The organism is Streptomyces corchorusii, assembly GCF_001514055.1.
Taxonomy (GTDB): Bacteria; Actinomycetota; Actinomycetes; order Streptomycetales; family Streptomycetaceae; genus Streptomyces; species Streptomyces olivaceoviridis.
Genome location: NZ_KQ948354.1, coordinates 227,223 through 332,752 on the forward strand (window position 1 = coordinate 227,223; position 105,530 = coordinate 332,752).

The 105,530-nt window shown below is 72.8% G+C and carries 96 protein-coding genes and 1 riboswitch; of the genes, 30 read left to right on the forward strand and 66 right to left on the reverse strand.

Annotated elements, in window-relative coordinates; all coding sequences use genetic code 11:
* The first annotated feature begins 125 nt into the window (after window positions 1-125).
* The 5 genes from afsQ1 to AQJ11_RS11050 all read left to right on the forward strand — a co-directional run bounded on the left by afsQ1 (window position 126) and on the right by AQJ11_RS11050 (window position 4,374).
* Window positions 126-803, forward strand: coding sequence for a two-component system response regulator AfsQ1 (gene afsQ1, locus AQJ11_RS11030; RefSeq protein ID WP_015493330.1), 678 nt, complete (start codon window positions 126-128; stop codon window positions 801-803).
* On the forward strand, window positions 800-2,389 hold the full coding sequence (locus AQJ11_RS11035) for a sensor histidine kinase (RefSeq protein ID WP_208616477.1): 1,590 nt from the start codon (window positions 800-802) through the stop codon (window positions 2,387-2,389). Before afsQ1 ends, AQJ11_RS11035 begins: the two co-directional genes overlap by 4 nt.
* Window positions 2,386-2,988, forward strand: coding sequence for a hypothetical protein (locus AQJ11_RS11040; RefSeq protein WP_014674580.1), 603 nt, complete (start codon window positions 2,386-2,388; stop codon window positions 2,986-2,988). Before AQJ11_RS11035 ends, AQJ11_RS11040 begins: the two co-directional genes overlap by 4 nt.
* A 512-nt stretch (window positions 2,989-3,500) precedes the next feature.
* Window positions 3,501-4,064 carry a VanZ family protein gene (locus AQJ11_RS11045; protein WP_014674579.1) on the forward strand — a complete coding sequence of 188 codons (564 nt, stop codon included), beginning with the start codon at window positions 3,501-3,503 and terminating at the stop codon, window positions 4,062-4,064.
* 109 nt (window positions 4,065-4,173) lie between these two features.
* Window positions 4,174-4,374: a PspC domain-containing protein gene (locus AQJ11_RS11050; protein ID WP_014674578.1), complete on the forward strand. Its 201-nt coding sequence runs from the start codon at window positions 4,174-4,176 to the stop codon at window positions 4,372-4,374.
* A 94-nt stretch (window positions 4,375-4,468) separates the two neighbouring features.
* Here the strand turns inward: AQJ11_RS11050 and AQJ11_RS11055 are convergent, their stop codons facing one another.
* Together AQJ11_RS11055 and AQJ11_RS11060 are read right to left on the reverse strand one after the other, a co-directional pair.
* Complete coding sequence (locus AQJ11_RS11055) at window positions 4,469-4,852, reverse strand: hypothetical protein (protein ID WP_014674577.1); 384 nt, start codon at window positions 4,850-4,852, stop codon at window positions 4,469-4,471.
* 151 nt (window positions 4,853-5,003) lie between these two features.
* Window positions 5,004-6,167, reverse strand: a complete 1,164-nt coding sequence (locus AQJ11_RS11060) for an adenosine deaminase (RefSeq protein ID WP_014674576.1) — start codon at window positions 6,165-6,167, stop codon at window positions 5,004-5,006.
* A gap of 132 nt (window positions 6,168-6,299) precedes the next feature.
* Here AQJ11_RS11060 and AQJ11_RS11065 point away from each other — a divergent pair, with 132 nt between their 5' ends.
* Window positions 6,300-7,061, forward strand: coding sequence for an alpha/beta hydrolase (locus AQJ11_RS11065; protein ID WP_041665463.1), 762 nt, complete (start codon window positions 6,300-6,302; stop codon window positions 7,059-7,061).
* 13 nt (window positions 7,062-7,074) lie between these two features.
* On the opposite strand, the gene AQJ11_RS11070 is transcribed toward AQJ11_RS11065, so the two are convergent.
* Window positions 7,075-8,028: a LysR family transcriptional regulator gene (locus AQJ11_RS11070; protein WP_041665461.1), complete on the reverse strand. Its 954-nt coding sequence runs from the start codon at window positions 8,026-8,028 to the stop codon at window positions 7,075-7,077.
* Between the two features lie 63 nt (window positions 8,029-8,091).
* Between AQJ11_RS11070 and AQJ11_RS11075 the strand changes: the two genes are divergently transcribed.
* Together AQJ11_RS11075 and AQJ11_RS11080 are read left to right on the forward strand one after the other, a co-directional pair.
* Entirely contained in the window at window positions 8,092-9,381 is a 1,290-nt protein-coding gene (locus AQJ11_RS11075; protein WP_208616478.1) for an MFS transporter, read from the forward strand.
* Window positions 9,382-9,530: 149 nt separating this feature from the next.
* A complete protein-coding gene (locus AQJ11_RS11080) occupies window positions 9,531-10,544 on the forward strand; it encodes a sigma-70 family RNA polymerase sigma factor (protein ID WP_014674572.1) in 1,014 nt (337 codons plus the stop codon).
* On the opposite strand, the gene AQJ11_RS45605 is transcribed toward AQJ11_RS11080, so the two are convergent.
* From AQJ11_RS45605 to AQJ11_RS11120, 9 genes are all read right to left on the reverse strand, one after another.
* A complete protein-coding gene (locus tag AQJ11_RS45605) occupies window positions 10,428-10,814 on the reverse strand; it encodes an STAS domain-containing protein (protein WP_148282089.1) in 387 nt (128 codons plus the stop codon). The two genes, AQJ11_RS11080 and AQJ11_RS45605, sit on opposite strands and share 117 nt — an antisense overlap.
* Before the next feature lie 67 nt (window positions 10,815-10,881).
* Entirely contained in the window at window positions 10,882-11,466 is a 585-nt protein-coding gene (locus tag AQJ11_RS11085) for a Uma2 family endonuclease (RefSeq protein ID WP_059262923.1), read from the reverse strand.
* Between the two features lie 119 nt (window positions 11,467-11,585).
* Window positions 11,586-12,863 (reverse strand): thymidine phosphorylase, encoded by a 1,278-nt coding sequence (locus tag AQJ11_RS11090; protein ID WP_208616491.1) that lies wholly within the window; start codon window positions 12,861-12,863, stop codon window positions 11,586-11,588.
* Between the two features lie 80 nt (window positions 12,864-12,943).
* Entirely contained in the window at window positions 12,944-13,348 is a 405-nt protein-coding gene (locus tag AQJ11_RS11095) for a cytidine deaminase (RefSeq protein ID WP_014674569.1), read from the reverse strand.
* Complete coding sequence (locus tag AQJ11_RS11100; protein ID WP_041665460.1) at window positions 13,345-14,631, reverse strand: ABC transporter permease; 1,287 nt, start codon at window positions 14,629-14,631, stop codon at window positions 13,345-13,347. Before AQJ11_RS11100 ends, AQJ11_RS11095 begins: the two co-directional genes overlap by 4 nt.
* The gene (locus AQJ11_RS11105; protein WP_058081670.1) at window positions 14,631-15,758 is read right to left on the reverse strand and encodes an ABC transporter permease; all 1,128 of its coding nucleotides are present in this window, start codon (window positions 15,756-15,758) and stop codon (window positions 14,631-14,633) included. Before AQJ11_RS11105 ends, AQJ11_RS11100 begins: the two co-directional genes overlap by 1 nt.
* A complete protein-coding gene (locus AQJ11_RS11110) occupies window positions 15,755-17,314 on the reverse strand; it encodes an ABC transporter ATP-binding protein (protein ID WP_237281150.1) in 1,560 nt (519 codons plus the stop codon). Before AQJ11_RS11110 ends, AQJ11_RS11105 begins: the two co-directional genes overlap by 4 nt.
* A 165-nt stretch (window positions 17,315-17,479) precedes the next feature.
* A complete protein-coding gene (locus tag AQJ11_RS11115) occupies window positions 17,480-18,535 on the reverse strand; it encodes a BMP family lipoprotein (protein ID WP_014674565.1) in 1,056 nt (351 codons plus the stop codon).
* A gap of 299 nt (window positions 18,536-18,834) precedes the next feature.
* Window positions 18,835-20,070: an amidohydrolase gene (locus tag AQJ11_RS11120; RefSeq protein ID WP_175252244.1), complete on the reverse strand. Its 1,236-nt coding sequence runs from the start codon at window positions 20,068-20,070 to the stop codon at window positions 18,835-18,837.
* Between the two features lie 232 nt (window positions 20,071-20,302).
* Here AQJ11_RS11120 and AQJ11_RS11125 point away from each other — a divergent pair, with 232 nt between their 5' ends.
* A complete protein-coding gene (locus AQJ11_RS11125; protein ID WP_059262925.1) occupies window positions 20,303-20,956 on the forward strand; it encodes a class I SAM-dependent methyltransferase in 654 nt (217 codons plus the stop codon).
* Window positions 20,957-20,970: 14 nt separating this feature from the next.
* Here the strand turns inward: AQJ11_RS11125 and AQJ11_RS11130 are convergent, their stop codons facing one another.
* The 8 genes from AQJ11_RS11130 to AQJ11_RS11165 all read right to left on the reverse strand — a co-directional run bounded on the left by AQJ11_RS11130 (window position 20,971) and on the right by AQJ11_RS11165 (window position 29,406).
* On the reverse strand, window positions 20,971-21,507 hold the full coding sequence (locus AQJ11_RS11130) for a hypothetical protein (RefSeq protein ID WP_059262926.1): 537 nt from the start codon (window positions 21,505-21,507) through the stop codon (window positions 20,971-20,973).
* Window positions 21,508-21,529: 22 nt separating this feature from the next.
* Entirely contained in the window at window positions 21,530-22,057 is a 528-nt protein-coding gene (locus AQJ11_RS11135; protein WP_244218193.1) for a hypothetical protein, read from the reverse strand.
* Window positions 22,058-22,072: 15 nt separating this feature from the next.
* Entirely contained in the window at window positions 22,073-23,893 is a 1,821-nt protein-coding gene (locus tag AQJ11_RS11140; RefSeq protein WP_059262927.1) for an alpha/beta hydrolase, read from the reverse strand.
* A gap of 9 nt (window positions 23,894-23,902) precedes the next feature.
* The gene (locus AQJ11_RS11145) at window positions 23,903-24,355 is read right to left on the reverse strand and encodes a hypothetical protein (RefSeq protein ID WP_063807671.1); all 453 of its coding nucleotides are present in this window, start codon (window positions 24,353-24,355) and stop codon (window positions 23,903-23,905) included.
* A 148-nt stretch (window positions 24,356-24,503) separates the two neighbouring features.
* On the reverse strand, window positions 24,504-25,847 hold the full coding sequence (locus tag AQJ11_RS11150; protein ID WP_059262928.1) for a hypothetical protein: 1,344 nt from the start codon (window positions 25,845-25,847) through the stop codon (window positions 24,504-24,506).
* A 35-nt stretch (window positions 25,848-25,882) separates the two neighbouring features.
* Complete coding sequence (locus tag AQJ11_RS11155) at window positions 25,883-26,821, reverse strand: N-acetylneuraminate synthase family protein (RefSeq protein ID WP_014674560.1); 939 nt, start codon at window positions 26,819-26,821, stop codon at window positions 25,883-25,885.
* Window positions 26,822-26,833: 12 nt separating this feature from the next.
* Window positions 26,834-28,063 (reverse strand): N-acylneuraminate cytidylyltransferase, encoded by a 1,230-nt coding sequence (locus tag AQJ11_RS11160; RefSeq protein WP_014674559.1) that lies wholly within the window; start codon window positions 28,061-28,063, stop codon window positions 26,834-26,836.
* Window positions 28,064-28,086: 23 nt separating this feature from the next.
* Complete coding sequence (locus tag AQJ11_RS11165) at window positions 28,087-29,406, reverse strand: DUF6716 putative glycosyltransferase (RefSeq protein ID WP_059262929.1); 1,320 nt, start codon at window positions 29,404-29,406, stop codon at window positions 28,087-28,089.
* A 198-nt stretch (window positions 29,407-29,604) separates the two neighbouring features.
* Between AQJ11_RS11165 and AQJ11_RS11170 the strand changes: the two genes are divergently transcribed.
* The 3 genes from AQJ11_RS11170 (at window position 29,605) to AQJ11_RS11180 (ending at window position 33,348) form a co-directional block, all read left to right on the forward strand.
* The gene (locus AQJ11_RS11170) at window positions 29,605-30,582 is read left to right on the forward strand and encodes a glycosyltransferase family 2 protein (RefSeq protein WP_059262930.1); all 978 of its coding nucleotides are present in this window, start codon (window positions 29,605-29,607) and stop codon (window positions 30,580-30,582) included.
* Window positions 30,579-31,913, forward strand: coding sequence for a polysialyltransferase family glycosyltransferase (locus AQJ11_RS11175; RefSeq protein WP_059262931.1), 1,335 nt, complete (start codon window positions 30,579-30,581; stop codon window positions 31,911-31,913). Before AQJ11_RS11170 ends, AQJ11_RS11175 begins: the two co-directional genes overlap by 4 nt.
* A 382-nt stretch (window positions 31,914-32,295) precedes the next feature.
* On the forward strand, window positions 32,296-33,348 hold the full coding sequence (locus AQJ11_RS11180; RefSeq protein WP_058081664.1) for an acyltransferase family protein: 1,053 nt from the start codon (window positions 32,296-32,298) through the stop codon (window positions 33,346-33,348).
* Window positions 33,349-33,440: 92 nt separating this feature from the next.
* On the opposite strand, the gene leuE is transcribed toward AQJ11_RS11180, so the two are convergent.
* On the reverse strand, window positions 33,441-34,091 hold the full coding sequence (leuE, locus tag AQJ11_RS11185) for a leucine efflux protein LeuE (protein WP_014674554.1): 651 nt from the start codon (window positions 34,089-34,091) through the stop codon (window positions 33,441-33,443).
* A 63-nt stretch (window positions 34,092-34,154) separates the two neighbouring features.
* On the reverse strand, window positions 34,155-35,747 hold the full coding sequence (locus tag AQJ11_RS11190; protein ID WP_059262932.1) for an acyl-CoA mutase large subunit family protein: 1,593 nt from the start codon (window positions 35,745-35,747) through the stop codon (window positions 34,155-34,157).
* An 81-nt stretch (window positions 35,748-35,828) separates the two neighbouring features.
* Between AQJ11_RS11190 and AQJ11_RS11195 the strand changes: the two genes are divergently transcribed.
* Window positions 35,829-36,713: a L,D-transpeptidase family protein gene (locus AQJ11_RS11195; RefSeq protein ID WP_208616479.1), complete on the forward strand. Its 885-nt coding sequence runs from the start codon at window positions 35,829-35,831 to the stop codon at window positions 36,711-36,713.
* A gap of 229 nt (window positions 36,714-36,942) precedes the next feature.
* On the opposite strand, the gene AQJ11_RS11200 is transcribed toward AQJ11_RS11195, so the two are convergent.
* The 8 genes from AQJ11_RS11200 to AQJ11_RS11235 all read right to left on the reverse strand — a co-directional run bounded on the left by AQJ11_RS11200 (window position 36,943) and on the right by AQJ11_RS11235 (window position 45,004).
* Window positions 36,943-38,106 carry a hypothetical protein gene (locus tag AQJ11_RS11200; RefSeq protein WP_059262933.1) on the reverse strand — a complete coding sequence of 388 codons (1,164 nt, stop codon included), beginning with the start codon at window positions 38,104-38,106 and terminating at the stop codon, window positions 36,943-36,945.
* The gene (locus tag AQJ11_RS11205; RefSeq protein WP_014674550.1) at window positions 38,106-38,768 is read right to left on the reverse strand and encodes an RNA polymerase sigma factor; all 663 of its coding nucleotides are present in this window, start codon (window positions 38,766-38,768) and stop codon (window positions 38,106-38,108) included. Before AQJ11_RS11205 ends, AQJ11_RS11200 begins: the two co-directional genes overlap by 1 nt.
* Window positions 38,769-39,128: 360 nt before the next feature.
* Window positions 39,129-39,971, reverse strand: coding sequence for a hypothetical protein (locus tag AQJ11_RS11210; RefSeq protein WP_059262934.1), 843 nt, complete (start codon window positions 39,969-39,971; stop codon window positions 39,129-39,131).
* A 532-nt stretch (window positions 39,972-40,503) separates the two neighbouring features.
* Window positions 40,504-41,124, reverse strand: a complete 621-nt coding sequence (locus AQJ11_RS11215; RefSeq protein WP_058081658.1) for an RNA polymerase sigma factor — start codon at window positions 41,122-41,124, stop codon at window positions 40,504-40,506.
* 137 nt (window positions 41,125-41,261) lie between these two features.
* Window positions 41,262-41,675: a hypothetical protein gene (locus AQJ11_RS11220; protein WP_107112893.1), complete on the reverse strand. Its 414-nt coding sequence runs from the start codon at window positions 41,673-41,675 to the stop codon at window positions 41,262-41,264.
* A gap of 143 nt (window positions 41,676-41,818) precedes the next feature.
* Complete coding sequence (locus AQJ11_RS11225; RefSeq protein WP_059262935.1) at window positions 41,819-42,388, reverse strand: hypothetical protein; 570 nt, start codon at window positions 42,386-42,388, stop codon at window positions 41,819-41,821.
* 117 nt (window positions 42,389-42,505) lie between these two features.
* A complete protein-coding gene (locus AQJ11_RS11230; RefSeq protein WP_059262936.1) occupies window positions 42,506-43,240 on the reverse strand; it encodes a DUF4328 domain-containing protein in 735 nt (244 codons plus the stop codon).
* 147 nt (window positions 43,241-43,387) lie between these two features.
* Entirely contained in the window at window positions 43,388-45,004 is a 1,617-nt protein-coding gene (locus AQJ11_RS11235; protein WP_059263091.1) for a beta-N-acetylhexosaminidase, read from the reverse strand.
* A 196-nt stretch (window positions 45,005-45,200) separates the two neighbouring features.
* Here AQJ11_RS11235 and AQJ11_RS11240 point away from each other — a divergent pair, with 196 nt between their 5' ends.
* From AQJ11_RS11240 to AQJ11_RS11275, 8 genes are all read left to right on the forward strand, one after another.
* Window positions 45,201-45,776 carry a 2-oxo-4-hydroxy-4-carboxy-5-ureidoimidazoline decarboxylase gene (locus tag AQJ11_RS11240; protein ID WP_059262937.1) on the forward strand — a complete coding sequence of 192 codons (576 nt, stop codon included), beginning with the start codon at window positions 45,201-45,203 and terminating at the stop codon, window positions 45,774-45,776.
* A gap of 191 nt (window positions 45,777-45,967) precedes the next feature.
* The gene (gene sdhC / locus AQJ11_RS11245; protein WP_043195476.1) at window positions 45,968-46,348 is read left to right on the forward strand and encodes a succinate dehydrogenase, cytochrome b556 subunit; all 381 of its coding nucleotides are present in this window, start codon (window positions 45,968-45,970) and stop codon (window positions 46,346-46,348) included.
* Window positions 46,349-46,353: 5 nt separating this feature from the next.
* Window positions 46,354-46,836, forward strand: a complete 483-nt coding sequence (locus AQJ11_RS11250) for a succinate dehydrogenase hydrophobic membrane anchor subunit (protein ID WP_014674540.1) — start codon at window positions 46,354-46,356, stop codon at window positions 46,834-46,836.
* Window positions 46,837-46,855: 19 nt separating this feature from the next.
* Complete coding sequence (gene sdhA, locus AQJ11_RS11255) at window positions 46,856-48,610, forward strand: succinate dehydrogenase flavoprotein subunit (RefSeq protein ID WP_014674539.1); 1,755 nt, start codon at window positions 46,856-46,858, stop codon at window positions 48,608-48,610.
* Entirely contained in the window at window positions 48,610-49,389 is a 780-nt protein-coding gene (locus tag AQJ11_RS11260) for a succinate dehydrogenase iron-sulfur subunit (protein ID WP_014674538.1), read from the forward strand. Before sdhA ends, AQJ11_RS11260 begins: the two co-directional genes overlap by 1 nt.
* Window positions 49,390-49,813: 424 nt before the next feature.
* On the forward strand, window positions 49,814-50,224 hold the full coding sequence (locus AQJ11_RS11265; protein ID WP_058081654.1) for a VOC family protein: 411 nt from the start codon (window positions 49,814-49,816) through the stop codon (window positions 50,222-50,224).
* Window positions 50,225-50,298: 74 nt separating this feature from the next.
* Entirely contained in the window at window positions 50,299-51,045 is a 747-nt protein-coding gene (locus AQJ11_RS11270; protein ID WP_059262938.1) for a TetR family transcriptional regulator, read from the forward strand.
* 90 nt (window positions 51,046-51,135) lie between these two features.
* Window positions 51,136-51,753, forward strand: coding sequence for a Uma2 family endonuclease (locus tag AQJ11_RS11275; RefSeq protein ID WP_014674535.1), 618 nt, complete (start codon window positions 51,136-51,138; stop codon window positions 51,751-51,753).
* Here AQJ11_RS11275 and AQJ11_RS11280 read toward each other — a convergent pair whose 3' ends face one another.
* The 3 genes from AQJ11_RS11280 to AQJ11_RS11290 all read right to left on the reverse strand — a co-directional run bounded on the left by AQJ11_RS11280 (window position 51,754) and on the right by AQJ11_RS11290 (window position 55,099).
* Window positions 51,754-53,298, reverse strand: coding sequence for an ABC transporter substrate-binding protein (locus AQJ11_RS11280; protein ID WP_079082276.1), 1,545 nt, complete (start codon window positions 53,296-53,298; stop codon window positions 51,754-51,756).
* A gap of 228 nt (window positions 53,299-53,526) precedes the next feature.
* Window positions 53,527-54,843, reverse strand: a complete 1,317-nt coding sequence (locus AQJ11_RS11285; protein ID WP_059262939.1) for a metallophosphoesterase — start codon at window positions 54,841-54,843, stop codon at window positions 53,527-53,529.
* Between the two features lie 16 nt (window positions 54,844-54,859).
* Window positions 54,860-55,099 carry an SCO4848 family membrane protein gene (locus AQJ11_RS11290; RefSeq protein WP_014674532.1) on the reverse strand — a complete coding sequence of 80 codons (240 nt, stop codon included), beginning with the start codon at window positions 55,097-55,099 and terminating at the stop codon, window positions 54,860-54,862.
* A gap of 91 nt (window positions 55,100-55,190) precedes the next feature.
* Here AQJ11_RS11290 and AQJ11_RS11295 point away from each other — a divergent pair, with 91 nt between their 5' ends.
* Window positions 55,191-56,438 (forward strand): D-alanyl-D-alanine carboxypeptidase family protein, encoded by a 1,248-nt coding sequence (locus AQJ11_RS11295; RefSeq protein ID WP_014674531.1) that lies wholly within the window; start codon window positions 55,191-55,193, stop codon window positions 56,436-56,438.
* Here AQJ11_RS11295 and AQJ11_RS11300 read toward each other — a convergent pair.
* A complete protein-coding gene (locus tag AQJ11_RS11300; RefSeq protein WP_059263092.1) occupies window positions 56,386-57,300 on the reverse strand; it encodes a YihY/virulence factor BrkB family protein in 915 nt (304 codons plus the stop codon). The genes AQJ11_RS11295 and AQJ11_RS11300 overlap by 53 nt on opposite strands.
* A gap of 85 nt (window positions 57,301-57,385) precedes the next feature.
* Between AQJ11_RS11300 and dprE2 the strand changes: the two genes are divergently transcribed.
* Window positions 57,386-58,141 (forward strand): decaprenylphospho-beta-D-erythro-pentofuranosid-2-ulose 2-reductase, encoded by a 756-nt coding sequence (gene dprE2 / locus AQJ11_RS11305; RefSeq protein WP_041665984.1) that lies wholly within the window; start codon window positions 57,386-57,388, stop codon window positions 58,139-58,141.
* Here dprE2 and AQJ11_RS11310 read toward each other — a convergent pair.
* The 3 genes from AQJ11_RS11310 to AQJ11_RS11320 form a co-directional block, all read right to left on the reverse strand.
* Entirely contained in the window at window positions 58,138-58,722 is a 585-nt protein-coding gene (locus tag AQJ11_RS11310) for a 2'-5' RNA ligase family protein (protein WP_059263093.1), read from the reverse strand. The genes dprE2 and AQJ11_RS11310 overlap by 4 nt on opposite strands.
* A 149-nt stretch (window positions 58,723-58,871) precedes the next feature.
* A complete protein-coding gene (trpS, locus tag AQJ11_RS11315) occupies window positions 58,872-59,882 on the reverse strand; it encodes a tryptophan--tRNA ligase (protein ID WP_051009718.1) in 1,011 nt (336 codons plus the stop codon).
* A gap of 99 nt (window positions 59,883-59,981) precedes the next feature.
* The gene (locus AQJ11_RS11320) at window positions 59,982-61,436 is read right to left on the reverse strand and encodes a glycine hydroxymethyltransferase (RefSeq protein ID WP_014674527.1); all 1,455 of its coding nucleotides are present in this window, start codon (window positions 61,434-61,436) and stop codon (window positions 59,982-59,984) included.
* Between the two features lie 34 nt (window positions 61,437-61,470).
* Window positions 61,471-61,559: riboswitch (ZMP/ZTP riboswitch) on the reverse strand.
* 103 nt (window positions 61,560-61,662) lie between these two features.
* Here AQJ11_RS11320 and rocD point away from each other — a divergent pair.
* Complete coding sequence (gene rocD / locus AQJ11_RS11325; protein ID WP_014674526.1) at window positions 61,663-62,871, forward strand: ornithine--oxo-acid transaminase; 1,209 nt, start codon at window positions 61,663-61,665, stop codon at window positions 62,869-62,871.
* 16 nt (window positions 62,872-62,887) lie between these two features.
* Here rocD and AQJ11_RS11330 read toward each other — a convergent pair whose 3' ends face one another.
* The gene (locus AQJ11_RS11330; RefSeq protein WP_059263094.1) at window positions 62,888-63,349 is read right to left on the reverse strand and encodes a nuclear transport factor 2 family protein; all 462 of its coding nucleotides are present in this window, start codon (window positions 63,347-63,349) and stop codon (window positions 62,888-62,890) included.
* A gap of 130 nt (window positions 63,350-63,479) precedes the next feature.
* Here AQJ11_RS11330 and AQJ11_RS11335 point away from each other — a divergent pair, with 130 nt between their 5' ends.
* Window positions 63,480-64,061, forward strand: coding sequence for a TetR/AcrR family transcriptional regulator (locus AQJ11_RS11335; RefSeq protein ID WP_059262940.1), 582 nt, complete (start codon window positions 63,480-63,482; stop codon window positions 64,059-64,061).
* A gap of 44 nt (window positions 64,062-64,105) precedes the next feature.
* Here the strand turns inward: AQJ11_RS11335 and AQJ11_RS11340 are convergent, their stop codons facing one another.
* On the reverse strand, window positions 64,106-65,290 hold the full coding sequence (locus AQJ11_RS11340; RefSeq protein WP_059262941.1) for a glutathionylspermidine synthase family protein: 1,185 nt from the start codon (window positions 65,288-65,290) through the stop codon (window positions 64,106-64,108).
* A gap of 13 nt (window positions 65,291-65,303) precedes the next feature.
* Window positions 65,304-65,726, reverse strand: a complete 423-nt coding sequence (locus tag AQJ11_RS11345; protein WP_014674522.1) for a hypothetical protein — start codon at window positions 65,724-65,726, stop codon at window positions 65,304-65,306.
* Between the two features lie 161 nt (window positions 65,727-65,887).
* On the opposite strand from AQJ11_RS11345, the gene AQJ11_RS11350 reads away from it, so the two are divergent.
* Window positions 65,888-66,709: a hypothetical protein gene (locus AQJ11_RS11350; RefSeq protein ID WP_059262942.1), complete on the forward strand. Its 822-nt coding sequence runs from the start codon at window positions 65,888-65,890 to the stop codon at window positions 66,707-66,709.
* 85 nt (window positions 66,710-66,794) lie between these two features.
* Here AQJ11_RS11350 and pdxR read toward each other — a convergent pair whose 3' ends face one another.
* Window positions 66,795-68,225 (reverse strand): MocR-like pyridoxine biosynthesis transcription factor PdxR, encoded by a 1,431-nt coding sequence (pdxR, locus tag AQJ11_RS11355; RefSeq protein WP_059262943.1) that lies wholly within the window; start codon window positions 68,223-68,225, stop codon window positions 66,795-66,797.
* 46 nt (window positions 68,226-68,271) lie between these two features.
* Here pdxR and AQJ11_RS11360 point away from each other — a divergent pair, with 46 nt between their 5' ends.
* Window positions 68,272-68,772 (forward strand): carboxymuconolactone decarboxylase family protein, encoded by a 501-nt coding sequence (locus AQJ11_RS11360; RefSeq protein WP_059262944.1) that lies wholly within the window; start codon window positions 68,272-68,274, stop codon window positions 68,770-68,772.
* Entirely contained in the window at window positions 68,769-69,509 is a 741-nt protein-coding gene (locus AQJ11_RS11365; protein WP_261340436.1) for an isocitrate lyase/PEP mutase family protein, read from the forward strand. Before AQJ11_RS11360 ends, AQJ11_RS11365 begins: the two co-directional genes overlap by 4 nt.
* A gap of 6 nt (window positions 69,510-69,515) precedes the next feature.
* Here the strand turns inward: AQJ11_RS11365 and AQJ11_RS11370 are convergent, their stop codons facing one another.
* From AQJ11_RS11370 to AQJ11_RS11390, 5 genes are read right to left on the reverse strand one after another with little or no spacing between them, the layout of a single operon-like run.
* Window positions 69,516-70,469, reverse strand: coding sequence for an ABC transporter substrate-binding protein (locus AQJ11_RS11370; protein ID WP_058081643.1), 954 nt, complete (start codon window positions 70,467-70,469; stop codon window positions 69,516-69,518).
* A gap of 1 nt (window position 70,470) precedes the next feature.
* On the reverse strand, window positions 70,471-72,405 hold the full coding sequence (locus AQJ11_RS11375; RefSeq protein WP_208616480.1) for an ABC transporter permease: 1,935 nt from the start codon (window positions 72,403-72,405) through the stop codon (window positions 70,471-70,473).
* On the reverse strand, window positions 72,405-73,616 hold the full coding sequence (locus AQJ11_RS11380; RefSeq protein ID WP_059262945.1) for a quaternary amine ABC transporter ATP-binding protein: 1,212 nt from the start codon (window positions 73,614-73,616) through the stop codon (window positions 72,405-72,407). Before AQJ11_RS11380 ends, AQJ11_RS11375 begins: the two co-directional genes overlap by 1 nt.
* Window positions 73,613-75,142: a GMC family oxidoreductase gene (locus AQJ11_RS11385; RefSeq protein WP_058081641.1), complete on the reverse strand. Its 1,530-nt coding sequence runs from the start codon at window positions 75,140-75,142 to the stop codon at window positions 73,613-73,615. The genes AQJ11_RS11380 and AQJ11_RS11385 overlap by 4 nt, the downstream gene beginning before the upstream one ends.
* Before the next feature lie 45 nt (window positions 75,143-75,187).
* Window positions 75,188-76,708: an aldehyde dehydrogenase family protein gene (locus AQJ11_RS11390; protein ID WP_059262946.1), complete on the reverse strand. Its 1,521-nt coding sequence runs from the start codon at window positions 76,706-76,708 to the stop codon at window positions 75,188-75,190.
* Between the two features lie 189 nt (window positions 76,709-76,897).
* Here AQJ11_RS11390 and AQJ11_RS11395 point away from each other — a divergent pair, with 189 nt between their 5' ends.
* Window positions 76,898-77,746, forward strand: coding sequence for a hypothetical protein (locus AQJ11_RS11395; RefSeq protein WP_059262947.1), 849 nt, complete (start codon window positions 76,898-76,900; stop codon window positions 77,744-77,746).
* 249 nt (window positions 77,747-77,995) lie between these two features.
* Here the strand turns inward: AQJ11_RS11395 and AQJ11_RS11405 are convergent, their stop codons facing one another.
* The 6 genes from AQJ11_RS11405 to AQJ11_RS11430 all read right to left on the reverse strand — a co-directional run bounded on the left by AQJ11_RS11405 (window position 77,996) and on the right by AQJ11_RS11430 (window position 84,789).
* Complete coding sequence (locus AQJ11_RS11405; RefSeq protein ID WP_014674511.1) at window positions 77,996-78,985, reverse strand: malate dehydrogenase; 990 nt, start codon at window positions 78,983-78,985, stop codon at window positions 77,996-77,998.
* Window positions 78,986-79,355: 370 nt separating this feature from the next.
* Window positions 79,356-81,371: a DUF2690 domain-containing protein gene (locus tag AQJ11_RS52115; RefSeq protein ID WP_059262948.1), complete on the reverse strand. Its 2,016-nt coding sequence runs from the start codon at window positions 81,369-81,371 to the stop codon at window positions 79,356-79,358.
* A gap of 83 nt (window positions 81,372-81,454) precedes the next feature.
* Entirely contained in the window at window positions 81,455-82,120 is a 666-nt protein-coding gene (locus AQJ11_RS11415; RefSeq protein WP_051009717.1) for a response regulator, read from the reverse strand.
* A 35-nt stretch (window positions 82,121-82,155) separates the two neighbouring features.
* A complete protein-coding gene (locus tag AQJ11_RS11420) occupies window positions 82,156-83,325 on the reverse strand; it encodes a sensor histidine kinase (RefSeq protein WP_059262949.1) in 1,170 nt (389 codons plus the stop codon).
* A gap of 146 nt (window positions 83,326-83,471) precedes the next feature.
* Window positions 83,472-83,945, reverse strand: a complete 474-nt coding sequence (locus tag AQJ11_RS11425) for a DUF3017 domain-containing protein (protein WP_014674507.1) — start codon at window positions 83,943-83,945, stop codon at window positions 83,472-83,474.
* The gene (locus AQJ11_RS11430) at window positions 83,935-84,789 is read right to left on the reverse strand and encodes a bifunctional methylenetetrahydrofolate dehydrogenase/methenyltetrahydrofolate cyclohydrolase (protein WP_014674506.1); all 855 of its coding nucleotides are present in this window, start codon (window positions 84,787-84,789) and stop codon (window positions 83,935-83,937) included. The genes AQJ11_RS11425 and AQJ11_RS11430 overlap by 11 nt, the downstream gene beginning before the upstream one ends.
* A 237-nt stretch (window positions 84,790-85,026) precedes the next feature.
* Between AQJ11_RS11430 and AQJ11_RS11435 the strand changes: the two genes are divergently transcribed.
* Entirely contained in the window at window positions 85,027-85,614 is a 588-nt protein-coding gene (locus tag AQJ11_RS11435; RefSeq protein WP_059262950.1) for a hypothetical protein, read from the forward strand.
* 99 nt (window positions 85,615-85,713) lie between these two features.
* Here the strand turns inward: AQJ11_RS11435 and AQJ11_RS11440 are convergent, their stop codons facing one another.
* From AQJ11_RS11440 to AQJ11_RS11505, 14 genes are all read right to left on the reverse strand, one after another.
* Window positions 85,714-86,358: a LuxR C-terminal-related transcriptional regulator gene (locus AQJ11_RS11440; RefSeq protein WP_058081634.1), complete on the reverse strand. Its 645-nt coding sequence runs from the start codon at window positions 86,356-86,358 to the stop codon at window positions 85,714-85,716.
* Window positions 86,322-87,644, reverse strand: a complete 1,323-nt coding sequence (locus AQJ11_RS11445; protein ID WP_059262951.1) for a sensor histidine kinase — start codon at window positions 87,642-87,644, stop codon at window positions 86,322-86,324. The genes AQJ11_RS11440 and AQJ11_RS11445 overlap by 37 nt, the downstream gene beginning before the upstream one ends.
* 155 nt (window positions 87,645-87,799) lie before the next feature.
* Complete coding sequence (locus AQJ11_RS11450; RefSeq protein ID WP_014674502.1) at window positions 87,800-88,255, reverse strand: MaoC family dehydratase; 456 nt, start codon at window positions 88,253-88,255, stop codon at window positions 87,800-87,802.
* Window positions 88,256-88,385: 130 nt separating this feature from the next.
* Window positions 88,386-89,429 carry a 2,3-diaminopropionate biosynthesis protein SbnB gene (gene sbnB / locus AQJ11_RS11455; RefSeq protein WP_014674501.1) on the reverse strand — a complete coding sequence of 348 codons (1,044 nt, stop codon included), beginning with the start codon at window positions 89,427-89,429 and terminating at the stop codon, window positions 88,386-88,388.
* Window positions 89,430-89,483: 54 nt separating this feature from the next.
* A complete protein-coding gene (locus tag AQJ11_RS11460; RefSeq protein ID WP_059262952.1) occupies window positions 89,484-91,187 on the reverse strand; it encodes a phytoene desaturase family protein in 1,704 nt (567 codons plus the stop codon).
* A complete protein-coding gene (gene fabG, locus AQJ11_RS11465; RefSeq protein ID WP_059262953.1) occupies window positions 91,187-91,915 on the reverse strand; it encodes a 3-oxoacyl-ACP reductase FabG in 729 nt (242 codons plus the stop codon). The genes AQJ11_RS11460 and fabG overlap by 1 nt, the downstream gene beginning before the upstream one ends.
* Window positions 91,912-93,039 carry a beta-ketoacyl synthase N-terminal-like domain-containing protein gene (locus AQJ11_RS11470; RefSeq protein ID WP_059262954.1) on the reverse strand — a complete coding sequence of 376 codons (1,128 nt, stop codon included), beginning with the start codon at window positions 93,037-93,039 and terminating at the stop codon, window positions 91,912-91,914. Before AQJ11_RS11470 ends, fabG begins: the two co-directional genes overlap by 4 nt.
* Window positions 93,036-94,292 carry a beta-ketoacyl-[acyl-carrier-protein] synthase family protein gene (locus AQJ11_RS11475; RefSeq protein ID WP_059262955.1) on the reverse strand — a complete coding sequence of 419 codons (1,257 nt, stop codon included), beginning with the start codon at window positions 94,290-94,292 and terminating at the stop codon, window positions 93,036-93,038. The genes AQJ11_RS11470 and AQJ11_RS11475 overlap by 4 nt, the downstream gene beginning before the upstream one ends.
* A gap of 5 nt (window positions 94,293-94,297) precedes the next feature.
* The gene (locus AQJ11_RS11480) at window positions 94,298-94,549 is read right to left on the reverse strand and encodes an acyl carrier protein (protein ID WP_041665449.1); all 252 of its coding nucleotides are present in this window, start codon (window positions 94,547-94,549) and stop codon (window positions 94,298-94,300) included.
* Window positions 94,550-94,723: 174 nt separating this feature from the next.
* The gene (locus tag AQJ11_RS11485; RefSeq protein ID WP_059262956.1) at window positions 94,724-95,590 is read right to left on the reverse strand and encodes an ABC transporter permease; all 867 of its coding nucleotides are present in this window, start codon (window positions 95,588-95,590) and stop codon (window positions 94,724-94,726) included.
* Window positions 95,587-97,011, reverse strand: coding sequence for an ATP-binding cassette domain-containing protein (locus AQJ11_RS11490; protein ID WP_059262957.1), 1,425 nt, complete (start codon window positions 97,009-97,011; stop codon window positions 95,587-95,589). The genes AQJ11_RS11485 and AQJ11_RS11490 overlap by 4 nt, the downstream gene beginning before the upstream one ends.
* 2 nt (window positions 97,012-97,013) lie before the next feature.
* Window positions 97,014-97,220 (reverse strand): MbtH family protein, encoded by a 207-nt coding sequence (locus AQJ11_RS11495; protein WP_014674493.1) that lies wholly within the window; start codon window positions 97,218-97,220, stop codon window positions 97,014-97,016.
* A gap of 57 nt (window positions 97,221-97,277) precedes the next feature.
* Window positions 97,278-104,720, reverse strand: a complete 7,443-nt coding sequence (locus tag AQJ11_RS11500; RefSeq protein WP_059262958.1) for a non-ribosomal peptide synthetase — start codon at window positions 104,718-104,720, stop codon at window positions 97,278-97,280.
* The coding region (locus tag AQJ11_RS11505; protein WP_159061647.1) for a phosphopantetheine-binding protein at window positions 104,717-105,530 on the reverse strand (814 nt) is incomplete at its 5' end. The genes AQJ11_RS11500 and AQJ11_RS11505, both read right to left, overlap by 4 nt.

A 105,530-nucleotide genomic window follows, 5' to 3' on the forward strand; every position in this document is an offset into this window, starting at 1 on the left:
CTGTCACAGACCTGTCACAGGGGTCCCGCCCGGGCAGGTCACACACCGCGCACAGCCGGTGGCGTTGCGGATGGCCTGGTCCCGGCAGGTCGTACGGTGACCCCTCCATGGGCCAGAATGAGCCCGTGCCTTCCCTGTTGCTGATCGAGGACGACGACGCCATCCGTACGGCCCTGGAGCTCTCCCTGACGCGCCAGGGACACCGGGTGGCCACCGCTGCCAGCGGCGAGGACGGTCTGAAGCTGCTGCGCGAGCAGCGGCCGGACCTCGTCGTGCTGGACGTGATGCTGCCCGGCATCGACGGGTTCGAGGTGTGCCGGCGCATCCGGCGCACGGACCAGCTGCCGATCATCCTGCTGACCGCGCGCAGCGACGACATCGACGTCGTGGTCGGGCTGGAGTCCGGCGCCGACGACTATGTCGTCAAGCCGGTGCAGGGGCGGGTGCTGGACGCCCGGATCCGGGCCGTGCTGCGGCGCGGGGAGCGCGAGTCCAGCGACTCGGCGACCTTCGGCAACCTCGTCATCGACCGGTCGGCGATGACCGTCACGAAGAACGGCGAGGACCTCCAGCTCACCCCGACCGAGCTGCGGCTGCTGCTGGAGCTGAGCCGGCGGCCCGGTCAGGCGCTGTCCCGGCAGCAACTGCTGCGGCTGGTGTGGGAGCACGACTACCTCGGTGACTCCCGCCTGGTCGACGCGTGTGTGCAGCGGCTGCGCGCGAAGGTGGAGGACGTGCCGTCCTCGCCGACGCTCATCCGTACCGTCCGTGGTGTCGGCTACCGCCTGGACGCCCCTCAGTGACCGATACGCAAGGGGGGTTGCGCGGCTGGGCCGCGGGGCGCGGGGGAAGTCTGTCGCGGCTCAGGTTCACCAGCCTCAGGCTGCGCCTGGTCGTCGTCTTCGGGCTGGTGGCCCTCACGGCCGCCGTGTCCGCGTCCGGCATCGCCTACTGGCTGAACCGGGAGGCCGTGCTCACCCGCGCCCAGGACGCGGTGCTGCGCGACTTCCGGCAGGAGATGCAGAACCGCGCGGGCGCGCTGCCGGAACACCCGACACAGGACCAGGTGCAGCGCGCGGCCGGCCAGATGGCCGCCAGCAGCCAGCACTTCAGCGTGCTCTTGGTCGCCCAGGACGCCGACGGCAAGACCGTCTACGGCAACTCGGGCGGCATCAACGGCTTCTCGCTGGAGGACGTGCCCCGGTCGCTGCGGGCCGCCGTGACCAGGCGGCAGAGCGTCACCGACTCCAACAAGGATCCGTACCACCTGTACTGGCAGCGGATCGTGGACCACGGCACGCCCTACCTGGTGGCCGGCACGCGCGTGATCGGCGGCGGTCCGACCGGCTACATGGCGAAGTCCCTGGAGCCCGAGGCGAAGGACCTCAACTCGCTGGCCTGGTCGCTGGGCATCGCCACCGGGCTCGCGCTGATCGGCGCCGCGCTGCTCGCGCAGGCCGCCGCCACGACCGTGCTGAAGCCCGTGCACCGGCTGGGCGTGGCCGCGCGACGGCTCGGCGAGGGCAGGCTGGACACCCGGTTGCGGGTGTCCGGCACCGACGAACTCGCCGATCTGTCCCGGACGTTCAACAACGCGGCCGAGGCGCTGGAGCAGCGGGTCGCGGAGATGGCCGCGCGGGACGAGGCCTCGCGCCGGTTCGTGGCCGACATGAGCCATGAGCTGCGCACGCCGCTCACCGCCATCACCGCCGTCACCGAGGTGCTGGAGGAGGAGCTGGAGGCGGAGACCGGCAGCATGGACCCGATGATCGAGCCCGCCGTCCGGCTGGTGGTCAGCGAGACCCGGCGGCTGAACGACCTCGTCGAGAACCTGATGGAGGTCACCCGCTTCGACGCCGGCACCGCCCGGCTGGTCCTGGACGACGTCGACATCGCCGACCAGATCACCGCGTGCATCGACGCCCGCGCCTGGCTGGACGCGGTCGAGCTGGACGCCGAGCGCGGCATCCACGCCCAGCTCGACCCGCGCCGCCTCGACGTCATCCTCGCCAACCTGATCGGCAACGCGCTCAAGCACGGCGGGTCGCCGGTACGGGTGTCGGTCCGGGAGGCGGACGACTCGGTCGAGATCCAGGTCCGCGACCACGGGCCCGGCATCCCGGAGGACGTCCTCCCGCACGTCTTCGACCGCTTCTACAAGGCGAGCGCCTCCCGGCCGCGCTCCGAGGGCAGCGGGCTCGGCCTGTCCATCGCCCTGGAGAACGCCCACATCCACGGCGGCGGGATCACCGCGGCCAACTCCCCGGACGGCGGCGCGGTGTTCACGCTCCGGCTGCCACGGGACGCCTCCCGGCTGACCGAGGAGGACGGCGGGGACACCAAGGGCGGCGAGGCCGGCCACGACAGCTCGGGGAAGGAGGGGTCATGACCGTACGACGCCTGCTGGCGCTGCCCCTCCTGGGCGTGCTGCTCACCGGCTGCGGCATCCGGGCCACGGAGGTGCCGACCGACTTCGGGCCGGCGCCGTCCCGGGTGCCGTGCTCGCTGGCCGGGCCCGACGCGTCCGCGCAGTCCGCGCGCGGGGTGCCGGTGCAGGTGTTCCTGCTGTGCGGGGCGTCCCTGGTGGCCGTCGACCGGACCGTGCGGGTCCCGGAGGGCACCCCGGACGCCCAGCGGCGGGTGATCGTGGCGCAGGGACTGCTGGACCAGCTGGCCACGTCACCGTCCGCGGCGGAGCGGTCCGCGGGCTATACGACGTACGTGCCGGGCGGCCTCCGGGTGAGCGGGCCCGGCCCGAAGGACCCCGAGGACACGCTCCGGCTGGGCACGGCGCCGTCGCGGCTCACCTCCTACGCCCTGGCGCAGTTGGTGTGCACCCTGTCCGACTCGGCGGCGACGGAGGACGACGGCTCGGTCATCCTGGCCGGCCCCGCCCCTGACCCCCTGCGCCGCTACGCCTGCACGGACGAGGTCCGCGACCACCCGGGCACCACACAGCCACCGTCGAGCGGGGTACCGGACGCGTAGCGCTGCGCTGGGCTTGCGCGGGGGGTCGGGTGCCGTTCGCCTCCGGCGGGGGGCGTGGGGTTGCCTTGGGCGAGGGGCGGTGTGACGGCTGCGTCGGGTGGGGGCGGTGTCGCGGGTAGCCGCCGTAGGGGGCCCGGCCGTCGCCCGGCTGCGGGTCCGTGGGGGCCGCTCGCGCAGTTCCCCGCGCCCCTTCGGGCGCTCCCCTGCGGCTGCGCGGCTGCGCGCGGGGTGTTGGGGTTGCCTTTGGCGAGGGGCGGTGTGACGGCTGCGTCGGGTGGGGGCGGTGTCGCGGGTAACCGCCGTGGGGGGCCCGGCCGTCGCCCGGCTGCGGGTCCGTGGGGGCCGCTCGCGCAGTTCCCCGCGCCCCTTCGGGCGCTCCCCTGCGGCGGTGCGGGTGAGCGGGCCAACCCCAGGCCCGCAGGAGTGCCCCGCCGTCCAGCCGCCGCGCGCCGCACGAGGCAAAACGTTTCCACGGCGGAACCAATCGGGCCCGCCCCCGCGTCTAGGGGGTCGTGCAGCGTCAAGGCTCCATCGGCGGCAGCGCCGCGATCCGCATCCGTGTGACGGGAGGTGTCCTCCTCGTCGCACATCTCGCCCTCGTCGCCTGGCTGATGCTGCGCCCCCTGGACGTCCCCTGGGTGATGCCCCCGAACCTGCGCCCGCTGGCCGGCATCCGGGCCGACCTGGCGCTGGGCTGGCCGCGGGCGGTCAGACCCCTCGGCGAGGGACTGGCGCTGCTCGCCCCGCTGGGCGTGCTGCTGCCGATGGCGCACGGCAGGCTCACCGTCTCCCCGGTCGCGTCCCTGATCCGTACGGCCGCGGCCGGTGCCCTCCTCTCCCTCGGCATCGCCCTGGTGCAGACCGGCGTGCCGGGCAGGGTCGTGGACGTGGACTCGCTGCTGCTGAACACGGGGGGCGTCGTCCTCGCCCACCTGGCCGTCGTACCGGCGGCCCGCGCCTGGCTGCGGCGCCGGGACGCGCGGGAACCCGGCGCTCCCGAACCGGCGGTCTCCGTCCAGGAGGAGCTGTCTCAGGGCCGTACCCCGACGATTCCCAGGGTCGGTATCGCCCCTTAGAGTGATGCTTCGTCCCCTTCGTCTCCGTACCGTTGAAGGCAGTTGAAGGGTCCCGGACCGGGGCCCGCCACCGGCTCGTGAGCGAGCCGACGACCACGGAGGAGCCGACATGACCGCCCTTTCCCGCCCCACCCACGGCCGCGTGATCGGCGGAGTCTGCGCCGGACTGGCCCGCCGCTTCGGCACCTCGGCCACGACGATGCGGGTGATCTTCCTGGTGTCCTGCCTGCTGCCGGGCCCGCAGTTCCTGCTCTACATAGCGCTGTGGCTGCTGCTGCCGTCCGAGGACAAGGCCCGCACCGCCTGGTGAGCCGGGGCACCGGCGCGGACACGGGCGCGGGCACGCCACAGGGGCGCGTCCGGACCTGCCGGTGCGCCCCGCGCGGGTCGGACGGAAGCCGGGTTCAGCCGACCGGGAGCCCGTTGATCGGCACGCCGTGCGTGGGCAGACCCCGCAACGGCAGTCCGCCGAGCAGACCGGCGACCGGCTTGGTCGGCCCCTCGGCGAGGACGCTCTCGACGACGGGCTGCGCGGTGGCCGCGCCCTTGCCGACGGCCGGCAGGGCCGCGGCGACACCCGTCTTGGCCACGGGCTTCACCGTCTTCACGGCACCGCTGTCCGGCAGCGCCTCGATGACCTGCTCGGGCGGCAGCATCTTGGTGACGGTGTTCAGCGTCCGGCCGGCGTCCGGGCCGGCCGGGGCCGCGTCGGCCGCGCCCGCACCGACGGCGGCGAAAGCGGCGCCGAGGGCGGCGACACCGAGGGTCTTGGCAGCAGACTGCTTCATGGTGAATGCGTCCTTGCATGCGGAGACGGGAGATCACAAACGATCTGAGCGGTCCACGACCGTAAACATCCCCGGCCACCCGCCGCAAACACCGAAATGCGGACGCCTTGTGAAAGTGCGCCCGCATTCCGCTCCGGCAAGGACCCGGCCGCTACGCCTCAGAACCGCCAGAACCGCTGGTGGACGCGGTCTGGCGGAACAGCCATTCGGATTTGAGCTCGGCATATCCGGGCTTGATGACGTCATTGATCATCGCGAGTCGTTCATCGAAAGGAATGAACGCTGATTTCATCGCATTGACGGAGAACCACTGGATATCGTCGAGCGTGTAACCGAACGCCTCGACGAGGTGCTCGAATTCCTGGCTCATCGTGGTGTGGGACATCAGCCGGTTGTCGGTGTTCACGGTGGCCCGGAAGTGCAGCCGGCGCAGCAGCCCGATGGGGTGCTCGGCGTAGGAGGGCGCGGCCCCGGTCTGGAGGTTGGAGCTGGGGCACAGCTCCAGCGGGATCCGCTTGTCCCGCACGTAGGAGGCGAGCCGACCCAGCTTCACCGAGCCGTCCTCGCGGACCTCGATGTCGTCGATGATCCGCACTCCGTGTCCGAGCCGGTCGGCGCCGCACCACTGGAGCGCCTGCCAGATGGACGGCAGTCCGAAGGCCTCGCCGGCGTGGATGGTGAAGTGGTTGTTCTCGCGCTTGAGGTATTCGAAGGCGTCCAGGTGCCGGGTGGGCGGGTAGCCGGCCTCGGCGCCGGCGATGTCGAAGCCGACCACGCCCGCGTCCCGGTACCGGTTGGCGAGTTCGGCGATCTCCAGGGAGCGGGCGGCGTGCCGCATGGCGGTGAGCAGGGCGCCCACCCGGATGCGGTGGCCGTTCTCGCGGGCGAGCCGCTCGCCCTGCCGGAACCCCTCGTTGACGGCTTCGACGACCTCTTCCAGGGACAGCCCGCGGTCGAGGTGCTGCTCGGGCGCGTACCGCACCTCGGCGTAGACGACCCCGTCCTCGGCGAGGTCCTCGGCGCACTCGCGGGCGACCCGGACCAGGGCCTCCTTGGTCTGGAGCACGCCGACGGTGTGCCGGAAGGTCTCCAGGTACCGTTCCAGCGAGCCGGAGTCGGCGGCCTCCTGGAACCAGATGCCCAGCTTGTCCGGGTCGGTCTCGGGAAGGTCGGCGTACCCGGTCTCCCGGGCGAGGTCTACGACGGTGCCCGGGCGGAGCCCGCCGTCGAGATGATCGTGCAGCAGTACCTTGGGCGCCCGGCGGATCTGGTCCGCGGTGGGGGCGTTCCCGGTCGGTGCGGTCTGGCTCGTCATTTCCGCACTCTAACTCCTACGCGCGTAGAGCACCCGGTGCGTGACGACAATTTCCCGGCACCTTTCCGTCGATACGCAACGGTGACCGGGCGCACGGGTTTAGTACACCGCGCCTTCTGACACTGTTCTGCCATGGGACAGCAAGCGACGCCGGTCCGAACGGCCGGGCTGGGGAAGGCAGTCGGCGCGGAGCCGACGTCGGTGAGCGGAGCGGTGCTGCTGCTCCCCGGCGGGGAGGAGGTCTCCGTGCGCCGGCCGTCCCCTGTCCGGGCGATGACCCTCGTCCGCTCCCTGGGCCGCGCGCTCGCCCGCGCGGGCCGGGGCGAGGGGCTGGCCGTCCATCCCGTGCGGTACCGCTACCGCGGCTGGAACGGCAGCGAGGCCCATCTGGCGGCCGATGCCGAGTGGGCCGCCGACGAGGTCGTACGGCGGTACGGGGACGTTCCCGTGTGCCTGGTGGGCGTGGACATGGGCGGACGCGCGGCGCTGCGGGCCGGCGGACACGAGGCGGTCAACTCCGTGGTGGCGCTGGCCCCCTGGCTGCCGGAGGAGGACGTCGCCGCGCCGGCCGAGCCGGTGAAGCAGCTCGTCGGGCGGCGGGTGCTGATCGCCCACGGCACGAACGACGAACGGACCGATCCCGAGCTGTCGTTCCGGTTCGCGGCGCGGGCGAAGAAGGTGAACCGGGAGGTGTGCCGGTTCGAAGTGCACTCCGACGGGCACGGGTTGCACGGGCACCGGGACGAAGTGCTCTGTCTGGCGGTGGATTTCGTGCTGGGCGCGTTGTTCGGACACACCGTGTCGCGCCCCGTGGAGGACGCGTTGGCGGCGCCGCCGCCGATCGGCTTGCGGATGCCGTTGGCCGCGGGGTTCGGCAGGTCCTGGAAACGGTAGGGCGGGGCGTCCCTCAGGCCGGCAGCAAGGTGCCCCTCCTGGAGAGGAGGAACTTCTTGAAGGCCGCCACCGGCGGGGTGTCGGGGCGGTCGGCCAGCCAGGCCACGCCGATCTCGCGGACCGCCCTGGGGGCCGTGACCGTCAGTTCCACCACACCCGGGCGCGGGACGGTCGGGGGCGGCAGAAGGGCGACCCCGAGGCCCGCCGCCACCAGGCCGCGCAGCGTCTCCGCCTCCTCGCCCTCGAAGGCGATGCGGGGCTTGAAGCCGGCCTCGCGGCAGAGGTCGTCCGTGATGCGGCGCAGGCCGTAGCCCGGTTCCAGGGTGACGAAGGTTTCCTCGGCCGCTTCTGCCAGGCGGATGCGGCGGCGAGCCGCCAGCCGGTGGTCCGCGGGGACGACCAGGCGCAGTTTCTGCTCGTCCAGGCGGCGGGCGACCAGGTCGGGGGCGTCGGGGACGGGCGAGGTGAGGCAGAGGTCGAGTGCGCCGGCGCGGAGCCCCTCCAGCATGGCCTCGCCGTAGTTCTGGACGAGGCTGAAGCGCACGCGCGGGTGGTCGGCGCGGAAGGCGTGCAGCAGACCGGGTACCGTCTCGGCGCCCATGGTGTGCAGGAAGCCGAAGGCGACCTTGCCGGTGGCCGGGTCGGCGTCCGCGCGGACCTCCTCGGCGGCGCGCCCGATCTCGGCGAGGGCCCGCTCGACGGAGGCGAGGAAGGTACGGCCGGCGGTGGTCAGGGAGACCGTGCGGCCGTGGCGGGCGAACAGGTCGACACCCAGGTCCCGCTCCAGGCGGACCATCGCCCGCGACAGGGTGGACTGGGGGACGTTCAGCTCCTGCGCGGCCCGGGTGACGTGCTCGGTGCGGGCCACGCCGGCGAAGTACGCGAGACGGGGCGCGAGCAACAGCGCCATGTCTTCTGTGTCACTGGACGGTGACAGTCGCGTCTGTGAGCTCTGCTGATGCACCATGGGAACGATTATGGCGATTCCATGCATTGGACGCATGAGTGGGGCCGTGTCTACGGTCGAAGCATGTCTCCCGCCAGTACCGGGGCGTCCGCCAGCGTGGACGCCGTTCCGCCCGTCCGTGCCTCCGACTCCGACTCCGACTCCCGGCTGACCCCGGGCGGCCCCGGCTACCGCCGGATGAGCCTCGCCCTGTTCCTCGCCGGAGTCGCGACCTTCGCCCTCCTCTACTCCACCCAGGCCCTGCTGCCGCTGATCTCCGGGGAGTTCGGGGTCGCGGCGAGCGAGGCGAGCTGGACCGTGGCCGCGGCGACCGGTGGCCTGGCGCTGTTCGTGCTGCCGATGAGCGCGCTGTCGGAGCGGTTCGGGCGCCGTACGGTGATGACCGCCTCGCTGGCCGTGGCCGTCACGGTCGGCATGCTCGTGCCCTTCGCGCCGTCGCTCGGCGCGCTGGTGGTGCTGCGGGCGGTGCAGGGCGCCGCGCTGGCCGGACTGCCGGCCTCGGCGCAGGCGTACCTGGCGGAGGAGGTGCGGCCGAAGGCACTGGTCACGGCGATCGGGCTGTTCGTGGCGGGCAACAGCGTGGGCGGCATGAGCGGCCGGGTGATCACCGGCTGGGTCGCGCAGGAGTGGGGCTGGCGGGTGTCGGTCGGGGTGATCGGCGCGCTCGCGGTGGCGTGCGCGGTGGCGTTCCGGCTGCTGCTGCCGGCCCCGAGGCACTTCACGGCGGGTTCGCTGCGCCCGCGGGTGCTGCTCGGCACCGTCCGCGACCACCTCTCCGACCCGCTGCTGCGCCGCCTGTACGCGATCGGCGCGCTGTTCATGACGGTCTTCGGCGGTGTGTACACGGTCATCGGCTACCGGCTGACGGCGGCGCCGTTCGGGCTGCCGCAGGGCATCGTGGGCTCGATCTTCCTGGTCTACCTGGTGGGTGCGGTCTCCGCCTCGGCCGCGGGCCGGCTGGTGGGCCGCCTCGGCCGCCGGGGCGCGCTGTATCTCGCGGGCGGTACGACGGCGGCGGGGCTGCTGCTGTCCCTGACCGCCTCCCTGGTGCTGGTGCTGGCGGGCCTGGTGCTGATCACGGCGGGCTTCTTCGCCGGGCACGCGGTGGCCTCCTCGGCGGTCAGCAAGACGGCCACGCACGGCCGGGCCCAGGCGTCGGCGCTGTACCAGTCCGCGTACTACATCGGCTCCAGCGTCGGCAGTACGGTCGGCGCGCTGGCCTTCCACGCGAACGGCTGGTCGGGCACGGTCGGCGTCGGTCTCCTCGCGGTCCTCGGCGTCGTCACGATCACCGTGCTCGGCTCGCGGGCGGCCCGGGTGGCGGCCCGGCGGGAGCCGGTGGGCGCGCACTGACCCGGCGCACCCCGCCCGGCTTCCCCGGGCGACCATTACGAGCTGGGCCTTTCCCCACTCCGGGGGCCATTGTCAGTGGGCTGCGGTAGCTTCCCAAGTGCTGGGGCGCGACGGCGCGCTACAGGGACGGCCACAGGGGTGGGTGGACGATGGGCAACAGCACGGCGACGGCGGACCTGGACGTCGCACTGGAGAAGCACCGGACCGAGCTGACCGGGTACTGCTACCGGATGCTCGGTTCCTCCTTCGAGGCCGAGGACGCGGTGCAGGACACCCTGGTGCGGGCCTGGCGGAGCTACGACAAGTTCGAGGGCCGGTCCAGCCTGCGCTCGTGGCTGTACCGGATCGCGACGAACGTGTGCCTGGACATGCTGGCGGCGGGCAGCAAGCGGGCCCGGCCGATGGACCTGTCGGAGGCGACCCCGCTCGCGCGGGCGGCGCTCTCCCCGCGCCCGGACAACACCTGGCTGGAGCCGATGCCGGACGCGCGCGTGCTCCCGGCCGTGCAGGACCCGGCGGAGGCGGCGGTCGCCAAGGAGTCGATCCGGCTCGCCTTCATGGCGGCCCTCCAGCAGCTGCCGCCCAAGCAGCGGGCGGTGCTGATCCTGCGCGAGGTGCTGGCCTGGAGGGCGAGCGAGGTGGCCGAACTGCTGGACACCACGGTCGCCTCGGTGAACAGCGCCTTGCAGCGGGCGCGGGCCACGCTCGCGGAGCGCGGGGACGCGGGTGCCGAGGGGGCGGTGTCCGATCCGCTGGACGAGGAGCAGCAGAAGCTGCTGGAGCGTTACGTCAAGGCGTTCGAGGGCTATGACATGACGGCGCTGACGGCGCTGCTGCACGAGGACGCCATCATGACGATGCCGCCGTTCGACCTGTGGCTGCGCGGCACGGCGGACATCACCGGTTTCATGACCACCCTGGGCGCCTCCTGCGCCGGTTCCCGGCTGCTGCCGGTCCGGGCCAACGGCCTGCCGGGCTTCGCGCACTACAAGCCGGACCCGGAGAACGGCGGGTTCAGCCCGTGGGCGGTGCAGGTGCTGGAGATCTCAGACGGCCGGATCACCGGATTCCACTGCTTCCTCGACACCCAGCGCTGGTTCCCGCTCTTCGATCTGCCCCTCCACCTGGAGGCGGAGTCCGACGAGGTCGAGAAGGGCGCCTAGCGCGGGGTCGGGGTCCCGCAGCCGTATCCGCCCGCCGGCCCGGCGGGCGGTCAGCTCCAGCCGGGCCAGCAGGTCGACGGCCGCCAGTCCCGGCGGTCCGAGCCCGCCTACGTCGCACACGACCACCCCGGTCCCGCCGGCCTCCAGCAGCGCCCGCACATCGGCACACAGCCCCGGCACATCGTCCCGACGGACGGGCCCGGGCAGCACCAGCACGGCGGGGGTCTCGGCATCCACGTGCGGTAGACCGGCGGGGCGGGCGGAACTCATCGGGGGCGGTGGCGTGCCGCGATGCCGGTCGGGGCGGCGGGGGGCGGCGGTGTCGGGGTGACGCCGGTCAGTCGACCGGGAACTCGCCGGTGTCGATGGTGAGGCCGAACGGCTCCGGCAGCTCGATCAGGTCGCCGAACTTGACCGCCTTGAGGACCCGGTAGCCGTCGCCCTTCGGCTCGCCGTAGAGCGTCGCGGTGGGGCCTCCGGGGGCCCAGCGGTCGATCAGGAGGTACAGCGGGATACCGGCGGTGGCGTAGGCGGCGGGCTTGCTGACGCGATCGTGGCCGGCGTTGGACTTGGAAGTGACCTCGACGACGAGTTCGGCGAGGACGGCGGGGAGGTGGGAGTCCGACTCGGGATGCTCCGGCACCGGCGCAACCACCAGGTCAGGGATGAGCATGCCCAGTCGTGACGGCACGGCGATGGCCAGTGTCTGGAAGATCCCCCACTCTTCGGGGACCACGGAGTAGAGGCGACGCTGGATGCGGGCCGCGATCACGTGGTGACGAAACGCGGGAGCAGGTGACACGGTGATGATCCCCTCGATGATCTCCACCTTGCTGCCCTCGGGCCATTCCATCTCCTCCCAGTACCGGACGAGGTCGTCCCAGTTCTGGTCGGAGTCCTGGCTGACGGTGAGTGCGCTCATGGCCGTCTCCTATCGGTGCGTCACCGATCCCAGCATGGTGATCGGGACCGGTGGAGGCCCACCGGTCCCGTTCACCCGAAAGGGGCGTGACAGCAACGGCCTACGGCCGCGGGCGCAGGTCAGGCGATGCGTTCCCGCACCACCGGCGTGGCCTGGAAGGCCGTACCCGGGGCCGCGATGTCGTAGGAGCCCTCAACCGCCTGGAGCGCGTACTCGAAGCGCTCCGGGGTGTCGGTGTGCAGGGTCAGCAGGGGCTGGCCCTCGGTCACCGTGTCGCCCGGCTTGGCGTGCAGCTCGATGCCCGCGCCCGCCTGCACCGGGTCCTCCTTGCGGGCCCGGCCGGCGCCCAGGCGCCAGGCGCCGACGCCGATGTCGTACGCGTCGAGGCGGGTCAGGACGCCGGAGGCCGGGGCCTTGACGACGTGCTGCTCCTTCGCGGTGGGCAGCGGCGCGTCCGGGTCGCCGCCCTGCGCCGCGATCATCCGGCGCCAGACGTCCATCGCCGAGCCGTCGGCGAGGGCCTTCGCGGGGTCGGCGTCCTTGATGCCCGCCGCGTCGAGCATCTCGCGGGCCAGGGCGATGGTCAGTTCCACGACGTCCGCGGGGCCGCCGCCCGCCAGGACCTCGACCGATTCGCGGACCTCCAGGGCGTTGCCCGCCGTGAGGCCGAGCGGGGTGGACATGTCCGTCAGCAGCGCGACCGTCTTCACGCCGTGGTCGGTGCCGAGGCCGACCATCGTGGAGGCCAGCTCGCGGGCGTCCTCGATCGTCTTCATGAAGGCGCCGGTGCCCACCTTCACGTCCAGCACCAGGGAGCCGGTGCCCTCGGCGATCTTCTTCGACATGATCGAGGAGGCGATCAGGGGGATCGCCTCGACCGTGCCGGTGACGTCGCGCAGGGCGTAGAGCTTCTTGTCGGCGGGGGCCAGGCCGTCGCCCGCCGCGCAGATCACCGCGCCCGTGGTGTCCAGGACGTTCAGCATCTCCTCGTTGGAGAGCAGCGCGCGCCAGCCGGGGATCGACTCCAGCTTGTCCAGGGTGCCGCCGGTGTGGCCGAGGCCCCGGCCGGAGAGCTGCGGGACGGCCGCGCCGCAGGCGGCGACGAGCGGGGCCAGCGGGAGGGTGATCTTGTCGCCGACGCCGCCCGTGGAGTGCTTGTCGGCCGTCGGGCGGGACAGCGAGGAGAAGTCCATGCGCTCGCCGGAGGCGATCATGGCCGCGGTCCAGCGGGCGATCTCGCGGCGGTTCATGCCGTTCAGCAGGATCGCCATGGCGAGCGCGGACATCTGCTCGTCGGCGACCTCGCCCCGGGTGTACGCGTCGATGACCCAGTCGATCTGCTCGTCGGTCAGCTCACCGCGGTCCCGCTTGGTGCGGATGACGGAGATGGCGTCCATGGCCATGGCGGGGGTGGTTCCTTCCGGGAGGTGCGAAGTGTGCGGCCCCCCTGCGAGCGGGGCAGGGGGGCCGTACGGCATTACTGGGTGAGATGGTCCGGGCCGAAGGCCTGGGGCAGCATCTCGGAGAGCGGGAGGATGCCCGCCGGGGTGTCCAGCAGCAGGTCCGGGCCGCCGAACTCGTAGAGCAGCTGGCGGCAGCGACCGCACGGGACCAGCAGGGCGCCGGTGCCGTCGACGCACGTGAAGTGCGTCAGCCGGCCACCGCCCGTGCGCTGGAGCTGGGAGACCAGGCCGCACTCGGCGCACAGGCCGAGGCCGTAGGAGGCGTTCTCGACGTTGCAGCCGGTGACCGTGCGGCCGTCGTCGACCAGGGCCGCCACGCCGACCGGGTAGCCGGAGTAGGGGGCGTAGGCGTGGGTCATGGCCTCGCGCGCCTCGGCGCGCAGGGCGTCCCAGTCGAAGTCGGCGGCTCGCCCGGTCACTTGCCCTGTCCCTTCCGGTAGCGCATGCCGTCCGCCTTCGGCATCCGCAGGCGCTGCGCGGACAGCGACAGCACCAGCAGCGTGACGACGTACGGGGTGGCGCCGACGAAGTCGCTGGGGACCTCGTCGGTGAGCAGGTACCAGACGAGGACCAGCGCGGCCATGACGGCGCTGACCACGCCCTGCACCAGGGCCTTCTTGTAGAGCTTCCAGCCGGCCAGCAGCGCGAGCAGGACGACCAGCAGCAGGAGCAGGGCGTGGACGGTCACGCCGCCGTTGCGGAGCTGGAGCGCGTCGGAGTAGCCGAACAGGCCCGCGCCCATGGCGAGGCCGCCGGGGCGCCAGTTGCCGAAGATCATGGCGGCGAGACCGATGTAGCCGCGGCCTCCGGTCTGGCCCTCCAGGTAGGTGTGCGAGGTGACCAGCGCGAGGAAGGCGCCGCCGAGGCCGGCGAGGCCGCCGGAGACGGCCACGGCCGCGTACTTGTACTGGTAGACGTTGACACCGAGGGACTCGGCGGCGATCGGGTTCTCACCGCAGGAGCGCAGCCGCAGCCCGAACGGGGTGCGCCACAGCAGCCACCAGCTGCCGACGAACAGCAGCACGGCGATGATCGTCACCACGGACAGGTTGGTGATCAGACCGCCGATGATGCCGGCGAGGTCGGAGACCAGGAACCAGTGGTGCTTCTCGATCGACGCGAGGCCGTCCGAGAGGCCGGGGACGGTGACGTCGGGCAGCGTGTCCGCGGGCGGGGACTGCTTGGGGTTGCCGCCCGCCTCGGCGGCCTTGCCGTCGGCGAAGAACAGCTTGGCCAGGTACTGGGTGGCGCCGAGCGCGAGCAGGTTGACGGCGACACCGGAGACGATGTGGTCGACGCCGAAGGTGACGGTGGCGACGGCGTGCACCAGGCCGCCGAGGACACCGAAGGCGATGCCGCACAGCAGGCCGAGCCAGGGGCTGGACTGCCAGCCGATCCAGCCGGCGCCGAAGGTGCCGAGGATCATCATGCCTTCCAGGCCGATGTTGACCACGCCGGCCCGCTCCGACCACAGGCCGGCGAGTCCGGCGAGGCCGATCGGTACGGCGAGGCCGAGGGCGGCGCCGACCTGGCCCGCGGAGTCGAGCTGGTTGGCGCCGGTGATCACGCGGACGGCGGCCAGGAGCAGCAGGGCGCCCGCGACGATCATGAGGGTCAGGCCGAGGGAGCGGCCGGAGCGCTGCGGCGCGCCCGCCGCCTTGGGAGCCGCCGGCGGCGGCGCGTCGGTCATCGTGGCAGTCATCACGCCACCTCCTGCTTCTTCGTCGGGGCGGCGGCCTGGGCGGCGAGTTCGGCGCCGACGCGCTGCTGCTGGCGCTTCAGGCCGTAGCGGCGTACGACCTCGTAGGCGATGACGACGCACAGCACGATGACGCCCTGGATGACGCCGAGGATTTCCTTGTCGTAGCCCTGGAACTCCAGGTGGTTGGTGGTGCGCTCCAGGAAGCCCCAGAGCAGCGCGCCGAGCGCGATGCCGATCGGGTGGTTGCGGCCGAGCAGGGCGATGGCGATGCCGGTGAAGCCGATGCCGGCCGGGAAGTCGTTGCTGAACTGGTGGCTGTCGTTCAGCAGGGTCGGCATGCCGATCAGACCGGCCACCGCACCCGAGATGATCATGCTGGTGGCCACCATCTTCTTCACCCCGACGCCGCTCGCGGCGGCGGCGGTCTCGGACTGGCCGACGGTGCGCAGGTCGAAGCCGAACCGGGTGCGGCCGAGCACGAACCAGTACGCGACGCCGACGAGCACGGCGATCACGATGAAGCCCCACAGCTCACCGGCCGGGCCGGTGTCGAAGCTGAAGAAGTACGAGGACGACGGCAGCGGCTTGGTGGAGACGAGGGTGCCGGCCTGGTCCAGCTGGCCGAGCTTGCCGGGCTGGAGCAGGTAGGCGATGACCGCGGTGGCGATCGAGTTCAGCATGATGGTCGCGATGACCTCGCTGACGCCCCGGGTCACCTTGAGGACGCCGGCGATGGCCGCCCACAGGGCGCCGGTCGCCATGGCGCAGAGGATGATCAGCGGGATGGCGATCCAGCCGGGCACGGTGAGCGCCCCGCCGAGGACGGCGGCTATGAACGCGGCGAGCCGGTACTGGCCGTCGACACCGATGTTGAACAGGTTCATGCGGAAGCCGATGGCCACCGCGACACCCGCGAGGTAGTACGTGGTCGCCTTGTTCAGGATGTAGACCTGGCTGTCGCTGGCGAAGCCGTAGGTCACCATGTCGCTGAAGGCGTCACCGGGGTTCTTGCCGGTCGCGAGGATCACCAGGGTGGTGACGACGAGCGCGGCGACGACCGCCAGCAGGGGCGCGGCGACGCCGAGGAGCAGCCGCTCCTTGTCGATCCGTGAGGTCAGCTTGTTCATCGCGCGTCGTCCTCTGTGTGCTCCAGGTGGCCGGTGGCCGCACCCGTCATGGCGGAGCCCAGCTCTTCGGGGGTGATCGTGGCGGGGTCGGCGTCGGCGACCAGACGGCCGCGGTACATCACCCGCAGGGTGTCGGAGAGCCCGATGAGCTCGTCCAGGTCCGCGGAGATCAGCAGCACGGCCAGGCCCTCGCGGCGGGCCTCGCGGATGTGGTCCCAGATGGCCGCCTGCGCGCCGACGTCCACACCGCGGGTGGGGTGGGCGGCGATGAGCAGCTTGGGGCTGTGGCTCATCTCCCGGCCGACGATCAGCTTCTGCTGGTTGCCGCCGGACAGGGAGGCGGCGGTGACGTCGATGCCGGGGGTGCGGACGTCGTAGGACTCGACGATGCGCTGGGTGTCGACGCGGGCGGCCTTGAGGTCGAGCAGTCCGCCGCGCGAGTTGGGCTTCTCGGTGACGTGGCCGAGGATGCGGTTCTCCCACAGCGGCGCTTCCAGCAGCAGGCCGTGGCGGTGGCGGTCCTCGGGGATGTAGCCGATGCCGGACTCGCGGCGGTCGCGGGTCGGGGCCTGGGAGATGTCGGTGCCGTCGAGGGTGACGGCGCCGGCGTCGGGCCGGCGCATGCCCATGATCGCCTCGACCAGTTCGGACTGGCCGTTGCCCTCCACGCCGGCGATGCCGAGGACCTCGCCCTTGTGGATGGTGAAGGAGATCTCGTCCAGGATGATCCGCTCGATGCCGTCGAGGTCGGTCTGCGCGAGGTGCAGGCCGTCCACCGTGAGCATCGGGACGTCGGTGACCGTGGACTCCTGGGTCTCCGGGGTGGGCAGCTCGCTGCCGACCATCAGCTCGGCGAGCTGCTTGGGGGTGGTGCCGCGCGGGTCGACGGTGCCGACGGTGGTGCCGCGCCGGATGACGGTGATCTCGTCGGCGACGGAGAGCACCTCGCCCAGCTTGTGCGAGATGAAGATGACGGTGAGGCCCTCGGCCTTGAGTTCGCGCAGGTTGTCGAAGAGGGCGTCGACCTCCTGCGGCACGAGGACGGCGGTGGGCTCGTCCAGGATGAGGGTCTTGGCGCCGCGGTAGAGGACCTTGAGGATCTCCACGCGCTGGCGGTCGGCGACGCCGAGTTCCTCGACCAGGGCGTCGGGCCGGACGCCCAGGCCGTAGGCGTCGGAGATCTCCTTGATCCGGGCGCGTGCCTTGCCCCCGATGCCGTGCAGCTTCTCCGCGCCGAGGACGACGTTCTCCAGGACGGTGAGGTTGTCGGCGAGCATGAAGTGCTGGTGCACCATGCCGATGCCGCGGGCGATGGCATCGCCGGGGTTGTGGAAGACGACCTGTTCGCCACCCACGGTGATGGTGCCCTCGTCCGGCTGCTGCATGCCGTAGAGGATCTTCATCAGGGTGGACTTGCCGGCGCCGTTCTCGCCGCACAGGGCGTGGACGGTGCCCGTACGGACCGTGATGTCGATGTCGCGGTTGGCGACGACGCCGGGGAAACGCTTGGTGATGCCGCGCAGTTCGACGGCAGCGGGAGGGCTGGACGCGTTGATGGCGCACTCTCCTCGGGGAAAGGGGCTGCGGGGAGGGGGCAGGCGTCGGCGACGCTAGCGCGGCAACTCCGTGCTACACGCGTAGAGTTGACACATTGTTATGGCTCGGCGGGGGAGCTCCCAGGGGCGCCCCCGCCGAGCCGGGGTCCGACGGGACCCGTCAGGTCACGGGGTGGTCTTGACCTTGATCGAGCCGTCGACGATCTTCTTCTGCGCCGCGTCCAGCTTGGCCTTGATGTCGTCGATGAAGCCACCGCTGGTGGACAGCGAGACACCGTCCTTGGCGAGCGAGTAGGTGTTGGTGCCGGTCAGCGGCTTGCCGTCGTGGACGGACTTGACCAGGTCGTAGACACCGACGTCGACGTTCTTGACGACCGAGGTCAGGATCGAGTTCTTGTACTTGGCCAGACCCGGGATGCTGTACTGGTCCGAGTCCACGCCGATGGCCCAGGCGCCCTTCTTGCCGGCCACGGCCTCGATGGCGCCGTTGCCGGAGGAGCCGGCCGCCGAGTAGATGACGTCCGCGCCGTTGTCGAGCATGCCCTGCGCGGCCTCCTTGCCCTTGTCGGGGCTGGCGAAGCCGGAGGTGTCCGAGCCATGGGACAGGTACTGCGTGTCGACCTTGATCTTCGGGTTGGTGTCCTTGACGCCCTGGACGTAACCCGCCTCGAACTTCTTGATGAGCGGGACGTCGACACCGCCGATGAAGCCGACGTGCTTGGTCTTGGTCTTCAGCGCGGCGGCGACACCGGCCAGGTAGGAGCCCTGCTCCTCGGTGAAGGTGATGCTGTCGACGTTCTTGCCGTTGACCACCGAGTCGACGATGCCGAAGGTGGTCTTCGGGTACTTCGCGGCGACCTTGGTCATCGAGGCGGCGTAGGCGTAGCCCACACCGATGATGGGGTTGTAGCCCGCGTCGGCCAGGTCCGACAGGCGCTGCTCGCGGTCGGCCTCGGTGTCCGAGGTCTTCGCGGTCAGCTCCTTGATGTCGCCGCCGAACTCCTTCTTCGCCTTGTCGGCACCGCGCGCGGCGGAGTCGTTGAACGAGCGGTCGCCACGGCCGCCGACGTCGAAGGCGAGACCGATCTTGACGCCCTTGCCGTCACCCGAGGCGGGCGAGCCGGAGTCGTTGTCGGAGGAGGTGCTGCCACAGGCAGTGGCAGTCAGTGCGAGTGCTGCGGAGGCGATACACGCAGCGGAAAGCTTGGCTACCCGGCGCACGGGAAGGCTCCTTCACCTGACCTGAGCGCCTTGGCGGCGCTTGATGTGAGCACCGTGTCGGTGCTCCGGCCGAGACGCCCCGGCGGCGTCGGCTTCGCGGCATCGTAACGCGCGTAGATGTCGCAAAAAACCCTCTCGGGAAGCCGTTATCGATTCGAGGCAAACACTGCCTGAACACGGCGTCTTGGTCCTCTCACGCCATTGTTGCGGACAGTGCACGATTGGCTTGCATCCGTGTTGCGCCGGGCGGGGAAGCGGCCCCCGGCAGGCCCGTGGAGGGCTCACAGGGGGCCGCCCGCTCAGCTCTGCGAGCCGTCGGCGTCCAGGAACGCGGCGGCGGTGAACATCTCGACACCCACCGTGATCGCGTGCTCGTCGGCGTCGAAATCGCCCTGGTGGAGATCGCGTACCGTGCGCTCGCCAGGCCGGCGCACCCCGAGCCGGGCCATGGCGCCCGGGACGTGCTCCAGGTACCAGGAGAAGTCCTCGCCGCCGAGGCTCTGCTCGGTGCTCTCCACGGACTTCATGCCGCGCCGGGCGACCATGGCCCGGCGCAGCAGCTCGGTCGACTCCCGGTCGTTGACGACCGGCGGCACCCCGCGCACATAGGTGATCTCGGACTTGGCCCGGTGCAGGGTGGCGACCTCGTCGATCGCCGCGTGCACGATGTCGGGGGCCTGCCGCCAGGCCTCCAGGTCCAGGCAGCGCACGGTCCCGGACAGCTCCGCGTGCTGCGGGATCACGTTCGGGGCGTGGCCGGACTCGATGCGGCCCCAGGTGAGGGCGAGACCGACGCGGGTGTCGACCCGGCGGGCGATCAGCGCGGGGACGTCGACAGCGACCCGGGCGGCGGCGGTGACCAGGTCGGTGGTCAGGTGCGGGCGGGCGGTGTGCCCGCCGGGGCCGTCGAGCGCGATCTCCAGACGGTCGCAGGCGCTGGTGATCGGCCCGTGCCGCAGCCCGACCTTCCCGGCCTCCACCTTGGGGTCGCAGTGCACGGCGAGGAGGCGGCCTACGCCGGTCAGCGCGCCGTCCTCGATGGCGCCCAGGGCGCCGCCGGGCAGCACCTCCTCGGCGGGCTGGAAGAGCAGCCGCACCGGCCGGGGCAGCAGGCCCTTGGCGTGCAGGTCGGCGAGGACCAGCCCGGCGCCGAGGACGACGGAGGTGTGCACGTCGTGACCGCACGCGTGCGCCCGGTCGGGCACGGTGGACCGGTACGGGCAGTCGCTCTTCGTGTCCGGGATGGGCAGGGCGTCGATGTCGGCGCGCAGGGCCAGCAGGGGTACGGACGGGTGCTCACCCTCCGCGAGACCGATGTCACAGACGAGTCCCGTGCCCGTGCTCAGGACACGGGGCTTGAGCCCGGCCTGCTCCAGCCGCTCCTTGATCGCGGCGGTCGTGCGGAACTCCTGGTTGCCCAGCTCCGGGTGCATGTGCAAGTCGCGTCGGAAGGCGACGAGTTCGGCGTGCAGGGACTCGCTCAGCACGCCGGGGAGCACATCCCCCGGGAGGCCGGCCTGGGACTCTAGGGACATCAATTGCTTCACCCTCTGAAGGGTAGGACGCCCGGCTGGTCAACTACCCCTCGTTCAACAAAAGTTCAGCCCGTTAGGGGAATAAAATCTGACCGGCGGACGCATGGCGGTGAACTCTGATGGGTAAAACCTCTGTTTCCTCTTCCACGGATACCACGCCTCGCGGGGGTCACGCGCGCGATGTCCACGAACCGGACCCCGCCGCGGTGCCCTCCCGGTAGGGTCCGCCGACGTGAGCGACTCGACTGCGGACTTCCTCCGGACGACCCGTACCTCCTACGACACGATCGCCGAGGACTACGGCGCCTGCTTCCCTCCCGGGGACCTCCACCCGCTGGACCGCACCCTGATCAGGACCTTCGCCGAGCTGGTCACGGCGAACGGCTCCGCCCCCGTCGCCGACCTGGGCAGCGGGCCCGGGCACGTCACCGCGCTGCTGCACGAGCAGGGGGTGCCGGTGTTCGGGGTCGACCTCTCCCCCGTCATGGTGACACTGGCCCGTGCGGCGTACCCCGCCCTGCGCTTCCACGTCGGTTCGATGACCGCACTGGACCTGCCCGACGCCACCCTGGGCGGCGTCCTCGCCCTCTACTCGACCATCCACCTGCCGGACGAGGAGCTGCCGACGGCCTGCGCGGAGTTCCGCCGCACCCTGGCCCCCGGCGGGCACGCCCTGCTCGGCTTCCAGTCCGGCCCCGAGCCCGGCCGGCTCCACCTGACCGAGCGGTTCGGCCACGACATCGACCTCGACTACTACTGGCGTACGCCGGAGCAGGTCGCCGAGGCCCTGACGGGGGCGGGTCTGCACTTGGTCGCGACGGTCCTGCGGGAGCCGGCCGCGCAGGAGACCCGCCCACGGGGGTTCGTGCTGGCCCGCCGGGGGTGAGGCGGGGCGGGCGGCTAGAAGTGCTCGACCTCCTGGCCGTCGGGGACCTGGTAGCAGCCGGAGACGACGGTCAGGCTCAGCTTCGGGGGGTTCCTCTTCTTCATCTGCGCGATGTGCACACCGGCCCGCCTCCCGTCGTTGTCGGCGATCAGGACGACGTTCCTGTTCGCGCTGGTGTCGGGGCCGTACTGGACGATCTTCCAGCCCTGCTTCGGCAGCCCTTCCTTGAGGTTCTCCATCGCGACGTCCAGATCGGCCGCCGAGGCGGGGTAGAAGCTCCACGCGTGGAAGATCTTGAAGTACTTCTCCCTGTCCTTGCCCGCGCACCCCTGGACCCCGGGGCTGCCGTCGGACGGCTTCCCTTCGACCTCGATCAGGTCGTGGATGCCGCTGGACACCTTCACCACCGCGTCGGCGGCGTCGCTGGAGGTGCTGATGCCGGCGTACGTGACGTCGTCGGACCCCTCGGCGGACGTCACCCCGCATCCGGTGACAGCGGTCAGGGCGACGGAAGCGAAGAACGCCGACGTACGCGGTCTGATGTTCGTCACTGGTTCTCCGGAGTCCGGTTGCCTAGAAGTGCTCGGCCTTCTGGCCGTCCGGGACCTGGTAGCAACCGGAGACGACATCCACGCTCAGCATCGGCGGGTTGTCCTTCGCCAGCTGGATGATGTGCACACTGGCCTTCTTCGCGTCGTTGTCGGCCGTGAGCCTCAGGTTCTTGTTCCTACTGGTGTCCGGCCCGTACTCGACGATCTTCCAGCCGTGCTTCGGCAGCGCCGACCTGAGCCGTTGCATGGCCGTCTCGACGTCGCTGGGGGCCGTCGGGGTGAAGCTCCACGGATGGAGGACGCGGAAGTACTTGTCCGGGTCCTTGCCGGAACACTCCGTCACCGTCGCGCGACTGTCGGACGTCTTCCCCTTGACACCGATCAGGTCGTGGATGCCGCTGGAGACGCTTTCCACCGCGTCTGCGGCGTCACTCGACGTGCTCGTGCCGGCGGAGGGGACGTCGGAACCGTTGTCAGTCATGTTGCATCCGGTGAGGGTGGTGAGTGCAAGGGGCATGGCGACCGCGAGGACGCCCAGCTTGATCTTCACGTCGGGGGGTCTCTCCTACTTCACATGATCCCAGGAACCGGGCGGCCCGAAGGTTCCGTACGAGGGGTTCAGCTCCACGTCGTCGCCCTTTCCGACAACGACCAGCGCCTGGTTCAACAGGCTCTTGGAGCCGGGATCCCAGTACCCGCCGTGCCCATGGGATCTCGTCGCCATCTGATGGGCACCGAAGTCCGGGTCGCTCGGGATGATGGTGCCGTCCCCGCCGAGGAAAGGGCGGCCAAGCTCCGGAACCGGGTCCGAGCCGCCCTCCTCGTTCCACACGTGCCCCTCGGGGACGTCCATCTCGTCGGCACCGGACACCAGGACGCCGGGGCTGCCCGCGAAGACGACGTCGTCGGCGTTGAGGGTCCCCTTCTGGGCCGCGGCACCGATGAGGGTCGATCCGTACGAATGGCCGATCACGGTCCGGTGCGGTGGCGTATCACCGGAGTGTGATGCCTCCAGCCCGTCCAGGAACTTGTTGAACTCCGACGCACCCCCGTATGCGTAGCTGTCGTGCCGCGCGTCCTTGACGACCTCGTCCGGCGCGTCGTAGCCCAGCCAGGTGATCGTGGAGACGGACTGACCGCCGGACTTGGCATGGGCCACGTCCCAGAGGTTGACCATCCGGTTGATGTTGCCCTCGACACTGTTCAGGTCCGATGTCGTACCGGGTACGTAGACGGCCTGGTGGTCCGCGGTGTCCGGGTTCCCGTTGGCGATGATCGCACGGCCGTCGTCGTCGGCGCTGAATCCCAGCAGGTATGCCTCGGGAAGGTCCCGCTCACCTGTCTTGTCGAAGCGCTCCTGGATCTTGCCCATGCCGTGGAGCGACTTGGTGAGGTGGTCGTAGCGTTCGCCGTGCTGCTTGTACCAGTCCATCCATTCGTCGGTGTGGACCTTGGACGCCCAGCCGTTGGCGGCGATGAACGTCCACTCGTTGACCGGCGGCTTCGGGATGGAGTCCAGCTCCAGCTGGTAGCGGGCCCGGGTCTCGTCGAACACGACACGGTTGGCCTCGTCGCGGACCGTGGAGGGAAGACCGTCGAGCTTGCCCACGGTGTCCGGGCGGAGGGAGAGCCAGGTCGCGCGCTCCTCGTCGCTGAGCCCGCTCCACCAGGCCGCGTTGTCCTTCGGGCTGCCGTCCCTGGGCGGCTGCGGCAGGGAGTCGAGGTACTTCTTGCCGGCCTCGCTCACCCCGTCCTGGTCGGACTTGGCGTCGGACCAGTCCCGGGAGGACACCACCAGGTCGTCGTCGGCCTTCAGCGCGCGCAGCTTCGGTGCCCACTTGGCGTCCGCGTCCGCGGCCTCCTGCAACGCGTCCCCGATGCGGTTCGCGAAGCCGATGGCCTTGCCGAAGTTCGGGTTCGGGTGCTGGTGGACGGCCTGCTGCTCGATCGCGCTGGCCGTCGGATCCGTCAGGCTGGTCGAGGGCGACACGGTCCCGCCCTCGGGCACCTTGCCGTCGACCTCCGTGCCGCCGGCCGGGAAGGTGACCGAGCCGTCCGCGCCCACCGTGCAGCCCGCCGCCTCGGCGTCCGCCAGGGCCGCCTCCAGCTTGCGCTTGGCCGCCGCCATGTCGTACGCGAACCCGTTCAGCGCGGTGCTCACCAGCGCGCACTCGGTCTGGACGTAGTGGAAGTTCTTGCCGAGCTCCTTCAGCTCCCGCAGGGCCGCGCTGGCCGTCTCGCCTTCCAGCTGGTTGCGGATACCGGCGGAGATCTGGTTCTCCACCGTGTCCTTGGCGGTGCTCGCCATGTCACTCGTGGCCCGGTACCCGTCGGCCGCCTCCTCGTACTCGGCGGGCTTCAGGGCCTTTAACGTCGCGATGTCCATGGACCTCCGTCACCGGCCCTTCGTGTCGCCGCCGACGGCCTCGGTGTCGTGGTACTTGGCGCTGATCCTGTCCAGCTCCGCCTTCACCTCGGCGTCGGACAGCGCGAGGTCGTGCCCGGAGCGTTCCAGCAGTGCGCCCAGTGCACCGCAGCGGCCCTTCACGTCACCGAGGTACTTCTTCCAGGAGGCGTACAGCTCCTGCTGCGCCGCCGCCGACCGCACGCCCGACGTGTCCCCCAGCCCCGACTGTCCGTCGTCCAGCTTGCCCAGGGCCTTGCCGATGTCGTCCCGCAAGCCCTTGACGGCCTCGCCGGCCTTGGCCCAGACCTTCTTGTCCGACTTCAGGTCACCGGCCGCGGTGCCGCCGCCACCCGGATCCATCGGAACGTGGTTCAGCCGCATCGGTGCGGAGCCACTGGTCGCGGTCCGTGCCTTCGACTGCTCCCACTCGTCCCACGTCATCCGCGCTCCCTCCCCCTGTCCTGCCGGCGGCGTGGTGGTGCCGTGACGATCTTGTGCCGCCGCGGTGATGGAGCTTAGGGGCGCGGTGCCGGGGGCCGCCTGAGTATCCGTACTCAGGCACATGGTCATGAGCCCCCACGAGCCACGGTTACGCCGGGCTCACCGCCGCCAGTCGGTGGACGTCCCGGGCGGTGCCGGTCACGCCGGAGAGGAAGCCCTGGGCGCGTGGGGAGGCGGTGTCGGTGAGCCAGGTCGGGTCGATGTCGCAGACCGCCACCCGCACGCCCGTGCCGGCCAGGGCCAGCGGCAGGGTGTGGACGACGGTGGAGGGGAAGCTGAGGATCGTCCGGCCGATCGGGCCGCGGCGGGCGATCAGTTCCAGCGGGAGGTCCGGGCGGACTATCTCCAGGCCCGTCTCGGCGGCCAGGCGGTGCAGTTTCTCGGCGCTCTCGCGGCGGTGGGCGAAGTAACGGGTGGCGCCGTGGGCCTTGGCCAGGTTCCGGACGGCCTCCAGATAGCGGTCGCCGTCCACGACCCCCGTCTCCACCAGGGAGGTGCCGACCAGGTCGGCGCTCTGGGTGATGCGCGGGGGCCCGAAGCGGGCGCGGGTCCAGGCGAAGTCGTTGGCGGTGACGGTCACGCCGTCCGGGATCTCGGTCACCGGCATGGAGGAGAAGACCTCGACGCGCCGGCGGTCGCTCGGGGTGAGGCGGCGCCGGGCGGAGGAGGAGACCGGCGCGAAGAGCAGGTCGCGGGCGCCGGGCCGGCCGCCCTTGCGGTGCCAGCGGACCAGGCGTTCACCGCGGGCCAGCTGGGCGACGAACTCCATCGTCGCCGTGCCGTCGTCCACGACCACGAGGTCGCGGGCGCGGGTGATGGTCAGCAGCAGTTGTACGTAGCGGGAGAAGGGGTCCCCCATGACGATCCGGTCGGCCCGGCGCAGGGAACCGGCCAGGCCGCCGATGGTGTGGAAGGGCGCGGTCGTACCGCCCCGCGCCTCTTCCCAGCGCACCCGGTACCCCTCGTCCCGGGCCAGATCCGCCATGCGGCGCAGCTGGCCCCGGGTCATGGGGTCGGTCGGGGACAGCACGACGACGGTGAGCTCCGCACCGCCCGCCGCCGTACCACCCGCCGCCGCACCGCCCGCCACCGCACCGGCCGCCGCCGCCCCGGCCGGCAACCGCCGGCCCTGCACGGGCACGGCGGGCACCGGGCCGGCGTGCGCGGGGCCGATGTGCGCCGGCCCGGGCTGCGTGGGCAGGGCCGGCGGTGGCACGGAGGCCGTGGCCGCCCCCGCGCCGCCGGCGTCGGCGCCGGACAGCGCGCCCGGCTCCGCCCGGCCGGGGCCGGACGGCTCGGCCGGGCCGGAAGGGCCGGGGTCGTGCAGGCCGTGCAGGTGTGCCCACTCCAGTACGTTCAGCAGCTGTACCGGGCTCTCCACGAAGGCGAGCGTGCGGGCGGGGTGGCCGGCCTGACCGGCGCGGGGGCTCATCGGCGTACGACCGTCCCGTCGTAAGTGACCTGGATTCACACCGAGACCGGCTCGCCCGCCGCCGCGGCGATCTCCGCCTCGGCGACGACGCCGGTGACGCGGCGCAGCTTCTTCATCGGGCCCAGCTCGGAGTCGTAGACCTTCTTGACGCCGTCGCCGAGGGAGGCCTCGATGGTGCGGATGTCACGGACGAGGCGCTGGAGGCCCTGCGGCTCGACCGAGGCGGCCTGGTCGGAGCCCCACATCGCGCGGTCCAGGGTGATGTGGCGCTCGACGAACGTGGCGCCCAGCGCGACCGCCGCCAGCGTGGTCTGGAGGCCCGTCTCGTGGCCGGAGTAGCCGATCGGGACGTTCGGGTACTCCTTCTCCAGCGTGTTGATCACGCGGAGGTTCAGCTCCTCGGCCTTGGCCGGGTAGGTGGAGGTGGCGTGGCACAGGAGGATGTTGTCCGAGCCCAGGACCTCCACCGCGTGGCGGATCTGGCGCGGGGTGGACATGCCCGTCGAGAGGATCACGGAGCGGCCCGTGGCGCGCAGGGCGCGCAGCAGCTCGTCGTCCGTCAGGGAGGCGGAGGCCACCTTGTGGGCGGGGACGTCGAACTTCTCTAGGAAGGCGACGGCCTCGGTGTCCCACGGGGAGGCGAACCAGTCGATCCCCTTCTCCTTGCAGTACTCGTCGATCTGGCGGTACTCGTCCTCGCCGAACTCCACCCGGTGGCGGTAGTCGATGTAGGTCATCCGGCCCCAGGGGGTGTCGCGCTCGATGTCCCACTGGTCGCGCGGGGTGCAGATCTCGGGGGTGCGCTTCTGGAACTTGACGGCGTCGCAGCCGGCCTCGGCGGCCACGTCGATCAGCTTGAAGGCGTTCTCCAGCTCACCGTTGTGGTTGATGCCGATCTCGCCGCAGATGTAGACGGGCTTGCCGGGGCCGACCTCGCGCGAACCGAAGGTGCGCAGACGGGAGTTGGTGCTCATCAGGGGGTGTCCTTACTTGGGGAGGGAGTCGAGAGAGGGGCCGAGGATCCAGCTGGCGATCTCTCGGATCGCGCCGTCACCGCCGGGGACGGTGGTGACCGCGCGTGCGGCGCCGCGTACGACGTCGTGAGCGCTCGCGACCGCCACGGGCCAGCCCACGAGGGCGAAGCACGGCAGGTCGTTGACGTCGTTGCCGACGTAGAGCACGCGCTCCGGCGCGATGCCCTGCTCCTCGCACCACTGCTTCAGCGCGAGGTCTTTCCGGTCGATGCCGTGCAGCACGGGGATCCGCAGCTTGCGTGCGCGGGCGGCGACGACCGGGTTCTGTTCCGTGGACAGGATCAGCAGCTTGAGGCCGCTCCTGCGGAGGGCCGCGATGCCGAGGCCGTCGCCGCGGTGCACGGCGACGAACTCCCGTCCGTCGGAGTCGATCAGCACCCGGTCGTCGGTCTGGGTGCCGTCGAAGTCGAGTACGACCGCGTCGACGTCGTCGGCGGTCGGCAGCGAACCGGGGCGGTCCGCGTCGAAGAGGGGCGCGAGGGCCCGGGCCCGCGCGAGGTCGTGCGGGTCGTCGATCTCCAGCACCCGGGCCGGGTCGGTGCGGACCAGTTCGGTGTGGCCGAAGAAGCGGTGGTGGTGCTCGCGGAAGCCGGCCGCGTCCATCGCGTAGGCGGCGCCGGTCTCCAGGAAGTCCTGGGGGCGGTCCTGGCGGCGCGGGCGGTAGGACTTGTCGTGGTTGACCCCGCGGCCGCCCTCGGTGGGCTCGTCGGCCTCGCGCCAGACGAAGCCGTGGAAGGGGGCCACGGTGACGGCGGTGTCGGCGCCGTTCTCGGCGACCGCGGCGGCGACGCCGTCGATGTCCTCGCGGACGAGGAACGGGCTGGTGCACTGCACGAGCAGGACCACGTCGACGGGGGCGCCGTGCAGCGTCTCGTGGGTGTCCATGGCGTGCAGGACCGCGGCCTCGGAGGTGGCGGTGTCCCCGGCGATGGCGGCGGGCCGCAGGACGACCTCGGCGCCGGCCTCCCGGGCGGCGGCGGCGATGGCCTGGTCGTCGGTGGAGACGACGACGTCGGTCACCAGCCGGCTCGCCCGGCACTCGCGCACCGCGCGGGACACCAGCGGGACACCGCCCACCGGGGCGAGGTTCTTCGCGGGCACGCCCTTGGAGCCGCCGCGCGCGGGGATCACCGCGAGCACCCGGCGGATCGAAGCGCCTGGGCCCGCTGCCGAGTTGGACATGGGGTCTACTCCTTGGGGTGAGGTCACAGCTCGCCCATCCGCCGGATCACGGGGGCGACCCGCTGGACGCCGTGCCGGTAGGCGCCGCGCGCGGCCCGGCGCACGATCTGCCGGACGGGGCCGGGCGCCTTGTCGGCGGCGGGCGCTCCGGGCAGCGGTACGCCGTCGGGGCCGAGGTGGTGGCGGGCGAGGATGCCGGGCAGGTAGCCGGGCGCGGTCTCGGACGTGTAGTAGGGCGTGAGGGGCGGCAGCCCGCCCGGCCGGTCCAGGAGCTGGGCGATGCGCTCGCGGGCGCCGTCGAACGCCGTGTCGTAGCTTCCGTCGGCCGCGACTCCCTGCCGGGCCACCCACGCCTCGTCCGGCACGGGCAGGTGGCCGGCGTCGAGCTGGTCCCAGGAGGCGAGGCAGCCGGAACCGGTGAAGTGGTGGTTGCCGAGCACCTCGCGGACCCCGAGGTCGGTGAGGACGGCCGTCGGGATACGGCGGTGCAGGGCCTCCAGGGCGGCCGTGGAGCTGACCGTGACCAGCAGGTCGGTGCGGTCCAGCACCTCGCCCATGTGCCCGTACACCAGGCGGAAGTTGGCCGGCGGGTCCTGGTCCTGGACCAGCTTCTGGTACGGCAGCTCCTCGATGTGGGTGGTGTGCTCGCCGGGCTTGGAGCGCAGCTTGAGCAGCACCTCGCGCTCGGGGTGCTTCCGGGCGTGCTCGATGAGGCGGTTCAGCAGGTAGGCACGGTCCCGGCGGTTGTCCGGCACGGACGGCTGGGCCGCGAACACCACGGTGCAGGGCTCGTGTTCACCGGTGTACGGCTCGCCGCCGAGGAAGGGCAGCGCGACCTCGGTGACCGAGGAGGCGTCGGCGCCCACGCCCTCGTACACGGCCCGGAACCGGTCCGCGTCGTGGCGGGAGTTGGCGAGGACGAGGTCCGCGCCGTGCCGCAGCAGCAGCCCGTCGGTGAGCTTCTCGTAGACGACGCCGACGTAGCCGGTGACGACCACGGGGCGCTTCCCGGAGCCCCAGGCGGCGCGCAGTCCGTGCAGCATCGCCTGCACACCGCCGCCGACCAGGGCGAGCACGAGGACGTCGTACCGGTCGCCGGGGTCCTCGCTCATCGCGCGCAGGAACTCGACGCCGGTGACCTCGCGCAGGGAGTCGGCCTGGACGCCGACTTCCTTCAGCTGGCGGGCGGTGGGGGTGGCGCGTCCCCGCAGGAGGTAGCCGTCGAGCCGGACCTCGGCAGCCGCGGGAGTGAGGCGCTGCGCGGTGAGCGCGCCCCACTTCCACCGGGTGTCGGAGTCCGCGAGGACGGCGACCCGCAGGGACTTCGTAGCACTTGCTGGCACGTCGAAGACGCTAGGAAGCGATGGAGAGGTTCCGCCCAACCCGAACGCAACAAACGGTTAACAGCACATCGCCGAATGGCGAATCGGGCCGCGATCGGCGCGCGAAACAGCCTGGTTCACAGCTTCGCCACGTGGCGTTCACCGGGTATCAAGCAGGCCGTCAAGACGAATGACGGGCCGCGCCCTAACGTCCCTGACGTGGTCAAGCTCTCCGTCATCGTGCCGTTCTACAACGTGCAGCAATACGCGCCAGACACACTCAGGAGTCTGAAGTCGAATGCGCGTGAGGACTTCGAATTCATTCTCGTCGACGACTGCTCCCGCGACGGGACACCAGCGATTCTCGCGCGTGCGGAGCGCGAGCTGCCGGGCGCGGTCCTGGTCCGGCACGAGCAGAACGGAGGGCTGGCGACCGCGCGCAACACCGGGATCGACCGGGCGCGCGGCCAGTATCTGACCTTCCTGGACGGCGACGACTGGCTCGCCCCCGGCTACTACCCGCGGCTGCTCGCCGCCATCGAGGAGCTGGGCTGCGACTTCCTGCGCACCGACCATGTGCAGTGCACCGCCCGGGCGCGCAGCGTGCACCGGGTGCCGGTGGGCCGGCGGAACACGGTGCTCAGCCCCCGGGAGGCGATCCTGCCCGCCGACCGGTCCACCTCGGTGGACTACGCGTACGCGTGGGCGGGCATCTATCACCGCCGGCTGCTGGACAAGGGGCTGCTGCACTTCACCGACGGGCTGCGCACGGCCGAGGACCGGCCGTGGATCTGGAAGCTGCACCGGGAGGCGGAGTCCTTCGCCGCGGTGAGCCTGCTCGGTGTGTTCTACCGGCGCGGGGTCGCCTCGTCGCTCACCCAGATCGGCGATGTGCGGCAGCTCGACTTCATCCGGGCGTTCGATCAGGTCATCGCGGAGACGGCGGCGGACCGGGAGGCCGACGTCCTGCTGCCCAAGGCCGTTCGCACCTATTGCGCGATCATTTCCCATCACCTGGGATCCATCGAAAGGTTCGAGCCGGCGGTGGCGAAGCAGCTGAAATCCCTGAGTGCGGCCGCCCTGCGGCGCATGCCGCAGGACGTGCTGGACGAGGCGCTGGACTCCATGGACCTCCAGCGCTCCACCCGGCTGCGCCGGCTGCGCCGCCGTCCCGCCCCCGCGGGAGCCGCCGCGTGACCACCCAGATCTTCCAGGCGTCGACGCTGTACGGCACGGCCACGCTCGCCGCCGCCCTGGACTCCGGCTGCTTCCGCCCGGCCGACCGGCGGATCCTGCTGGTCTGCAACAACGCGGCCACGCCCGAGACGTCACCGGCGCTGAACGAGATGCCGGGCTTCGAGCGGCTGCGGGACCGGTTCGACGACGTGGTGTCGTACAACGCGGCGATCTTCCCGTTCCACCCGGGCGGCTGGGCGCCCCGCGGCGATGATCTGCCGCTGTGGGAACGGTACTTGCGCCACGAGTGGCAGCTCGGCACCGACGACGTCGAGCTGGCCGTCGAGTCGATCCAGGTCAACCCGTCACTGGCGCTCGCGCAGATCTTCACGGGCGCTCCGGTCACCGTCTACGCCGACGGCCTGATGAGCTACGGCCCCACCCGCAACAAGATCGACCCGCTGGTCGGCACCCGCGTGGACCGGGTCCTCCACCTGGACCTGGTGCCGGGTCTGAAGCCGTTGCTGCTCACCGAGTTCGGTGTGCCCGGCGAGGTCCTGCCGACGGCCGCCTTCACCAAGGTCCTCGCCGAACTGACGTCGCCCGGCGATGAGTTGCCGGACGTCCAGGAGCCCGTGCTGCTGCTCGGCCAGTACCTGTCCGCGCTGGACATCCTCACCGCCGAGCAGGAGGAGGACCTGCACGTGCGGATGCTGAAGGGAGCAGCCGCGCTCGGCCACACCACGGTGGTGTTCAAGCCGCACCCGTCGGCCCCGGCCCGCTTCACCCGCTCCCTGGAGCAGGAGGCGGAACGGCTGAAGGTGGAGCTGACCGTGCTGGACACTCCGGTGCTCGCGGAGGTGCTGTACCAGCGGATGCGTCCGGCGCTGGTCGTCGGCTGCTTCTCCACCGCCCTGCTCACCGCGTCCGCGCTGTACGGCCTCCCGGTCGCCCGGGTCGGCACCGACCTGCTGCTGGAGCGGCTGACGCCGTACGAGAACAGCAACCGCGTGCCGGTCACGATCGTGGACGCGCTGCTGCCCGAGCTGACCGACAAGGCGGCCGTCAGCGAGCAGCGGCGGGGCATGGACGTGGAGACGCTGGGCGCGCTGGTGCGCGCGGTGGGCTTCGCGATGCAGCCGAGGATCCTGCCGAGGCTCCGCGCGGAGACCGAGGGCTGGCTGGCGAAGAACCTGAACGAGCGGACGCTGCGCTACTTCAAGCGCAAGCGGCTGACCTCGCTGGCCCTGCCGGGCGGGGTGCCGTCCCAGCTGTCGTTCCTCCCGCGCAACGCGGCGGTCCGCCGGGTGGCGCGCAAGGCCCGCAGTCTGGGCAAGGCCGTACGGCGCTGAGCGACCCTCGCGGCGGGGCGGGCCCGGACCGGGCCCGCTCGGCGGGGACCGCGCCCAGATCCCGCTCGTGCACTGACACGCCCCACTCGGGGCGCTCCATAACGTGGGGGGAGAAACCAGGAAGGCAATGCAACGCACAGGTGAACGAACGCGGTCCGGCAAGCGAATCGTTGGCTTGTCGATCAAGTCGTTCCTGTGATTCACCCAGGCGGCGATGAAACGATTGCTCTTGGAGGCAGATCTTCACCTGGAATACAAAGACGATTAACGCCGGTCGGGTTGGGTCCCGAGAACCATGCCTGTTACCTCCTCCGTCCTTGCCGCCGTGCCCGCTCCCCCGGTCCGCGGAACGGCCCCTGCACGCCAGAGCCGTCTGCACGCCTTGGACGGACTGCGCCTGCTGGCCGCGTTGATGGTCTGCCTCTACCACTACGCCGGACGCGGCGGCGCCGTCTCCGCGTCCTGGCACCAGAGTCCGGCCCATGTCTTCCCGACCCTGTCCCAGCTGGCCACCTACGGCTGCCTGGGCGTGCAGTTCTTCTTCGTCATCAGCGGTTTCGTCATCTGCATGAGCAGTTGGGGCCGCACCCTCGGCGACTTCTTCCGCTCCCGGGTCGCCCGCCTCTACCCCGCCTACTGGGTCGCCCTGGTGCTGGTCACCGCGGCGGCCGTGGCCCTGCCCGTGGTCGTCCACCCCGTCCGGCCGGACGAGTTCCTGGTCAACCTGACGATGCTGCAACAGCCGATGGGCGCCACCCGCGTCCTCGGCGTGTGCTGGACCCTCTGGGTGGAGGTCCGCTTCTACGCCCTATTCGCCCTGTTCGTGGTCCTGCGGGGTGTCACCTACCGCCGGGTGGTGCTCTTCTGCTGCGTGTGGACGCTGGCGGCGGTGGTGTGCCGCACCTCCGGCAACGCGCTCACCGACCAGTTGGTCATGCCCGAGTACGCCCCCTTCTTCATCGGCGGCCTCGCCCTGTACCTGATCCACCGCTTCGGCGGCGACATGCTGCTGTGGGGCATCGTCGCGGTGTCCTGGCTGCTGGGACAGAGCACCGCCACGCAGAGTCTGTGGCACGCCGGCGCGCAGGGCGACTTCCACCGCAGCCCGTACGTCATCATCGCCGTCGTCACCCTCGCCTTCGCCGCGGTGGCCGCGGTGGCGATGGGCTGGACGCAGTGGGCCTCCTGGCGCTGGCTCGTCACGGCAGGCGCGCTGACGTACCCGTTCTACCTGGTCCACGAGCACCTGGGCTGGTTCGCCATCCGGGTGCTGCACCGGGGGCTCGGGCTGCCGCCGTGGCCGACGCTCGCCGTGACCGTGCTGGGCATGCTGACCTTGGCGTGGCTGATCCACCGGTTCGTGGAGAAACCGTTCGGGCCACGCCTGAAAAGGATGCTGAAGAGGGGTGTTGCAGCGGCTGACGCCATGAGCTGAGTCGTCGGTGATCCGGGGCGAGAGCCGCTCCGCGAACCCCGCCACGTCGGCACCACCGCCTGACCGTCCCGGGCCGAAGGCTGGTCAAACGCTCACGCGCTGGCGATCGAAAGCTTCACCGCGAACCCCAGGAACAGCGCCCCGGCCGCCGACGTGGCCGTCGCGGACAGCCGCTTGCGCCGCCGGAACGCCGCGGCGAGCCGCGTGCCGCTGAATATCAGGGCGCTCAGGTACAGGAAACTGGCCAGCTGGGCGAAGGCGCCTAGGACGACGAAGGACAGGGCCGGATAGGCGTAGCCCGGGTCGACGAACTGCACGAAGAAGGCGACGAAGAAGAGGATCGCCTTGGGGTTGAAGAGGCTGACGACGAGGGCCCGGCGGAAGGGCCGCTCGTCGGGGCCCTGGGCGGGCGCGGCCTCCTCGACGGCCCGCTCCCGCCGGGTCCGCCACATCTGCCGGGCGGCCCGCAGCATGCCGATCGCCAGCCAGCTCAGATATCCGGCGCCGGCGTACTTCACGATCCCGAACAGCAGCGCGTTCCCCTGGAGCAGCGAGGCGACCCCGGCCGCGGACAGCGTCATCAGCACGGTGTCCCCGCACCACACACCGGCCGCGGCCGTGTAACCGGCCCGCACCCCGCGGCGGGCGGCCACGGAGAGGACGTAGAGGGAGTTGGGGCCGGGCAGCAGCACGATCAGGATCAGGCCCGCGAGATAAGTGGGGAGGTCGATGACGCCGAACATGGAGGGAGTGTCGCACGCGGGTACGACACCCGGTCCTCCGCGTCCGGCAGGGCGCCCCAGGGGTCAGAAGGTGTCACTCGGTACGTGGCTCCCCCAGACCTCGCGGAGCGCGCCGCAGACCTCCCCCACCGTCGCCCGCGCCCGCAGCGCCTCCCGCATCGGGTACAGGACGTTGTCCTCGCCCTCCGCCGCCTTCCGCAGCGCGTCCAGTGCCGTGCTCACCGCGGCCCCGTCGCGTTCGGCCCGCAGCCGGGCCAGGCGCCCGGCCTGGCGCGCCTCGATCGCCGGGTCCACCCGCAACGGCTCGTACGGTTCCTCCTCGTCCAGCCGGAAGCGGTTGACCCCGACCACCACCCGGTCACCGGAGTCGGTCTCCTGCGCGATGCGGTACGCGTTCCGCTCGATCTCGGCCTTCTGGAAGCCCCGCTCGATCGCGGCGACCGCCCCGCCCAGGTCCTCCACCCTGCGCATCAGGTCGACGGCCGCCTCCTCCACGTCGTCCGTCATCCGCTCGACGGCGTAGGAACCGGCGAACGGGTCCACCGTCGCCGGGACGTCCGTCTCGTGCGCCAGCACCTGCTGCGTCCGCAGGGCCAGCCGCGCGCTCTTGTCCGTCGGCAGCGCGATGGCCTCGTCGAAGGAGTTGGTGTGCAGGGACTGCGTGCCGCCGAGGACCGCCGCCAGGGCCTGGACGGTGACCCGGACCAGGTTCACCTCCGGCTGCTGGGCCGTCAGCTGGACCCCCGCCGTCTGGGTGTGGAAGCGCAGCATCAGCGACTTGGGGTTCCGCGCGCCGAACTCCTCCCTCATCACCCGCGCCCAGATCCTGCGCGCCGCGCGGAACTTGGCGACCTCCTCCAGCAGCGTCGTACGGGCCACGAAGAAGAACGACAGGCGCGGGGCGAAGTCGTCCACGTCCATGCTGGCCGCCACCGCCGTACGGACGTACTCGATGCCGTCGGCGAGGGTGAACGCGATCTCCTGCACCGGGGACGCGCCCGCCTCGGCCATGTGGTAGCCGGAGATCGAGATCGTGTTCCACTTCGGGATCTCGGCGGTGCAGTACCGGAAGATGTCCGCGGTCAGCCGCAGGGACGGCTTCGGCGGGAAGATGTACGTGCCCCGGGCGATGTACTCCTTCAGGACGTCGTTCTGGATCGTGCCCGTCAGCCGGTCCGCGGGCACCCCCTGTTCCTCCGCCACCAGCTGGTACAGGAGCAGGAGCAGTGCGGCGGGCGCGTTGATCGTCATGGACGTCGAGACCTGGTCCAGCGGGATGCCGTCGAAGAGGACCCGCATGTCCTCGACGGAGTCGATCGCCACGCCCACCTTGCCGACCTCGCCGTGCGCGAGGGGCGCGTCGGAGTCGTGGCCCATCTGGGTGGGCAGGTCGAAGGCGACGGACAGGCCGGTGGTGCCGTGGGCGATGAGCTGCCGGTAGCGGGCGTTGGACTCCGCCGCCGTGCCGAAGCCCGCGTACTGGCGCATGGTCCAGGGCCGGCCGGTGTACATGGTCGGGTAGACCCCGCGGGTGAACGGGTACGCGCCCGGTTCGCCCAGTTTCCGGGCCGGGTCCCAGCCGGCCAGGCCGGCCGGCCCGTAGACCGGCTCGATGGGCAGGCCCGACTCCGACTGACGTGCCGACTGCTGTGCCATCGCTGCCTCCGCGCGGTAGGACGGGTACTCCTCACCATGCCCCGTAGTTCGGCGGCGGTCACGCGGGGAAGCATCCCGGGCATGAGGATCCCGGGGAGACCTGCCGCTCTGCTCGCCTCGGCCGCCGCACTCGCCGCGCTCTGCGGGTGCACCGTGCAGCCGGCGGGCGCCGATGGGAAACGAGGCCTGCCGGTGCAGGTGGAACTGCCGGGCAGTCCGGGTCCCGGCGCCGCCCGGAGCAGCCCGGTGCCCGGCGTCACCCGTACGGCACCGGCGGGCACGCCGGCAGGTACGCCGGCCGCCCCGCCGAGCGCCGCGCCCGCCGTGCCCGCGCCACCGGTGCTGTGGTCGCGCGGGGACACCGGTCCGGCCGTGCGGGAACTCCAGGCACGGCTGCGCCAGGTGGCCTGGCTGGCCGTGGGGCCGACCGGGTCGTACGACGGTCCGACCGAGCGGGCCGTCAAGGGCTTCCAGGGCAAGCGCGGACTGCCCCGGACCGGTGCGACGGACTCCGTCACCTGGCAGCGGCTGGTGGCGATGACCCGTCCGCCGGGCAGGGGTGAGCTGTATCCGGGGGCTGCCCGGCCGGCCGCCGCGGCGGATCCGCGCTGTCTGACCGGGCGGGTGCTGTGCATCAGCAAGACCAGCCGGACCCTGCGCTGGATGGTCGACGGACGGACCCTGTCCACGATGGCGGTGCGGTTCGGCGCGCAGTACACCCCGACCCGCGAAGGGGTGTTCACCGTCTACTGGAAGTCACGGCACCATGTGTCGACCCTCTACCACTCGCCGATGCCGTACGCGATGTTCTTCAGCGGTGGCCAGGCGGTCCACTACTCGTACGACTTCGCGGCGCGCGGCTACGCGGGCGGTTCCCACGGCTGCGTCAACGTCCGGGACGAGACGGCGATCGCCCGGCTCTTCGCGCAGGTGAGGATCGGCGACAAGGTCGTCGTGTCCTGGTGAGACGCCCTGCCGAGGGCTGTGCGTTGCGGGGCGCGGGCGGGACCGGGGGAACGTGTCCCGCCCGCGCCAGGTGCACGAGCCGCGGGTACGGGGGGAACCCCGGCTCCGTGCGACGGCCGATGACCAGTCGGCTCACTCAGTACTGCGTCCCGGGCTCCGGAAACGTCACACCTCGCGCCGAGAAACTTTCGACGACGACAAAATTGCAGGTCAGATGGGGTTACGTCGGTCAGTGCGCGGTGTACGTCGGAGTCGGTGACGGGGACGTGGAGCCGTTGCCGGGTGCGCTGCGGTGCGCGGGCGCGGAGGCCGGGGAAGCGAGGTCGGCGCCACCGTGCTGCCGGCCGCCGCCCTTGCCGTTGCCTTCGCCGCTGCCCTTGCCCTTGTCCCCGCCGTTTCCGCTGCCCTTGCCGTTGTCTCCGCCCCTGCCGCTGCCCTTGCCGCCGTCCGGGTCGGCGGGGCCGTCGTCGCCGCCCTTGCCGTTGCCCTTGCCGTTGTCCTTGCCACTGCCCTTGCCCCCGCCCTTGCCGTTGTCCGAGCCCTGGCCGGTGGTGTTCCCGCCGCTGCCGCCGCTGTTCGCGCCGCCCGTGCCGCCGGAGGCGGAGTCGCCGGCGCCCAGCAGCACCTTGCAGTACGCGGTCACCCGGCCGGGGCCGCCCGCCAGGTGTTCCAGCGCGCGCTTGCGGCCGGTGTCCAGGTCCTTGCCGTCCCGCAGCGCACGGCAGGCCGCGGTGGCGCCCGGCCTCCCGGCGCCGGACGTCGCGGAGGGGGCACCGGTGCCGTCGTCCGTCCCCGCGGCCTCGTCATCGGTGCCGCCGCGATGCCCGCGCGTACCGCCGTCCGGTGCGCCCGTGCCCGTCCCGCCGCCCGGTGCGGACGGTGAGGTGAGCGGCTGTCCGGTGGTCGTGTCCGGGGAGACGGAGGTGGCGGGGCGGGGGTGGTCGTCACCGAACGGCGTGGGCAGCACTCCGGTGCCGGCGGCCACGGCGACCCCGCCGAGCGTGCCCGCGACCACCGCCGCGGCGAGGGCCAGGCGCACCGGGCGGGCCCAGCGGGGGCGCCGGGTGCGGATTCCGGTACGGGCCGGGGCACCGATGCGGACCAGGCCGGCGTCGGCGCCGCGTGCCGGGGTGCGGGGGGCGGTGGGAGCGTGCGCGGCGGCGGTGCGCTCCGCCTCGGCGGCCTCGCGGGCCTTGCGGAACGCGGCCAGGGCGGCCTGCTCGCCGGGGAGTTCACCGGGGGCGGGAGCCGCCTCCGCGGACAGCGCGCCGAGCGCCCGGGAGAGGCGTTCGGCCTGGTCACGGGCGGAGGGGTCGACGGCTTCCAGTGACTCGCCGCGCAGCAGGCGTTCCGCCGTCTCACGGTTCAGCCACGTGTACTGCTCGTCGGCCATCACATGTCCTTCTGCGTCCGCGCACGTGTATGCGTCACAGTTGCGGACGTCACCGCGCCTCGGCGCGGTTCTCTTGGCGGCGGGAGCGCGTCCAGTCCGCCCGCCGATTCCGGATCGGCGCCGATCAGCTCCGCGAGGCGCTTCAGACCGCGGTGCGCGGCGGTACGGACGGCGCCCGCGCGTTTGCCGAGGGTCTCGGCGGCGGTCTTGGCGTCCAGGCCCACGACCACGCGCAGGACGACCGCCTCGGCCTGGTCCTGCGGGAGCCGGGCGATCAGGGAGAGGGTGCTGTCGGTGGCCAGGGCCTCGATGGCCTCGCCGGCCGTGTCGGACTCGGCGGCACGGCCGGTCAGCTCGGTCTCGTCGCCGCCTATGGCGGGGCGCCGGCCCCGCATGCGTATGTGGTCCAGGGCGCGGTTGCGGGCGATCCGGGCGGCCCAGCCGCGGAACCGGTCGGCGTCACCGCTGAAGCGGTGCAGGTCGCGGGCGATCTGGAGCCAGGCCTCGGACGCGACGTCCTCGGCGTCGAGGTCGCCGACCAGGGTGCGGACGTATCCGAGCAGGCGCGGATGCACCGCGCGGTACACCGTACGGAAAGCGGTCTCGTCTCCGTCCTGTGCCGCACGCACCGCGGCGGTCAGCTCCGCGTCGTCCCCCAGCACCGTACTCCCTTTACGCCTGTCTTCGGTCGGCGCGAAAGGCACGTTACGGCGTGAACCCGCTGACGTCCATGTCTGTAGAAGATGCAACTAACTCGTGACCGGGTCCGGATGTGCGCAGCGTGAGATCGGCTCGGGGTCGCGATGTGGCCGCGCTGTGGCGAGGTGTGACAGAAACCGCACCCACGGCGCTGAAGGGAGTACGGGCCGCGCGCGGCCCGTCCGCGCGACGGCCGGGGCCTCTCCTGTGGGGGGTGGCGGCCCCGGCCGTTGCCTCGGTTCCGGCGCCGCGGCCCCGGCGGCTCGGCCGCCCCACGCCACGTCGGCCACTCCGTGCCGTGCGGTCCGGCTCTCCTGAACCGGTCACCGACGCGATGTCCCGGGCTTGCCGCCGGACGAGTCACCGCCGGCCGCCTTGCCGCCGGCCGAGTTCCCTTCGGTCGAGTTGCCCGCGCCCGCGCTCCCCTGGCCGCCGCCGCCCTTGTCCTCCCCGTTCCCGGTGTTCCCGGAGTTGCCAGAGTTGCCCGGGTTACCGGAGTTGGGGGACGTGCTCGCGTTGCCCTCGTTCCCGCCCCGCTTCCGCTCCATCCGGGCGGCGCAGTAGGCGGCGACCTTCTCCGGTCCTCCCGCCGCCGTGACGAGCCGCTGCCAGGCCGTCGCCTCCAGGGCACCGCCGCGGTCCCCGGCCCGGGTGTAGGCACGGCAGTGGGCGAGGGTGTCCCGGGCGGTGGGCGGCCGGCCGGGGCGGTCCGCGGGTGCGGTGGCCGAGGGCCCGGCCGCCGTGGCGGCGGCCGAGACGGGCGGAGTGCTCGCCGCCGGCCGCGTGGACCGTGGTGATCGGCTCCGGTCGTCGGCGTGCGTGCCGGACCCGGCGGAGCCGATGGCCGCGACGGCGACTCCGCCCAGTGTGAGGCTCGCCAGCACGACCGAGAGGGTGGTCCGCAGCGAGCGGCGGGCGGGTGCCGGCCGTCCGGGCCGCCAGTCGTCCCGGGCGCGGGTCCGCGCGTCGTGCGCTCCCGCGTCGCGCGCGGCCCGGAAGGCGGCGACGGCGCTGCGCTCGGCCTCGGCGTCGACGCGGTCGGCGCGCAGCGCGGCGGCGAGCCGTGCCTCCAGCCCGGAGGCGCCGGCCGGGTCCGGCGTGGCGACGGGACCGCCGGGGTGCGCACGCCGACGACCGGTCAGCCCGCCGCTGTGCCGTTCACCCATGCCCGTTCCCACCCTCACCCGGTCCACCCGGAACTCCGTACGCCGATCCACCCGCACCCAGGGACCTGAACCCCGGGCGCCCACACCTGCCGACCACCACAGCCACGCGCCCGTGCCTGCCGACCATCACAACCCCGCGCCCGTGCCTGCCGGCCGCGACAGCCCCGCGCCCGGGCCGACGGACCACCCGAGCCGTACGCCCCACGACCACCGGTCACGACGGCCCCGGCCCGGAGCCACCAGCCGCCCCGGGCCCGCGAGCCCCCGCCCCCAAGGCCCCACAGGCGCCGGAAGCCCAGCCCCCGGACGCCCCGGAGCCGAGCCGCGAACGCGCCCGGGGGAGCGAAGGCCATACGACCCGCCCCGGACCTCGCACCCCGCCGAAGCCCGACCCGGACCTCCGGGGCCAAGGCCCCGACGACCCTGCGGCCGCGACCCCGACGCCCACGTCCCCCGCCCCGGCGCCGCTGCCGGGGGCGGGGGCGGAGCCGACGCCCGCCCCCATGGATACGGCCCACACCCGCCGGCGCGTTCACCCCGGCTCGTCCCGCGGCGGCGGCGTATCCGTGTCCCTCGCACCGTCCATGCCCAGTTGGCGGGCCAGGCGCCGCAGGCCCCGGTACGCGGCCGTGCGGACGGCACCGGGGCGTTTGCCGAGGACCCGGGCCGCGGCCGGGCCGTCGAGGCCGACGACCACCCGCAGCAGCACCGCCTCGGCCTGGTCCCGGGGCAGCGCGCGGACCAGTTCCAGCGCGCGTTCGGTGGAGAGCGACTCCAGGGCCTGGTCGTGGGTGCTGTGCCGGCCGGGCAGCTCCAGGGCGTCCTGCTCCAGCCGCGCCGCCCGGGGCCGTACCCGCTGCCGGCGCAGATGGTCCAGCGCGCGGTGCCGGGCGATGGTCGCGGTCCAGCCGCGGAAGCCCGCGCCGTCGCCCCGGAACCGGCCGAGGTCGCGCGCGATCTCCAGCCAGGCCTCGGAGGCGACGTCCTCCGCGTCCTCGCCGACCAGTCCCCGCAGGTAGCCCAGCAGGCCGGGCTGCACGATCCGGTAGGCCGCCGCGAACGCGGTCTCGTCGCCGTCCTGGGCCCGCGCGACGGCCGCGCCCAGCTCCCCGTCCCGCGGCTGCGGGCGGCGGGGTTCCCCTCCCTGGCCCAAGACCGTCCTCGTTCGTGCCGAGTTCCTGGCCACTGCGTGGCGCTTGCCTCACGGTGCGACACGCTCCGGCCGTGTCCCCGCCCTTCACGATCATCAGCGTCGGCCCCGACGGAAGTGTCACAGCCGGGCCGGACCGGTCAGCCGGGGGCGGTCGCGTCCCGGCACAGCAGCCGCAGCGAGCCGTGGCCGCCGTAGCAGCGGCGGGCCTCGTCGATGGGGTCCCACATCCGGCCGTCGGGGGTGCGCAGCCAGTGCTCGCCGCCGGTCGCCCACCACTCGGCGCCGGTCTGCCGGACGATCACCTCGCCGGCGTAGGCGCCGAAGCCGCGCAGCGCGCCCTCGACGGCCTCGTACGGCGGCCCCTCGCGCCGTATCTCCTCGATCATCCGGTCCACCCGCCACAGGCTCTGGGCCGAGTAGTCGAGCCGCACCCGCGCGCCCTCGCGCAGGGTCGCCACCGCGTCCGCCGCCCACCGCACGGGCTTGGCCGCGGCATTCGGCCTGGTCTCCTGCCGTGCTGCCTGGGACGGGGCGGCCGCCTGAGCTGTCACATGAGTCGTCACTTGGGCTGTCACATAGGGAAGAGCGAGCCGGGGCGGAGTTCCGTCACTGTCGTTCGAAACGTTTCTCCCGACGTTCGGCCAACCGTCGCAGGACCGTCCCACGTCCGCCGCACGAAGATCACAGGCTCCCCTCACGCCCCCGGACCGGCGACGCTGCGCGCCCGGCGCGAGACCACCGCGCGCAGCACCCGTCGGCCCTCCATCGACACCTCCAGCGCCCGGCGCAGCCCCTGCGCGCCGTGCCCCGCGAGGAGTTCCAGCACGGCGGCCTGGCGGCGCAGTTCGGCGGCGACGAGCGGCGGCAGATCCGCCGGGTCGCCCGCGCGCCCGGCATCGAGGCCGTCCGGGGCCGGACCGCCGTCCGCGGCGGGGTCGAGCAGCCCGTGCACGCGCAGCGAGGCGGCCGAGCAGGCGTCGGCCCAGGGCCGTACCGCGTCGGCGGTGCGTTCGGCCGGGGCGGACTCCAGCATGCGCCGGGTGAGCCGCGCGGCCTCGTCGTCGGCGGGGTCCGCGGGCCCGAGCGCGGCGCGGGCCAGGGCCAGACCGGCGGACCAGTCGGAGCCGTCGGCGAGGCGGGCCCACAGCGGGCGCAGCAGCTCGTCGTCGCCTCCGAGCAGCGGCAGACACCGATCCAAACAAGCCAATCCGCTGGCGGCCAGTCCGCGTTCGTCGGCCTGTGCGATCAGTTCCACCAGGCTCATGAATGCCTCCCTCGCCAGGGCGCCGACCGGTACGGAGCCCGCACTCCCCCTTACTGCGCGCGACGGCACGGGAGTGTCACAGCAGAGGGATTTCAGCCAAGGGTGACAGTGGCGGGGTCAGCCGAGGACGGGGGCCGGCAGCTCACCCGAGAACACCTTGCGCTCCTGCATACCGGTCAGCCGGACGACCACCACGATGGCGAGGACGGCCGCCGCGATGTCGATTGCGTCGGAGAACAGCATCACCCGGGCGGCCTCGCGCAGTTCGGCCGCCGTCTCGGCGTTCCGGGACGTGGTGTACGCGTACCGGCCCGCGAGGAGGCTGACGAGCCACAGCGTCCACCAGGCGTTGACCGCTGTGTGCCCGGACCGCGCGCCCCAGGGGGCGCTGGCGTCCCAGCTGTCGGCGACGATCCGGCGCGGGAACCAGAGGTTCACCACCGGGCAGAACCAGCCGCCGATCGTCCAGCCGCGCCTCATCCGGTGCCGGGAGGCGTCGAACACCTCGGCGTTCACCCGGACCCGCCACAGCCAGCACAGGTAGACGACCGTCGTGGCGACCAGCGCGACCATCTGCGAGACGCCGGCCACCGCGTAGAGCGCGTCCGCGCGGTCGGCCCGGTCGACGACGCCGGTCCCGCCGGCGCCGTCGGCGATGTCGCCGGTTACGTCGAGTTCCAGCAGGTCCGCGAGGCAGGCGAACAGATCGGTGGCGATGACGAGCCCGAGCAGTACGGCGGTGGCCCGGCCGAGCGCGGCCGGCGAGCGCAGCCAGGCGCCGGGCGGGGCGGGGTACGGCGGCCCGGGGGGCGGCGGCGTCGGATACGGCGGCGTGGGCATGGGCGAGGTCATGACGGAGTTCCCCCGGGACGAAGAGAGCCGGGCCGGCGCGTCGGCTCTCCCCGAGGCGAGGCGCGGCCACTGGTGCGGACGCGCGCGTCACGGGGACGCGCGCGGACACCGGAACATACGGTCGGACGCCGCCGCGCGTCCACCCGGTTACCGGTCCAGCCGGTCCGCCAGTCCGCGGAAGTCGGCCCAGGACAGCGCGGGCGTGCCCGGGTCCCACAGCTTCTGCGCGGTGGCCCGCAGCGGCATCCGGATGCCGGCGGCGACCTGTGCCTGCGTCTGCGCGTTCGGGAAGTCGGACCAGACCGCGAAGGAGCCGCCGAGGATCTGCCCGTCGTAGCGCTCCGGCACGGCGGTCGTGCCGCGCAGCACGCGCGGGTTCCACTGCTCGTAGATCCGCTGTCCGGTCGGGTAGACGAAGGTCTGCGGCTGTCCGAGCACGTAGTAGAGGAACTCGTCGTTGTAGTTGAGCACCTTCCGCCCCGCGCTCAGGTACTCCGCGGGCTGCCGGGCGCCGATCTCCTTGCCGGTCCAGTAGGCGACCTGGATGTCCGGGTCGGGCCGCACGGAGGTGCCGCGGTAGAAGCCGTCGTTCCAGGCGCGGACGGTCCGGTCGTGGGCGCGGACGGTGGCGGCGCGGTCGCCCAGCCAGCCGGTGGCGAGGTCGGCGACGGTCGCGCCGGCGCCGAAGGCCCGCCGGGCGGCGGCGGCCAGTTGCGGGTACGAGGCCTGCGGGTCCCTGACGGTCAGCGCCTGGTACTCGTCCCCGCCCAGGTGCCACTGGCCGCCGGTGAACAGCCCGGCGTACTCGTCGAGCAGGTCGTCGACGATCCTCGCGGAGGCGTCCTCGGAGATGTCGACGGCACCCCGCGTCGGCACGCCACCGGCGTTGCGCAGCTGGAGGTCAGGATGGGCGGCGATGACGGCGCCCAGGTGTCCCGGCGAGTCGATCTCGGGGACGACGGTGATGTGCCGGCTGTCCGCCAGCGCGACGATCCTCCTGACCTGGGCCTTGGTCAGGTGGTCCTTGGAGACGATCTCGGGGTGGCTGTCGGACTCGATCCGGAAGGCCTGGTCGTCGGAGAAGTGCAGGCCCAGCTCGTTGAACTTCAGGTCCCCCAGCTCGCGTATCCGGTCCTCGATCCAGGTCTCGTCGTACGGCTTGCGCGCGATGTCCAGCATGAACCCGCGCACCGGCTTGGCGGGCTCGTCCCGTACGACGCCCTCGGGTGCCGTACCGCCGCCGTGGACCTCCTGCTTCAGGGTGCGGGTGCCGTAGAAGACGCCGGCCTCGCCGGGTCCGCTGATGTCGACCCGCCCGCCGCGGACGGTCATGGTGTACGACTCCTCGCTCCCGTCCCCGCCGCCGAGCGCCAGCCGTACGTCGCCCGCCCGCACGTCGTCCTTCTCCCCCGCGTAGCGCAGTCCCAGCTCCCCGGCGACGAGCCGCCCCTCGTCGGCCAGCTCCGGGTCGCTCACCACCACCCGCCCGCCCGGCCGCGGTGTCCAGCCGGGGCCGCGCGCCGGGGTGTGCGAGCGCACCGCGGGTATCGTGCGCGGCGCCCGCGACAGCGGATAGGAGCGGCTCGGGCTGGGACTCGCCGACGGTGTGCCCGGATCGCCGGCCGCCCGGCCGGCCGACGACTGCCGCGCGCTTCCGTCCGGCTGTCCGGGGCCCCCGTCCGAGGCGGCCCACACGCCGACGCCCGCGCCGAGCGCGACGGTCCCGACGAACGCGGCGGCCACCACCGCCCGCTTCCGTATCACCTGCCGCGCCGGGCCCCGGCGCCTGTGCCTGTGCTGGATCACCCTGCCAACGTACGACCGATCGCCCGCTCAGCTGTCATCCAGGTGTTCCGAAACTCTCCCGTCCGGGTGAATTTCAGGCATCCCTCGGACACAGCGTGACCACTCTCGATAACCTGACGTCACACTTTTCACAGCATCCCCTGCCACACCGCATGTGACGCGAGGACCCACGCTGCCCGCCCACCGCCTGCCGTATCTCCCCACCCCTCTCGACGCCTTCAACACCGCGTCCGCGGACGAGGCGCGCGCCCTTCTCCTGCACTGCCTGCGCAGCCCCCGCTGGTCGCACCGGATCGCCGACCACCGCCCCTACCCCGACCTGGGCGCCCTGCTGGCCGCGGCGGACGAGGCGGCGTACGACCTCTCCCCGGGCGATCTGGCCGAGGCCCTGGCCGGCGAGCCCCTCCCCGAGCTTCCCGAGGGCACCTACTCGGCGGCCCACATGGCCCTGGGCGCCGCGCACGCCGCGTACGAGGCCCGATTCGGACACGCGTTCGTCATCAATCCGGGCGATGCCGCCCCGGGCGAGGTCATCGACCACATCCTCGAAGCGATCCGGTCACGATTGGCAAACGATCCCGAGGAGGAACGGGTGGTGGCGGCGGACGAGCTCCGGCGCCTCGCCCGGGGACGGCTGCTGGCCCTGCTCAGTGGCGTGGGGCTGTGTTCGATTTGTGGCAGCCGCCACATGGGCGCGACCAGCCCAAACGCCCCCGCACCCGGCAAATGACAGTCGAACCCGCCCCGCCGAGCGCGCCCGCTAGCCCAACCGCGTGCCACTTTGATCACACCGGTAGGCCCCCCGTAAGCACCACGGCGGCACGTGGATACCATGCAGAGGGCCGGTGGACCGTACCCGGCCGGGCCCGACCGACAGTGAAGCCGGCGCGGCCCTAGTCCCCGCTCCCGGAGGGTTCTTCCGTGCCGGCTGGAACGCTGTACCGCGGCCGGGAAGGAATGTGGTCCTGGGTGGCTCACCGAGTCACCGGCGTCCTCATCTTCTTCTTCCTGTTCGTTCACGTGCTGGACACCGCTCTCGTGCGTGTCTCCCCCGAGGACTACGACAAGGTCGTAGCCACGTACAAGACGCCGATCGTCGCGCTGCTGGAGTACGGCCTCGTCGCCGCCATCCTCTTCCACGCGCTCAACGGCCTGCGCGTCATCGCCGTCGACTTCTGGTCGAAGGGCCCGCGCTACCAGAAGCAGATGTTCTGGACCGTGATGGGTGTCTGGATCGTGCTGATGCTCGGGGCGATCTACCCGGTCCTCGGCCACGCCTACCGTGTCCTGTTTGGGAGCTGACGCCGATGTCCACGACTGAAACCGCGGCCTCCGGAGTCGGCCCCGTCGAGGGCGCTCCCGTCTACACCGTCGACAACCCGGCCCCGCTGATCGAGGCGCCGCGCAAGCGCACCAAGAAGTCCCCGAAGTCGACCCGGGGCAACTTCGAGCTCGCCGCCTGGCTGTTCATGCGCCTGTCCGGCATCGTGCTGGTCGTCCTCGTCATCGGCCACCTGCTGATCCAGCTCGTGCTGGACGGCGGCGTCTCCAAGATCGGCTTCGCCTTCGTGGCCGGCCGCTGGGCGTCCCCGTTCTGGCAGGTCTGGGACCTGCTGATGCTGTGGCTGGCGATGCTGCACGGCGCCAACGGCCTGCGCACGATCATCAACGACTACGCGGAGCGCCCGACCAGCCGGCTGTGGCTGAAGGGCCTGCTCTACACCGCCACGGTGTTCACCATCCTGCTGGGCACGCTGGTGATCTTCACCTTCGACCCGAACATCCGCTAGGCACGGGGCTGCGAGAATCATGAAGATCCACAAGTACGACACCGTCATCGTCGGCGCCGGCGGCGCGGGCATGCGCGCCGCCATCGAGGCGACGAAGCGCAGCCGCACCGCGGTCCTGACCAAGCTCTACCCCACCCGCTCCCACACGGGCGCCGCGCAGGGCGGCATGGCCGCCGCGCTGGCCAACGTGGAGGAGGACAACTGGGAGTGGCACACCTTCGACACGGTCAAGGGCGGTGACTACCTGGTCGACCAGGACGCCGCCGAGATCCTGGCGAAGGAGGCCATCGACGCCGTCCTCGACCTGGAGAAGATGGGCCTGCCGTTCAACCGGACGCCGAACGGCACCATCGACCAGCGCCGCTTCGGCGGTCACAGCCGCAACCACGGCGAGGCCCCGGTCCGCCGGTCCTGCTACGCCGCGGACCGCACCGGCCACATGATCCTCCAGACGCTGTACCAGAACTGCGTCAAGGAGGGCGTGGAGTTCTTCAACGAGTTCTACGTCCTGGACCAGCTGATCACCGAGGTCGACGGCGTCAAGAGGTCGGCCGGTGTGGTGGCGTACGAGCTCGCCACCGGCGAGATCCACGTCTTCCAGGCGAAGGCCGTCATCTACGCCTCCGGCGGCACCGGCAAGTTCTTCAAGGTGACGTCGAACGCCCACACCCTGACCGGTGACGGTCAGGCGGCGGTCTACCGGCGCGGCCTGCCGCTGGAGGACATGGAGTTCTTCCAGTTCCACCCGACCGGCATCTGGCGCATGGGCATCCTGCTCACCGAGGGCGCCCGCGGCGAGGGCGGCATCCTGCGCAACAAGGACGGCGAGCGCTTCATGGAGAAGTACGCTCCCGTCATGAAGGACCTGGCGTCCCGTGACGTCGTGTCCCGCTCCATCTACACGGAGATCCGTGAGGGCCGCGGCTGCGGTCCCGAGGGCGACCACGTCTACCTGGACCTGACCCACCTGCCGCCGGAGCAGCTGGACGCCAAGCTCCCGGACATCACCGAGTTCGCGCGGACCTACCTCGGCATCGAGCCGTACACGGACCCGATCCCGATCCAGCCGACCGCGCACTACGCGATGGGCGGCATCCCGACGAACGTCGAGGGTGAGGTCCTGGCGGACAACACCACCGTCGTCCCGGGTCTGTACGCGGCCGGCGAGGTCGCCTGCGTGTCCGTGCACGGCGCCAACCGCCTCGGCACCAACTCGCTGCTGGACATCAACGTCTTCGGCCGCCGCGCGGGCATCGCCGCCGCCGAGTACTCGGCGAAGGCCGACTACGTCGAGCTGCCGGAGGCCCCGGAGTCCTTCGTCGTCGAGCAGATCGAGCGGCTGCGCACCTCCACCGGCAACGAGCGGGTGGCGACGCTGCGCCGCGAGCTCCAGGAGACCATGGACGCCAACGTCATGGTGTTCCGCACCGAGCAGACGATCAAGACGGCCGTCGAGAAGATCGCCGAGCTCAAGGAGCGCTACAAGAACGTGGCGATCCAGGACAAGGGCCGGCGTTTCAACACGGACCTGCTGGAGGCGATCGAGCTGGGCAACCTGCTCGACCTGGCCGAGGTCATGGCGGTGTCGGCCCTCGCCCGCAAGGAGTCCCGCGGTGGTCACTACCGCGAGGACTACCCGAACCGCGACGACGTCAACTTCATGCGCCACACCATGGCGTACCGCGAGGTCGGCGCCGACGGCTCGGAAACCGTCCGTCTCGACTACAAGCCGGTCGTCCAGACCCGCTACCAGCCGATGGAGCGTAAGTACTGATGGCTACCCCTGTTCTGGACAAGGCGGACGCGGCCGGCCAGCCCGAGCCCGGCTTCGCCGACTCCCCCTACATCACGGTCACCTTCCGCATCCGCCGGTTCAACCCGGAGGTCGCGGCGGAGGCCACCTGGGAAGACTTCCAGCTGGAGATCGACCCCAAGGAGCGGGTCCTCGACGGCCTCCACAAGATCAAGTGGGACGTCGACGGCACCCTCACCTTCCGCCGCTCGTGCGCGCACGGCATCTGCGGCTCGGACGCGATGCGGATCAACGGCAAGAACCGCCTTGCCTGCAAGACGCTGATCAAGGACATCAACCCCGAGAAGCCGATCACGATCGAGCCCATCAAGGGCCTGACGGTCCTGAAGGACCTGGTCGTGGACATGGAGCCGTTCTTCCAGGCGTACCGGGACGTCATGCCGTTCCTGGTCACCAAGGACACGAACGAGCCGACCCGGGAGCGGTTGCAGTCCGCCGAGGACCGCGAGCGGTTCGACGACACCACCAAGTGCATCCTGTGCGCCGCGTGCACGTCGTCCTGCCCGGTGTTCTGGAACGACGGCCAGTACTTCGGTCCGGCCGCGATCGTGAACGCCCACCGCTTCATCTTCGACTCGCGTGACGAGGCCGGCGAGCAGCGGCTGGAGATCCTCAACGACCGTGACGGCGTGTGGCGTTGCCGCACGACCTTCAACTGCACGGACGCCTGCCCGCGCGGCATCGAGGTCACGAAGGCGATCCAGGAAGTGAAGCGCGCGCTGATCACGCGCCGCTACTGACCCTCGGACGCGCCTGACGCACTCGGGCCCCGCTTTCCGGTCTCGCACCGGAAAGCGGGGCCCTTGTCGTCGCGGCGCGGGTGCCGGCCAGTCCGGAGGCGCCGACACCTACTGGACCGGCGAAGGCCGGCACAACGCGTCCATCCCGTACCTGCGGCGCACGCCCGAGGCCAACGGCGACGGCCTTCCCGATCCGTGGGCCGTCCGCTCCGACGGCCCGGTGCGCTTCCACGCCGGCGACCGCACCAGCCTCCCCGGCTCGGGAACGGAGGTCATCGCTCCCACCACCTGGTGGAAGACACCTCTCGCCGTCGGATGAGTCCTCTTCCGGGCAGCGTCCGCGGCCGGGCACCGGGACGGCGACGCGCAGTCCGCTCCGGTGGGGCTCCTCGCTTCCCGGCGGCAAGGCTCCTAATGTGACGACATGTCAGACGAAGAGTCGTACGAACTGCTCGGTTTCGACAACGTGCTGCTCCCCGTCGGCGACCTCGGCGAGGCGGTCGCATTCTACGAGCGGGCCGGGTTCGCCGTGGGCTTCCGGTTCGACGAGGGCGGGATCGCACAGCTGAAGGTCGGCGGGGAGACGCCCGGCATCCTGCTGCGCACGGAGGAGGAGCTGCGGCGGCGGACCCCGCCCTGGCCCTCGCCCCGCGTCTGGCTGGAGGTGCCGGACGCGCGGGCGGCGGCGCGGAAGCTGGCCGCCGCCGGAATCGAAACCCTGGACGAGGTCTTCCCGGTGGCCACCGGCTGGACGGTGGAGATCGCCGACCCCTGGGGCAACGTCCTCGGTTTCACCGACTACACCAAACGCCCGGCACTGGGCCGCAGACCTTGAGACGGTCCTGCCGGTGCCGGGCGCGGACGCCGTCCTGCTCCGGGGCGGCGCCCGTCACTCGTTAGGCTCCTCCCGTGCCCGCGAAGAACGACGGCCCCGAGGCGGCCGGTCCCCAGAGCAGCAAGTCCGAGCAGACCCGTGCGCTGATCCTGGAGACCGCGATGCGGTTGTTCCAGGAGCACGGGTACGACAAGACGACGATGCGGGCCATCGCCAAGGAGGCCGGGGTCTCCGTCGGCAACGCCTACTACTACTTCGAGGGCAAGGAACACCTCATCCAGGGCTTCTACGACCGGATCGCCGCCGAGCACCAGGCGGCGGTCCGGGAGATCCTGGACCGGGAGACCGACCTGGAGGCGCGGCTCGCGGGCGTGCTGACCGCGTGGCTGGACATCGCCCGGCCGTACCACGAGTTCGCGGTGCAGTTCTTCAAGAACGCCGCCGACCCCGACAGCCCGCTCAGCCCCTTCTCGCCCGAGAGCGAGCACGCGCGCGAGCAGGCCATCAGCGTGCACCGGGAGGTGCTGGCCGGTTCCCAGTCCAAGGTGGCCCCCGAGCTGCGGGACGTGCTCCCGGAGCTGATGTGGCTGGCCCAGATGGGTCTGGTCCTGTACTGGATCTTCGACCGCACGGAGGGGCGGGAGCGCAGCTACCGGCTGGCGCGGCGGGGGGCCAGTCTGACCGCCCGCGGTGTCTCCCTCGCCCGGTTCCGGGTGCTGCGGCCCCTGGTCCTGGAGATCCACGAGCTGTTCACGGACTTCCTGCCGGGGATGACGAAGGTCCTGCCGGACCCGGGGCGGGGGAGCCGGGAGGGCGAGTGATCACTTTCGGGTGAAGGCGCGGGAACACGACGTCCAGGGCCCTGGCTGCCTACGATGATGTTCTCGACACCAGCCCCTAGGAGGCACGCGATGTCCGCTGCATCCGTCGAGCAGCCCTTCGACGCCGACGAGCCGTTCTCCCTCACGGCCATCGCCGACGAGATCATGGAGCGCCATCCGGGCTACCGCGTCGAGATCATCGGAGGCCATCTCCTCGTGACCCCTTCACCGGATGCCCCCCACGCCCGCGCGCTGACCAAGCTCATGCGCCCCTTCATCGCCGCGGGCCTGGACGACGGCGAGACCGAGGTGCTCCAGAGCGTCGCGATCAAGCTCCCCACCGGGGCCGAGGACTACTGCATCCCCGACCTGGTCGTCGTGGACGCCGACATCGACGACCACTTCATCGAGAACAACGCCTACGACCCGGTCTGCTTCCGCCTGGTCCTGGAGGTCACCTCCGGCAACTGGCGGGACGACCTGAAGACCAAGGTCGGCGCGTACGCCGAGGCCAAGGTGCCCGTCTACCTCGTGGTCGACCGCAAGCACCAGCGCCTCCACGTCCTCACTGAGCCCGCCGGGAGCGAGTACGCGAACCACCGCGTCCACGCCCCCGGCGAGACGGTGACGCTGCCCGACTCGATCGGTGCCGAGGTCGCGCTCGACGTGGAGCAGATCATCAGGGCCGGGCAGAAGAAGGCCGACTGATCAGATCCAGGTCAGGCGCCACAGGCGGAACACGCCGGTGCCGTCCGACAGGTACTGGCCGCCGCCCACGTCCTCGGTGCTGACCACGTACTCCTTGCGCTGCCAGAGCGGGATGAGCGGGACGTCCTCGGCCACGTCCGTCTGGATGTCCTTGAAGTCCTTCGCGGCCCGGGTCCGGTCGGCGTACTGCCGGCTGTCCAGGATGAGGTGGTCGACCAGCTTGTTGCTGTACCCGGTGCTCATGGTGGAGCCGGTGCCGACGAGCGGGCCGCCGAAGGTGTCCGGGTCGGGGTAGTCGGCGACCCAGCCGACCCCCCAGGCGTCCATCTTCCCGGCGGCCCAGCGCTTCTGGAAGTCGGTCCACTCGTAGCCCTTGACGTCCACCTTGAACAGGCCGCCCGCCTCCAGCTGCTTCTTCAGCTCCGCGGACTCCTCCGCGCCCGCGCCCCGGCCGATGCCGTAGCCGAGGGTGAAGCGGACCGGCAGGCTCACCCCGGCCTCGGTGAGCAGCCGGCGCGCCTTGTCGGTGCTCTGGGTCGGGTAGGAGTCGAAGAACGAGGTGGTGTGGCCGGTGATGCCCGTCGGGATCAGCGAGTACAGCGGGTCGACCGTGCCCTCGTACACCGTCGTGGCGAGCTGCTCACGGTTGACCAGCCAGGCCATCGCCCGGCGCACCCGCACGTCGTGCAGCGGGGAGCCGGAGCGGGTGTTGAGGTACAGGTTGCGGGTCTCGGCGCTGTCGGACTCGGTGACCCGCTGCTCGGGATCGCTCGGGTTCAGCCCGGAGAGCACGCCCGGCGGCAGGGTCCGGGTGGCCACGTCGACCTCCCGGCCCTTCCAGGCCCGGTCCAGCTTCGCGGAGTCGGCGTAGTACCGCAGCTCGACCGGGCGGCCGACGCCGCTCAGATAGCCCTTGTAGTGCCCGTTCGGCGCGAGGTCGGCCTTCTGGTCCTTGACGTACGCCGTCAGCGTGTACGGCCCGGTGCCGTCGACGGCGGTGCCCGTGCGCAGGGCGTCGGCGGGGTACTTGTCCTTGTCCACGATCGCGCCGGCGCCGGTGGCGACCTTCAGCGGGAAGGTGGCGTCCGCGGACGACAGGTGGAAGGTGACGGTGTGCGCGTCGTCGGCGGTCACCGAGGCGAGCGTGTCGAACAGGGACGCCGGGCCGACATCGGAGTTGATCTTCTTGACCCGGTCGAAGGAGTACTTGACGTCCTGCGCCGTCATGGCGCGCCCGCTCGGGAAGGTGATCCCGGAGCGGAGGGTGCACCGGTACGTCCTGAGGCCGCTGCCCTGGAACGCGCAGCTCTGCGCCGCGTCCGGGACCGGCTCGACCCCGCCCGGCTCGAACGTCAGCAACGACTGGAACACATTGCTGAACAGCGCCCAGGAACCGGCGTCGTAGGCGCCGGCCGGGTCGAGTGCGGTGACCGCGTCCGTCGTACCGACCGTGATGGTCTTGTTCTGGTCCTCCTGCGACGGCAGCAGCTGCCAGCCGCCGATCCCCACGACCGCCAACACGAGCAGCGTCACGAGAATCCGCATGCGAACAGATCGCATGGTGGTGCCCTCCCCAGGCCCGTCGGGGCCCTACCCCTGGCCAGCATCAATCGGCCACTCCCCTAAGTGGCGCGGCTCACCTAATCACACCGGTTTCACCGCGGGGAAGGGCTTTCTGCCCAGTTGTGGAAGAACTTACCGAGGTGTTGTTTCCGCCGGGTTTCACAGCTCCTCCACAGGCGTGGGAGCGGTCCCGGTCACACGGGTGCCGGCCTACGCGCGGGTGGCGGCCAGTTCGATCACCGTCACGTCCGACGGCGCCCCCACGCGCGTGGGCGGTCCCCAGGCGCCCGCGCCCCTGCTGACGTACAACTGCGTGTCGCCGTAGCGGTCGAGACCGGCGACGGTCGGGTTGGCCGCGGCGGCCAGGAGGCTGCCGGGCCAGAGCTGGCCGCCGTGGGTGTGGCCGGAGAGCTGGAGGTCGACGCCGTGGCGTACGGCCTCGTGGATCTGCACGGGCTGGTGGGCGAGCAGCACGCACGCGCGTGCCGGGTCCCGGTCGTCGAGTGCCCTGGCGAAGTCCGGGCCCTGGCCCTCGCTCTCGCCCTGGACGTCGTTGACTCCGGCCAGGTCGAAGTACGGCAGCTCGGTGCGGGCGTTCTGGAGCGGGTGCAGGCCGAGGTCGCGGACCTCTTCGATCCACTGCTCGGCGCCGGAGAAGTACTCGTGGTTGCCCGTGACGAAGTAGGCGCCGTGGCGGGCGCTGAGCCGGGCGAGGGGGGCGGCGGCCGGGCCGAGGTCCTTGACGCTGCCGTCGACCAGGTCGCCGACGACCGCGATCAGGTCCGGCCGGGTGGCGTTCACCGTGTCGACGACCCGCTGTGCGAAGCCCCGGCCGAGGACGGGGCCGAGGTGGATGTCGCTGACGACGGCTATGCGGAAGCCGTGGGCTGCTCGCGGGAGTTTGGCCAGCGGTACGGTGACGCGTTTGACCCGGGGGCCCTTCAGGACTCCGTAGGTGCCGTGGCCGACTGTCGCCACGGCGGCGGTGGTGGCCGCGCCGGCGAGGAGGCGGGAGACGACGAGGCGCCGGGTGGGTTCCTGGACGCGCGGTGCCGGTGCGGGTGCCTGTGCCGGTGCGGGTGTCCGTGCCGGTGCCGGTGCCGTGGTGACCGCCCCAGGGGGCTCCGCCCCTTGGACCTCCGGACCCGGTTCGCCGAGAGGTGAAGCCGCGGGGTCCGGGCTCGGGTGGTCGAGGGGTGAGGGCGCGATGCGCCGGCTCAGGCGGTTCACGAGCGGGCGTACGGCCTCGGACGCCAGGACCGCCAGCAGCAGGTACAGCGCGAGGGCCATCCACAGGAAGCCCGGCCAGGCCAGGGTGCGCTGGAGCCAGAAGGGGGCGCCCGCGCGTTCGGCGACCAGGGCTCCGGTCATCAGGACCGGGCCGGCGACGAACACCGCGGTGCCGGCGCGGCGGGCCGGGCCCGGACCCCGCGTGCTGTCGCGGACCAGGCGCCGCCACACGTACCAGTGCAGGCCCGCCACGACGGCCAGGACGGCCAGTGCGACGAGCGCGAAGACGATGACCACCCCGACCGGTCCCCCGCTATGAATTCCGGCGCAGTGCGCGCAGACCGCGCAACCCGATGACCCCGATGGCCGTCCCCCATACGAAGGAGACGACCGCCAGCAGCAGGTGCACCCAGAAGTACGCGGTCGGATGACCGTCGTCGAAGGCGAGCCCGCTGCTGTCCTTGACCAGGTTCTTGACGAAAGTGACCCAGATGACCCAGGACCACACCCCGAACACGAGCAGGAACCAGGACACCGGGCGGCTGAGCTTCATGGGTCCAGTATCGCCGTCCCGTGTCCGGTTCCTTGCCGGGGGTGGGAGGGGGCGCGGGACTTCGCGGTCGGCTGCGGGTACGTTCTCGGTCGTGCCCGCACCGAACACGACCGTCAGGCGATCCCTGCTGGTCACCTCCGCCACCCTGCTGTCCCTGTCCGTCACCGCGCCCGCCGCCCTCGCCGCGCCGACCCCCTCGACGAGCCCGACGGCCACGCCCCCGGCCCGGATGTCCACCGTGGGCGGCGCCCGGCTCGGCATGCCCGGCACGCAGGTCAACCTCGCCCCCGGTGTGCCGGTCCTGCCCAAAGACCTCACCGCCCGTTCCTGGATCGTCTCCGACGCCGAGTCGGGCGAGGTCCTCGCCGCGCACAACGCGCACTGGCGGCTGCCCCCGGCCAGCACGCTGAAGATGCTGTTCGCGGACACCGTGCTGCCCCGGTTCCCCCGGAGCGCCGAGCACAAGGTGGCGGCGTCGGACCTCAAGGGTGTCGGTGTCGGCTCCAGCGTGGTCGGGATAAAGGAGGGCGCCACCTACTCCGTCCACGACCTGTGGCTCGGGGTCTTCCTGCGTTCGGGCAACGACGCCGTGCACGTGCTGTCCCAGATGAACGGCGGCGTCGAGCAGACCGTCCAGGACATGCAGGACCACGCCGAGGAACTCCAGGCCCTGGACACGAACGTGGTCTCGCCGGACGGCTACGACGCGCCGGGGCAGGTGTCGTCGGCGTACGACCTGACGCTGTTCGCCCGCTCCGGGTTGCAGAAGAAGGACTTCCGCGACTACTGCTCGACGGTCAGCGCGACGTTCGGCTCCGCCGAGATCCGCAACACCAACCGGCTGCTGAGCGGCGACACCGACGTCCCCGTCTACCAGGGCATCGCGGGCGTGAAGAACGGCAACACCACGCACGCGGGCGCCACCTTCACCGGGGTCGCCGAGCGGAACGGCAAGGTGCTGCTCGTCACGGTGATGAACCCGGAGAAGCACGAGCACAACGAGGTCTACAAGGAGACCGCCAAGCTGTTCGACTGGGGCTTCCAGGCCGTCGGCAAGGTCAACGCGGTGGGCGAACTGGTGCCGCCGAAGAGCGCCTCCTCAACGGCCCCGCAGCCCGGCCCGAGCACGTCCGCCGCGCAGGACCCGGGGCAGGCGGCCGGGACCGGAGGGCCGGGGTCGAAGCCCGTGGCGAGCGCCACCGCCGCGTCCGGCTCCGGCGGGGTCGGGATCGCCCTGGCCGTCGCGGGCGGGCTGCTGGTGCTGCTCGGGGGCGGGGCGTTCCTGGTCAACCGCCGGTGGCCGCTGCCGGACCTGATGCGCCGTCGGGCGCGTCCCTGAGCCCCGCCGCCTCCTCCTTGCTCGGCGTCGCCGTCCAGGAGGCGCAGAACAGGACCAGTTTGGCCGTGAAGTTGATCCACAGCAGCAGTGCCACGGGGACGCCGAACGCGCCGTACATGCTCTTCGCGGCGACCCCCTGGATGTAGCCGCTCAGGAGCAGCTTCAGCAGTTCGAAGCCGATCGCGCCGAGCAGCGCGGCGACCAGCAGGCGGCGGCGCGGCGGCTCGACCCCGGGCAGCAGGGTCAGGACGTAGAGCAGGACGAGGAAGTCGGCGAGCACGGCGACGGCGAACGCGGCGATCTGCAACAGGACGCTGCCCCAGCTGTGTTCGTCCAGGCCGATCTGCCGGGAGACCACGCCGACGGCGGCCGAGGCGAGGGTGGACGCGGCGAGGGTGACCAGCAGGGCGCCGCCGAAGCCCAGCAGGATGACCGCGTCCTTGGCCTTGGTGACGACCGGGTTCTCCTCGCGGTCCGGCAGCTCCCACACCGCGCGCAGGCAGTCCCGCACCTGACCGACCCAGCCGATGCCCGTGAACAGCAGGACCGCGCCCGCGATGACACCGACCGTGCCCGCGTTCTGCACCAGGGAGGTGAGGTCCAACTGGTCGGCGAGGCCCGGGAACTGGTCGGCGATCCGGTGCTCCACGGTCTTCTGGCGGGACGGGCCGAGCGTGGCGGCGGTGATCGCGGCGGCCACGGTCAGCAGCGGGAACAGCGCCACGAAGCTGACGAACGTCATGGCGGCGGCGAGCCGGGTCCACTTCACCCGGTCCAGCCGCTCGTAGCACCGCCACGCGTGGGTGAGCATCAGCCGGGTGACGATCGGCCCGATGCCGGGGAGCCTCTTCAGCCAGTCCATGATCCGACTGTGCCCGCTGCCCATGGACGCCAACACCGCGTTTCTCCGGCAGAACGGTCATATGCGGGCGATACGGTCGGCTGTCATGAAGGACGCCACCGCTCTTCCCCAGTCCCTGCTCGTCCTCGGCGGCACGTCCGAGATCGCGCTGGCCACCGCGCGCCGGCTGATCGCCCGCCGCACCCGCACGGTGTGGCTGGCGGGCCGCCCCTCCCCGGCGCTTCAGAACGCCGCCGGGAGCCTGCGCGCGCTCGGCGCGGACGTGCACACCGTCGCCTTCGACGCGCTCGATCCCGAGTCCCACGAGGCCGTCCTCGGCAAGGTGTTCGCCGACGGGCCCGTCGACATGGTGCTGCTCGCCTTCGGCATCCTCGGCGACCAGGCACACGACGAGCGCGACCCGGTGCGGGCGGTGCGGGTCGCCCAGACCAACTACACCGGGGCCGTCTCGGCCGGCCTGGTCGCCGGGCGTGCCTTGCAGAGCCAGGGCCACGGCTCCCTCGTCGTGCTCTCCTCCACCGCCGCCGAACGCGCCCGCCGCGCCGACTTCATCTACGGCTCCAGCAAGGCCGGTCTCGACGTCTTCGCCCAGGGCCTCGGCGACGCCCTGCACGGCACCGGCGTCCACGTCATGGTCGTACGTCCCGGGACCGTGCGGACGGGACATCCGGCCGCCGGGAGGCGGACACCGCTCGCCAGCACTCCGGAGGCGGTCGCCACGGCCATCGAACTGGGTCTGCGCCGCCGCTCGGAGACGGTGTGGGTACCGGGTGCGCTCCGCCCGCTGATGACAGCCCTGCGGCACGCGCCCCGCGCGGTGTACCGCTGGTTGACGGCCTAACGGCTGGCGATCGTGCCCCGTTCCACTTCCGCGTGGCCCGGCTGGGGCGGCACCACGGGCCCCCCGAAGGCGTACTCGCGCAGCTTGCGCCAGACGCCGTCGGCGCCCTGCTCGTACAGCGCGAAGCCGGTGCACGGCCACTCGGCCTCGAACCGGGCCAGTTCCTCGAAGGCGCGGTCCATGGCCGCGTCGTCGATGCCGTGCGCGACGGTGACGTGCGGGTGGTACGGGAACTGCAACTCGCGCGCCACCGGCCCGGAGGCGTCCCGGATGCGCTGCTGGAGCCAGGCGCACGCGTCGGCGCCCTCGACGACCCGCACGTAGACCACCGGCGACAGGGGCCGGAAGGTGCCGGTGCCGGACAGCCGCATCGGGAACGGCCGGCCCGCGGTGGCGACCTCGGAGAGGTGTGCGTCGATCGCCGGCAGGTCGGCCTCGTCCACCTCGGTCGGCGGCAGCAGCGTGACGTGCGTGGGGATCCCGTGAGCCGCGGCGTCGCCGAAGCCCGCGCGCCGCTCCTGGAGCAGGCTGCCGTGAGGCTCCGGGACCGCGATCGACACGCCGATCGTTACGGTCCCCACGTCGTCTCCTGTCGTCGCGTCTGTCGTCTTCTCGGCCGTCTCGTCCCGGCCGTCGGCTATCGACTGTACGGCCACGGATGTCCTTCGGGCAGGCGCGGCGGAAGTGATGTGCAGCGCTCTGCCCGCGCGGACCCGTGCGGTCGTACGCCTCAGTGCTTGGCCGGGAGGAAGCCCACGCGGTCGTACGCCTGCGCGAGGGTCTCGGCGGCGACGGCGCGGGCCTTCTCGGCGCCCTTGGCGAGGACCGCGTCCAGCGTCTCGGAGTCGTCCAGGTACTGCCGGGTGCGCTCGCGGAACGGCGTGACGAACTCGACCATGACGTCGGCGAGGTCCGTCTTGAGCGCGCCGTACATCTTGCCCTCGTACTCCTGCTCCAGCTCCGCGACGGTCTTGCCGGTGAGCGTGGAGTAGATGGTGAGGAGGTTGGAGACGCCCGGCTTGGTCTCGACGTCGTAGCGGATCACCGTGTCCGTGTCGGTGACGGCGCTCTTGACCTTCTTGGCCGTGGTCTTCGGCTCGTCGAGGAGGTTGATGAGGCCCTTCGGCGTGGACGCCGACTTGCTCATCTTGACCGACGGGTCCTGGAGGTCGTAGATCTTCGCCGTCTCCTTGAGGATGTACGGCTTCGGGATCGTGAAGGTGTCGCCGAAGCGGCCGTTGAAGCGCTCGGCGAGGTCGCGGGTCAGCTCGATGTGCTGGCGCTGGTCCTCGCCCACGGGCACCTCGCCCGCCTGGTACAGCAGGATGTCCGCGACCTGGAGGATCGGGTACGTGAAGAGGCCGACGGAGGCGCGGTCGGCGCCCTGCTTGGCGGACTTGTCCTTGAACTGGGTCATGCGGCTGGCCTCGCCGAAGCCGGTGAGGCAGTTCATGATCCAGGCGAGCTGGGCGTGCTCGGGGACGTGGCTCTGCACGAAGAGGGTGCAGCGGTCGGGGTCCAGTCCGGCGGCCAGCAGCTGGGCGGCGGCGAGCCGGGTGTTGGCGCGCAGCTCCTTCGGGTCCTGCGGGACCGTGATCGCGTGCAGGTCGACGACCATGTAGAACGCGTCGTGGGACTCCTGGAGGGCCACCCACTGGCGGACGGCGCCGAGGTAGTTGCCGAGGTGGAACGAGCCAGCCGTGGGCTGGATGCCGGAGAGCACGCGAGGTCGGTCAGCCATGCTTTTTATTGTCGCAGAGAGTTTGACGGGTTCGGTGCGTGGGGAACTGCGGGCCGCCTGTGGTGGCCCGCAGTCCCCCGTGCCTGTGCCGGGGGCGTTTCAGCCGAGGTCGACTTCCGGGTAGAGCGGGAAGCCCGCCACCAGGTCCGTGGCCCGCTGGGAGATCTCCTGGGAGACCTTCTCGTCCAGGACGTGGGCCGCCTTGGAGGGGGCGCCGGACTTGGTGGTGCCCGGCTCGGTGGTGCCGAGGACGCGGTCGATCAGGCCCGCCACCTCGTCCATCTCCGCCGTGCCGAGGCCGCGGGTGGTGAGCGCCGGGGTGCCGATGCGGATGCCGGAGGTGTACCAGGCGCCGTTCGGGTCGGCCGGGATGGCGTTGCGGTTGGTGACGATGCCGGAATCGAGCAGCGCGGCCTCGGCCTGGCGGCCGGTGAGGCCGTAGGAGGTGGCGACGTCGATCAGGCAGAGGTGGTTGTCGGTGCCGCCGGTGACGAGGGTGGCGCCGCGGCGCATCAGGCCCTCGGCCAGGGCGCGGGAGTTGTCCACGATGCGCTGGGCGTAGTCCTGGAAGGCGGGCTGCCGGGCCTCGGCCAGGGCCACGGCCTTGGCGGCCATGACGTGCGGGAGCGGGCCGCCGAGGACCATCGGGCAGCCGCGGTCCACCTGGTCCTTGAGGGAGTCGTCGCACAGGACCATGCCGCCGCGCGGGCCGCGCAGCGACTTGTGGGTGGTCGTGGTGACGATCTGGGCGTGCGGGACCGGGTCGAAGTCGCCGGTGAGGACCTTGCCCGCGACCAGGCCGGCGAAGTGCGCCATGTCGACCATGAGGGTGGCGCCGACCTCGTCGGCGATCTCGCGCATGATCCGGAAGTTCACCAGCCGGGGGTACGCGGAGTAGCCGGCGACGATGATCAGCGGCTTGAACTCGCGGGCCTGGGCGCGCAGGGCCTCGTAGTCGATGAGGCCGGTGGCCGGGTCGGTGCCGTAGGAGCGCTGGTCGAACATCTTGCCGGAGATGTTCGGGCGGAAGCCGTGGGTGAGGTGGCCGCCGGCGTCCAGGGACATGCCGAGCATGCGCTGGTTGCCGAAGGCCTGGCGGAGCTCGGCCCAGTCGGCCTCGGTCAGGTCGTTGACCTGGCGGGCGCCGGCCTTCTCCAGGAAGGGCGCCTCGACGCGGTCGGCGAGGACGGCCCAGAAGGCGACCAGGTTGGCGTCGATGCCGGAGTGCGGCTGGACGTAGGCGTGGCGGGCGCCGAAGAGTTCGCGGGCGTGCTCTGCAGCGAGGGCCTCGACGGTGTCGACGTTGCGGCAGCCGGCGTAGAAGCGGCGGCCGACGGTGCCCTCGGCATACTTGTCGCTGAACCAGTTGCCCATCGCGAGCAGGGTCGCCGGGGAGGCGTAGTTCTCCGAGGCGATCAGCTTGAGCATCTCGCGCTGGTCGGCGACCTCCTGGCCGATGGCGTCGGCGACGCGCGGCTCGACGGCGCGGATCACGTCGAGGGCGGCACGGAAGGCGGTCGACTCGGTGGAGAGGGAGGCGGAATTCTCGGGCATCGGGGGACCTCCGGACGGTGTGCGTACAGCGTTCACGTTCGGCCCAGGCGCACGGCACTCTTCCCGCTCGGGCCGCTCCCTGATGGTCCGTCCCATCCCAGCGCGCCAGTCACGGCCCGCTCGTCAGCCTACCGGGCGCGCCGCGCGGGGCAGGTCCCGCGTCCACCATGCGAGCGAGGATAAGAAGGAGGTCACCGTCGAGTCAGAGTCGTCTCCGGGAGAGGCCGTGACCGCTGCGCAAGACCTCATCGCCGCCGCCGACGCGCACTGCGCGCCCACCTACGACCCGCTGCCGGTGGTGATCGCCACGGGTGAGGGGGCGTGGCTGACCGACGTGGCGGGGCGGCGCTACCTGGATCTGCTGGCCGGTTACTCGGCGCTGAACTTCGGGCACGGCAACCGGCGGCTGGCCGAGGCGGCCCGGCGGCAGCTCGACCGGGTGACGCTGACCTCCCGCGCCTTCCACCACGACCGGTTCGCCGCGTTCTGCACGGAGCTCGCCGAGCTGTGCGGGATGGAGATGGTGCTGCCCATGAACACGGGCGCGGAGGCGGTGGAGAGCGCGGTGAAGACGGCCCGGAAGTGGGGGTACCGGGTGAAGGGGGTGCCCGGGGAGATGGCGAAGGTCGTCGTGGCGGGCGGCAACTTCCACGGCCGTACGACGACTCTCATCAGCTTCTCCACCGATCCGGAGGCGCGTGCGGACTTCGGGCCGTACACCCCGGGCTTCGAGATCGTGCCGTACGGGGACCTGACGGCGATGCGGTCGGCGCTGACGGAGAACACGGTGGCGGTGCTGCTGGAGCCGATCCAGGGCGAGTCGGGGGTGATCGTGCCGCCCGCCGGTTATCTGGCCGGGGTGCGCGAGCTGACCCGCGAGCGGAACGTCCTCTTCGTCGCCGACGAGATCCAGTCGGGCCTGGGGCGCACCGGGCGGACCTTCGCGTGCGAGCACGAGGGGGTGGTCCCGGACGTGTACGTGCTGGGCAAGGCGCTGGGCGGCGGGATCCTGCCGGTGTCGGCCGTGGTGTCGAGCGCGGCGGTGCTCGGGGTGTACCGGCCGGGCGAGCACGGGTCGACGTTCGGCGGGAACCCGCTGGCCTGCGCGGTGGCGCTGGAGGTGATCGCGATGTTGCGGACCGGTGAGTACCAGGAGCGGGCGGCGCGGCTGGGCGAGCGGCTGCACGGACGGCTGGGCGGGCTGCTGGGCACGGGCCGGGTGACGGCGGTACGGGGCCGGGGGCTGTGGGCCGGGGTGGACGTCTCCCCGGCGGTGGGCACCGGGCGGGAGGTCTCCGAGCGGCTGCTGGCCCGTGGGGTCCTGGCCAAGGACACCCACGGGTCGACCGTCCGGATCGCGCCGCCGCTGGTGATCGGGGAGGACGACCTGGACTGGGGGGTGGAGCAGCTCCGGGCGGTGCTGACCGGGGCGTGATGGGGGCGGGGCCCGGTCAGTGGAGGGGGAAGTCGGCGCCGTGCTCGTCGGCGGGCCGGGGCCCGAAGATGCGCCGGTCGGACTCCTCGATGGCCACGTCGTTGATGCTGGCCTCGCGGCGGAGCATCAGGCCGTGCTCGTCGAACTCCCACAGCTCGTTGCCGTAGGAGCGCCACCACTGGCCGTCGGCGTCGTGGCACTCGTACTGGAAGCGGACGGCGATGCGGTTCTCGTGGAAGCTCCACAGGCCCTTGCGCAGCGCGTAGTCCCGCTCGCGCTCCCACTTCTCGGTCAGGAAGGCGACGATCTCCTCGCGGCCGGTGACGAACTGGTCCCGGTTCCGCCAGACGGAGTCCGGGGTGTAGGCGAGGGCCACCCGGTGGGGGTCGCGGGTGTTCCAGGCGTCCTCAGCCGCCTGCACCTTCCGGCGGGCGGTCTCCAGGGTGAACGGCGGGTAGGGCGGGCGGTCTTCGGGCACGGCGGCCTCCTCGGGTCGGGGCGAGGCGGGGAACGGCGTCGGGACCACGTCGGGACGGAGTCGAGAACGAGCGTTCTCCATCGATGGCGCTACGATAGAGAACGCTCGTTCTCAACGTCAAGGAGCCCCGATGCCCGCCGCCGCCACCGAGGAACAGAACCGCCTGGACCGCGCAGCGCTCCTGGACGCGGCGGAGGCGCTCTTCTACGCGCACGGCATCCAGGCCGTCGGCATGGACCGGGTCCGCGAGGCCTCCGGTCTGCCCCTGAAGCGCATCTACCGGCTCTTCGCGACCAAGGAGGACCTGGTCGTCGCCATGCTCAGGCACCGCGACCGGCGCTGGCGCGCGAACCTCGCCGCCCACGTGGAGAGCGTCCAGGACCCCCGCGCACGGGTGCTCGCGGTCTTCGACTGGCTCGCCGCGTGGTTCGCCGAACCCGGCTTCCGCGGCTGCGCCTGGATCAACGCCCACGGCGAGCTCGGCTCGTCGTCGGAGCCGGTGCTGGCGGAGGTCCGCGCCCACAAGCGCGCCTTCCACGACCAGCTGGCGACCTGGGTCCGCGCCACCGGCGCACCGGTGGCCGAACCGGTCTTCCTGCTCGCCGAGGGAGCCATCGTCACCGCGGCCATCACCGGCGACCCGGCCCCGGCGGGGCACGCACGGGCGGCGGTGGAGGCGCTGCTCGGGGGCGCCGCGGTGACGGCCGGCTGAGGTCTTTCGTTTGGATCAGCCCGGCATGATCCAAACGAGAGGCCCTAGAGGATCACGTGGGGCAGGAAGCGGGCGTACTCGTCGGTGATCAGGCCGGTGGACTCGCGGAGGCCGAGGCCCGCGGGTTCGTCCTGGACCACCCAGGCGCCCAGGACCACGTGGTTGCCGTCGAAGGCGGGCAGGGGCGCCAACTGCTGGTAGCAGCAGGGCTCGTCGCGCGGGACGCCCGGCGATCCCGGCTCGTGGATCGTGACGCCCTCGCCCTCGCGGCCGAGGAGGGGCTTGGCCACGTAGCCGGCCGTGCCGGTCAGCTCGCGGGGGCCGTCCAGGTAGGCGGGCAGGAGGTTCGGGTGGCCGGGGTACAGCTCCCACAGGATCGCCAGGAGGGCCTTGTTGCTCAGGAGCATCTTCCAGGCCGGTTCGATCCACAGGGTGCTGCCGGTGCCGCCGCCGTTGTCCAGGGTGTCCAGGACGTGTCCGCCGAAGGCGTCGGTGGTGAGCCACTCCCAGGGGTAGAGCTTGAAGATGCCGCGGATGAAGCGGAGCCGGTTGTCGACGAAGCGGCCGGAGAGGGCGTCCCAGCCGATCTCCTCCATGGCCAGCCAGTCGGTGGTGAGGCCGGCCTGCTCGGCGGTCTCCTTCAGGTAGGCGACCGTCATCAGGTCCTCGCCGAGTTCGTCGGCCGAGGAGTGCGCGAAGTGCAGCGGGCCGCCCGGGGGCAGCAGCGCCGACTGGGCGCGCCAGGCTTCGACCAGGCGTTCGTGCAGGGAGTTCCACTGGTCCGCGCCGGGGAAACGGTCCTCCATCCAGAACCACTGCGGGGAGGCGGCCTCCACCAGCGAGGTCGGGGTGTCGGCGTTGTACTCCAGCAGCTTCGCCGGTCCCGTGCCGTCGTAGCGCAGGTCGAAACGGCCGTAGACGGAGGGCAGTTCGGCGCGGCGGTGCCAGGCCTCGGTGACCGCGGCGGCCACCCGCGGGTCCGTGATGCCGAGGTCCGCGAGGCGGTTCTCGGACACGATGTGCCCGGCGGCGGCCAGGCACATGCGGTGGAGTTCCTCGACGGTCTCCTCCAGCGCCTCCACCTCCTCCAGGGTGAAGACGTAGTAGGCGCTCTCGTCCCAGTAGGGGCGCAGCGAGCCGTCGGGGTGGCGGGTGAGCGGGTAGACCAGGCCCTGCGCCTCCACGGTCTGCTGCCAGCCGGGGCGGGGGGTGGTGGTACGGCGTTCCATGTGCCTGTTCCGGTCAGCCGCCGGAGCTGCCCTTGCCGCCGCCGAAGCCGCCGCGGTGGACTCCGCCGCTTCCGCTGTGGTGGTCGTCGTCATCGTCGGACGAACCGCTGCCCGAGCCCTTGCCGGGCTTGGTGAAGGAGCCGCCGTCGACCCAGCCGTTCTTCTCGTCGCCCTCGTAGTACCAGGCGGCGTCGGCCTTCTTCTTGACGGTCGTCTTCCTGCCCGGCGTCTTCTTGCCCGTCGTCTTCCCGGACGCGCCGGTGGTCTTGCAGTTCTTGTCCGAGACGACCTTGTACCCCTTGGCGAGGTCGTAGCTGTCCCGGTCGACGCAGCGCTTGTCCGGTTCGGACGAGCAGGCGGTGAGCGCGGCGGCCAGCAGGCCCACGCCGCCGAGGACGACCGTGCCGGAGCGCAGTGGTCGGCGTGTGCGGTCCATGGTGGTGTCTCCCCCGTCGGATTCGGATGTCGTGACCGGCTGGATCCAGTCGCCCGGATCCAGCCGCCGTGTTCGGCGGCCAGCCTAGAGATCGGTGTGAGTATTCCCCCCGGCGGGTCCTTCATCTACCGCTCGCCTAGAGTCACTTCGTGCTGTTTGGAATGGTGTGCGCCCTTGGCGCGGCGGTCTGCTTCGGTACGGCGACGGTGTTGCAGGCGGTGGCCGCGCGAACGGCGGGCGCCGAGGGGGGTGGCGGCGGGGACGCGGCGCTGCTGCTGCGGGCGCTGCGGCAGTGGCGGTATCTCGCCGGTCTCGCGCTGGACGGGCTGGGCTTCCTGCTCCAGATCGCGGCCCTGCGCTCGGTGCCGATCTACGCGGTGGGCGCGGCGCTGGCGGCGAGCCTCGCGGTCACGGCGGTGGTGGCGGCGCGGCTGCTGCGGGTCCGGCTGAGCGGGGTGGAGTGGGCCGCCGTGGGGGTGGTGTGCGCGGGGCTCGCCCTGCTGGGGCTGGCCTCGGGCACCGAGGGCGACCGGGGCGGGCCGCACTGGCTGCGGTACGCGATGGTCGCCGCGGCGGTGGGCGTGCTGCTGCTCGGCGGGGTCGGCGGGCGCCTGTCCGGCCGGACCCGGGCGCTGCTGCTGGGGCTCGGCGCCGGGTTCGGGTTCGGGGTGGTGGAGGTCGCGGTACGGCTGATCGACTCGCTGCGGGTGGGGGATCTGCTGGGCAACCCGGCCGCCTACGCGCTGCTGCTCGGTGGCGGTGCCGCGTTCCTGCTGCTCACCTCGGCCCTCCAGCGGGGATCGGTGACGACCGCGACGGCCGGGATGGTGCTCGGCGAGACGATCGGGCCGGCCGCGGTGGGGGTGGTCTGGCTCGGGGACCGGACGCGCGAGGGGCTGGGGTGGCTCGCGGCGCTGGGGTTCGCGGTGGCCGTGGCGGGGGCGTTGGCGCTGGCGCGGTTCGGGGAGGCGCCGGTGGAGTAGGTCCGTCGCGGGCCCGTCCCGCGCGTGCGGGTCGTGTGCGGCTGGTCGCGCGGTTCCCGGCGCCCCCGCTACCGCCCCACCTTCCTCACGGCAGCACCCGGCACAGCGCCTCCAGCGCCCCCGTCCACGCGCTGTCCGGTGGGGTGCCGTAGCCGACGACCAGGGCGTCCACCGGGTCGGTGACGGCCTGGGGGTGGCGGTGGTAGGAGAGGCCGTGCAGGGCCAGGCCCTGCCATGCCGCCGCCTGGACCACCGACTCCTCCGTACCGGGCGGGAGCCGCAGGACCGCGTGCAGGCCGGCCGCGATCCCCGTGACCTCCACCTCCGGTGCCCGCTCGGCGACGGCGGTGGCGAGGGCGTCGCGGCGGCGCCGGTAGCGCAGGCGGGAGGAGCGGACGTGGCGGTCGTACGCGCCGGAGGTGAGGAACTCCGCGAGGGTGAGCTGATCCAGCACGCCGACGGTGTCGGCGTGGCCCTTGGCCGAGGCCGCCTCCGCCGCGAGGGCCGGCGGGAGCACCATCCAGCCCAGCCGCAGTCCGGGCGCGAGCGACTTGCTGGCCGTGCCGAGGTAGACGACCCGGTCGGGGGCGAGGCCCTGCAAGGCGCCGACGGGCTGGCGGTCGTAGCGGAACTCGCCGTCGTAGTCGTCCTCCAGGACCAGCCCGCCGGTGCGCCGGGCCCAGGCGACCACGGCGGCCCGCCGGTCGGGGTGCAGGGCGGTGCCCATGGGGAACTGGTGCGCCGGGGTCAGCAGCACCGCACCGGCGGTCCCCGGCTCGGCGGGGTCGGTGCCCAGTGTGTCGTACGGCAGCGCGGGCGTGGCCAGGCCCGCCCCGCGCAGCAGCGCCCAGTGGACGTCCAGGCCGTACGACTCCACGGCCACCGTCCGCACCCCGCGCGCCCGCAGCACCGTGCCGAGGATCGTCAGGGCGTGCGAGAAACCCGCGGTGATCAGGATCGCGTCGGGGTCGGTGCGCACGCCGCGGGCCCGCGCGAGGTAGCCGGCGAGGGCGGTGCGCAGTTCGGGCCGGCCGCGCGGGTCGCCGTAGCCGAAGGCGTGGAAGGGGGCCGTGGCCAGGGCCCGGCGGGCGGCCTTCAGCCACTCGGTGCGCGGGAAGGCGGCGAGGTCGGGGGTGCCGGGGACGAGGTCGTGGAGCGGGCGGGCGGGGGCGCGGTGCGAGGTCGCCGGGGTGGTGGCGCGGGGTGTTCCGGGGGCGGGGCGGGTGCGGGAGGGCGCGCCGGTGCCGGGCGTGCCCGGTGCCACTCGGGTGCCGGAGCCCTGGCGGGCGGTGAGCCAGCCCTCGGCGACTAGGTCGGCGTAGGCCTCGGCGACGGTGTTGCGGGCGATGCCGAGGTCGGCGGCGAGCGAGCGGGAGGACGGCAGCCGGGTGCCGGGGGCGAGCCGGCCGGAGCGGACCGCGTCGCGCAGGGCGTCGGTCAGGCCCCGGCGCAGACCGCCCGAGCCGCTCGGTTCGAGGTGCAGGTCGACGCCCAGAGTGGCCCACGATTCCGCCATGGAAATGGACCATACTCCTGGGCAGCCTCACTCCTAGAGTCGAGGCATGACCACTGCACAGGAAACCACCGCGTACGCCCCCGAAGAAGCCCCGCGCCTGCCCTGGGCCGAGCACGCCCCCGACGTCTACAAGGCCATGATCCGCCTGGACAGCGTCGCCAGGCGGGGCCTGGACCCCAAGCTGTACGAGCTGGTGAAGATCCGCGCCTCGCAGCTCAACCACTGCGCGTTCTGCCTCGACATGCACACCAAGGACGCCCTCGCCGCCGGTGAGAGCGTCGAGCGGATCGTGCAGCTCAGCGCCTGGCAGGAGTCCCGGCACTTCTACACCGAGAAGGAGCTGGCCGCGATCGAGCTGACCGAGGCGGTCACCGTCCTGACGGAGGGCTTCGTGCCGGACGAGGTGTACGAGCGGGCCGCCAAGCACTTCGAGGAGGCCGAGCTGGCCCAGCTGGTCGCCGCGATCACGGTGATCAACGCCTGGAACCGGTTCGGAGTCGCCTTCCGGATGACCCCGGGCCACTACCAGCCCGGTCAGCACGGGTGAGCCGCAGCCCGGCGCGGGACAGGGCCGAGCGGTTCCGCGCGCTGCACCGGGGGCGCGCCCCGGGGGACCCGCTGGTGCTGCCCGGGCCGTGGGACGCGGCGAGCGCGCGGGTGCTGGAGGCCGCCGGGTTCCCGGCGCTGGCCACACCGAGCGCCGGGATCGCCGCGTCCCTCGGGTACGCGGACGGGACCACTCCGGCCGACGAGATGTTCGCGGCGGTCGCGCGGATCACACGGGCCGTGGACGTGCCGGTGTCGGCGGACGTCGAGGGAGGGTACGGGCTCGGCGCGGCGGAACTGGTCGAGCGGCTGCTGGAGGCGGGGGCCGTCGGCTGCAACCTGGAGGACTCCGAGCAGGGCGTCCTCAAGGACCCGCACGAGCACGCCGGGTTCCTCGCCGAGGTCCGCGAAGCGGCGGCCGGCCGGCTGTTCGTGAACGCCCGCGTGGACACCTTCGTCCACGGCGACGGCGATCCCGGACAGGCCGTCGAGCGGGCCGCCTCGTACGTCGCGGCGGGCGCGGACTGCGTGTACCCGATCCTCGCCCCCGTGGAGGTCCTGCCCCTGTTGCGGGCCGGGATCAAGGGCCCGCTGAACGTTCTGGCCGGGCTGGACGGGGACGGCCCCGGGCCCGCCGTGCTCGGCGGACTCGGGGCCACCCGGATCACCTTCGGGCCGGGCCTCCAGCGGCGGGCCGAGGCCGGGCTGCGGGAGATCGTCGGCGGTCTGCCGGCGTGACGGCGGTCAGGACAGCCACTTCTTCCACACGGCGGGGTGGCTGTCCACCCACTTCTCCGCCGCCTCCTGCGGGTCCAGCTTCTGTTCGGCGATCATCAGGGAGACCTCGTTCTGGTCCCGCGTCGTCCACCGGAACTTCTTCAGGAAGGCCGCGGCCTTCCCGCCGGACCGCGCGAAGTCGGCGTTGAGGTACTTCTGGAGCGGGGTGTGCGGATAGGAGCAGGCCACCTTGGCCGCGTCCGCGTCGCAGCCCTCCTTGTACGGCGGCAGCTTCACCTCCGTCATCGGCACCTTCTCGAACAGCCACTGGGGCGAGTACCAGTAGGTCAGGAAGGGCTTCTTCTCCTTGGCGAACTGCTTCATCTGGGTGATCTGGGCCGCCTCGGAACCGGCGAAGACCACCTGGAAGTCCAGCTTCAGGTTCTTCACCAGCGCCTTGTCGTTGGTGACGTAGGACGGGGAGCCGTCCATCAGCTGGCCCTTGCCGCCGCTCTCCGCGGTGCGGAAGAGCGAGGCGTACTTGTTCAGGTTGCGCCAGTCGGTGATGTCCGGGTGCTCCTTGGCGAGGTACGTCGGCACGAACCAGCCGATGTGCCCGGTCACCCCGAGGTCGCCGCCGCGCGCGATCGTCTTCTTGTCCTGGACGTACCGCTTCTCCTGGTCCGGGTGGCCCCAGTCCTCCAGGAGGGCGTCGACCCGGCCCTGGCTGAGCGCGTCCCAGGCGGGCACCTCGTCGACCTGGACGGTGTCCACGCGGTAGCCGAGCTTGTGCTGGAGGATGTACTGGGCGACGGCCACGTTGGACTGCGCGCCCACCCAGGACTGCACGGACAGGGTGACCGACTTCGCGCCCCCGGCGTTCGCGAAGGGCGAGGCCTGCTTGGTCATGTCGGCGGCGCCGCAGCCGGTCGCGGTCAGCAGCACCAGTGAGCCCACCAGGGCGGTCGTACGACGTCGCATGTCAGGCTCCCTTCTTCGCGCGCCGCTCGGTCGGCTGGGTCACCCGGTCCAGCATCAGGCCCAGGCAGACGATGGCGCCGCCGGCGACCAGACCGGTCGCCAGGTCGCCCTGGGCGAGGCCGAACGCGACGTCGTAGCCGAGGGCGCCGCCGCCGACCAGGCCGCCGATGATGACGACGGCGAGGACCAGTACCACGCCCTGGTTGACGGCGAGCAGCAGCGCGCGCCGGGCCAGCGGGAGCTGGACCTGCCACAGCTGCTGGCGGCCGGTCGCGCCCAGCGAGCGCGCGGACTCCAGCGCGGCCTGGTCGACCTGGCGCAGGCCCTGCGCGGTGATCCGGACGACGGCCGGCAGCGCGTAGACGACGGCCGCGGCGACGGCGGGCGCGCGGCCCACGCCGAACAGCGCGACGACCGGGATCAGGTACACGAACTGCGGCATGGTCTGGAAGACGTCCAGGACCGGGCGCAGGGCGCGTTCGACGCGGTCGCTGCGGGCGGCGGCGATGCCGGTCGCGAAGCCCAGGACGAGGGTGACGGCGACGGCGGCCAGCACCTGGGAGAGGGTGTCGAGCGACGGCTCCCACACGCCGAGGACACCGATCGCGGCCATGGCGAGGACGGCGGTCAGCGCGGTGCGCCAGGTGCCGATCAGCCAGGCCAGGGCGGCGACGACGAGCAGCACCGCCCACCAGGGCAGCCACTGGAGGCCGTCGCGTACGGGGTCCAGGACCCAGGTGGTGAAGTGGCCCGCCCAGTCGGCGGTGCCGCCGACGACCGGGACGCCGGAGTACAGGTGGGCGGTCATCCAGTCGACGGCCCGGTTGACCGGTTCGGCGATGCCCACGGTCCAGCCGCCGGGCCAGTCCGGCGCGCCGAGGAGGCGGGTGGCGAGGGCGACGGCCGCGGTGACGGCGAGGGCGTACGGCCAGCCGATCGTGCGGGGGCGGGCGGTGCCGTCCCCGGCGGCGGCGGTCACGCGGTCCAGGACCACCGCGAGCAGCACGATGGGGATGCCGGCCGCGAGGGCCGCGCCGACGTCGACGGAGGCGAGGGCCTGGTAGACGCGGTCGCCGAGGCCGCCGGCGCCGATGACGGCGGCGATCACGGCCATGGACAGGGCCATCATGATCGTCTGGTTGAGGCCGAGGAGGAGTTCCTTGCGGGCCAGCGGGATGCGGGCCGTCAGCAGCCGCTGGCGGCGGGTGGCGCCGAGCGACTCCACGGCCTCCAGGACTTCGGGGTCGGCGCCGCGCAGGCCGAGCGCGGTGAGGCGGGCCATCGGCGGGGCGGCGTAGACGACGGTGGCGAGGACGGCCGCGGGGACGCCGATGCCGAAGACCAGGACGACGGGGAGGAGGTAGGCGAAGGCCGGGAGCACCTGCATGGTGTCCAGGACCGGGCGCAGGGCGCGGTCCAGGCGGTCGGAGAGGCCGGCGGCCAGGCCGAGGAGCGCGCCGACGACGACGGAGGCGAGGACCGCCACGACCATCAGCGCGAGGGTCTGCATGGTCGGGACCCACATGTCGAGGGCGCCGCAGGCGAGGAAGGCGACGGCTGTGCCGGCGGCCAGCCGGACACCGGCCACGCGCCAGGCGAGCAGGGCGGCGAAGGCGGTGACGCCTGCCCAGCCGGCGGCGAGGAGGGTGAGGTAGACGGCCCGGACGGCCCAGATGACGGCGTTGCTGACGTAGCCGAAGAAGTACAGGAACAGCGGGTGGCTGTCCCGGTTGTCCATGACCCAGTCGCTGGCGGTGGCGAGGGGTGCGTCGAGGCGGACCGTCAGCGCGTGCGGCCAGGAGCCGTTGCCCCAGCGGCCGAGGAGCGGCAGGAGGACCGCAGTGAGGAGGGCGAGCAGCAGGAGTTTACCCACGGCCCGGCTTCTGAGGACGCGGGGTTTGCCCGTGCCGGAGGTCGGGATGCTGAGCGTTGCCATCAGACGGCCTCCGGGCTGGTGCGGGGGCCGGGTGCGGTCGCTTGCCGGCGCCGGCCGGGTGCCGCCTTCTTCGGGCCGGGCGCCGTCCCGGCGGCACGGCCGCCCGCGGCTGCGGCGGCAGCGTCGTCCCGCGCCGGCGTGGCTGTCGCCGTGTCCACGCCCGCCACCACGCCGAGCAGTCGCTCGTGGTCGACCACGCCGAGGCAGCGGCCCTTGTCCATGACGCGGGCCGGGGTGCCCGCGCGGGCCACCGCCTCGATGGCCTCGGCCACCGTGGCCTCGGGGCGCACCGCGGGGCCCTCGGCCGTTTCCGCGGCGGAGGCCGGGCGCATCGCCCTGCGTGCCGTCATCACCTGTTCGCGCGGCACGTCCCGGACGAACTCGCGGACGTAGTCGTCGGCCGGGCTGCCGACGATCTCCTCGGGGGTGCCCAGCTGGACCACCTGGCCGTCGCGCATCAGGGCGATGCGGTCGCCGAGTTTGAGGGCCTCGGTGAGGTCGTGGGTGATGAAGACCATGGTGCGGCCCTCCTCGCGGTGCAGGCGGGCCACCTCGTCCTGCATGTCGCGCCGGATGAGCGGGTCGAGGGCGCTGAACGGCTCGTCGAAGAGCAGCACCTCGGGGTCCACCGCCAGTGCCCGGGCCAGGCCCACCCGCTGGCGCTGGCCGCCGGAGAGCTGGCCGGGGCGGCGCTTCTCCATGCCTTCGAGGCCGACCTTGGCGATGAACCGGGCGGCGCGCTCGCGGCGTTCGGACTTGCCGACGCCCTGGATCTCCAGGCCGTAGGCGACGTTGTCGAGGACCGTGCGGTGCGGCAGGAGGCCGAAGTGCTGGAAGACCATCGCGGCCCGGTGCCGGCGCAGCTCGCGCAGACGGGCCTTGTCCATCGCGCGGACGTCCTCGCCGTCGATGGCGATCGTGCCCGCCGTCGGCTCGATCAGGCGGGTCAGGCAGCGGACCAGGGTGGACTTGCCGGAGCCGGACAGGCCCATCACGACGAAGACCTCGCCCTTGCGGACGTCGAAGGAGACGTCCCGGACGGCGGCCGTGCAGCCGGTGCGGGAGCGGAGTTCGGCGGGGGTCAGCGTGCCGAGTTCCGGGTCCTCGGGGACGCGCTCGGGCTTGGGGCCGAACACCTTCCACAGTCCGGACACCGAGAAGACGGGCTCGGTCGTGGTGGGCGGCTTGCGGGTGGGGACGGTGAGACTCATCGGTCACCTCCGATCAGGTCGACGGCCTTCTCCCCGACCATGAGCACCCCGATCATCGGGTTCACGGCGGTCATGGTCGGGAAGACGGACGCGTCGGCGATGCGAATGCCGTCGAGGCCCCGGATCTTCAACTCCGGGTCGACCACGGCGAGTTCGTCGTCGGCGGCGCCCATCTTGCAGGTGCCGGCCGGGTGGTAGACGGTGTGCGCGACCTTGCGTGCGTACTCGCTCAGCTCGGCGTCGCCGAGGATCTCGGGGCCGGGGCAGACCTCGCGCTTGAGCCAGCCGGCCAGCGGCTCGGTCCTGGCGATCTCCCGGGCGATGCGGATGCCGTCGACGAGAGTGCGCGCGTCGTAGTCGTCCTCGTCGGTGAAGTAGCGGAAGTCGAGCGCCGGCTTGACGGCAGGGTCGGCGCTGGTCAGGTAGAGGCGGCCACGGCTCTTCGGCTTGGGGATGTTGGGGGTCATCGAGACGCCGTACCGCGGGCGTTCGTAGCCCAGGCGCTCCGGGTTGTCCGTGAACGGGATCTGGTAGAAGTGGAACATCAGGTCCGGGCCCGCGTGTGCGGGGTCGCGGCGGACGAACAGGCCCGCGTCGGAGTCCATCGCGGAGTTCTCCGGGATCGGGCCGTGGGTCTCCCAGACGATGACCGACTCGGGGTGGTCGAGCAGGTTCTCGCCGACGCCCGGCAGGTCGTGCACGACGGGGATGCCGAGCGCCCGGAGGTCCTCGGCGGGGCCGATGCCCGAGTGGAGCAGCAGGCGCGGGGAGTCGACGGCGCCCGCGCACAGGACGACCTCCTCGCGGGCGCGGACCAGCAGTTCCTCGCCGTCCTTGGTGCGCACGTGGACGCCCTCGGCGCGGGTGCCGTCCAGTTCCAGCCGGTACGCCCAGGTCTCCAGGAAGAGGCGGAGGTTGGGCCGCTCGTCCATCACCGGGTGCAGGTACGCCACCGACGCCGAGGAGCGCTTGTTGTCCTCGGGGTGGTAGGCGAGGTCGAAGAAGCCGACGCCCTCGGTGAACGGCTTGCGGTTGAAGCCCTCGACCCGGGGTACCCCGAGCGCCGACCGGGCCGCGTCGACGAAGTCGCGGGCGATGGCGTTCCGGTCCTTCTCGTCGACGGAGACGATGTTGTTCTTGAGGCGGGCGAAGTAGGCCTCCATGGGGACGGCGCCCCAGCCCTTGGCGCCGGCCTCCTCCCACTCGTCCCAGTCGGAGGGCAGGGGCTTGAACGAGATGAGGGTGTTGTGCGAGGAGCAGCCGCCGAGGACGCGGGCGCGGCTGTGCCGGATGTGGGAGTTGCCGCGGGGCTGCTCCACCGTCGGGTAGTCGTAGTCGAGTTCGCCGCCGAGCAGGCCCATCCAGCGGCGCAGGGTGAGGACGTCGTCGCGGCCGACGTCGCTCGGGCCGCCCTCGATGACGGCGACGGTGACGTCGGGGTTCTCGGTGAGGCGGGAGGCGATGACGGAGCCCGCCGTGCCGCCGCCGATGACGACGTAGTCGTAGACGTGCGTGGTGTGGGACATGGGGGTGCTGCTCCAGGTGGGGACGGACGGCTTACGGGGCGGGGCTCAGCCGGCGAACCAGCGCACCGGCTTCGGCGCGAGGTTCTGGTAGACGTGCTTGGTCTCGCGGTACTCGGCGAGGCCGGCCGGCCCCAGCTCGCGGCCGGTGCCGCTCCTGCCGAAGCCGCCCCACTCCGCCTGCGGCAGGTAGGGGTGGAAGTCGTTGATCCAGACGGTGCCGTGGCGCAGCCGGGCGGCGACCCTGCGGGCGCGGCCGGCGTCGGAGGTCCAGACGGCGCCCGCGAGGCCGTACTCGGTGTCGTTGGCGAGGAAGACGGCCTCTTCCTCGGTGCGGAAGGTCTCGACGGTGAGGACCGGGCCGAAGACCTCCTCGCGGACGACCCGCATCTCGCGGTGGCAGGCGTCGAGGACGGTCGGCTCGTAGAAGTAACCGCCCTCGGGGCGCTGCGGTGACGGCTCCGGCCGTTTGCCGCCGCAGCGCAGCACGGCACCCTCTTCGAGCGCGGAGGCGACGTACGCCTCGACCTTGGCGCGCTGCTGCTCGGAGACGAGCGGGCCGCACTCGACGCCGTCGGCCGTGCCGCGGCCGAGCCTGATCCGCTGGGCCCGGCGGGCGAGTTCGGCGACGAAGCGCTCGCGGACCGACTCCTCGACGATGAGGCGGGCGCCGGCCGAGCAGACCTGGCCGCTGTGGATGAAGGCCGCGTTGAGGGCCTGGTCGACGGCGGTGTCGAAGCCCTCCTCGGTGGCGCAGGCGTCGGCGAAGACCACGTTGGGGTTCTTGCCGCCGAGTTCGAGGGCGACCTTCTTGACGGTGGGCGCGGCGGCCTGGGCGACCTTGGTGCCGCTGAGCAGACCGCCGGTGAAGGAGACCAGGTCGACGTCGGGATGCTCGGCGAGCCGGGCGCCGACCGTGTGACCGGGGCCGGTGACGAGGTTGGCCACGCCCGCGGGCAGGCCCGCCTCGGCCAGCAGCTCGATCAGGGCGATGGTGGTCATCGGGGTGATCTCGCTGGGCTTGATCACGAAGGTGTTGCCGGCGGCGAGCGCCGGGGCGATCTTCCAGCTGGCCTGGAGGAGCGGGTAGTTCCAGGGGGTGATCAACGCGCAGACGCCGACCGGTTCGTGGACGACCACGCTGTGGATGTCGGGCGAGCCCGCGTCGACGACCCGGCCCGGGGCCTCGGCGGCGACCAGGTCGGCGAAGTAGCGGAAGGCGTCGGCGACGCAGTCGATGTCGACGCGGCCCTCCTCGACGGTCTTGCCCGCGTCTCGGCTCTCCAGCAGGCCGAGCTCCTCGCGGTCGCGCACCAGCAGGTCGGCGACGCGGCGCAGCAGGGCGGCGCGCTCGGCGACCGGGGTGTGCGGCCAGGGGCCCCGGTCGAACGCGTGCCGGGCGGCGGCCACCGCGCGCTCGGCGTCCTTCTCGTCGCCCTCGGCGACCACGGCGAACGGCCGGGCGTCCGCGGGGTCGAGGATCTCCCGGGTCGCGCCGGAGACCGCCGTCAGCCACTCGCCGCCCGCGTGGATGGTCGCCCGGGCGTGTCGTTCCGTTCTGTCCGCCATGATCGGTGTCGCCTTCCGTTTTCGATCCGTGCCCCTACGTGACAGAGCTGCCTCGGCTGGGGACCGTCGCCGCCTGCCCAGGGCCTCGCATCGCATGCGCAATCGGTGGCCGAAAGTGCGCCGCGTCACTGAAAATGCGGTCGAAAAGGGGCAAAAGTAGGGTGAGGAGGGGGGTCGGGAGGTGGCGCGATGGCTCGTGGATCGCGACTCTGTGCGGGGGCAAGCATCACCGCGGCCCTGCTGACCCCGTTCGCCCTGCCCGGTACGGCCCCCGCCGCGGCGCCCGCGTCCCCTGTTCCGGCCGCCGCGACACCCGCTCTCCCGGCCCCGGCACGCTCCGGTTCCGGCGCCCCGAGGACCCCCGCGGACGACGGTCCGAGCGCCCGCGCCCTCGCGCGCGAGGCGCGCGCCCGTCTGCTCGCGGCGCGTTCGGTGCACCTCGGGTTCGCGGATCACCGCGCGGCCGGCGACCGGACCGCCCCGGCCACGCTGGAGCTGACGCTCGACCGCGGCGGCAACTGCGTGGGCAGGCTGGTCATGGGCGACGACGGCGGCAGCGTCGCCCTGGTCAAGCGGGGCGACCAGGTGTGGATGAAGCCGGACGCCGCGTTCTGGAAGGCGCAGTTGCCCGACCGCCGGGGCGATGCCGTGGCCGCACGCCTGAAGAACCGCTATCTGCACGGCTCCACGAAGGACGCCGTGCTCCGGGGCATGTCCGACACCTGCGACCTGAGCGTCTTCCAGAGGGAGGCCGCCGCCGAGCCCTCCCCCCGCACCGCGCTGACCAAGGGCAAGGAGACCAAGGTCGACGGCACGAAGGTGATCCCGCTGACCGGAACCGAGGACGACGGCAAGAAGATCACCCTCTACGTCACCTCGGCCGGCCCGCACCGCCTGGTCCGGGCCACGCGGCAGGGACCCGGCACCGACCAGGACCTGACCTTCACGGGGTACGACGAGCCGGTCCCGTCCGCCACCCCGGCCCCGGCGCAGTCCGTGGACATCTCCGAGCTCCAGCACGAACTGGAGCACACCTGACTCACGGGGCGTCAGTTCCCGTGCGCGGGCGTGGGGGGCGTGGACCGGCCCACAACGAACGAGGTCCCCTTCCGCCACCGCGGAAGGGGACCTCGTACATGGAGCGCCGGGCAGGCCTTGCACCTGCATCTCCCCGCAGGAAGCGGGGCGTCTTTCCTTGGACCACCAACGCATCACCTGGTGCCGGGTTTCCGGCGGCCGGTGCGTGATCAACTATAGCGCACCGGCGCCGGGTGACACCACGTCGGATCAGATGAGGCCGAGGCCGCGGACCGCCTCGCGCTCCTCCTCCAGCTCCTTGACGGAGGCGTCGATGCGGGCCCGGGAGAACTCGTTGACGTCCAGGCCCTGGACGATCTCGTACTTGCCGTCCTTGCAGGTGACCGGGAAGGAGGAGATCAGGCCCTCCGGGACGCCGTAGGAGCCGTCCGACGGGATGCCCATGGAGGTCCAGTCACCCTCGGCGGTGCCGTTGACCCAGGTGTGGACGTGGTCGATCGCGGCGTTGGCGGCGGAGGCGGCGGAGGACGCGCCACGGGCCTCGATGATCGCCGCACCGCGCTTGGCGACGGTCGGGATGAAGTCCTCGGCCAGCCACTTCTCGTCGTTCACCACCTCGGCGGCGTTCTTGCCGGCGACCGTGGCGTGGAAGATGTCCGGGTACTGGGTGGCGGAGTGGTTGCCCCAGATGGTGAGCCGCTTGATGTCGGAGACGCTGCTGCCCGTCTTCTTCGCCAGCTGGGTCAGCGCACGGTTGTGGTCCAGGCGGGTCATCGCGGTGAAGCGCTCGGCCGGGACGTCCGGGGCGGCGGCCTGCGCGATGAGCGCGTTGGTGTTGGCCGGGTTGCCGACGACGAGGACCCTGATGTCGTCCGCCGCGTGGTCGTTGATGGCCTTGCCCTGCGGCTTGAAGATGCCGCCGTTGGCCTCCAGCAGGTCACCGCGCTCCATGCCCTTGGTGCGCGGACGGGCGCCCACCAGCAGGGCCACGTTGGCGCCGTCGAACGCGACGTTCGGGTCGTCGGTGATGTCGATGCCCTGGAGCAGCGGGAAGGCGCAGTCGTCCAGCTCCATGGCCGTGCCCTCGGCGGCCTTCAGGGCCGGGGTGATCTCAAGGAGGCGCAGGCGGACCGGCACGTCCGCGCCGAGCAGCTGGCCCGAGGCGATGCGGAAGAGCAGGGCGTAACCGATCTGGCCGGCCGCGCCGGTGACGGTGACGTTCACGGGAGTGCGGGTCATGGCGTTCTCCGTATGACAGCTGGCGGTGGGGCACCCTGCCCCGGGCGGATGATCGATCTCTTGGCGTCAAGAGAGATCCAGCGGTCAGGCTATCGCGCATCCGGCAGGTGAGACGTCCGGGGCCGTGTGGCTCACCCCACAAGGGGATCACGGGATGCGACCCCTGCCGGGAGGGGTGCCGGAGGGGGTACGGAAGAGGCGGCCGCCCGTCCGGGAGAGGGGGGACGGAGACGGCCGCCGGTGGGGGTACCGGCGTGCCGGACTCCCGTGGGGGGACACCGTGCGCGTGCCCAGGATCCGGCCCCGTATGCGCCGTCTTCTGGAAATTCCCCCTCCGTTTCTTCCGCCCGGCCGCACGCGGGTGCCGCGGCTAGTCCGTGCAGCCGGTCGCGCCCGAGGCGAGCGTGGCGCAGGCCGTGGCCTGTGCCGGGTCGTGTACGGCGACCATCGGGGTGTAGCCGATGGTGTCCCCCGCGGCGGTGATGCCACCCGTCTGCCGGGCCTTGCCCATGGTCACCCGTACGGTGTCGCCCGGCGCGCCGCTGGTGATCCGGCCCCAGGCCGTGCCGCACGCCTTGCTGTAGCGGACCTCCAGGGTGGTGGTGCCGACGGTGGCGGTCTTCGCGGTGCTCACCAGGTCACCGCTGCACCCCATCGCCTCCGCGTCCTTGCCGGTACAGGCGGCGCCGGCGCACTTCACGCCGGGGGGCGGACTCGTCCGTGCCGGGGCGGACGGGGAGGGGGACGTGCGGGCACCCGCGTCCGGGTTCCCGTCCCCACCCCGGTGGGTGAAGAAGAAGGCCCCGGCGATGAGCACCCCGACACCGACCAGCCCCGCGAAGAACATCACCACCTGCTGCCGGTGCACGGACCACCGCCCGAGGGGAACCACGGCTTGCCCGCCGACGGCTCCGCCGGGTGCGCCTGGGGTGCGGGCAGGAGTGGCCGGGGCTCCGCCGGGGACGCCCGTGGTGCGGGCAGAGGTGCCTGAGGCTCCGCCCGGGACGCTTGACGTACGGACAGGGCCGGCCGGGGTTCCCGCGGCGCGGCCCGGGGTGCGGGGGGAGGCGGCCGGGGTTCCCACGGTGAGGCCCGGGGGCCAGGCAGAGGTGCTCGGGCCTCCGCCGGGGGCGTCCGGGAACCGGGCAGCCGCGCCCGGTGCTCCGGTCGGGAGGCCCGAGGTCCGGGCGGGCGTGTCCGGGCTCAGGGAGGGGGACGGAGTCTGCGCCGGGCCGGGGGGCCGGGTGCCAGGGCGGACGCTCGCCTTCGACGGGCCCCGGTAACCGGCCAGGCCCCAGGAGTTCCCGACGGGCGGGTCGTCATCGCCGGCGGCGGTACGGGAGTCGGCGCCTGCCGCCGCACCGGCGCGACGGCCGCCCTCCGCTTCGGGGCCACCGCCACGCCCCGCGCCGGGGCCGTCGCCGCCCCTCGGCCCCGAGCCCGAGCCGTCGCCACTGCCTGCGCCCGAGCCACCGCCCGGCGCCGCATCCCGGCCGCTTGCCCCCGCCGCGCCCGAGCCGGCGCCGGAACCCGTGCCCGAGCCGGCGCTCCCGACCTCGTCCGAACCATCGCCGCCGCCCGTGTCCGAGCCGCCGCCCGCCGCCGGACCTTGGCCGCTCACCCTCGCCGTGGCGGAGGCTTTGCCGCTGCCCGCGCCCGAGCCGGCGCCGGAACCCGCACCCCGGTCGCCGCTCCCCGCCGCGCCGGAGCCGACGGCGCTGCCGGTGCCCGGGTCGTCGCCGGTCCCGGTACCGTCCGGCGCGCTGTCGCGGACGTCGGCGGGCTTCGAGTCCGTCGGCTGGGCCGGGATCTTGGGCGAGACACCGGCGGGACCGGCGATCCCCAGTGCGGCCGCGAGGCCACCGCCCTCGCCCGCACCGGCGCCCTTCCGGCCGTCCGACCTCACGGACGTACCCCCGGCCGACCCCTGGGGCCTGCTCCCGGTCGCTCCGCCAGCCAGCCCCGCGGACGTGCCCCCGGCGGTCCCGGCGGCCCGTCCCGGCGGCCTTGCCCCAGGCACCCGGCCGGATTCCTCCGCCGGGCGGGCCAGGGCGCCCAGGGCCGCTTGGGATTCGGTGATGCCGATGGCCTGGAGCGTGTGGTCGTCGTTCGACTCCGCCCGGGTCCAGGACCGTTCGGCCCGTTCCCACAGGGCGGCCAGGGGGCCGGGGTCGGCGCCCGTGACCTCGGCGAGGGCGATGACCGCGCCCTTGGGGGCGAGGAGCCGGCCGCCCAGGTAGCGCTCCCAGGACGTCCTGCCGTAGCCCGTGCGGTCGGCCAGTGCCGCGGTGTTCAGGCCACTGCGGTCGGCCAGTTGCCGCAACCGGACGGTGAGCTCCCTCATCTGCGGGTCCAGATCCTCCGGCAGGGCTTTCCACCGAGGCATCGCCTACCCCCTCTTCCCCTCTTCCCCCGTCTTCCTTGCAGGTCGCGCGGTACGCGCCGAGCAAAAGGATGCCAGGGCGGCGGTCAACCGCCAGGGGTCACCAGTCCCGTCTCGTACGCCAGCACCACCGCCTGCGCCCGGCTGCCGAGGTCGAGCTTGGTCATGGTGCGGTTGAGGTGGGTCTTGACGGTGGCCTCGCTGATGTAGAGGCGGTCGGCGATCTCCAGGTTGGACAGGCCGCGGGCGGTGAGTCTGAGGACCTCCACCTCGCGGGAGGTGAGCACGCCCAGGTCGGGCGGCGGCGCGGTGTGGACGGGCTCCTGCCGGCGGGCGAAGGACTCCACCAGGCGCCGGGTGACGCTGGGGGCGAACAGGGCGTCGCCGCCGTCGACCGCCGTGACCGCCGCCAGCAGCCGCTCGGGGCCGGAGTCCTTCAGGAGGAAACCGGAGGCGCCGGCGCGCAGCGCGCCGTACACGTACTCGTCCAGGTCGAAGGTGGTCAGCACCAGGACCCGGGGCGGCCGGTCGGCGGCCTCGGCGAGGATCCGTTCGGTGGCCTCGATGCCGTTGACGCCGGGCATCCGGATGTCCATGAGGACGACGTCGGGCCGGGTCTCGGCGGCGAGCCGCACGGCCTGCTCACCGTCCCCCGCCTCGCCCACCACCTCGAAGCCGGGCGCCGCGTCGAGCAGGCCGACGAGTCCGGCGCGGATGAGGAACTGGTCGTCCACGACGAGCACTCTGATCATTCCGTACGGTCGTCCCCCCGGCCGCGCGCCGTCCCTTACCGCTCCGCTTCTCGCGCACCCCCGCGGTCGCGTTCGGCGGCCGAGGTCGGCAGGGTCAGCCGGACCTCGTAGCCGCCCTCGGTGCGTGGGCCGACGCTGATCGTCCCGCCGTAGAGCGTGGCCCGCTCCCGCATGCCAATCAAGCCATGACCGCCCCCTGTGGGCATTCTGTCCGGATCTGCCCCCTCGCCGTCGTCGGTGACGCGGACGGTCAGTTCGTGGGCCCCGTACCGGAGTTCGACGCGCGCGTGCGCGGGACCGGCGTGTTTGAGGGCGTTGGTGAGGGCTTCCTGGACGACGCGGTAGGCGCACAGTTCGACACCGGGCGGCAGCGGGCGGGCGGTGCCCTCGACGTCGAGGTCCACGGGCAGGCCGCCGGCCCGGACCCGGTCCACGAGTTCGCCGAGCCGGGCCAGGGTGGGCATCGGGGCCCGCTGCGGGGCCTCGGGGTCCTCCTCGCGCAGCACCTGGAGCATGCGGCGCAGTTCCTCCAGGGCCTCGCGGCTGGTGTCGGCTATGGTGCCGAGCGCGCCGCGCGCCTTGGCGGGGTCGGAGTCGAAGACGAACCGGGCGAGGCCGGCCTGCACGGAGATGACCGACATGTGGTGGGCGACGACGTCGTGCAGTTCGCGGGCGATCCGGCCGCGTTCCTCGGCGACCGCGCGCCGGGCCCGCTCGGCGTGTTCGGCGCGCAGCCGCCGGGTGAGTTCGGCGCTGCGGCGGGCCAGGTACCCGAACCAGACGAGCACCGAGCTGTAGAGCAGGGCCTGGCCGATCACGGACGCCATGGAGGGGCTGTGGCTGACCACGCCGGCGTACACCCACACCGCGGAGGTGCAGACGGCGCAGGCGAGAGCGGTGTGCGGCGGGCGCACGGAGGCCACGGTGTACAGGGCGAGCATGGCGCCGAAGGTGCACACCACCGGCCAGTGGCCGAGGCTGATGTAGCAGGCCGCGGCGGCCTCGACGACCGCGAAGACGGCGACGGGGTGGCGCCCGCGCAGGGCGACCGGGAGGTGGGCGAGGGCGACGAGGGCGTAGGCGCGCGCGTCGAGTTCCGGCCATCCCTGCGCCCGGGACTCCTGCGCGACCAGGACGGCCACCACGGCCATGGCTACCGCGATCAACGTGTCCACGACGAGCGGGCGGGGAGTCCTCGGTCGCATCGCCGCAGGGTAACGCGCGCGGCCGGGTCCGCGAGTCAACCGCGCGCGCTGCCGGGGACGTTGCGGCTCCCGGCCGCCGTACCCCTCGGACCCGGCAGGTGGCCCGCGTCCCTGGGGGAGGCAGGCCACCTGCCGTACCGTTCGCGCTACTTGTCGAGCGTGAAGTGCAGGATGTCCTTGAGGAAGGGGATCTGGAGCCACGGCGAGGGCTGGGCCATCATCGCGAGCAGCACGATGGCCAGGCCGAGGACGCCGTAGGTGGCGATGTCGGTGAAGCGGGAGCGGACGGCGAGCATGCCGACGCCCGGCAGCATCCAGCGCATGACCGCGCCGGCCAGCAGGGCGGCGCCGACCAGCAGGGTGCCGTAGCGGAACACGTCGAGCGCGGTCAGCAGCAGGCCGAGCGCCACCGTCGACAGCACGACGAGCAGGGGCCACTGCCGGGCGGGCGCCGGGGCGTCGCCGGCCGCGGCCCGGCCGCCGCCCTCGGGGCGCGCGGTGTCCCTGGTGAACAGCGGGAAGCGGCGGGTGACGCGGCGCGGGCGCCCCTCGGCGTCAGGGGCGCTGATCGCGTCGCGCGCGGTCGGCTCCGCGGGCCCGCGGGTGTCCTCAGCCGGCACTGCGCTCCGCCGCCTCGACCACGTTGACCAGCAGCAGGGCCCGGGTCATCGGGCCGACCCCGCCGGGGTTCGGGGAGATCCAGCCGGCCACCTCGGTCACGTCCGGGTGGACGTCGCCGACGATCTTGCCCTCGGCGTTGCGGGAGACGCCGACGTCCAGGACGGCCGCGCCCGGCTTGACGTCCTCGGCGCGGATCAGGTGCGGGGAGCCGGCCGCGGCGATGATGATGTCGGCCCGCTTCAGGTGGGCGGAGAGGTCGCGGGTGCCGGTGTGGCACTGGGTGACGGTGGCGTTCTCGCTGCGCCGGGTGAGCAGCAGCGGCATCGGGCGGCCGATGGTGACACCGCGGCCGACGACCACGACCTCGGCGCCCTTGATCTCCACGCCGTGGCGGCGGAGCAGGGTGAGGATGCCGTTGGGGGTGCAGGGCAGCGGGGCCGGCTCGTTCAGGACGAGGCGGCCGAGGTTCATCGGGTGCAGGCCGTCGGCGTCCTTGGCCGGGTCCATCAGCTCCAGGACGCGGTTCTCGTCGATGCCCTTGGGCAGCGGGAGCTGGACGATGTAGCCGGTGCAGGCCGGGTCCTCGTTCAGCTCGCGGACGACCGCCTCGATCTCCTCCTGGGTGGCGGTGGCCGGCAGCTCGCGCTGGATGGAGGCGATGCCCACCTGGGCGCAGTCGCGGTGCTTGCCGGCGACGTACTTCTGGCTGCCGGGGTCGTCCCCGACCAGGATCGTGCCGAGGCCGGGCGTGACGCCCTTCTCCTTCAGCGCCGCCACGCGGGCGGTCAGATCGGACTTGATCTCGGCTGCGGTGGCCTTGCCATCGAGAATCTGGGCGGTCATGGGTCCCATCCTCGCGGATGACCCGGCCCCGGTTCCAATCCGGGTGTCACGGCATGATCAGCGATGTTGCACTTGCACAACACCTGATGCCTCCGGCTGGACAAGTAAGAGTCCGTTAAAGAACGATGAGCGGACAGTGCCGCGGGCAGTACCGGGGGGACGGACCGCATCTGTAGAACTTCCTCCGAACCGTGCCGCGCGTCGTCCCCGCACTTGAGCAGACGGAGGAAGACCGCCATGAGTTTTGGCGACCCCAACAACCCCTACGGCCCGCCGCAGGGCCAGCAGGCCGGCTACGGCTACCCGCAGCAGCAGCCCGGTTACGGCTACCCGGCGGCCCCCGGGTTCCAGCAGCCCGGCTACGGCTACCCGGCCGGGCCGGCTCAGATGCCGGGCGGGGTGAAGGCCGCGCGCGTGTTCCTCTGGATCCTGGGCGTCTGCCAGGCGCTCGCCGGTCTGCTGCTGGTCGTGGGCAGCGCCATGTTCGCCGACCGGATCCGTGACGCCATCTCGTCGGACAGCAGCGTCTCGTCGACGGACGCCGACAAGGCCGCCAGCATCGGTGTGGGCGTGATGATCGTCTTCGGCGTCATCGTCCTGGCCTTCGCCTTCTGGGCGATCTTCACCGCCGTCAAGTTCGCGGGCGGACGCGGCGGCGCCCGCGTCTCGGCGATCATCTACGGCTCGGTCGTCACCCTGGTCAGCCTGGTGACCCTGCTGGGCGGCAACTTCCTCGCCCTGATCAGCCTGGTGCTGAGCATCCTCATCATCGTGTTCTGCGCCAACAAGGCCGGCGGTTCCTGGTTCAACCGTCCGCAGTACTGAGCCGCGCCGCGTCCGACACACCAGGGCCGCGTTCCGTCCGTCCGGACGGGGTGCGGCCCGGTGTCGTTTCCGGCCATCGGGCGCACCGGTGCGCGCGGCTCACTGGTCCAGGTAGGCCAGCACGGCCAGGACGCGGCGGTTGTCGCCGTCCGTCGGGAGCAGGCCCAGCTTGGTGAAGATGTTGCTGATGTGCTTGGCGACGGCCTTCTCGGTGACGAACAGGGCCTGGGCGATGCCCGCGTTGGAGCGGCCCTGGGCGACGAGTTCGAGGACCTCGCGTTCGCGTTCGGAGAGGCTGCCGACGGATTCGTCGCGCTCCTTGCGGACCAGCAGCTGGGAGATGACCTCGGGGTCCATGGCGGTGCCGCCCGCGGCCACCCGCTGGATGGAGTCCAGGAACTGGCCGCCGTTGGTCACGCGGTCCTTGAGCATGTAGCCGACGCCCCGGCCGCCGCTGGTGAGCAGTTCGCGGGCGTAGAGCGGTTCGACGTACTGGGAGAGCAGGAGCACCGGGAGGTCCGGGTTCCGCTTGCGCGCGGCGAGGACGGCGCGCAGGCCCTCGTCGGTGAAGTTCGGCGGCAGCCGGACGTCGACGACCGCGACGTCCGGCTGTTCCCGGTCCAGGGCTTCGAGCAGGTCGGTGCCGTTGTCCACGGCGGCCACCACGTCGTGGCCGTAGGCCCCGAGCAGGCGGATCAGCCCGTCCCTCAGGAGGAAGTGGTCTTCGGCGAGGACAATACGCACGGGATCTCCATCGTCACCATCGTCGGCCCGCCCACGGGACTGCTCACGGCCAGCACGCCGTCGAAGGTGGCGAGCCGGCGCTCGATGCCGCGCAGGCCGGTGCCGCGGGAGGCGTCGGCGCCGCCGTGGCCGTCGTCGGTCACGGTGATGTGCAGCATCCCGCGATCGTAACGAAGGTCGATCCAGGCGCGGGCGGCACCCGCGTGCTTCGCGACATTGGTGAGGATCTCGGAGATGGCGAAGTACGCGGCGGACTCGACGGGCATCTCGGGGCGGCCGGGCAGGTCGACCTGGACCTCGGTGCGCACCGGGCAGGTCATCGCCAGCGCCCGTACGGCGTCGGCGAGTCCGCGGTCGGCGAGGACCGGCGGGTGGATGCCGCGGACCAGGTTGCGCAGTTCCTCCAGCGCCGCCGAGGACGACTGCCGGGCCTCGATGAGCAGGGCGCGGACGGCCTCCGGGTTGGTCTCCAGCAGGTGCTCGGCCGCGTCCAGGGTCATGCCCATGGCGACCAGACGGGCCTGGGCGCCGTCGTGCAGATCGCGCTCGATCCGGCGGATCTCGGCCATCTGCGTGTCCACGGCGTCGGAGCGGGTGGCGGCCAGGTGCTGGATCCGGCTGGCCATCATCTCGCTCTCGCTCGGCGCCAGCATCGCCCGGGTGTAGAGGGCGTGCCGGCGCACCGCGCGCGGGGCCGCCCACAGGGCCAGGGGCAGTTGCAGCAGCCCGAGGACGCCGGCGAGCACCGCCGTGGCCTGGCCCTCGATCGGGATGAACTGGTACCACAGCCCGTCCCACTCGGTGGACAGCGGCACCCCGAAGAAGGCGAGGAAGACGCCCCAGAGGCCGCTGAGGATCAGGGCCAGCGGGAAGAAGGCGAGGAAGCCGCCGGCGATCGGGTCCGTGAGCACCCAGACGTACTCGCGCCGGGTCTGCGGGTCGCTCATGATCCAGCGGTAGCGGGCGACGGCACCGGAGGCCCCGGCGGGCGCGGGCGGCAGCGGTCCGGGCGGGCCGGGGATCTCCACGCCCGCCCAGCGCCGGGCGAGTTCGCGCTGCTGCGCGGCCAGGTTTCGCACGCCCTCCATGGCCCGCGGCACCATGCCGAGGCCGGGGCCGACCAGGCTGATCGCGCCGGAGACGGCGAGCGAACGGCCGAAGGCCGCCATCGACATCCAGCACAGGGTCACCACCCGGCGCAGACCCGTCAGCCCGGCCGACACCGAGAATCCCCTGATCGCCGCCGGCGGGCGGATCCCGCCGAGCTGCATCGTGCGGTCGTCCATGCGACACGCTCCTTCCTGGCCTTGCTCCGCCGTGCGCGGCGCCGGTGCCGTACGTCTGTCGTGGTCCGAGGGGCCCGCACTCATTGTGGTGGCCGAGGGGCCGGGAAATCGGTGGTAAAAACCCCCCTCTTGGGGCCCTTCTCGGCCGACTCCCGTCAGGGGGCGACGAACAGCGAGAGCGTGTCGGCCACGCAGGCGGCCCGCGGCTCCCCCTCGACCTCCACCGTCATGCGGACGGCGGCCAGGTGGCCGGCGGGCGTCTCGCGCACACCGGTGAGCTTCGCCCCGCCGCGCACCCGGGAGCCGACCGGCACCGGGCGCGGGAAACGCACCTTGTCCAGGCCGAAGTTGACGCCCAGCTGAACCTTCTCGATGTCGAAGATGGCCCGCATCATGGCGGGCAGCAGGGCCAGGGTCAGGTAGCCGTGCAGGATGGTGCCGCCGAACGGGCCGGTCGCGGCCCGCTCCGGATCCGTGTGGATCCACTGCGAGTCGCCGGTCGCCCCCGCGAACTGGTCCACCTGTTCCTGCGTCACCCGCAGCCACTCGCTGTGGCCGAGGTGTTCGCCGACGGCGGCGGAGAACTCGTCCAGACTGGCGAAAGATCTCATGGCGTCGATTCTGTGCGGCTGCCGGACGGCCGGACAAGGCGGTCGCCCGCCGCTCGGCCGTTCGGTCAGCGAGCCGTCATCCGTTGGTCAGTGCGCGCGCCGGGCCGGGCCGGCCGCGGCGCGCACGGGGTCAGCCGTACCGCTTCAGCTCGTGGAAGAACCCGGGCACGGTGTGCAGTTGGCCGGCGTCCCGGACCCGGTCGTACACGTACTTCGCGACCGCCAGGTCGAGCACGCCCAGGCCGAACGGCGAGAAGACCACCGGCCGGTCGGCGGGCGGGGTGATCGCGCCGGTCAGCACGTCGTGGAGGGTGCCGGCGACGAAGTCCCGGTTGCCGGTGAGCTGTTCGGCCAGGTGGGGCGAGGTGTTGGCCTTGAGGCAGTGGTCGATGTCGTCGACCGCGTTCCAGGCGGAGAGGATGATCTGCGGGGACAGGTCGCGCAGCGACACGTGCAGCACCAGCGGGTTGTGCGTGAACCACTCCGGGTCGGTCACGTGCGGCTCGCCCGCCACGGTCGCGAAGACGACGAGGTCGCTGGCGCGGATCAGGTCCTCCGGCTTGTCGTGCACGGTGATCTCCGCGCCGTCCCCGGCCGTGCGCCGCAGATAGCCCGTGAAGCCCTCGGCGTGCTCGGCGGACAGGTCGTGCACGCCGAGGGCGTCGAAGGCGAAGCCGGAGGCCGCCAGGTAGGTGTGCAGGTAGCGGGCGATCAGGCCGGTGCCGATGAAGCCGACCCGGGTGGGCCGGGTGCCGCGCGCCCGGCTGATCCGGTCGGCCGCGAGGGCCGCCGAGGCGGCGGTGCGGGCGGCGCTGATGATGGAGGACTCCAGACAGGCGAACGGGTAACCCGTCCGCGCGTCGTTGAGGACGAGGACGGCCGAGGCGCGCGGCAGGCCGGCGGCCACGTTCTCCGGGAAGCTGGAGATCCACTTGATGCCGTGCACGTCCACGTCACCGCCCACCGAGGCGGGCAGCGCGATGATCCGGGAGGACGGGCGGTCCGGGAAGCGCAGGAAGTACGAGTCGGGGTTGACCGTCCGTGCCTCGCCGTGCAGCCGGTAGGCGGCCTCGACGGTCGAGACGACCTCGTCCTCGGCGCCGGCGAGCACCTGGTGCACCTGGGCACCGGAGATCACGGAGAAGGACGGGACCTGGGACACCTGTGAGGTCATGGGAACACTGCTCCAGGGGATTCGTTGGGCGAAGGGGGCGGGCCGGCGGGCCGGTCAGCCGATGCGGGCCAGCCCCTTGGCGTGCCGGCGGGCGCGTCCGCGCGACACCTGCAACGGGTCCCAGCCGGGCGCGCGCCGGGGCAGCCGGGCGGGGTCGCCGAGCACCGTGCCGGACATCACCTCGGGCAGCAGGGGGCGCCCCAGGATGTGGGAGACCGCGGCCATGCCGCCGGCGGCGACCCCGGCCATCCCGCTGCCGTGCCGGGTGTTCTGCCCGACCACGTACAGCCCCTCGACGTCGGTGCGCACATCGGGCCGCTGACCGCGCGCGCCCCAGCCGGCCATGCCGTACGGGGTGCCGCCGCTGGCGCGGATGTAGCGCTCGTGGGTGAGCGGGGTGGCGGCCTCCACATGGGTGATCCGGTCCCGGAACGGGCCGAGGACCCGCTCGGCGGTGTCCAGGACCAGCTCGGTGACCTCCCGCTTGCGGGCCAGGTACGCGGGCCGGCGGCGGTACGGCTCGCCCGTGAGCGGGCCGCCGTCCGCGCCCCAGAAGGCGGGTCCGGGCGGGAGGATCGTCAGCAGCTGGAAGTTGCTGTGGCCCGGCGGGCACACGGCCGGGGACCCGGCGTCCTTCACGGAGGCGAAGGAGAAGGCGAGCTGGGGGATCCGGTCCAGGGTGCCGGTGCGGGCCCAGCGGTCCAGCATCCCGGCCTGCGCGCCCTCCATGTCGTCGCTGTCGTGCCACCAGATGTTGGCGTTGGGCAGGCCGGGCAGCTCGGTGTCCAGGGCGACGTACACCGCGACCACCGCGTCCCGCATCCGGGCCGCGCGGGTGCGGGCGACCAGGTCGGCGGGGAAGGTCTCCTCGCCGCCGCACAGCTCCAGCACGGTACGGCGGTAGTCGGCGTTGGAGACGACCAGCGGGGCGGAGACCCGGGTGCCGTCGGCGAGTTCGACGCCGGTGGCGCGGCCCCGCTCGACCAGGATGCGGCGCACCTCGCAACGGGTGCGCAGCTCGCCGCCGTACGCCTCCAGGGCCTCCACGAACGCGGCGACCAGGGTCTGGCCGCCGCCCTCCGGGAAGTAGGCGCCGCGCAGGTAGTGGTCCATCATCGTGACGTGCTCGGCGAAGCCGACGTCGGCGGGCAGGGCGCCGTAGTTGCCGGCCTGCGCGGCGAGCAGGGTGCGGCCCTTGGCGGACAGCCCGCAGTGGTCCAGGGCCTGGCCGAGGGTGCGCCGGTTCCAGCGCATGGTCTCCGGCGACCGGCGGAACAGCTCCACCATCGGGGTGCCGAGCAGGCTGGCCCGGCCGGCCCCGGCGACGGCCGTGGCGAGGTCGACGAAGCGGTCCACGGCGTCGGCCTCGGCGGGCAGGGCCGCCTTGATCCGGTCGCGGTAGCGGTCCCAGCCGGCCGGTACGTCGACCTGCGCGGTGGGTGTGATGATGCGGTCGAAGCCGCCGTCGTTGTCCATCGGCCGGAACCGCACCCGGTCGGCGACGCCCAGCCCGGACAGGACGGCGGGCAGCATCCCGTCCGGGCCGCAGTCGCCGAGGTAGTGGGTGCCGACGTCGAACTCGTACTTGCGCCGGCGCCGGAAGACATGGGCGTTGCCGCCGGCCACGTCGTGCTGTTCCAGGACGAGGACCCGGCGGCCGTCGGCGGCGAGATAGCCGGCCGTCACCAGGCCGCCGACGCCGCTGCCGACCACGATCGCGTCGTACCGCTCCCCCGCACCCTGCATCTGGTCCCCCATCAGAAGACGCCGCCCCCGTGGATCTCCACGACCGCTCCGGTGATGTACGCGGCCTGGTCGGACACCAGGAACGCCACCAGGTCGGCCACTTCCCCGGCGCGGCCGAGCCGGCCCAGCGGCACGCCCTTGAGCTGGCGTTCCAGGGCCGCGGCCGGCATGCCGCCGACCATGTCGGTCTCGATCAGCCCGGGTGCGACGACGTTGGCGCGCACGCCCCGCGGGCCCAGCTCCTTGGCGAGGGACTTGGTGAAGCCGATGATCCCGGCCTTGGAGGCGGCGTAGTTGGCCTGGCCGGTGTTGCCGTAGAGGCCCGCCACGGAGGACAGGTTGACGATGACGCCGGTGCGGCGCTTGCTCATGGAGAACGCGGCGGCCCGGCACACGTGGTAGACCCCGTCCAGGTTGGTGCGCAGCACCCCGTCCCAGTCGTCCTGGCCCATCAGCACCAGCGGCCGGTCGCGGGTGACGCCCGCCGAGGTGACCACCGCGTCGACGGGGCCGAGTTCGCGTTCGGTGCGCGCGTACCACTCGCGCACGTCCTCGGGGTCGGCGACGTCGCAGCGGACGGCGAGCACCCGGGTGCCGTGCTCGGCGGCCTCCTTGGCGAGTTCCTCGGCGGCGTCCTGGTTCGAGCGGTAGCAGAACGACACGTCGAAGCCGTCCCGCGCGAGCCGTCGGACCACGGCCCGGCCGATGCCCCGGGAACCGCCGCTGACCAGCGCGATCACGCGTCCTCCCCGAGCAGTCGCAGTACGGCGGCGGCGACGGCGCCGTCCCGGTCCACGGCGGTCACCAGCGCGGCCCGGCCCCGGGAGTCCGGGTCGGCCGCGGCGACGGAGAGCACCGCGGCGATCTGGAAGGACGCGGCGGCGGCACTGGTGTCGCCGAGCAGTTCCATCGACGGCACCCGGCGCAGCGCCTCTGCCGGCACCAGCGCGGCGAGCGCCTCGTACTCGGCGCGGCCCGCGTCGCTCGGCGCCGCGCTGGGTACGGCCGCCCAGACGTCGTCGGCGCTGACCCCGGCCCGCTCCAGGGCGCGGCGGGCGCAGGCGTCGGCCGTCGCGAACGGGTCGTCGTCGATGTCGACGCGGGTCTCGATGCTCAGCACGGCGGCCAACGGCGGGCGTTCGGCCGTCCCGGCGGGCTCCAGCAGGAACAGTCCGCAGCCCTCGCCGAGCAGCGGCGCGGGCTCGCCCGGCTGCGCGGCGGTGGCCTCGTACCAGGCGTGCGCGGCGGAGAACTCCTCCGCCGAACCGGCCACGTACTTGGTCGCCCGGCCCTGCCCCAGCAGCCGGCGGGCGTAGTTCAGGGCGAGCAGCCCGGCGGCCCGGCCGCCGGCGACCGTGGTGTTGGGGCCCTTCAGGCCGTGCCGGATGGCGGTGGCGCCGGCGGCGTGGTTGAGGCTGCCGAACGGGATGCGGCCGGCGTCGACGTAGAAGGGGCGCTCGTTGGTGTAGGACTGGCGCAGGAAGTCGGTGACGTTCTCCAGGCTGCCCATGGTGATGCCGAGGACGACGCCGGTCAGGTCGTCGGTGGTGACGGCCGGTTCGCCGTCGGCGTCCCGCAGCAGCCCGTCGGAGGCGACCAGGGTGAGCGCGGTGAGCCGGTCCATCTTCGCGGTGCCCCGCTTGCCGAGCAGCTCCTGGATGTCGAAGCCGGGCACGACGCACACCTCCGGCGACGGCAGGGTGCCGTAAGCGGCGTCCGCCATCACGGCCGTCTTCGCGCCGGCGCGCACGCCGGCGGTGAACGCCTCGCGTCCGATGCCGTACGGCGACACCGCCGACCAGCCGGTGATGACGGGCGTGTCCGGGGGCAGCGCGGCCCGCGGGACGGCAGTTGCGTTGCTCATGCTCGGACCTTCTCCCCGTAGGTGCCCAGGATCAGCACGGCGTTGTTGCCGGCGAAGGCGCTGGAGTTGTTCTGCACGATCCGGACGTCCGCCGTGACGGCCTCGTTGGGTACGACGTCGAGCGGGCACTCCGGGTCGGTCTCGCGGTGGTTGATGGTGGGCGGGATGAACCCGTGCTCGATGGCGAGACCGCAGGCGATGGCGCCGAGCGCGCTGGCCGCGCCCATCGAGTGGCCCAGCATCGACTTCACGGCGACCGTGCGCGGCGGCGCGTCCCCGTACACGTCCAGGATGGCGGCCGTCTCGGTGCTGTCGTTGGCCTTGGTGCCGGTGCCGTGCGCGGAGATGAAGTCGACCTCCTGCCGCTTGACGCCGGCGTCGTCCAGGGCGAGCCGGATGCCCCGGGCGATGCCGTCCCGGTTGGGGGCGGTGGGGTGGGCGGCGTCGCAGCTCAGGCCGTAGCCGAGGACCTCGGCGTAGATGCGCGCGCCGCGGGCCAGGGCCGACTCCAGGCTCTCCAGGACGAGGATGCCGGCGCCCTCGCCGGTCAGGATGCCGCCCCGGTCCTTGTCGAAGGGGCGCACCACGTCCGGGCTGAGCGCGCCGAACCGCTTGAACAGGGCGAACGCCTTGCGGCAGACGGCGTCGGCGCCGCCGCACAGCGCCAGGTCGACCTCGCCGGAGCGGATGGCGTCCAGGCCGTAGCCGATCGAGTAGTTGCCGGCCGCGCAGGCCGTGGTGACGGTGGTCGCCTCCACGTTCGGCATGCGCAGTTCGCGGGCGATGGCGGTGGAGAGCCGGCCGGCGTAGACCCGGCGGGCGAGCACCGGGTCCATCGCCTCGGGGTCCCCGGCGGCCAGCTCCTGCTCCAGCAGGACGGCGATGTCGTGGGACTCGCCGTCGGTGGTGCCGACGGTGATGACGGCGGGCCGGTCGGCGAGGTCGGTCTCGGTCAGCCCGGCGTCCTCGACGGCCATGCGGGCCGCGGCGACGGCGAACTGGCCGGCGCGGCCCACGTGGCCGGACGGCAGGTTGCGGATCCAGCGCTCCGGCTCGAAGTCGGGGACCTCGCAGGCGGTGTTCTGCCCGAAGCCCTCGGTGTCGAAGCGGGTGATCGGCCGGGCGCCGGAGCGGCCGGCCCGCAGGCCCGCGGTGTACTCCTCGACCCCGGTGCCGATGCTGGAGATCACCCCGAAGCCGGTGACGACGACCCGTCGCTGCCCGGCCCGGTCGGTGGGTGCCGTGGTGGTCATGGGCGTCACCAGCCGGCGGCCGTGGCGGCCACCTGGTAGGTGGCCTCCACGTTGACCATCTTCGGCAGCTCGTTCATGTCGATGACGATGGAGTACTCCATTTCCAGCGCGCTGAGGACATCGATCAGCTTCAGGGAGTCCGCGCCCAGTTCGTCGATGAAGAGCGCCGTGTCGGAAAGGCGCTCCAGGTCCACGTCGATGTTCTCGGCGATGATTTCCCGGATACGGGTGAGGCGCTCGGGAGCGGCCGTCGTCATGGCTCGTTCCTCCGTTTTCGGATGGCCGGTGGGTGATTCGCGGAAGACCTGCGAGGAGAATTCGCGAAAAGAGCGGGAAAGCTGCGGGAAATGGGCAGCGAGGGGGCTCGGCAAAAACCTAGACAGCTGCGATGACTGCCCAGTGACCGTCAACTGACGGACCGCTGACGGCGGTCAGTGGCCGCCCGCCCGGCGGAACCCGCGGACGCCGCCCCACACCGCGGCGAGCAGCAGCGCCGTGAGCGTCACGGCGGTCACCAGGCCCGGGTGGTGGGCGGGGAAGCCGCCGGTGGCCGCCACGCCCGGGTCGTTGCCCCACAGCCGCCGGCAGGTCGTGACGACCGACGTGACGGGGTTCCACTCGGCGACCGGGCGCAGCCAGCCGGGCAGGCCGCTGACGGGGACGTAGGCGTTGGACAGGAAGCTGAGGATGACCAGCACCAGCGCGCCGGTGCCGTCGATGGCCTCGATGTTGCGCTGGGTGGTGCCGAGCAGGATGCCGACCCAGGTCATCACGTAGACGAAGGCGAGCAGCACCCCGAAGCCGGCGGCGGTGCGCAGCACGCCCTCGTGCGGGCGCCAGCCCACGCCCAGGCCGACGAGGCTGACCGCGGTGAGGCTGACCGCGCCGACGGCCAGGTCGGACAGGGTGCGTCCGAGCAGCACGGAGGACGGGGAGATCGGCAGCGAGCGGAACCGGTCGACCAGTCCGTGCCGCAGGTCCAGGGCGACGCCGATGGCGGTGGGGCCCACGCCGGTCAGGCCGACCTGGATGGCGATGCCGGCCATGATGAAGTCCTCGTAGGCCACGCCGCCCGGGATGTGCATGGAGCTGCGGAAGAGGTAGCCGACGGCGATCAGCATGACCAGCGGGTTCATGGTGACCAGCACCAGCCGGCCCGGTGAGCGGCGCAGATGGGTCAGATGGCGGCCGGCCAGGGCGAACGTGTCACCGAGGTGACCGCGCACGGGCCCGCCCGGACCGGGACGGGCGGCGGCGGGCCGGGACGGGGTGGTCGGAGCGGTGGCCGTGGCCGTCACTGGGACTCCTCTTTCGTGACCGTCAGGGGCCGCGGGTCCGCGACCACCGGGGGCTCCGCTTCCGCGACCGGCACGGGGGCTTCCGCCACGGCCGCCACGGGTTCTCCTCCCACGGCCGGCGCGAGGGGCTCTTCCGCAGCCGTCGGGGACTCCCCTTGCACGGCCCGCACGGGCCGCTCCTCCACGACCGGCACCGGCTCCGCCGTCGCGGCCGTCGCGGGCTCTTCTTCCACCGCCGCCAAGGGGGCGTTCTTCGCGGGGGCGCTCGTCGTGGACGTCAGTGGACGCCTCTCCGCAGCCGCCGCCGGCCGCTTCGCCGGCACCGGCTCCGCCCCCACGGACGTCACGGGCCCCTCCTCCGCGGCCGGCACGGGGGCGTCCGTCGTCTCCGGCACCGGCCCTTCGCTCGTCGCCCGCACGGGCCGCTGCTCCGCGGCCGGCACCGGCTTCGCGGGGTCTTGCGGGGTCTGTTCGGCGCCCGTGCCCGTGAGGTCGAAGAAGACGTCGTCGAGCGTGGGCTTGCGCAGGTCGATGTCGACGGTGGGTACGCCCTTGTCGCGCAGGGCCTGCGCGGCGCGGGCCAGGTCGTCCAGGCCGTCCGGGCCGAGCTGGACGGACACCCGGCGGGCGGCCTCGTCGGTGACGGGGGCCGGACCGCCGAGCACGGCCAGCGCGGCGACCGCGTCGGCGAGGTCCTCGGGGCCGGCCACGGTCACCTCCAGCCGGTCGCTGCCGACCTGCCGCTTGAGGGAGTCCGGGGTGCCCTCGGCGATGACCCGGCCGGCGTCGATGACGGCGATGCGGTCGGCGAGCTGGTCGGCCTCCTCCAGGTACTGGGTGGTGAGCAGGATGGTCACGCCACCGGCGGCCAGGTCCCGCACCACGTCCCACAGCACATTGCGGCTGGCCGGGTCCAGACCGGTGGTGGGCTCGTCCAGGAACAGCACCTCGGGGTCGCCGATGACACACGTGGCGAGGTCGAGCCGGCGGCGCATCCCGCCGGAGTAGGTGCCCGCGGGCCGGTCGGCGGCCTCGGTCAGCTCGAACCGGTCCAGCAGCTCGGCGGCCCGGCGGGCGGCCCCGCGCCGGCCGAACCGCAGCAGCCGGGCCAGCAGGACCAGGTTCTCGCGCCCGGTGAGGAGTTCGTCCACGGCGGCGTACTGCCCGGCCAGGCCGATGCGCCGGCGCACCTCCCGGCCCTCGCGGACCACGTCGTACCCGGCGACGGCGGCCCGGCCGCCGGTCGGCCGCACCAGGGTGGCGAGGATGCGCACGGTGGTGGTCTTGCCGGCGCCGTTGGGGCCGAGGACCCCGAGGACGGTGCCGGCCGGCACCGCCAGGTCGATGCCGTGCAGCGCGGTGTGGGAGCGGTAGCTCTTGCCCAGCCCCTCGGCGAGGATCGCCGTGTCGGACGCGGCCACGGTCAGCCCGCCTGCCGCTGGAGGCTCAGCGGGCGCAGGTCGGTCCAGTTGCTCTCCACGTAGGCGACGGCGGAGGCGCGGTCGGTGGCGTCGAGGGCCACGCGCCAGCCGTCGGGCACGGCGGCGAAGGACGGCCACAGGGAGTGCTGCCCCTCGTCGTTGACGAGGACGAGGAAGGTGCCGTCTTCGTTGTCGAAGGGATTGGCCATGGCGGGTCTCCAGATCTCGGACGGTGGTGGACGGTCGGTGGGTGGTACGGCGTCGGGTCAGCGGGCGGCGGCGACGGCGCCCAGCCGGCGCTCCACGGCGGCGCCGATCAGCGCCGCCGGGGCGGGCCGCAGCATCTGCTGGTGGCCGCAGGGCACGTCGTGCGTCTCGACGGGGCGGCCCAGGTACGGCTCCCAGCTCTTGGTCTTCAGCGCGCGCTCCTCCGCGGAGAGCCCGTCGGCGGCCCGGAACAGCGTCATCGGGCAGCCGTCGAAGCGGGTCGGGGTGTGCCGTTGGACCAGGTCGAGGTGGTTGCGCATGACCGCGAGCAGCCGTTCCAGGGTGGTCTGGCCGAGCCCGGCGAGCGGGCCGCCGGTGCGGGCCAGGTGGGCGGCGACGGCGGCCGGGTCGAGCCGGTCCAGGCCCGTGCCGTCGACGCCGGCCTCGGCGAGGAAGTCGGCGAGGAACTCCGCGTCGGTGGGGTGGACGCCGCGCCCGTCGTCGGGGTAGGCGTCCAGGTTGGCGAGGTGGGCGACCTCCTCGCCGGACGCGTGCAGCAGGGCCGCGATCTCGTGGGCGACGATGCCGCCGTAGGACCAGCCGAGCAGGTGGTACGGGCCGTGCGGCTGTACGGCCCTGATCCGCGCCAGGTAGTCGGCCGCGACCTCGCCGATGCTGCCGGGCAGCGGGCCGCCGTCGCCGAGACCGCGGGCCTGGAGGGCGTGCACGGGCCGCTCGGGGTGGAGGTGCTCGGCGAGCGCGGCGAACGGGATGCCGAAGCCGAGCCCGCCGTGCACGCAGAACAGCGGCGGCAGGGTGCCGGCGGAGCGGATGGGCAGCACGGGCCCGAGCAGGTCGACGGCACCCTGGCCGGCGGGTGGGCCGGCGGTCTCCGGGGCGCGGTGCCGGCCGGCGGTCCCGTCCCCGGTCACGACGCTCGCCGCCAGCGCCTCCAGCGTGCGGTGTTCGAAGACGGACGCCAGCGTGACGCGCAGGCCGGCCGCGGTGGCCGTGTTGACCAGGCGGATGGCCTTCAGACTGTCGCCGCCGAGCGCGAAGAACGAGTCGTCGGGGCCGGCCGGCACGCCGAGCACCTCCGTGACGGCCGCGCACAGCCGCCGCTCGGCGTCGGTGCGGGGCGGACGCACGGCACCGGAGCCGGCGGGACGGGCCGGGGCGGGCGGCAGGGCGGCGACGTCGAGCTTGCCGTTGACGGTCGTCGGCAGCTCCGGCAGCGGCACATAGGCGCCCGGCACCATGTAGTCGGGCAGCGCGCGGGCCAGGTGCCGGCGCAGCTCGTCCGGCTCGGGCGCGGGCCCGCCGGCGGCGGGGACGACGTAGGCGACCAGCTGCCGGCGCCCCAGGGGGTCGGCGGGGGCGAGGACGGCGGCCCGGGCGACGGCCGGGTGCGCCGTCAACCGGCGTTCGATCTCGCCGGGTTCGATGCGGTAGCCGCGGATCTTGACCTGGTGGTCGGCGCGGCCCACGTAGTCGATCCGGCCGCGGGCGTCCCAGCGCACCAGGTCGCCGGTGCGGTACATGCGCGCGCCGGGCTCGCCGTACGGGCAGGCCACGAACCGTCCGGCGGTCAGCGCGGGGCGGCCCAGATAGCCGCGGGCCAGCCCGGGGCCGGTCAGGTACAGCTCGCCGACCACCCCCCGCGGCACCGGTCGCAGTGCCTCGTCCAGGACGTAGGCGCCGGTGTCCCCGACCGGCAGGCCGATGGGCACGCCGGCCGGGGCGTCGACCGCGTCCGCGGTGTCCTGGAGGGTGGCGAACGTGGTGGTCTCGGTGGGGCCGTACACGTTGTACACCGCCGTGTCCGGCAGCGCGGCCCGCAGCCGGTCCAGGTGGTCGCGGGAGTGGGCCTCACCGCCGGTGAGCAGGGCGCGCAGCGGAGCGAGGGCGCGCGGCCGGGTGTCGGCGACGGCGTTGACGAACTGGGTGGTGAGGAAGGCGACGGTCACCCCGGCCTGCCGCAGGAACGTGCCGAGCGCCTCGGGGTCGGCGGGTCCCGGGGGGCAGATGGCGAGCCGGGCGCCGTGCACGAGCGGGGCCCAGATCTCGAACGTGGAGGCGTCGAAGGCGACCGGCGCGAAGTACGGGAACGTGTCGTCGGCGGTGAACCGCAGCTCGGGCAGCCCGTGCACCAGGCGCGCGGCGGCCCGGTGGGAGACGGCCACGCCCTTGGGACGGCCGGTGGAGCCCGAGGTGTAGATGACGTACAGCAGGTCGTCGGGGTGCGGCGCGGGCACGTCCGGCCCGTCGCCGGGCAGCCCGGCGAGGGCCTCCCGGGTGCCGGGCGCGTCCAGGACGACGACTTCGACACCGGAACCGGCGCCCCGCGCATACTCCTCGGCGACGGGCTCCCCGGCGGCGGCCCGTGTGCAGTGGGCGGTCAGGGACTCCTCGGTGAGCAGGAGGCGGGCCCCGGCGTCGGTGAGCGTGTCCCGTATGCGGTCGGCCGGGTAGGCGGGGTCGAGCGGCAGGTAGGCGGCGCCGGAGCGAGCGATGCCGAGCAGCGCGGTCACCGTGGCCGGGCCGCGTTCCAGGCACAGCGCGACCAGGTCGCCGCGGCCGATGCCCCGGGCGGTCAGCAGCCGTGCCAGACGGCCGGCGGCGTCCCACAGCTCGCCGTAGCCGGTGTGGACGATCCGGCCGGCCGGATCCCGGTGGACGAGGGCGACCGCGTCCGGGGTCGCGGCGGCCCGCCGGGCGACCAGTTCGGTGAGGGTGGCCGCGGGCGTGCCGGTGCGGCGCGTGCCGTGGGCCAGCAGCGCGGCGCGTTCCTCGGCGCCGAGGAGGTCCAGCCGGGACACCGGGCGGTCCGGGTCGGCCAGCGCGGCACCGAGCAGCCGTACGCAGGCGTCGGCGATGGTCCGGGCGGTGCCGGGTCCGAACAGGTCGGCGCTGTACTCCAGGGCCAGCTCGATGCCGGGCCCGACCTCGGTGAACTGGAAGAACAGGTCCCACTTGGCGGTGGCCGACGGCACCTCCTCGGGCCGTACCGCGAGCCCGGCCGACCCGGCGGGTCCGGTGACCGTCTCCGGTTGCCGGAAGGCCTGCTGCTGGAAGGCGAACATCACCTGGAACAGCGGGTGCCGGGCCGCCGACCGCTCGGGCCTGAGGACCTCCACCAGCTTCTCGAACGGCACGTCCTGGTGCCGGAAGGCCGCCAGGTCCCACGCGCGCACCCGGTCGACGAGCGCGCGCAGGCCGGGGTCGCCGCCGGTGTCGGTACGCAGCACCAGGGTGTTGACGAACATGCCGACCACGTCGTCGAGGCGTTCGTCGGCGCGGCCCGCCACGGGGGTGCCGAGCGGGATGTCGGTGCCCGCGCCGAGCCGGGTGAGCAGGGCGGCGAGGGCCGCCTGAAGCACCATGAACGGGCTGGCGTTCCACTCGGCCGCCCGCTCCCGCAGCCGGGCGGCGAGCCCCTCCGGCAGGGCGGCGCGCTCGGTGCCGCCCCGGTGGCCGGCGCGGGCGCCGCGCGGGAAGTCGCGGGGCAGCGGCAGTTCCTCGGGCAGACCGGCCAGGGCCGTCGTCCAGTAGGAGAGCTGGCGGGCGAGTTCGCTGTCCGGCCGGTCCGCGTCGCCGAGCAGGTCGCGCTGCCACAGCGTGAAGTCGGTGTACGTCACCGGCAGCGGCGGCAGTTCGGGCGCGTGCCCGGCGCCGCGTGCCGCGTAGGCGGCGGTCAGGTCCCGTAGCAGCGGGGTGAGGGACCAGCGGTCGCCGGCGATGTGGTGCAGGACGAGCAGCAGGACGTGCTCGTCGGGGCCGAGCGCGAACAGCCGGGCGCGCAGCGGGACCTCGGTCTCCAGGTCGAAGCCGCGGGCGGCCTCCGCGGCCAGCGCGGCGGGCAGCCCGGCCTCGTCGACGGTGCTCGTGGGCAGCGGCACGGAGGCGTCGGCCGGCGCGAGCACCCGCTGTTCGGCCGGGCCGACGCCGTCCGCCGGACCGGTGCCGGGGACGGGGGGGTGCTCGGCACCGGGGTCGGTGGCGGCACCGGTGGCGGTGCGCGCCGGGAACACGGTCCGCAGCGCCTCGTGACGGGCGACGAGGTCGCGCAGCGCCGCGTGGAGCGCGGGGACGTCGAGCGGGCCGGTGAGCCGGACCGCGAGCGGGATGGCGTAGAGCCCGCCGGGCGCGCCGAGCCGCTCGATGAACCACAGCCGCTGCTGGGCGTGGGACAGGGGGACGACCGCCGGGCGCGGCCGGGGGGTCAGCGCGGGCCGGCCGGGGGTGGCGCGGGTCAGCCGGGCGGCGAGCGCGGCGGGGCTCGGGGCCTCGAACAGGTCCCGGAGTTCCAGTCGCGCGTCGAGTTCGGCGCGGACCCGGTTGACGATGCGGGTGGCGAGCAGCGAGTGGCCGCCGAGGGCGAAGAAGTCGTCGTCCGCGCCGACGCGTTCGAGCCCGAGGACCGCGGCGAAGACCGTGCAGAGGACGGCCTCCTCGCGGGTGCGCGGGGCGCGGTCGGAAGTGGTGTAGGCGGGCGCGGGCAGGGCCCGCCGGTCGAGCTTGCCGTTCGCGGTCAGCGGCAGCGCGGGCAGCCGTACGACGGCCGCGGGCACCATGTGGTCGGGCAGCCGCTCGGCGGCGAACGCCCGCAGCTCGGCGGTCAGTTCGCGGTCCGAGGGGCCGCCGTCCGGGTCGTGCGGGACGGCGTAGGCGACCAGGCGCGGGTCGCCGGGCCGGTCCTCGCGGGCCACGACGGCCACCTCGGCCAGCCGGGGGTGCCGGCCCAGCACGGTGGCGATCTCGCCGAGTTCGATGCGGAACCCGCGCAGCTGCACCTGTTCGTCGGCGCGGCCCAGGTATTCGAGGGTGCCGTCGGACCGCCAGCGGCCGAGGTCGCCGGTGCGGTACATGCGCGCGCCGGGCTCGCCGTACGGGCAGGCCACGAACCGTCCGGCGGTCAGCGCGGGGCGGCCCAGATAGCCGCGAGCCAGCCCGGGCCCGGCCACGTACAGCTCGCCGGGCACACCGGCCGGCACCGGCCGCAGCGCGCTGTCCAGGACGTACACCCGCAGGTCCGGGATGCCGCGCCCGATGACGCTGCCCCGGCCGGCCGCCGCGAGGTCCCGGTCCAGCTCCTGGTACGACACGTGCACGGTGGTCTCGGTGATGCCGTACATGTTGACCAGGCGCGGGCCGTCCGGGTGCCGGGCGTACCAGTCGGCGAGCCGGCCGAGGTCGAGCGCCTCGCCGCCGAACACCACGTGGCGCAGGGCGAGTGCGCGCGGCCGGTCGGCGTCGGCGCGCATCAGCTGGTAGAAGGCCGACGGCGTCTGGTTGAGGACGGTGACCCGCTCGGCCGCGAGGAGGTCCAGGAAGGCGTCGGGCGAGCGGGCCACGTCGTGCGGTACGACGACCAGGCGCCCGCCGTACAGCAGCGCGCCCCACAGCTCCCAGACGGTGAAGTCGAAGGCGATGGAGTGGAAGAGGGTCCACACGTCGTCCGGGCCGAAGCCGAACCAGCCGTCGGTGGCGTCCAGCAGCCGGATCACGTTCCGGTGGGGTACGACCACGCCCTTGGGCCGGCCGGTGGAGCCGGAGGTGTAGATGACGTAGGCGGGGTGGTCCGCGGTGAGGGCGGCGGGCTCGGGCGCGGTGACCGGGTGGGCGGCGGCCTCGGCGCCGACGGCGTCCGTGTCGAGGTCGACGCGGACCGGGCCGGGCACGTCCGCCGGGCCGGGCAGCGCGGTCCCGGTCGTGGTCAGCAGCAGCGCGGGGCGGGCGTCCCGCAGGGTGTGGGCGACGCGCTCGGCCGGGTGCGTGGGTTCGAGCGGCAGGTAGGCGGCGCCCGCCTTGAGCACCGCGAGCACGGCGACGATCAGCTCGGCCCCGCGCGGCAGGGCCACGGCGACGAAGTCCTCCGGACCGGCCCCGCGCGCCGCGATCAGGTGGGCCAGCCGGTTCGACCGCTCGTCCAGTTCGCGGTAGGTGAGCCGCACACCGGTGTGATCGGTGACGGCCACGGCGTCGGGGGTACGGGCGGCCTGGGCGGCGAACCGGGCGGGAAGGGTCGCCCCGGGGTTGCCGCCCCCGACGGCCTCCTCGGCCTCGACGGCACCGTCGGCAGGCGGGCCGGAGGCCGGGGTGTCGGTGGCCGTTGGCCCGGCGGGGGCCGGTGTGGTGCTCCACTCCGTGAGGATGCGGTGGTGTTCCGCCGGGTCCAGGGCGCCGAGGTGGGCGAGGGGGGCGTCCGGGGTGGTGGCCACCTCGGCGAGGGTGCGGACCAGCCGGTCCAGCAGCCGCCGCGCGGCCTCGGCGCCCTCCCCCAGCGCCGACGCCCGGTACGACAGCCGCAGCCCGAGGCTCTCGCCGGGCAGCACGGTCAGGTGGAGGGGGTAGTGCGTGGCCGCGTGCACCCGCGCGGCCACGACCGTACCGCCGGTGTCGCGGTGCAGTTCCTCCTCGTCCAGCGGATAGTTCTGGAAGGCGAGGACGGTGTCGAAGAGTTCGCCCTGGATGCCGCAGGCGGCCTGCACCTCGGCCAGCGGCAGGTGCTCGTGCGGCATCATCGCGATCTGCTGGCGGGCCAGGTCCCGGAAGAGTTCACCGGCCGTCCGCCCGGGCCGTACGTCGGCCCGCACGGGCAGGGTGTTGGCGAACAGCCCGATCATCGACTCGACGTCCGGCACCTCGGCGGGCCGCCCGGAGGTGACGGCGCCGAAGACGACGTCGTCGCGTCCGGTGAGCCGGCCGAGCAGCAGCGCCCAGCAGCCCTGCACCACGGAGTTGAGGGTGAGTCCCTGTGCCCGGCTCCACGCCAGCAGCGCGCCGGTGTGCTCGCGTGGCAGGACGGCCTCGGCCTCGACGGGCGGCTCCCCGGCGCCGGTGGCGTCGGGGGCCACCCGGACGGGACCGTCGAGCCCGCGCAGCAGGTCGGCCCAGGCGCCGCGCGCCGCGTTCTTGTCGCGGGTGCCGAGCCAGGCGAGGTAGGAGCCGAACGGCGCGGGCGCCGGCGGTTCCCCGGTACGGCCGGCGAGCAGGGTGAGTTCGCGTACCGCCAGGGGCAGTGACCAGCCGTCGACCAGGATGTGGTGCACCGACCACACCAGCCGGTGGCTGCGCTCGCCGAGCCGGATGAGGCTGAACCGCATGAGCGGCGGGCGGGCCGGGTCGATCCGGCGCCCGCGGTCCTCCCGCGCCAGCCGGTCCGCGGCGGCGGCCCGCTCCCCGGCGGGCAGCCGGGTGAGGTCGTGCACGGCCCACTCGGGCGTCACGTCGTCCTCGCGGAGCACGATCTGCACCGGCTCGCCGTTCTTGCGGTGCCGGAAGCAGGCCCGCAGGTTCGGGTGCCGGCGCAGCAGCGCGGCCGAGGCGTCCCGCAGCCTGCGTTCCAGGTCGGTGCCGTCGCCCTCGATGTCCGCGGTGAACTGGAGGACGTAGTGGTCGGTCGCCGCGCGGTCGTACGAGGACAGGAAGAGCAGCCCCTGTTGCAGCGGCGAGAGCGGAAGCACTGCGCTGATCTTCGACCCGGTGCTGGATTCGGTCACGTCAGGTCCTCACTCAACTCAAGTTCGAGGTCGGCGAGTTCTTCGGCGGACAGAGTGATGAGCGCGTCGGCGGGCTCCGGCGCGGCGGCTTCTTCGGCGGGCGTCTCGGTGGCGGTCCGGGCGAGGTCGGCGACCGTGCGCCGTTCGAAGACGTCGCGGGTGGTCAGGGCGAGCCCGGCGGCACGGGCCCGGCTGACCAGCTGGATGGAGCGGATGCTGTCACCGCCGAGCACGAAGAAGTCCTCGTCCACACCGACCTCGGTGACCCCGAGGACATCGGCGAAGATCTCGCTCAGCACGCGTTCGCGATCGTTGCCCGCCGCCCGCTTGGCCTCCTGTCCGGCCAGGGCCGGCCGGGGCAGCGCCTTGCGGTCCAGCTTGCCGTTGGCCGTCAGCGGCAGCGCCTCCAGCACCAGCCAGGACGCCGGAATCATGTACGACGGGAGCAGCCGGACGAGTTCCGAGCGCACCTGGCCGGCATCGACGCCCGGTCCGGTGAGGTAGCCGACGAGGCGGGGGTTGCCGGAGGCGTCGGGCAGCACGGCCACCGCCGCGTCCGTCACACCCTTCAGGGAACGGATGACCGACTCGATCTCCCCCGTCTCCACCCGGCGGCCCCGGATCTTGACCTGGTGGTCACGCCGCTCGATGAACTCCAGCCGACCGTCCGCCCGCTGCACCACCCGGTCCCCGGTGCGGTACATCCGCGCACCCACGGGACCGAACGGATCCGCCACGAACGTGCTCGCCGTACGCGCCGGATCGTCCAGGTACCCCCGGCCGACACCCGCCCCACCGACGTACAGCTCT

Bases quoted from the DNA above. Each gene is read 5' to 3' on its own strand.
- AQJ11_RS11040 (WP_014674580.1), top strand. From the start codon at position 2,386: ATGACCGTACGACGCCTGCTGGCGCTGCCCCTCCTGGGCGTGCTGCTC.
- AQJ11_RS11050 (WP_014674578.1), top strand. From the start codon at position 4,174: ATGACCGCCCTTTCCCGCCCCACCCACGGCCGCGTGATCGGCGGAGTC.
- AQJ11_RS11055 (WP_014674577.1), bottom strand. From the start codon at position 4,852: ATGAAGCAGTCTGCTGCCAAGACCCTCGGTGTCGCCGCCCTCGGCGCC.
- AQJ11_RS11060 (WP_014674576.1), bottom strand. From the start codon at position 6,167: ATGACGAGCCAGACCGCACCGACCGGGAACGCCCCCACCGCGGACCAG.
- AQJ11_RS11065 (WP_041665463.1), top strand. From the start codon at position 6,300: ATGGGACAGCAAGCGACGCCGGTCCGAACGGCCGGGCTGGGGAAGGCA.
- AQJ11_RS11070 (WP_041665461.1), bottom strand. From the start codon at position 8,028: ATGGTGCATCAGCAGAGCTCACAGACGCGACTGTCACCGTCCAGTGAC.
- AQJ11_RS11075 (WP_208616478.1), top strand. From the start codon at position 8,092: ATGTCTCCCGCCAGTACCGGGGCGTCCGCCAGCGTGGACGCCGTTCCG.
- AQJ11_RS11080 (WP_014674572.1), top strand. From the start codon at position 9,531: ATGGGCAACAGCACGGCGACGGCGGACCTGGACGTCGCACTGGAGAAG.
- AQJ11_RS45605 (WP_148282089.1), bottom strand. From the start codon at position 10,814: ATGAGTTCCGCCCGCCCCGCCGGTCTACCGCACGTGGATGCCGAGACC.
- AQJ11_RS11085 (WP_059262923.1), bottom strand. From the start codon at position 11,466: ATGAGCGCACTCACCGTCAGCCAGGACTCCGACCAGAACTGGGACGAC.
- AQJ11_RS11090 (WP_208616491.1), bottom strand. From the start codon at position 12,863: ATGGACGCCATCTCCGTCATCCGCACCAAGCGGGACCGCGGTGAGCTG.
- AQJ11_RS11100 (WP_041665460.1), bottom strand. From the start codon at position 14,631: ATGACTGCCACGATGACCGACGCGCCGCCGCCGGCGGCTCCCAAGGCG.
- AQJ11_RS11105 (WP_058081670.1), bottom strand. From the start codon at position 15,758: ATGAACAAGCTGACCTCACGGATCGACAAGGAGCGGCTGCTCCTCGGC.
- AQJ11_RS11120 (WP_175252244.1), bottom strand. From the start codon at position 20,070: ATGTCCCTAGAGTCCCAGGCCGGCCTCCCGGGGGATGTGCTCCCCGGC.
- AQJ11_RS11140 (WP_059262927.1), bottom strand. From the start codon at position 23,893: ATGGACATCGCGACGTTAAAGGCCCTGAAGCCCGCCGAGTACGAGGAG.
- AQJ11_RS11145 (WP_063807671.1), bottom strand. From the start codon at position 24,355: ATGACGTGGGACGAGTGGGAGCAGTCGAAGGCACGGACCGCGACCAGT.
- AQJ11_RS11150 (WP_059262928.1), bottom strand. From the start codon at position 25,847: ATGAGCCCCCGCGCCGGTCAGGCCGGCCACCCCGCCCGCACGCTCGCC.
- AQJ11_RS11155 (WP_014674560.1), bottom strand. From the start codon at position 26,821: ATGAGCACCAACTCCCGTCTGCGCACCTTCGGTTCGCGCGAGGTCGGC.
- AQJ11_RS11160 (WP_014674559.1), bottom strand. From the start codon at position 28,063: ATGTCCAACTCGGCAGCGGGCCCAGGCGCTTCGATCCGCCGGGTGCTC.
- leuE (WP_014674554.1), bottom strand. From the start codon at position 34,091: ATGTTCGGCGTCATCGACCTCCCCACTTATCTCGCGGGCCTGATCCTG.
- AQJ11_RS11190 (WP_059262932.1), bottom strand. From the start codon at position 35,747: ATGGCACAGCAGTCGGCACGTCAGTCGGAGTCGGGCCTGCCCATCGAG.
- AQJ11_RS11195 (WP_208616479.1), top strand. From the start codon at position 35,829: ATGAGGATCCCGGGGAGACCTGCCGCTCTGCTCGCCTCGGCCGCCGCA.
- AQJ11_RS11200 (WP_059262933.1), bottom strand. From the start codon at position 38,106: ATGGCCGACGAGCAGTACACGTGGCTGAACCGTGAGACGGCGGAACGC.
- AQJ11_RS11210 (WP_059262934.1), bottom strand. From the start codon at position 39,971: ATGGGTGAACGGCACAGCGGCGGGCTGACCGGTCGTCGGCGTGCGCAC.
- AQJ11_RS11225 (WP_059262935.1), bottom strand. From the start codon at position 42,388: ATGAGCCTGGTGGAACTGATCGCACAGGCCGACGAACGCGGACTGGCC.
- AQJ11_RS11230 (WP_059262936.1), bottom strand. From the start codon at position 43,240: ATGACCTCGCCCATGCCCACGCCGCCGTATCCGACGCCGCCGCCCCCC.
- AQJ11_RS11250 (WP_014674540.1), top strand. From the start codon at position 46,354: ATGTCCACGACTGAAACCGCGGCCTCCGGAGTCGGCCCCGTCGAGGGC.
- sdhA (WP_014674539.1), top strand. From the start codon at position 46,856: ATGAAGATCCACAAGTACGACACCGTCATCGTCGGCGCCGGCGGCGCG.
- AQJ11_RS11260 (WP_014674538.1), top strand. From the start codon at position 48,610: ATGGCTACCCCTGTTCTGGACAAGGCGGACGCGGCCGGCCAGCCCGAG.
- AQJ11_RS11265 (WP_058081654.1), top strand. From the start codon at position 49,814: ATGTCAGACGAAGAGTCGTACGAACTGCTCGGTTTCGACAACGTGCTG.
- AQJ11_RS11275 (WP_014674535.1), top strand. From the start codon at position 51,136: ATGTCCGCTGCATCCGTCGAGCAGCCCTTCGACGCCGACGAGCCGTTC.
- AQJ11_RS11280 (WP_079082276.1), bottom strand. From the start codon at position 53,298: ATGCGGATTCTCGTGACGCTGCTCGTGTTGGCGGTCGTGGGGATCGGC.
- AQJ11_RS11290 (WP_014674532.1), bottom strand. From the start codon at position 55,099: ATGAAGCTCAGCCGCCCGGTGTCCTGGTTCCTGCTCGTGTTCGGGGTG.
- AQJ11_RS11300 (WP_059263092.1), bottom strand. From the start codon at position 57,300: ATGGACTGGCTGAAGAGGCTCCCCGGCATCGGGCCGATCGTCACCCGG.
- dprE2 (WP_041665984.1), top strand. From the start codon at position 57,386: ATGAAGGACGCCACCGCTCTTCCCCAGTCCCTGCTCGTCCTCGGCGGC.
- trpS (WP_051009718.1), bottom strand. From the start codon at position 59,882: ATGGCTGACCGACCTCGCGTGCTCTCCGGCATCCAGCCCACGGCTGGC.
- AQJ11_RS11320 (WP_014674527.1), bottom strand. From the start codon at position 61,436: ATGCCCGAGAATTCCGCCTCCCTCTCCACCGAGTCGACCGCCTTCCGT.
- AQJ11_RS11335 (WP_059262940.1), top strand. From the start codon at position 63,480: ATGCCCGCCGCCGCCACCGAGGAACAGAACCGCCTGGACCGCGCAGCG.
- AQJ11_RS11340 (WP_059262941.1), bottom strand. From the start codon at position 65,290: ATGGAACGCCGTACCACCACCCCCCGCCCCGGCTGGCAGCAGACCGTG.
- AQJ11_RS11345 (WP_014674522.1), bottom strand. From the start codon at position 65,726: ATGGACCGCACACGCCGACCACTGCGCTCCGGCACGGTCGTCCTCGGC.
- AQJ11_RS11350 (WP_059262942.1), top strand. From the start codon at position 65,888: ATGGTGTGCGCCCTTGGCGCGGCGGTCTGCTTCGGTACGGCGACGGTG.
- pdxR (WP_059262943.1), bottom strand. From the start codon at position 68,225: ATGGCGGAATCGTGGGCCACTCTGGGCGTCGACCTGCACCTCGAACCG.
- AQJ11_RS11360 (WP_059262944.1), top strand. From the start codon at position 68,272: ATGACCACTGCACAGGAAACCACCGCGTACGCCCCCGAAGAAGCCCCG.
- AQJ11_RS11370 (WP_058081643.1), bottom strand. From the start codon at position 70,469: ATGCGACGTCGTACGACCGCCCTGGTGGGCTCACTGGTGCTGCTGACC.
- AQJ11_RS11375 (WP_208616480.1), bottom strand. From the start codon at position 72,405: ATGGCAACGCTCAGCATCCCGACCTCCGGCACGGGCAAACCCCGCGTC.
- AQJ11_RS11380 (WP_059262945.1), bottom strand. From the start codon at position 73,616: ATGAGTCTCACCGTCCCCACCCGCAAGCCGCCCACCACGACCGAGCCC.
- AQJ11_RS11385 (WP_058081641.1), bottom strand. From the start codon at position 75,142: ATGTCCCACACCACGCACGTCTACGACTACGTCGTCATCGGCGGCGGC.
- AQJ11_RS11390 (WP_059262946.1), bottom strand. From the start codon at position 76,708: ATGGCGGACAGAACGGAACGACACGCCCGGGCGACCATCCACGCGGGC.
- AQJ11_RS11395 (WP_059262947.1), top strand. From the start codon at position 76,898: ATGGCTCGTGGATCGCGACTCTGTGCGGGGGCAAGCATCACCGCGGCC.
- AQJ11_RS11405 (WP_014674511.1), bottom strand. From the start codon at position 78,985: ATGACCCGCACTCCCGTGAACGTCACCGTCACCGGCGCGGCCGGCCAG.
- AQJ11_RS52115 (WP_059262948.1), bottom strand. From the start codon at position 81,371: ATGCCTCGGTGGAAAGCCCTGCCGGAGGATCTGGACCCGCAGATGAGG.
- AQJ11_RS11415 (WP_051009717.1), bottom strand. From the start codon at position 82,120: ATGATCAGAGTGCTCGTCGTGGACGACCAGTTCCTCATCCGCGCCGGA.
- AQJ11_RS11420 (WP_059262949.1), bottom strand. From the start codon at position 83,325: ATGCGACCGAGGACTCCCCGCCCGCTCGTCGTGGACACGTTGATCGCG.
- AQJ11_RS11430 (WP_014674506.1), bottom strand. From the start codon at position 84,789: ATGACCGCCCAGATTCTCGATGGCAAGGCCACCGCAGCCGAGATCAAG.
- AQJ11_RS11435 (WP_059262950.1), top strand. From the start codon at position 85,027: ATGAGTTTTGGCGACCCCAACAACCCCTACGGCCCGCCGCAGGGCCAG.
- AQJ11_RS11445 (WP_059262951.1), bottom strand. From the start codon at position 87,644: ATGGACGACCGCACGATGCAGCTCGGCGGGATCCGCCCGCCGGCGGCG.
- AQJ11_RS11450 (WP_014674502.1), bottom strand. From the start codon at position 88,255: ATGAGATCTTTCGCCAGTCTGGACGAGTTCTCCGCCGCCGTCGGCGAA.
- sbnB (WP_014674501.1), bottom strand. From the start codon at position 89,429: ATGACCTCACAGGTGTCCCAGGTCCCGTCCTTCTCCGTGATCTCCGGT.
- AQJ11_RS11460 (WP_059262952.1), bottom strand. From the start codon at position 91,187: ATGGGGGACCAGATGCAGGGTGCGGGGGAGCGGTACGACGCGATCGTG.
- AQJ11_RS11470 (WP_059262954.1), bottom strand. From the start codon at position 93,039: ATGAGCAACGCAACTGCCGTCCCGCGGGCCGCGCTGCCCCCGGACACG.
- AQJ11_RS11475 (WP_059262955.1), bottom strand. From the start codon at position 94,292: ATGACCACCACGGCACCCACCGACCGGGCCGGGCAGCGACGGGTCGTC.
- AQJ11_RS11480 (WP_041665449.1), bottom strand. From the start codon at position 94,549: ATGACGACGGCCGCTCCCGAGCGCCTCACCCGTATCCGGGAAATCATC.
- AQJ11_RS11495 (WP_014674493.1), bottom strand. From the start codon at position 97,220: ATGGCCAATCCCTTCGACAACGAAGACGGCACCTTCCTCGTCCTCGTC.